This is a genomic window from Streptomyces sp. HB132, assembly GCF_016909575.1.
Taxonomy (GTDB): domain Bacteria; phylum Actinomycetota; class Actinomycetes; order Streptomycetales; family Streptomycetaceae; genus Streptomyces.
The window spans coordinates 111,998-226,382 of sequence record NZ_JAFBGA010000009.1 but is presented as its reverse complement, the minus strand read 5'-3'; the positions used below and the strand labels follow the sequence as shown (position 1 = coordinate 226,382).

Below are 114,385 nucleotides of genomic sequence, written 5' to 3'. Positions count from 1 at the left end.
AGTGGGACTCGCCCTTGAGGTCGACGACGGTCGACGGGGTGGCCGGGGAGAGGGGGTTGGGGAACGGTTTCGTCTCCAGCCCCACCAGGTCGATGTAGTGCTGCAGCGCCGTGGACGACGGCGGGAAGCGCATCGCGCCCATCTCGGCGGTCAGCGAGGGGTCGCAGCCGTCGAAGCCGACGGTGCGCAGCCGGCCCCCGATCCGGTCCGCCTCGTAGACGACGGGCTTCAGGCCCATCTTCATGAGTTCGTACGCGGTGATGATCCCGGAGAGCCCACCACCGATGACGGCGACCTCGCTGCCGTGCTCGGTCGCCGGTATCTGCCCGATGCCCGCCGGGTGGGCGAGGAAGTCGTCGTAGGCGTAGGGGAAGTCCGGCCCGAACATGGTGATCGGCGGCTGCGCGTCGGTGTGCTGGACGGCGTTGGGCACCGTGGACGTCATGGGGTACGGACTCCTTGCGGGGTAAGCGCGGAACAGGGAGGGGGTGCTCAGACCAGGGAGCGGTACAGGCCCGGGACGCGGTCCTGGAGATACGGGTTGGCGGCGCGGGACCCGGCGAGCAGTCCGGGGTCGACCTCGCCGAGGACGAGCTCCTCGCCTCGTCCGGCGCGGGCGCGGACCGTGCCGTCGGGGCCGGCCAGGCAGCTCAGCCCGGTGAAGTCGAACTCGCCCTCCTTCCCTGCCCTGTTGACGTACGCGATGTAGAGCTGGCTTTCGAAGGCGCGGACCGGCACGACGGCCTCGGCCACGAACGGGAAGGGGTGCATCAGCGCGGTCGGGACCAGCAGCAGCTCGGTCCCGGCCAGGGCGTGCGCTCGTACGTTCTCCGGGAACTCGACGTCGTAGCAGATCAGCAGCCCGACCCGTACGCCGTCCAGGTCGGCCTGCACCACGGGGTGCTCGCCGGGGGTGAACCACTGTTCCTCGAAGCCGCCGAAGAGGTGGGTCTTGCGGTAGTTGGCGAGCGGCGTCCCGGCGGGGCCGATGAGCTGCGCGGCGTTGAAGACCGCTTCGCCGGCCCGCTCCGGGTATCCGTAGTGGACGGCGAGGCCGTGGCGTACGCAGATGTCGGCGACCGCCCGTGCGGCGGGACCGTCCGCGGGCTCGGCCAGCTCGGGGACCGCTTCGCCGATGGCGTATCCGGTGAGGAACAGCTCCGGGCAGACCAGCAGGCGCGCGCCCGCGGCGGCGGCCCGCTCGGCGGCCTCGTCGAGCGCGGCGAGGTTGGCGTCCACGGAGCCGACTCGTCCGGAGCTCTGGAGCAGGGCGGTGCGCAGCGGCGGCATGACTGACCTCGGGCGGGACGGGCGGGGTGGGGAGACCTCTTGAAGGTACGGGGCGCGGATCACGGCCGACAAGGCGCGAATGTTGCGCGTCCACCGTCGATCCGTTGCGCGTGGATCGGCTCGACCGGCGATTCGTTGCGCGGGGCGTCTTCGCAGGTCGGAGGAGTGATTTCGGTCTCGCGGGACGGCTGCGGGCACCTGTTCTCCCGGATGCCCCGGCTCGGTCCGCCGGGACGGGCTAACACCGCCCGGCCCGGGCATCGGCAGCCCTGGCGCCGCCGTTCATGGCGCCGGTCGTCAGGCGGGCGGGCCGGACGAGTACCGCCGCAGCAGCGGGGAGAGCACCAGGACCGACTTCGTCCGCTCGACGTACGGCTCACCGGCGATGCGCTCCAGCACCTGCTCGAAGTGCCGCATGTCGGCGGCGAAGACCTGGACGATCGCGTCGGCGTCGCCTGTCACGGTGGACGCGGACGCGACCTCCGGATACGCGGACAGGCCCCTCTTGATCGCTTCGGGGGCGGTGTTGCGGCTGCAGTAGATCTCGATGAACCCCTCGGTCTCCCAGCCGAGCGCCGCCGGGTCGACACGCACGGTGAAGCCCGTGATGGCACCTTCGGCGCGCAGCCTGTCCACCCGGCGCTTGACCGCGGGTGCGGAGAGGCCGATGAGGGCGCCGATGTCCGCGTAGGAGCGACGGGCGTCTTCGGCGAGGGCGTGGACGATGCGTTCGTCGAGGTCGTTAAGGCGCACGTCGGGCGGATCACTTTTCTGCGGCGGAGGGCTTCGGGGACGGCTCGGGGCCGCCCCCGAAGTAGACCACGCGCGCCCCGCACGGGGCGCGCCCACCGCGGGTGCCGGCCGGTCAGAAGGGGAACTGCGAGCGGCCGTACTGGACCGAGATCCACTTCTGGGTGGTGAAGGCCTCGAGCATGGACTCGCCGTTCAGCCGCCCGAGGCCCGAGTTCTTCTCCCCTCCGAAGGGGACGATGGGCTCGTCATGGACCGTGCCGTCGTTGATGTGGATCATGCCGGTGCGGATCCGCTGTCCCACCCGTACGCCGCGCTCGACGTTGCCGGTGTGGACCGCGCCGCTCAGGCCGTACGGGGTGTCGTTCGCGAGGCGTACGGCCTCGTCCTCACCGTCGAACGGGACGAGCAGTGCCACCGGCCCGAATATCTCCTGCCGCAGCACGGGCGAATCGGCGGCGATGCCGGTCAGCACCGACGGGCTCACCACATTCCCCTCGGCCCGGCCGTGCAGCAGTGCCGTGGCACCCGCCTCCACCGTCTCGTCGACCAGCTTGGACACCGCGTCGGCCTGCGAGGAACTGATCAGCGGGCCGATGTGGGTGGTGGGGTCGGCCGGGTCGCCGACGCGCAGGGTGGCGACCTTCGCGACGAACTTCTCGGTGAACTCCTTCTCCACCGAGCGGTCCACCAGGATGCGGTTGGCGGCCATGCAGACCTGGCCCTGGTGGATGTAGCGGCTGAAGACCGCCGCGTCGACGGCGTAGTCGACGTCGGCGTCGTCCAGGACGATCAGAGCGCTGTTGCCACCGAGTTCGAGTACCGCGCGCTTGAGGTTGGCCGCGCAGACCGTCGCGACGTGGCGGCCGATCCTGTCCGACCCCGTGAAGGAGATGACCTGCGGTACGGGGTGCTCCAGCAGGCTGTCGCCGATCTCCGCGATGTCGGTGACCACGACGTTCAGCAGCCCGGCGGGCAGGCCCGCCTCCTCGAACACCTTGGCGATCAGGGTGCCGCCGCAGACCGGGGTGTTCTGGTGCGGCTTGAGGACCACGGCGTTGCCGAGGGCGAGGGCGGGCGCGACCGACTTGAGCGACAGGAGGAAGGGGAAGTTGAAGGGGCTGATGACACCCACGACGCCGACGGGCAGCCGGTAGACGCGGTTCTCCTTGCCCTCGGTCGGCGAGGGGAGTATCTGCCCCGTGGACCGCAGCGTGAGCTGGACCGCCTCGCGCAGGAACTCCTTGGCCAGGTGCAGCTCGAAGCCCGCCTTGAGCCGGGTGCCGCCGAGCTCCGCGACGATCGCCTCACCGATCTCCGCCTCACGCTCCTCGACGACACGCAGCGCCTTCTCCAGCACCGTCCGCCTGGCGTAGGGGTTCGTGTCCGCCCATTCCGGCTGGGCCCGCTCGGCGGCCCGGTAGGCCTGGTCGACCTCGTCGGCCGTCGCGACGGTGATCGAGGCGAGCTTCTCCCCGCTGTACGGGTTGAAGTCGATGATGTCCCAGGACCCCTTACCCGGCCTCCACTCGCCGTCGATGTACTGCTGGGCCAGGTCGGTGAAGTAGGAAGTCATGAGGTCCCTTACCGCAGAGGGGCGGGCAGCTGATTCCGGCTCATATTACTTATCCTTCAACCACATTGAGGGCGAGTCGGGAGTGCCCGCATCGGTGATGCGTCCGGGAGCGGTCAGCCGTCGACGCACGCGGCCGCGCACACGAAAGGTGCCCCTCCCCGGCGCGAACGCCGGGGAGGGGCACCTCTGTTGCGGGCCGCGGGCCCCGCGGCCTCAGTTCCAGCTGGCGTGCAGCGGCTTGCCCTCCGCGTAGCCGGCGGCGCTCTGCACGCCCACGATCGCCTTCTCGGCGAACTCCTCGAGCGAGGATGCTCCCGCGTAGGTGCAGGAGGAGCGGACACCGGCGATGATCGAGTCGATCAGGTCCTCCACACCGGGGCGGGTGGGGTCGAGGAACATCCGCGAGGTGGAGATGCCCTCCTCGAACAGACCCTTGCGGGCACGGTCGTAGGCGGACTCCTCCGAGGTGCGGTTCTTGACCGCGCGCGCCGAGGCCATCCCGAACGACTCCTTGTAGTACCGGCCGTCGGCGGACTGCTGGAGGTCGCCGGGCGATTCGTACGTGCCGGCGAACCAGGAGCCGATCATGACGTTGGACGCGCCCGCGGCGAGCGCCATCGCCACATCGCGCGGGTGGCGGACGCCCCCGTCCGCCCAGACGTGCTTGCCGTGCTTCTTCGCCTCGGCGGCGCACTCCAGTACGGCGGAGAACTGCGGCCGCCCGACGCCGGTCATCATCCGGGTGGTGCACATCGCGCCGGGGCCCACACCGACCTTGATGATGTCGGCGCCCGCCTCGATCAGGTCGCGCACACCCTCGGCGGCCACGACGTTGCCCGCGACGATCGGCACGTCCGGGTCGAGTGCCCGGACGGCGGCGACGGCGCTGATCATGGATTCCTGGTGGCCGTGCGCGGTGTCCACGACGAGGGTGTCCACGCCCGCGTCGAGAAGCTGCTTGGCCTTGCCCGCCACGTCGCCGTTGATGCCGACGGCCGCCGCGATCCGCAGCTTGCCGTCCGCGTCCGTGGCGGGGGTGTAGAGCGTCGCACGCAGCGCGGCCTTGCGGGTGAGGATGCCGACGAGCCGGCCCTCCGCGTCGACCGCCGGAGCGAGCTTGCGGTTGGCGCCGTCGAGCTTGGTGAAGGCCTCGCGCGGGTCGATCCCGGCGTCCAGCACGACCAGGTCCTTGGACATGACCTCGGACAGCTGGGTGAAGCGGTCCACGCCGGCCAGGTCGTGGTCGGTGACGACTCCCACGGGCCGGTACCCGGCGTCCACGACGACGCCGGCCCCGTGGGCCCGCTTGTGCAGGAGGGACAGCGCGTCGGCGACGGTCTGACCGGGGGCCAGCACGATCGGTGTGTCGAGGACGAGGTGACGCGTCTTGACCCAGCCGATGACCTCGGTGACGACCTCGATCGGGATGTCCTGGGGGATCACGACCAGGCCGCCGCGACGGGCGATGGTTTCAGCCATCCGGCGGCCCGCGATGGCGGTCATGTTCGCGACGACGAGCGGAATGGTGGTGCCGCTGCCGTCCGGCGAGGAGAGATCCACGGCCTGCCGGGACCCGACCGCGGAACGGCCGGGAACCATGAAGACATCGTCGTACGTGAGGTCGTAGGGGACCGAGGGAGAGGCCGTGTAACGACCGGTGCCGGGCTCAAGAAAACGCATAACACCCATTTTTTCATACGAAACGGTGCAGGTCGTTTCCACGAAGACACAGCAATGAGCCCCCGCGTTCGTCAGTTCCTCCAAGGAGGCTGCCCGGGGGCCGGGCAAGTGGAACCTGCCTTACCCATGGACCTTACCCGAACAGGATTCGCTCCTTCGTGATCACGATCCCTGGACCGGGTGACGAGGGGTCAGGTAGCTTCCAACCCGCAGGTCCTCGCGGTAGGCGCGACGCCGCCCACGAGCCCGGAACACCTGTCACGCGTTCGGCCGGAGAGGATGGGGATCCGCCTGTGGAAAGCGAACTGCCCGACATCTACTGCCCGTTCACCCAGCGGAGCAATCCGCACGTGGAGCACACCCGTGAGCACCTCGGCGCGTGGACCCGGCGCACCGGCCTGATCCATCGGGAATCAGCCAGGCAGCGCTTCCAGCAGGCCGACTTCGCCGCCTTCGTGGGCATGGTCCACCCGACGGCGAACAGCGAGCACCTGGACCTGGCCGCCGACTGGTTCGTCTGGCTCTTCCTCGTCGACGACCAGCTGGACGACGGGCACCTGGGCCGCAGCCCCGAGCGTGTGCGGGACGTGGTGGAACGGATGCGTTCCGTGGTCGGGAGCACCAACGCCGGCCCCAGGCCGGAGGCGGACGCCCCCGCCGCGCTCGTCGCCCTGGCAGATCTGTGGGAACGTACGATTCCGCGCGCCTCCCCCCACTGGCGGGCCCGTTTCAGCTGGCACCTCATGACGTACCTGACGACCGCCACCGGATGGGAGGCGGGAAACCGAGCCGAGGGGGTCGTGCCGTCCGAGGCGACGTACATCGCCAAGCGCCGGCACACCGGGGCGATCCACGTGTGCATGGACCTCATAGAGATCGTGGCCGGAGTGGAGGCGCCCGAATCGGTGCACAACGACGCCCGGTTCATCACGGCGCTGGAGGCGTCCTGCAACGTCGTCTGCTGGGCGAACGACGTCTACTCCTACGAGAAGGAGCAGGTTCTGGGCGAGATCCACAATCTCGTCCACCTGGTCCGTCACCACCGCGGCTACGGGAAGCACCAGGCACTCGAACACGTCTGCGCGGAGATAGCCACCGAGACGAGGCGCTTCCTCACCGCCGAGGCCGAGCTGCTCGGTCTGTACCCGGAGCTGGCGGGGCTGCTCGTGCCCTATCTCGACGGGATGCGGAGCTGGATGCGCGGAAATCTCGACTGGTCGCGCCAGACACCCCGCTACAACCCGGCGGACGTCAGCCAGTACGCGGAGCCCGGAGCTTATCTGGAGGAGTCCGTTCTGGGCGTGGCCGCGGGCAACACGGGACTGCACGCGGGCGACGGTCGCTGAAACCGGGTACGACGAAGGCCGGGCACCTTGCGGTGCCCGGCCTCGGTCGTGATCGGCGTCAGCCCTGATCGGCGTCACGCGTCCGGGTCGGCCCGCTCCAGCGCGGGCCGCTGTCCCGCCGCGGACTCCGTCAGGAGGTAGTCGGCCGCGGCCGTGTCCGTGACGAGGCTGGTGACCAGCCCCGAGCGCAGCACCGCGCCGATCGCCGCCGCCTTGCGCTGCCCTCCCGCGATGGCCACCACCTCGGGGATCCGGCGCAGCCGGTCGGCCTCCACCGTGATGCACCGTTCGCCGAGATCGCGCCCGACCCGGCGCCCGTTCGCGTCGAAGAGGTGTGCGGACATCTCTGCGGCGACGCCGAGCGAGGCGTAGTGGGCGCGCTCCTCGTCCGAGAGCATGTCGTGGACCGTGGAGATGCCGGGCTCCCAGGAACCGATGGAGACCGCGGCGACCGTCACCTTGTCGAAGTACTCGAAAGCTCGGGCGATCCCCGTCTGGTGACGCAGAGCGGCTGCCGTCGCCGGATCGGGCAGCAGCATCGGAGCGTAGATCGGGTGCGCCTCGCCGCCGGACACCTGGGCGGCGCGGCGGACGGCCTCGACGGAGCCGCGCTCGGCCGTTCCCGCGTCGTAGACACCGGTCAGCTGCACGACCGTGCACGGGGGCAGCCGGTCGAGGGCCGCCGCCATGTGGATGGTGGAGCGGCCCCAGGCCAGCCCCAGGACGTCCCCCTCGTTCACCAGCTCGCCGAGCAGTTCGGCCGCCACCTCGCCCAGGTTCTCCGGATCGGCGGCGTCGTCCTGCTCCTCCGCCGGGGATTCGACCACGACGGCGTGCCGCAGACCGTAGCGGGCCCGGAGCGCGTCCGAGCGCTCCGCGTCCAGCTCCGCCGGTACCCGGATCTCGATCCTCACGAGATCACGTTCGAGGGCCGTCTCCAGGACCCGGGCCACCTTGAAGCGGCTGACGCCGAACTCCTCGGCGATCTGGATCTTTGACTTTCCCTCGAGGTAGAACCGGCGGGCCATGGCCGCCGCCTGGACCAGCTCCGCGGGTCCCATCCGCATGGCTGACCGACCCGCCGAGATGCCAGACACCGCGATCTCCTCACTGCTGTTCACACTCTCGATTCGCCTTCATCCTGTCAGATCAGGCGATCCTTGATCAGGCCCGTCGGGCCGCGTTCATCAGGACTTGGTTCAGTGGCCGCACGCCCAGGGTGCGGAAGCGGTGGCCGCGTCCGCCTGCGCGCGCAGCGCCCGCACCGCCTCGGCCGGGTCCTCGGCCCCGTACACCGCGGAGCCCGCGACGAACACGTCGGCACCGGCCTCGGCGCATCGCTCGATGGTGGTGGCGGAGACCCCGCCGTCGACCTGCAGCCACAGCTCGAGACCGTGCTTCGAGATCAGCTCACGGGTGCGGCGGATCTTCGGCAGCATGATGTCAAGGAACGCCTGGCCCCCGAAGCCCGGCTCCACCGTCATGATCAGCAGCATGTCGAGCTCGGGGAGGAGGTCCTCGTACGGCTCGATGGGCGTCGCCGGCTTGAGGGCCATGGAGGCGCGGGCGCCCTTCGCCCTGATCTCCCTCGCCAGCCGGACGGGCGCGGCCGCGGCCTCCGCGTGGAAGGTGACCGAGCCCGCACCGGCCTCGACGTACTGGGGCGCCCAGCGGTCCGCGTCCTCGATCATGAGGTGGCAGTCCAGCGGGGTGCCGGTCGCCTTGCTCAGCGCCTCCACGATCGGCACGCCGAGCGTCAGGTTCGGCACGAAATGGTTGTCCATGACATCGACATGGAGCCAGTCGGCGCCTTCCACCGCCTTCGCCTCCTCGGCGAGACGGGCGAAGTCGGCGGACAGGATGCTGGGGTTGATCTGGGCCATGCACCCAAGCCTGCCATGCTCGGAGCCACTTCCTTGCCCCGGTGTGCTCCAAAGCCTCACGGGATCATTACGGTTCGCTCGATACCCGGTCTTTTCCCGCCCGCCATTCCGTTCGCGGCGGCCCGGCCGCCCCAGCGGGCTCCGACGGCACGTACACCCCGTCGCGCTACCACCGCCCCTGGTCCGTCACCGCCTCCGGCCCGCCGAGGAGCGGCGCGGCGGCCGACGGGTGGCATGCGGACCCGATGGGCCCGCTCCGGTCCGTACCAGGGCGCGGACAGCCCCTGGTGCCCGCCATGAGGCTGTGTTAGAAACTCCCCGTGACCAGCGACCAGTTCCTGAAGGAGCGCCTCAGCATCGATCTCTGCCGTGTGACCGGCTGCTCCTGTTGAGCCTGGCCCGGCAGCGCTGAGCGCTACCAGAACTGTGCGGCGTCGTCCGCCCGCCCTCCGGCCGCCCCTCGGGTGAGCAGGGCGGTCTCCCCCCGGAACCCTGTCCGCGAGCCCGGACCGGACGCCTGCCGTCCGCGTACGTCGCACGGGCCTCTCACGTTCCGCGTGGGCCCGTCCGGGAGCGGGAAGAGCACCTTGCTGCGGCTGATCGCCGGCTTCGAGCACGCCTCCTGTGGCGAGGTCGCCGTGCATGGCGGGACACCGGAGCCGGGGCGTCAGGCGGGAGTCGTATTCCAACAGCCGAGGCCGTTCCCCTGGCGCACGGTCGGAGAGAACATCTCCCTCGCGCTGCGCTACGCGGGAGTCCCCGGGGCGAAACGCCCCGCGCGCGTGGAGGAGCGGGTCGGGCTGGCCGGCACCGCACGACGCAGGACCTGGCAGATCTCGGGGGGGGCCAGCAGCAGCGGGTGGCCATCGCCCGGGCCCTGGCCGGCGGCAGGGACCTGCTGCTGCTCGACGAGCCGTTCGCCGCCCTGGACGCGCTCACCCGTGAGCGGCTCCAGGAGGATCTGCGCACCGTCAGCTCCCGTACGGGGATCACCTCGGTCTTCGTCACGCACAGCGTGGACGAGGCCGTATTTCTCGGAACCCGCGCGGTGGTCCTGGGCGCCGGGCCGGGTACCGTCGCTCTGGACGTCCCAATTCCCCTGCCCCGTACCGGGAATGACGACCCGGACGGGCTGCGGGGGCTGCCCGAGTACGCCGCGTTGCGCGCCGAGATCGGATCGGCGGTACGCGACGACGCCGCCCGCTGAACCGACCGAGGCCGCCCGCCCCGCGCGAGCGGCCTGCGCACACCCCACGCAGACAGGAGCCCCCATGTCCCTCACCGCGTCCATCGGTTCCGGCCCCGCGCTACGCGTCTCCCCGCTGCCTCCGGACGGGCTGTACGAAGGCCCACGCGAGCTGCGCAGGCTGGCGCCGGGGCAGCCCGACCGGCCCTACACGCTGTTCGACGTGGCTCCGCTCGGTGCGGTCATCGGGGCCGAGATCAGCGGTGTGGACCTGACCCGTCCGCTCACGCCCGCCGTGCGCGAGGAGCTCGACCGGGCGCTGCTGGAGTGGAAGGTCCTCTTCTTCCGCGGGCAGCACCCCAGCTCGGCCGAACAGCGTGCCTTCGCCCTCAACTGGGGCGAACTGGAGACCAACCCCCTGCTGGCCGCCGGGGACGATCCGCAGGTGGCACGCTTCGACCGCTCGTCCACCCCGAGCTTCGAGAACGTCTGGCACACCGATGTGACGTTCCGGGAGCGGCCCGCGCTCGGTGCGGTCCTCCACCTGCGCGAGGTGCCTCCGTACGGCGGCGACACGATGTGGGCCGACATGGCGGCCGCGTACGACAACCTTGCGCCGGAGGTGAAGGCGCGCCTCGAGGGCGCGCGTGCGGTGCACGACTTCGTACCGGGTTTCGCACGGTTCACCCCGCGGGAGCGGCTTGTCCCCTTCCAGGACCGCTTCCCGCCGGTCGAGCACCCGGTGGTGCGGACGCATCCCGCGACGGGCCGCCGGATGCTCTTCGTCAACACCTCGTTCACGACCCGGATCGTGGGCTGGGACCGGGGGGAGAGCGACAGGATGCTGCGCCTGCTCTTCCAGCAGGCGCATGTGCCCGAGTTCCAGGTGCGCTTCACCTGGAGCGCGGGCGACGTCGCGTTCTGGGACAACCGGGCGACGCAGCACTACGCGGTGAACGACTACGCTCCGCACCGCAGGGTGGCCGAGCGTGTCGCCGTCGCGGGCGACCGTCCGTACTGACGGCCGCCCCCGCCGGCCACTCGGGCTGCGCCGCCGGGTCAGCCCGTGCGGCGCAGCAGGGCGAGGTACATCGCGTCCGTGCCGTGCAGATGCGGCCACAGCTGCACGTCCGGCCCGTCGCCGAGCGCGGGCACACCCGGGAGCAGCGGCCGGGCGTCGATCCACTCCGCCTCGGGGGCGGCTCCGCCGCGTCCCTTGAGCACGTCCTCGACGACGACCCTGGTCTCCGCGAGGTGCGGCGAGCAGGTCGCGTAGCCGACGACCCCGCCGACGCGTACGGCCTTCAACGCCTCGCGCAGCAGACCCCGTTGCAGGGGTGCGAAGCTCTCCAGGTCCTCCGCGCGGCGCCGCCAGCGGGCCTCCGGACGCCTGCGCAGCGCGCCGAGGCCGGAGCAGGGCACGTCCATGAGGACCCGGTCGAAGGAGCCGGGCTGCCACGGCGGCCGGGTCCCGTCGGCGGTGATCACCTGGTACGGCCCCGGGTTGCCGGCCAGCGCCCGCTCGACGAGCCGGGCGCGGTGCGGCTGCTTCTCCGCGGCGAGCAGCGTCGCGCCGCGTCCGGCGGCGAGTGCGGCGAGCAGCGCGGCCTTGCCGCCGGGGCCCGCGCAGCCGTCGAGCCACCGGGTGTCCTCGCCCTCGACCGGTGCGGCGGCCAGGGCGGCGGCGACGAGCTGGCTGCCCTCGTCCTGCACACCGGCGCTGCCGTCCCGCACGGCGGCCAGGGCGCCGGGCTCGCCGCCCTCGGCCATCCGCACGGCGTACGGCGACCAGCGGCCGGGAAGGCCGCTCTCCTCGCCGAGGGCGTCCAGCAGTTCATCGGTGGTCGAGCGGCCGGGGCGGGCGACCAACGTCACCTCGGGGCGCTCGTTGTCCGCCTCCAGCAGGTCCTCGATCCCCGCGCGTCCGCCGCCCAGGGCGTCCCAGAGCGCCGAGACGATCCAGCGGGGGTGGGAGTGGACGACGGAGAGGTGCTGCTCGGCGTCGTCGTCGTACGACGGTGCGACGCGCTCCACCCATGCGTCGAGGTCGTGCGCGGTGACCTTGCGCAGCACCGCGTTGACGAACTTCGCGCGGCCCTCGCCCAGCACCACCCGCGCCAGTTCCACGCTGGCCGAGACGGCCGCGTGCGTCGGGATGCGGGTGCCGAGCAGTTGGTGGACACCCATGTTGAGCACGTCGAGCACCGGCGGGTCGACCTCGCGCAGCGGCCGGTCGATGCAGGCGGCGACGATCGCGTCGTAGGTGCCCTGACGGCGGAGGGTCCCGTAGACCAGCTCGGTCGCCAGCGCCGCGTCCCTGCCGTCGAAGTCGCCCTTGGCGCGTGCCTTCTTCAGCAACGGAGGGAGGACGAGGTTGGCGTAGGCGTCGCGCTCGTCGACGGCCCTGAGCACCTCGAAGGCGAGGAAGCGGACCGGGTCCTTCTGAGGACGGCGGTGCGGCTTGGCGGGACGGCGACGCTGCTGGTCGTTCACGTGAAAGGTGCTCCGCTGATGGTGAGGGGGGCGAACCCGTCCAGCGTACGTCGCGCGGCACGGCCCCGGCCCCGGGGCCGTGCGCGCGGCCTCAGAGGCCCAGCAGCTCCCCGTGGACGATGCGCACGCCGCGGGCCCAGTCGGCGGCCCGCATCGGCTTCTTGCCCTGGGGCTGGACCCAGAGCAGCTCGACGGCGTGCGAGCCGGTGCCCGCGTACACGTTGTTCTTGCCCACGGCCAGCTCGCCGGGGGCCAGATCGGTGCGGTCCAGGACGGGCACGGCCTGGACCAGCTTGAGGCGCTCGCCGCGGAAGAGGGTCCACGCGCCCGGGGCGGGGGTGCAGCCGCGCACCACACGGTCGACCCGCAGGGCGGGCGCGGACCACTGCACCTGGGCGTCCTCGACGGAGATCTTGGGCGCGAGGGTGACGCCCTCGGCGGGCTGCGGGACGGCGTGCAGGGTGCCGTCCTCGATGCCGTCCATGGTCGCCGCGAGCAGTCCGGCACCGGCGAAGGCGAGCCGGGTGAGCAGGTCACCGCTGGTGTCGGTGGGCCGGATTTCCTCGGTCAGGACGCCGTACACAGGTCCGGAATCCAGCCCCTCCTCGATCAGGAAGGTCGACGCGCCGGTGACCTCGTCCCCGGCCATCACCGCGTGCTGCACGGGCGCGGCCCCCCGCCAGGCGGGCAGCAGCGAGAAGTGCAGGTTGACCCAGCCCCGCGCGGGGACCGCGAGCGCCACCTTGGGCAGCAGCGCGCCGTACGCGACGACGGGGCAGCAGTCCGGCGCGATCTCCCGCAGCCGCGCCAGGAATTCCTCGTCACGCGGCCGGGCGGGCTTGAGCACCTCGATGCCGGCCTCCTCGGCGCGCTCGGCCACGGGACTCGCGATGAGCCGCCGTCCGCGCCCGGCCGGCGCGTCGGGGCGGGTCACCACGGCGGCCACCTCGTGGCGGTCGGAGGCGATCAGGGCGTCCAGAGCGGGAACGGCGACCTCGGGGGTGCCTGCGAAGACGAGCTTCATGGGTGGCGGACTGCCTCTCGGGCCGGTACGTACGTGGCGAGCAGCACACCAGTCTAGGGGGTGGCCCCCACGGCCGCCCCACGGCCGGGGCACGCGGAGAACGGGGGCGTACGCACGCTCGCGCGCCCCCGCGCACGTGCGCGTACGCCCCCCGTAGCGTGACCAGATGGCCGGGTGACGCGTTGGTCAAGTGAAATTGACCGAAGTGGACCGCCCCACGCGGTCCGGATCCCTGTCAACGCCGGTTCGAGAGGCTTGTTCATGGCCGACCACGCAACCCACGACGCTCAAGCACGCGCCAGTCTGCACCTGTTGGTGCGGGACATCGAGCGGGTCAGGCGGCAGGTGGACGCGCTACGTACCCTCACTGCGCAGCTGGGCAACGTCTACCGTCCGCGCCGCTCCGGCCCGTCCGCGGGCTTCGTCGTCTACGGCAGGGCTCCGGCCCCGACGGTACGGCTCGCCCAGGAACTGCGGGACAGCGTGGAGACGCTGGTGACCGCGGCGGTGGACTTCGACCGCTCGCTGGGCTTCTCGTGGGACGCGGTGGGCTCCGCCCTCGGGGTCACCAAGCAGGCGGTGCACCGCCGCTACGGCGCACGCCGCTCCACCCCGCAGCCGGGGGCGCCGGAGACCGCTCCGGAGAACGCCAACCATGCGGTGGCCGCCGAGCCGAGCCCCTCCCCCGCGCTTCCCGCCGTGCCCGCGGCCCGGTCCATGCCGCCGCAGCCGTCGGAGCGCCCCGGCGCCTTCCCCGGCCCGCGCAACGGCTGACGCCGAGCGCGCGGAGGGCCGCCGGGCGGCGTGAACCCCCGCTGACACCGTGTGCCCGCGCGGGCCGTCTCAGCCGATGTCCGGCGGATCGATCCTGATCCGTACGGGATCCCCGGTGCCCCTGGCCGTCCGTGCGGCCTGCGCCGTCTTCAGTGCGGCCGCGAGGGCCGCTCCCCGCCCGGGCGGGACCCTGACCAGCGCCCGCTCCCAGCTCTCCCCGGGCGGTGCGTCCCCCTGTCTGCGGGGTCGGCCGGGAGCGCTTCCCGGCGCCGGGACCGGGCCGAGGACCTCCGCCTCGGGCGGGAGCTCCGCACCGGCGAGGAAGGCGGCCACCGCCTCCGGGGGGCCGGTCACCGAAGCCATCCGGGACACCGGCGGGAAACCGAGCTCCGCGCGTTCCGCGAGCTCGCGGCGGGCGTGGCCGACCGGGTCCCAGCGGACGAGTGCCTGCACGGGGCGCAGCGTCGGCTCGGCCACGATCACCACCGTGCCGCCCTCCGGCTGCCCCCGCACCAGCGCCGCGGCGGCCGTCCAGCGCCGCAGCGCCTCCTCGCCCGCCCGCAGGTCGGGTCGGCCGACCATCGCCCAGCCGTCCAGCAGCAGCGCCGCCGCGTAACCCCCCTCGGCCACGGGCTCGGCCCCGGGGGTGCTGACGACGAGCGCGGGCTGGTCCGGCACGGAGTCCAGCACGTGGTCCCGGCCCGACGTCCGCACGGGGACGGCGGGAAACGCCCGGCCCAGCTCCTCGGCGGTCCGGCGGGCGCCGACGATCCGGGCCCGCAGCCGCATCCCGCCGCAGGCGGCGCAGCTCCAGGCCGTCTCGGCCCTGCCGCACCACGCGCAGTTGAGATCCCGCTGGTCCGGTGCCTCCAGCGGCCCCGCGCAGTGCCGGCACCGCGCGGGCTCCCTGCAGCGCTCGCAGGCAAGCCTCGGCGCGTAGCCCCGGCGCGGCACCTGCACGAGCACGGGCCCGCTGCGCAGGCCGTCCCGCACGGTCTGCCAGGCGAGGCTGGGCAGGCGCGCCGAGCGGGCGGCCCCGTCCCGCGCGAGCTCTCCGTCTCCGACGGTGCGCACGAGGGGTGCCGCGGTGCGCAGCTGTTCACGGTCCGCGCGCAGGGACAGGGCCCAGCCGTTCTCGACCAGCTGGGCGGCTTCCACCGTGCAGTTCGTCCCGCCGAGCAGGAACGCGCATCGGCCGTGCGCCGCACGCAGTTCCAGGACCTCCCTGACGTGTGGGAAGGGGGCGTTGTCGTCGCTGTGGCTGGAGTCCCCGTCGTCCCAGACGGCCACCAGGCCGAGGTCGGCGACCGGCGCGAACATCGCGGCCCTGGTCCCGACCACCGCGCGCACGGAGCCGCGGCTGACCGCCAGCCACTGCCGGTAGCGCTTCTCGGGTCCGGAGTCGGCGGTCAGCAGCGCGTGGCGCCCCTCCCCCAGCACCGCGCTCAGCGCGGCGTCGATCCGCCCCGCGCTCCGTCCGTCCGGTACGACGACGAGCGCGCCGCGGCCGGACGCCAGGGTCGCGGCCATCGCGCGGGCGATCTCCTCGGGCCAGTGCGGTCCGGGCAGCGCGGTCCACACGGCCCGGGGCGCGCCGCCTTCCGCCAGCGCCCGCAGGAATCCGGGGCCCTGGGCATACCGCTCCCAGGTGCCGGGCGACGGTGCGGGGGGTGGTGGCAGGGGCGCGGGCGACGGCTTGCCCTCGGCGCGGCCGTTCCTCGGCGGCACGGCGAGCTGCAGCACGTCCGCGAGGCTCCCTGCGTAACGGTCGGCCACGGCCCTCGAGAGCTCCAGCAGTTCCGGGCCGAGCACCGGCTCGGGTGACACGACGTAGGCGAGTGCCGCCAGGGCTCCCTGGTAGTCCGACGACTCCCGCCGCTCGATCAGGAAGCCGTCGATCAGCCCGCCGCCCTCACGCCTGCCGCCGCGGACCTGACGCCCTCCGGCCCCGAACCGCACCCGGACCCGGACACCGGGCTGCGCCTGGGCGTCGAGCTCCTCGGGTACGGCGTAGTCGAAGTACTGGTCGAGGTGGAGCGCGCCCTTGTTCACCAGGACGCGGGCCACCGGCAGCTCCTCGGCGAGCGCGGCGCCCCGCCAGGTCCGCGGCTTGGCGCGCGGCACCTTGGCCCGGCGCACCGTCTCCCGGATGAGCGCAAGCTGCTCCGGTGCCCCTGCCCCGGGCTCCTCGGACCGCTCGTCGTCGCTGCTCACAGCCACCTTCCTACCAGACACCACTGACACTCCCCGGCCTCCTCGGGCCCCGGCCCACCTGGCCGCACGCACCGGGGCCCGGACACCTCGTGCGGTGTCCGGGCCCCGGTGTGAAGGACTGCCCGTGTGCTACAGCCCCGCCGCCTCGCGGAGCGCGTCCACGCGGTCGGTGCGCTCCCAGGTGAAGTCGGGGAGCTCGCGGCCGAAGTGGCCGTACGCCGCCGTCTGGGCGTAGATCGGGCGGAGCAGGTCGAGGTCGCGGATGATCGCGGCCGGGCGGAGGTCGAAGACCTCGCCGATGGCGTGCTCGATCTTCTCCGTGTCCACCGCGGCGGTGCCGAAGGTCTCGACGAACAGGCCCACCGGCTCGGCCTTGCCGATCGCGTAGGCGACCTGGACCTCGCAGCGGGCGGCGAGCCCTGCCGCGACGACGTTCTTCGCGACCCAGCGCATGGCGTAGGCGGCCGAGCGGTCGACCTTGGACGGGTCCTTGCCGGAGAAGGCGCCGCCGCCGTGACGGGCCATGCCGCCGTAGGTGTCGATGATGATCTTGCGGCCGGTGAGGCCGGCGTCGCCCATCGGGCCGCCGATCTCGAAGCGGCCGGTCGGGTTCACCAGCAGGCGGTAGCCCTCGGTGTCCAGCTTGATGCCGTCCTCGATGAGCTGGTTCAGGACGTGCTCGACGACGAACTCGCGGATGTCGGGTGCGAGCAGCGAGTCCAGGTCGATGTCGGAGGCATGCTGCGAGGAGACCACGACCGTGTCGAGACGGACGGCCTTGTCACCGTCGTACTCGATGGTGACCTGGGTCTTCCCGTCCGGGCGCAGGTACGGGATGGTGCCGTTCTTGCGGACCTCGGACAGCCGGCGGGAGAGCCGGTGCGCCAGGTAGATCGGCAGCGGCATCAGCTCGGGCGTCTCGTCGCAGGCGTAGCCGAACATCAGCCCCTGGTCGCCCGCGCCCTGCTTGTCGAGCTCGTCCTCATCGCCCTCGACCCGCTTCTCGTACGCGGTGTCGACGCCCTGGGCGATGTCGGGGGACTGCGCCCCGATGGACACCGAGACCCCGCAGGAGGCTCCGTCGAAGCCCTTCTTGGAGGAGTCGTAGCCGATCTCCAGCACCTTGTTGCGCACGAGGTTGGGGATGTCGGCGTAGGCCTTGGTCGTGACCTCACCCGCGACATGCACCAGACCAGTGGTGATCAGGGTCTCCACGGCGACGCGCGAGGAGGGGTCCTCACGCAGGAGCGCGTCGAGAATCGTGTCGCTGATCTGGTCAGCGATCTTGTCGGGGTGGCCCTCGGTAACGGACTCCGAGGTGAAGAGACGGCGGGACACATCGCTCCCTGGGGTTGCAGCGGCTGCTGGCTGATCATTGATGGAACTCCGGGAGCTGCGCCCGGCACATTCCGTCGACCAGTTTATCGGTCAGTTCCGGTGAATGGGTCACGTGTCTCGCCCCTTGGGAGGTCTGTGACCTGCGGCACTGTTGACGTCAGTACGACAATCCCCCCATTTCCGGTAGTGAGACATGGCCGGTCGTCGTGGGATCTTCCCGTCGGAGCGGCGCCTACGCAATCTAACGGAAACGTGCCGACACCAGGTCCCATACGGTGTCGGCGAGTGCTTCCTTGGGTCCGTACGGCACAGCGGTCTCGCTGCCGTCGGCCCCGAGCACGACCGCCTCGTTCTCCTCGGACCCGAAGGTCTTGCGCTCCCCGACCTCGTTCACGACGAGAAGATCACAGCCCTTGCGGCGCAGCTTCTCCCGGCCGTTGACCAGGACGTCGTCGGTCTCGGCCGCGAATCCGACGACGAGCTGTCCCTGTCGGGCCCGGTCGGCGGCGACCTCGGCGAGGATGTCGGGATTACGGACGAGCTCGACGGGGGCGGGCTCCTGGCCGTCCTTCTTCTTGATCTTCCCCGTCGCGTAGGCGGCCGGCCGGAAGTCGGCGACCGCCGCCGCCATCACCACCACATCGGCGTCGGCCGCCGCCTCCAGCACGGCCTCGCGCAGCTGGAGGGCGGTCCCGGCACGCACGACGTCGGCGCCCGCGGGGGCGGGCAGCCCCGTGTCGGTCTCGATCAGCGTCACCCGGGCACCGCGTGCGACGGCGGTGCGGGCGAGGGCGTACCCCTGCTTGCCCGACGACCGGTTGCCCAGGTAGCGCACGGGGTCGAGCGGTTCACGGGTGCCGCCCGCGGTGATGACCACGTGACGGCCGGCGAGGTCGGGGACACCGGGGCCGCGGGTCAGCACGCGCCGGCAGACCTCGAAGATCTCCCCCGGGTCCGGCAGCCTGCCCTTGCCCGTGTCCACACCGGTGAGCCTGCCGACGGCGGGCTCGATGACGACGGCGCCACGACGGCGAAGGGTGGCCACGTTCTCCTGGGTGGCCGGGTGCTCCCACATCTCGGTGTGCATCGCGGGCGCGAAGACGACCGGACAGCGTGCGGTGAGCAGAGTGTTGGTCAGGAGGTCGTCGGCGAGGCCGTGGGCCGCCTTGGCGAGCATGTCGGCCGTGGCGGGGGCGACGACGACGAGATCGGCCGCCTGGCCGATCCGGACGTGCGGCACCTCGTGCACGCCCTCCCACACCTCGGTGGACACGGGGTTCCCCGAGAGGGCCGACCAGGTGGCCGCCCCGACGAAGTTCAGCGACGCGTCGGTCGGTACGACCCGTACGTCATGGCCGGACTCGGTCAGCCTGCGCAGCAGCTCACACGCCTTGTACGCGGCGATGCCCCCGCTGACCCCCAGGACGACCCTCGGCTTCTTCACTGCGTCTCCCCGCACTCGTGTCCCTGCGCACTCGCGTGCGGCCTCGTGACGTACGCCTCCCATGCTGCCTCACCGTCCCGGATGCGCTCCGGCGGGTCCGGGGCCGAGCACGCCACAGGCCCGGCGGACAACGACCGCCGGGCCTGTGGTGAAGGTGCATCTCCTGCTTACTGCGCGGGGCCCTCGATGGCCTCGGAGGTCAGCAGGCCCGCGTTGATCTCGCGGAGCGCGATCGAGAGCGGCTTCTCGTGCACGTGGGTGTCGACGAGCGGACCGACGTACTCGAGGAGGCCTTCACCGAGCTGCGAGTAGTACGCGTTGATCTGGCGCGCGCGCTTGGCGGCGTAGATCACAAGGCTGTACTTCGAGTCGGTGGCCTCGAGGAGCTCATCAATCGGCGGGTTGATGATGCCCTCGGGCGTGGTGATGGAAGAGGACACTCTCTGCCTTCCGAAGGGGATAGAGATCAAAGAGATCTTTGATCGTGCTGGTTCCGCAGTGGTGATGCTCTGCGTCCGCGGAAACGTGGGGACCGTGGTCAGTCGTCGGTGCCGCGGAGGCCGGAAGCCTGCAGCATCAACGTTAGCAGCTCGCGGGCCACGTCCTCGACGGAGGTGTTGACGAGCGTGGTGTCGAACTCGGACTCGGCGGCCAGCTCGACCTTCGCCGCCGCGAGCCGGCGCTCGATCACGTCGGGCGACTCCGTTCCGCGTCCGGTGAGTCGGCGCACCAGTTCGTCCCAGCCCGGCGGCGCGAGGAAGACGAGCTGCGCCTCGGGCATCGACTGGCGGACCAGCCGGGCACCCTGCAGGTCGATCTCCAGCAGCACCGGCTCGCCCGCCTCCAGGCGGTCGAGCACGGCCCGGCGGGGCGTGCCGTAGCGGTTGCCCGCGAACTCCGCCCACTCCAGCAGCTCGCCGTTGGCGATCAGCTTGTCGAACTCCTCGTCGTCCACGAAGAAGTAGTGGACGCCGTTGCGCTCGCCGGGGCGGGGCTTACGGGTCGTGGCGGACACCGAGAGCCACACCTCGGGGTGAACCTTGCGCATATGAGCGACGACCGTGCTCTTGCCGACCCCTGAGGGGCCGGAGAGCACGGTCAGCCGCGGACGTACGTCCGGGGGTACGGGGGACGTCCCCCGGGATGTTGCAGCCATGGGGCGATTATCCAGGTTCTCAGGAGTGCCTGAGAACCTCAGGCGGCGCTGCCGCCGAACTCACGCTCCAGGGATGCGATCTGGTTGGAGCCAAGACCCCGGACCCGGCGGCTCTCGGAGATGCCGAGCCGCTCCATGATCTGCTTGGCGCGGACCTTGCCCACGCCCGGCAGGGACTCCAGGAGGGCGGAGACCTTCATCTTGCCGATGACGTCGTTCTCCTGGCCCGACTTGATGACCTCATGGAGGGAGGCGCCGGAGTGCTTGAGTCGATTCTTGACCTCGGCCCGCTCCCGGCGAGCCGCGGCGGCCTTTTCGAGCGCGGCTGCGCGCTGTTCAGGGGTAAGGGGCGGAAGAGCCACGCCTACGTCACCTCGGATGTCGATCTGTCGGATACGGACCGGTGCGGAACCTGGTGGCCCCACACCTGGTGAGCAACGAACAACCTGTGCTCGTTGCTCTCGACGGAGACTAGCGGCCAAGGCCGCCTGAGTCAGCGAGAACAGCGGAAAAGTCCTGGTCAGCCTCAACCGACCCGGACATTTAGGCCATAACAACCCGGATTTTTGCTCAGGATTACGTCGACAGGCTGTTACGTGGCATCGTCAGCTTTCCGAGACGGCCGTACGGACTTCGTCCGCGAACCGTCCGGCGGCTTCGCGCAGCCCTGACGCGTCCGGTCCGTGCCGAAGCACGCCCCGGCTCACGCTCGGCACGACGTTGCCCACAGCGGCCCCGAAGACACGGGGCAGATCCGCCGGGGTGGCGCCCTGGGCACCGATGCCGGGAGCGAGCAGCGGTCCGTTGACCGCCAGGTCGACCCCGGCGTCCCCGAGCGTGGCGCCGACCACGGCGCCGACGGAGCCGAGCGGTGTCGCGCCCGCGTTCTCCGCGGCCATGTGGTCGAGCATCACCTGGGCCAGCGACCGGCCGTCCGCGGCGGTGGCGCGCTGGACCTCCGCGCCCTCCGGGTTGGATGTGAGGGCGAGCACGAAGACGCCCGAGCCGGAGACCGCGGCCGCGTCGAGCGCCGGGCGCAGCGAGCCGAAGCCGAGGTACGGCGAGACGGTGACCGCGTCGGAGAACAGCGGCGAGTCCTCGTCCAGGTAGGTGGCGGCGTAAGCGCCCATCGTGGAGCCGATGTCGCCGCGCTTGGCGTCCATGAGGACGAGCGCGCCGGCGGCACGCGCCTCCGCGACGGCCGTCTCCAGGACAGCGACGCCGCGCGAGCCGAAGCGCTCGAAGAACGCGGACTGCGGCTTGAGCACGGCGACCCGGTCGGCCAGCGCCTCGACGACCGTGCGGGTGAAGCGCTCCAGCCCGGCGATGTCGTCGTTCAGGCCCCAGGAGGTGAGCAGCGAGGCGTGCGGGTCGATGCCGACGCAGAGCGGCCCGCGGGTGTCCATGGCGTGGCGCAGACGTGCGCCGAAGGGTTCGGGGGTCACCGCACGGCCTTCCGGGTCTCGGCGCCGACGGCTTCGGCGAGGGTGGCGTACGGGGAGGCGGCCAGGCGGGCGGCCAGGCCCTTATGGATCGCCCGGGCGTAGAACGGGCCCTCGTAGATGAAGGCGCTGTAGCCCTGGACGAGCGTGGCCCCCGCCAGGATGCGCTGCCAGGCGTCCTCGGCGTTCTCGATGCCACCGACACCCACCAGGGTGATCCGGGTCCCCACGCGGGCGTACAGGCGGCTCAGGACCTCCAGGGAGCGCTCCTTGAGGGGCGCTCCGGAGAGCCCGCCGGTCTCCTGGACCAGGGTGGCGTGGGACTTCAGGCCGAGGCTGTCACGGGCGATGGTGGTGTTGGTGGCGATGATGCCGTCCAGGCCGAGTTCGACGGCGAGGTCGGCGACCGCGTCGACGTCCTCGTCCGCGAGGTCCGGGGCGATCTTGACCAGCAGCGGGACCCGCCGGTCGGTGACGGTGCGGTCCGCGGCCTCGCGCACCGCGCCGAGCAGCGGGCGCAGCGCCTCGGTCGCCTGGAGGTTGCGCAGGCCGGGCGTGTTGGGCGAGGAGACGTTCACCACGAGGTAGTCGGCATGGGCGGCGAGCCGCTCGGTGGACTTCACGTAGTCGCCCACGGCCTCGTCCTCGGGGACTGCCTTGGTCTTGCCGATGTTGACGCCGACGGTCGTGCGGAAGACGGGGGTGCGGGCGGCGAGGCGTTCGGCGACGGCCGCGGAGCCCTCGTTGTTGAAGCCCATGCGGTTGATCAGCGCCCGGTCCGCGACGAGGCGGAACAGCCGCTTCTTCGGGTTTCCGGGCTGCGGCTCGCCGGTGACCGTGCCGATCTCGATGTGGTCGAAGCCGAGCATGGACATGCCGTCGATCGCGAGGGCGTTCTTGTCGAAACCGGCGGCGAGCCCGAAGGGACCGTGCATCCGCAGGCCGAGGGCCTCGGTGCGCAGTTCCTCGTGGCGGGGGGCGAGCGCGGCGGCGACGAAGGTGCGCAGTACGGGGGTGCGGGCCGCCAGGCGGATCCAACGGAACGCCAGGTAGTGGGCCTGCTCCGGGTCCATCCGCTTGAAGACCAGCTGGAAGAAGAGTTTGTACATCACGGTGTCCTGGTGTCCTCATGAAGAGGGGGACACCGTTTCCGGTGTCCCCCTGTGAGCGTCCTAGTCGCGGGCCGCGGTGAGATGTTCGGCGTGTTCCTGGAGGGAACGTACGCCGACGTCGCCGTGGTTGAGCGCGTCGATGCCCTGGACGGCGGCGGCGAGCGCCTGGACCGTCGTCAGGCACGGCACGGCCCTGGCCACGGCGGCGGTACGGATCTCGTAGCCGTCGAGCCGGCCGCCCGTGCCGTACGGGGTGTTGACGATGAGGTCGACCGCGCCCTCGTGGATCAGCTGGACGATGGTCTTCTCACCTGCGGGGCCCTCCCCCTCGGACAGCTTGCGCACGACCGTGGCGTTGATGCCGTTGCGCTTGAGGACCTCGGCGGTACCGGAGGTGGCGAGCAGCTCGAAGCCGTGGGCGACGAGTTCGCGCGCGGGGAAGATCATCGAGCGCTTGTCGCGGTTGGCGACGGAGATGAAGGCGCGGCCCTTGGTCGGCAGCGGACCGTAGGCGCCCGCCTGCGACTTGGCGTACGCGGTTCCGAACACCGAGTCGATGCCCATGACTTCACCGGTGGAGCGCATCTCCGGACCGAGGACGGTGTCGACGCCGCGGCCGTGGATGTCGCGGAAGCGCGACCACGGCATCACGGCCTCCTTGACGGAGATCGGCGCGTCGAGCGGCAGCGTGCCGCCGTCCCCCCGCTTCGGCAGCAGTCCCTCCGTGCGGAGTTCGGCGATGGTCGCGCCCAGCGAGATGCGTGCGGCGGCCTTCGCGAGCGGCACCGCGGTCGCCTTGGAGGTGAAGGGGACGGTCCGCGAGGCGCGGGGGTTGGCCTCGAGGACGTAGAGGATGTCGCCGGAGAGCGCGAACTGGATGTTGATGAGTCCGCGCACGCCGACGCCCTTGGCGATGCCCTCGGTCGAGGCCCGCAGCCGCTTGATGTCGAAGCCGCCGAGGGTGATCGGGGGCAGTGCGCAGGCGGAGTCGCCGGAGTGGATGCCCGCCTCCTCGATGTGCTCCATGACGCCGCCGAGGTAGAGCTCGGTGCCGTCGTAGAGCGCGTCGACGTCGATCTCGATCGCGTCGTCGAGGAAGCGGTCGACCAGGACCGGCCGGGTGGGGCTGATCTCGGTGGACTCGGCGATGTACGAGGAGAGGCGGGTCTCGTCGTAGACGATCTCCATGCCGCGTCCGCCGAGCACGTAGCTGGGTCGCACGAGGACGGGGTAGCCGATCTCGTCCGCGATGGCCTTGGCCTCGTCGAACGTGGTCGCGGTGCCGTGCTTGGGGGCCGGCAGTCCGGCCTCGGCGAGCACCCGGCCGAAGGCGCCGCGGTCCTCGGCGGCGTGGATCGCCTCCGGGGAGGTGCCGACGACCGGCACGCCGTTGTCCTTGAGTGCCTGGGAGAGGCCGAGCGGGGTCTGCCCGCCGAGCTGGACGATGACGCCGGCCACCGGGCCCGCGAGGGTCTCCGCGTGCACGATCTCCAGCACGTCCTCGAGCGTGAGCGGCTCGAAGTACAGGCGGTCGGAGGTGTCGTAGTCGGTGGAGACGGTCTCCGGGTTGCAGTTGACCATCACGGTCTCGTAACCGGCGTCGCTGAGCGCGAAGGAGGCGTGGACACAGGAGTAGTCGAACTCGATGCCCTGGCCGATGCGGTTCGGGCCGGAGCCGAGGATGATCACCGCGGGCCTGGTCCGGGGGGCGACCTCGGTCTCCTCGTCGTAACTGGAGTAGAAGTACGGCGTCCTCGCGGCGAACTCCGCCGCGCAGGTGTCCACCGTCTTGTAGACCGGGCGGATCCCGAGCGCGTGCCGGACCTCGCGCACGACGTCCTCACGCAGGCCGCGGATCTCGCCGATCTGGGCGTCGGAGAAGCCGTGCCGCTTGGCCTCGGCGAGCAGGTCGGTGTCGAGCCGCTCGGCGGCGGCCAGCTCGTCGGCGATCTCCTTGATCAGGAAGAGCTGGTCGACGAACCAGGGGTCTATCTTCGTGGCGTCGAAGACCTCTTCCTGGGTGGCGCCGGCACGGATCGCCTGCATCACGGTGTTGATGCGGCCGTCCGTGGGGCGGACGGCCTCGGCCAGCAGCTCGTCCTTGTCGCCGGTCTCGCCGGTGAAGGCGAACTGCGAGCCCTTCTTCTCCAGGGAGCGCAGGGCCTTCTGCAGGGCCTCGGTGAAGTTGCGGCCGATCGCCATGGCCTCGCCCACCGACTTCATGGTGGTGGTGAGGGTGGAGTCGGCGGACGGGAACTTCTCGAAGGCGAAGCGCGGCGCCTTGACGACGACGTAGTCGAGCGTCGGCTCGAAGGAGGCCGGCGTCTTCTCGGTGATGTCGTTCGGGATCTCGTCGAGCGTGTAGCCGACGGCCAGCTTGGCGGCGATCTTCGCGATCGGGAATCCGGTGGCCTTCGAGGCGAGCGCCGAGGAGCGGGAGACGCGCGGGTTCATCTCGATCACGATGATGCGGCCGTCGGCCGGATCGATCGCGAACTGGATGTTGCAGCCGCCGGTGTCGACGCCGACCTCACGGATGATCGCGATGCCGATGTCACGCAGCCGCTGGTACTCACGGTCGGTGAGCGTCATGGACGGGGCGACCGTGATGGAGTCGCCGGTGTGGACGCCCATCGGGTCGAAGTTCTCGATGGAGCAGACGACCACGACGTTGTCGTTCCTGTCGCGCATCAGCTCCAGCTCGTACTCCTTCCAGCCGAGGATGGACTCCTCCAGGAGCACCTCGGTGGTGGGCGAGAGCGTGAGGCCCTGTCCGGCGATACGGCGCAGCTCCTCCTCGTCGTGGGCGAAGCCGGAACCGGCACCGCCCATGGTGAAGGAGGGGCGGACGACGACGGGGTAGCCGCCGAGGGTGTCGACGCCGGCGATGACGTCGTCCATGGTGTGGCAGATGACGGAGCGGGCGGACTCGCCGTGCCCGATCTTCGCCTTGACCGCCTCGACGACTCCCTTGAAGAGGTCGCGGTCCTCACCCTTGTTGATGGCCTCGACGTTGGCGCCGATGAGCTCGACGCCGTACTTCTCCAGGACACCGTTCTCGTGCATGGAGATCGCGGTGTTGAGCGCGGTCTGGCCGCCCAGGGTCGGGAGCAGGGCGTCGGGGCGCTCCTTGGCGATGATCTTCTCGACGAACTCGGGGGTGATCGGCTCGACGTACGTGGCGTCGGCGATCTCCGGGTCGGTCATGATCGTCGCCGGGTTGGAGTTCACCAGGATGACGCGCAGGCCCTCGGCCTTGAGCACGCGGCATGCCTGGGTGCCGGAGTAGTCGAACTCTGCGGCCTGCCCGATGACGATCGGGCCGGAGCCGATGACCAGGACGGACTGGATATCGGAGCGCTTAGGCACGCTGGCCCTCCATCAGGGTGACGAAACGGTCGAAGAGGTACGCGGCGTCGTGCGGGCCCGCGGCTGCTTCGGGATGGTACTGGACGCTGAACGCCGGCTGGTCGAGCAACTGGAGCCCCTCGACAACCTGATCGTTCAGGCATACGTGGGAGACCTCGGCGCGGCCGAACGCGGTGTCGGAGACCTTGTCGAGCGGGGCGTCGACGGCGAAGCCGTGGTTGTGCGCGGTGACCTCGACCTTGCCGGTCGTGCGGTCCTGCACGGGCTGGTTGATGCCCCGGTGGCCGTACTTCAGCTTGTAGGTGCCGAAGCCGAGCGAGCGGCCGAGGATCTGGTTGCCGAAGCAGATGCCGAAGAGCGGGGTCCTGCGCTCCAGGACACCCTTCATGAGGGCGACGGGGTGGTCGGCGGTGGACGGGTCGCCGGGGCCGTTGGAGAAGAACACGCCGTCGGGCTCCACCGCGTACACCTCCTCCAGGGTGGCGGTCGCGGGCAGCACGTGCACCTCGATGCCGCGCTCGGCCATGCGGTGCGGGGTCATGCCCTTGATGCCGAGGTCGATCGCCGCGACGGTGAACCTCCTGGTGCCGACCGCGGGGACGACGTACGTCTCCTTGGTGGCGACCTCGGCAGCGAGGTCGGCACCGGCCATCTCGGGGGTCTGGCGCACCTTGGCGAGCAGTACGCCCTCGTCCTCGAGGGCGTTCCCGGAGAAGATGCCGACGCGCATCGCGCCTCGCTCGCGCAGGTGGCGGGTGAGCGCGCGGGTGTCGATGCCGCTGATGCCGACGACGCCCTGGCTCGCGAGCTCCTCGTCCAGCGAGCGGCGGGAGCGCCAGTTGGAGGGAACCCGGGCGGGGTCGCGCACGACGTAGCCGGAGACCCAGATCCGCTTCGACTCGGGGTCCTCGTCGTTCACGCCGGTGTTCCCGACGTGCGGGGCGGTCATCACGACGACCTGGCGGTGGTACGAGGGGTCGGTGAGCGTTTCCTGGTAGCCGGTCATACCGGTGGAGAAGACCGCCTCGCCGAAGGTCTCCCCCACGGCGCCGTAGGCGCGGCCGCGGAAGGAGCGGCCGTCCTCCAGGACGAGTACGGCGGGAGACGCCCCTTTCCTCTTCGAGGCGTGCCCCGGATTGGAGATCGTCATCGTGCGGTGCCTTCCGTCGTGCTGGTGGTGGTGCTGGTGAGGTGGTCCTCGGCGGCGCCGGTGAGCCGGTTGACGGCGTCGACCCACGCCTGGTGCTCGGCGGCGTGGTCGGAGCGGAATCCCGAGTCGATCAGCGTCTCCCCGTGCGCCCAGGTGATGACCAGCAGGCCGCCCTCGGGCAGGACCTTGCCGGCGAGCGCCTTGTCGAGCCTGGCCTCGCGCAGCGCGGCGGCCGGTACGAAGAAGTCGGCCGCCCCGGGGCGTACGACGTCGAGGCCCTGCTCGGTGAGGGTCAGCTCGACGCGGCTGCGGGTGCCGAGGCCGTGGGCGACGATCCGGTCGAGCCACTGCCCGGCCGTGGTCGAGGCGTGGTAGCGGCCGGTCAGTGTGAGCAGGGTCTCGCCGTCCGTGAACCCCTCCGGGGTGGCGGGGAGCTCAGGGAGCCCGGACTGGAGGCTTCCGCGCCACTTCCATCCCTGGCGCATCAGCCAGTAGACGAAGGCGATGAAGACGAGCAGTCCGACGACCCAGCTGATGCGGGCGGACCAGTCCGTCACGTCGGCCGACTTCTGCTCGGCGGCCAGTAGGTACAGGGAGTTGAGAGTTGTCACGCGAGCTTCCCGTCGACGACCGTGGCACGGCCCCGCAGGAAGGTGTGGGTCACTCGGCCCGGCAGCTCGCGACCCTCGTAGGGGGTGTTGCGGCTGCGGGAGGCGAAGCCCGCGGGGTCCACGGCTCCACGGTATGCCGGATCGACCAGTGTGAGGTTGGCGGGCTCACCGGCCGAGACGGGGCGGCCGTGTCCTTCGAGCCTGCCGATGGCCGCGGGGCGCAGCGACATGCGGTCGGCGACGCCCGCCCAGTCGAGGAGCCCGGTGTCCACCATCGTCTGCTGGACCACGGAGAGCGCGGTCTCCAGGCCCACCATGCCCATGGCGGCGGCGGCCCACTCGCAGTCCTTGTCCTCGTGCGGGTGCGGGGCGTGGTCGGTCGCCACGCAGTCGATGGTCCCGTCGGCGAGGGCCTCGCGCAGGGCCAGGACGTCGGCCTCGGTGCGCAGCGGCGGGTTCACCTTGTAGACGGGGTTGTAGGTCCGTACGAGCTCGTCGGTGAGCAGGAGGTGGTGCGGGGTGACCTCGGCGGTGACGTTCCAGCCCTTGGACTTGGCCCAGCGCACGATCTCCACGGAGCCGGCCGTCGACAGGTGGCAGATGTGCACCCGTGAGCCGACGTGTGCGGCGAGCAGGACGTCCCGGGCGATGATCGACTCCTCGGCCACGGCGGGCCAGCCGCCGAGGCCCAGCTCGGCCGAGACGGCGCCCTCGTTCATCTGGGCGCCCTCGGTGAGACGGGGCTCCTGGGCGTGCTGGGCGACGACACCGTCGAAGGCCTTCACGTACTCCAACGCGCGGCGCATGATCACGGCGTCGTCGACGCACTTGCCGTCGTCGGAGAAGACCTTCACCCCTGCGGCGGAGTCGTGCATGGCACCGAGCTCGGCGAGCTGCTTGCCCTCCAGGCCGACGGTGACGGCGCCGACGGGCTGCACGTCGCAGTAGCCGGACTCCTTGCCGAGCCGCCAGACCTGCTCGACGACGCCGGCGGTGTCGGCGACGGGGAAGGTGTTGGCCATGGCGTGGACGGCGGTGAAGCCGCCGACCGCGGCTGCCTTGGTCCCGGTGAGGACGGTCTCGGAGTCCTCACGTCCGGGCTCGCGCAGGTGGGTGTGCAGGTCGACGAGGCCGGGCAGCAGGATCTGGCCGGCCGCGTCGATCACGGTGGCGTCGCCCGCCTCGATGCCGGTGCCGACCTCGGCCACGGTCTCGCCGTCGATGAGGACGTCCCTCGGCTCGCCGCCGAGGATCTTCGCACCGCGGATCAGGATCTTGCTCATGGTTACTTGTTCTCCTCGGTACGGGCGGCGGCGGACGGCAGGGCGGTCTCGGAACCGCCCAGCAGCAGGTACAGGACGGCCATGCGGGTGGAGACGCCGTTCGCGACCTGTTCGACGGCGGTGCAGCGGTCGGAGTCCGCGACCTCGGCCGTGATCTCCATGCCGCGGACCATCGGGCCGGGGTGCATCACGATGGCGTGTTCCGGCATCCGGGCCATGCGTTCGCCGTCCAGGCCGTAGCGGCGGGAGTACTCACGCTCGGTCGGGAAGTAGGCGGCGTTCATCCGCTCTCGCTGCACACGGAGCATCATGACCGCGTCCGACGTGGGCAGCACGTCGTCGAGGCGGTAGCTGACGTCGCAGGGCCACTGCTCGACCCCTACCGGGACCAGGGTCGGCGGGGCCACCAGGGTGACGTGCGCACCGAGTGTGTGCAGCAGGTGGACGTTGGAGCGGGCCACCCGGCTGTGCAGGATGTCGCCGACGATCGTGATCCGGCGGCCTTCGAGGTCGCGGCCGATCCCCGCGTCGGGCCCGACGAGCCGGCGGCGCATCGTGAACGCGTCGAGCAGCGCCTGGGTGGGGTGCTCGTGCGTGCCGTCACCGGCGTTGACGACGGCGCTGTCGATCCAGCCCGACGTCGCGAGCCGGTACGGGGCACCGGAGGCGCCGTGCCGGATGACGACGGCGTCGGCGCCCATGGCCTCCAGGGTGAGGGCGGTGTCCTTGAGTGACTCGCCCTTGGAGACCGACGAGCCCTTCGCGGAGAAGTTGATGACGTCGGCGGAGAGCCGCTTGGCGGCGGCCTCGAACGAGATCCGGGTCCGGGTCGAGTCCTCGAAGAAAAGGTTGACGACCGTTCGTCCACGAAGGGTGGGAAGCTTCTTGATCGGCCGGTCCGCGACCCGCGCCATCTCCTCGGCGGTGTCGAGGATCAGTACGGCGTCGTCGCGGGTGAGGTCTGCGGCCGAGATGAGGTGACGGGGTGTCCGGGGGGTGTCCCCGTGAGGGCGCAGCATCTGGGGGTCTCCGTGAAGGGTGGAGGGATCAGGCAGGCGGGCGTGCGGAAGCAGCCGTGCGGCCGGTGTGGCGCACGGGACGGGACTCGGCTACTGCTCGCCTGCCGGGACGGTCTGCTTGACACCGAGCAGCACGGCGTCGCGGCCGTCCTCCTCGGCGAGCTGGACCCTGACCGTCTCCCGCAGCGACGTGGGGAGGTTCTTGCCGACGTAGTCGGCGCGGATCGGGAGTTCGCGGTGGCCGCGGTCGACGAGGACCGCGAGCTGCACGGCGCGGGGCCGGCCGATGTCGCCGAGCGCGTCGAGTGCGGCGCGGATCGTGCGGCCGGAGAAGAGGACGTCGTCCACCAGCACGACGAGACGGCCTTCGATGCCCTCACCGGGGATGTCGGTGCGTCCGATGGCACGCGCGGGGCGCATCCGCAGATCGTCGCGGTACATCGTGATGTCGAGTGACCCGACCGGCGTCTTCCGGCCGGTGATCTCTTCGAGCTTTCCGGCGAGCCGATCCGCGAGGAAGACTCCTCGCGTCGGGATGCCGAGGAGCACCACGTCGTCCGCGCCCTTGGCGCGTTCGACGATCTCGTGGGCGATTCGGGTCAGTACCCGGGCGATGTCGGGAGCCTCGAGAACGGGGCGTGCCGCATTGCCGGTGTGGTCATGCTGTGCGTCCATAAGAAACGGACCTCCTTCTCCGCCTCACCGGACGGACGTTAAAGGACGTCGAAATTGCGTCATCCACGTTACCAGGGCTTGCGCGAGGCCCTGGCCCCGCCCCCAGGAGGTGGCAGCCCGGACCTTTCGGCTTGACGCAGCCAAGTAACGCTGCGTAACCTCACAGTGAGTTACCAGCCACGCGGCCCAGCCGCAGAATGTTCCAGCGTCCGGGGAGCCTTATGTCCAGCGAATACGCAAAGCAGCTCGGGGCCAAGCTCCGCGCCATCCGCACCCAGCAGGGCCTCTCCCTCCACGGCGTGGAGGAGAAGTCGCAGGGTCGCTGGAAGGCCGTCGTGGTCGGTTCCTACGAGCGCGGCGACCGCGCCGTCACCGTGCAGCGCCTTGCCGAGCTGGCCGACTTCTACGGCGTTCCGGTCCAGGAGCTCCTGCCCGGCACGACCCCCGGCGGCGCCGCCGAGCCGCCGCCCAAGCTGGTCCTCGACCTCGAGCGCCTCGCCCACGTGCCGCCGGAGAAGGCCGGACCGCTGCAGCGTTACGCGGCGACGATCCAGAGCCAGCGCGGCGACTACAACGGCAAGGTGCTGTCGATCCGCCAGGACGACCTGCGCACCCTGGCCGTGATCTACGACCAGTCGCCGTCCGTGCTCACGGAGCAGCTGATCAGCTGGGGTGTGCTGGACGCCGACGCTCGTCGCGCGGTGGCACACGACGAGGGCTGACCGGCCCCGCCTAGAGACGTAACGCCGGGCCGGCGGGGGCATCGACGCCCCCGCCGGCCCGGCGTTTTCACGCACCGGCCGCCTTCCGGAGGCCAGGTACACCGAAGGGCCCACGGTCGCCTCGACCGTGGGCCCTTCGTTCGGCTCAACGCCACCGGAGGCTGTTCACTGCTCCCGGCGGAGGTTCGGCTTGAGGTCCTTGAACCGGGCCAGCAGGCCGTTCACGAAGGCCGGGGAGTCGTCCGTGGAGAACTCCTTGGCGAGCTGGACCGCCTCGTCGATCACCACGGCGTCCGGAGTCGAATCCATCCAGATCAGCTCGTACGCGCCGAGCCGCAGGATGTTCCGGTCGACGACCGGCATGCGGTCGATCTCCCAGTCCACGGCATAGGTGACGATGAGGTCGTCGATACGGTCCGCGTACTGCGCGTACCCCTCGACCAGCTCCATCGTGAACTCACCGACCGGCGGCTGACGGTCGTCGGTCCGCGAGAGCCGAACCCAGTCCGCGAGGACCGTCTGCACGGACTGACCGCGCTGGTCGGCCTCGAAGAGGATCTGGAAGGCGCGCTTGCGGGCCTTGTTCCGGGCAGCCACGGTTAGCTGTTCACCCGGCCGAGGTAGTCGCCCGTCCGGGTGTCGACCTTGATCTTCTCGCCGGTGGTGATGAAGAGCGGGACGCCGATCTCGTAACCGGTCTCCAGGGTGGCGGGCTTGCTGCCACCGGTGGAGCGGTCGCCCTGCACACCCGGGTCGGTGTGCTGGATGGTCAGCTCGACCGCGGCGGGCAGCTCGACGTAGAGCACCTCGCCCTCGTGCTGGGCGACGGAGGCGGTGAAGCCCTCGATCAGGAAGTTGGCGGCGTTGCCGACGGCCTTGCGGTCGACCATGAGCTGGTCGTACGTGTTCATGTCCATGAAGACGAAGTACTCGCCGTCCATGTACGAGAACTGCATGTCGCGGCGGTCGATGGTGGCCGTCTCGACCTTCACACCGGCGTTGAACGTCTTGTCGACGACCTTGCCGGAGAGCACGTTCTTGAGCTTGGTGCGCACGAAGGCGGGGCCCTTGCCGGGCTTGACGTGCTGGAACTCGACGACGGACCAGAGCTGGCCTCCGTCGAGCTTGAGCACCAGGCCGTTCTTGAGGTCGTTCGTGGAAGCCACGGTTGCGGAATCTCCTGGACTGAAGCTGGTGGACGACCGAGGATGCGCGCCGGAGTCCCCGCGAGGAGTTCCCCTAGAGCGCGAGCAGCTCCTTGGTCGTAATGGTGAGTAGCTCGGGTCCGCCGTCCGCCTCGGGGCGCACGACGAGCGTGTCATCGATCCGGACACCGCCCCGGCCCGGGAGGTGGACCCCCGGTTCGACGGTGACCGGCACGCAAGCGTCCAGTTTACCCATGGCTGTCGGTGCCAACTGCGGGTGCTCGTCGATTTCGAGTCCGACCCCGTGCCCGGTGCTGGGCTGGAGGCCCTCCGAATGCCCCGCCGAGTCCAGGAGATGGCGGGCCGCGCGGTCCACTTCGCGGTAGGCGGCGCCGGGGAGGAGAGCCTCCCGTCCGGCCCGCTGAGCGGCGAAAACGAGGTCGTAGAGCTCGATCTGCCAGTCCGCGGGGCTCGTCCCGATGACGAACGTCCGGCCGATCTCGCAGCGGTACCCGCGGTAGTTCGCCCCCAGGCAGACGGAAAGGAAATCACCTTCCTCGACCCTGCGGTCGGTGGGCCTGTGGCGGCCCCGGCCCGAATTGGGGCCCGTTCCCACGGATGTGGCGAAGGCCGGACCGTCCGCACCGTGGTCCACCAGCCGGCGCTCCAGCTCCAGGGCCAGATGGCGTTCGGTGCGGCCCACGAGGATGGATTCGAGGAGTTCGCCGAGCGCCTGGTCGGTGATCTCGGCGGCGATCCGCAGACAGGCGATCTCCTCCTCGTCCTTCACCAGGCGGAGCTGCTCCACGGTGCTGCCGAGGTCACGCAGGCGCACGCGCGGGGCCACGGAGCTCATGGCCCGGTGGCGGGAGACGGTCAGATCGTGCTCCTCGACCGCCAGGGATTCGGCGCGCAGCCCGCCGGCGAGTCCGGCCGCGGCCACGACCGGGTCGCCGTCGGCGTCGGGAAGGACGGTCAGCCGAAGCTGGTCGTCGGGGCGCCCGTGGGCGGGGTCCCCGGTCGGTGCGCGGGGGCAGAGCAGGACGTCCTCACCGGGGCCGAGCAGCAGCACGGCACCCGGCGGGGCACCGCCCGCGAGATAGCGGACGTTGGCGGGGCGGGAGACCAGGGCGGCCGCGGATCCGGCGGCGGCGTACCGGTCACGCAGCAGCCCGCGTCGGACGGCGTACACCTCTGACATGCCCCGAGCCTACGAGCGCGGGCCGGGCCCCGCCCGGTCAGCGCACCCGGCCGGGAACCGTACGGGGCGCTACCAGGCCGGGGGGCTGGCTATGGAGCGGGCCAGGACGTCGTCCAGGACGCGCGCGGTCGTCTCCACGTCGTAGGTGGAGTTGTCGATGATCGGCAGGCCGGAGCCGTACCAGCCGGCCATCCGGCCGTGGATCCGGGCGACCTCCTCGTCGGAGAGCCTGCGGTTCCCGCTGCGTGCGGCGTTGCGCTCCAGGACGACCTCCAGACCGGGCAGGAGGACCACGGGCAGCAGCCCCGGTCCCACATGCCGCTTCCAGCCCCCGAGGCCGACGACGGGGCGGTCGGGGAAGACCGCGTCGTCGAGGATGCAGGAGATGCCGTTGGCCAGGAAGTTACGGGCGGCGAAGCCGCAGGTGCGCCGGGCGAGGCGGTACTGGGCTTCGGAGTGGTCGTTCCATCCGGCCTGCGGGTCGGCGAAGCCGGAGCAGACCCACTCGCGCACGTCGTCCAGGGACACATGCGCGGTGGGAACCCTGCGGCGGCCGGCCCAGAGCTTGGCCACCGTGGTCTTGCCCGCTCCGGCGGGGCCGATCAGCAGCACGGCCAGGGTCGCCGCGCCGGTGCCCGGTTCGGCGTGCGGCGCGGGCAGCGGGACCGGACCGCCGGGCGGGAGCTGGATGTGCCCGGTCGTCTCCCGGGAGGGCGGGACGGGCGCCTGCTGGGGCGCGGGGGGCTGGGGCTGCGGCGTCCGGGACCCGGGCGACGTGGGCACGGGAGGCGGCCCCGCCTGGCCGGGGTGGCCTGAGTGCTGGGCCTGGTGCGTCCACGGTCCGTCTCCTGGACCCTGGGGCGGCGGCAGCGGGGCCCCCACTGCGTGCTGCATCCGGTGGCACTCCGTCTCGTACAGGCAACTGACGCTGGTCGACGGCAACCGTACCTTCCCCGGCCGCCATGCGGTGAACGGGCGGGGAAGGTCCGAAGTGCCCGGTGTCAGTCCGTCAGTTCGTCGGCCAGAGCACGCAGGGCGAGCCGGTAGGAGCCGATCCCGAAGCCCGCCACCGTGCCGGTGGCCACCGGGGCGACCACCGAGGTGTGACGGAACTCCTCCCGTGCGTACGGGTTCGAGATGTGCACCTCGATCAGCGGGGCGGTTCGCTGGGCTGCCGCGTCCCGCATTCCGTACGAATAGTGCGTGAAGGCACCCGGGTTGAGAACGACCGGCACCGAACCGTCCGCAGCCTCGTGGAGCCAGCGGATCAGCTCGCCCTCGTCGTTGGTCTCGCGGACCTCGACGTCGAAACCGAGTTCCTTGCCGAGGGCCTGACAGGCGTCGACGAGGCCGGCGTAGGACGTGGCCCCGTACACATCGGGCTCGCGGGACCCGAGCCGTCCGAGGTTGGGTCCGTTGAGCACGAGGACCCTGCGGGCCGTCACGCGGAGACCTCCCCGAAGGCGGCGAGCAGGACGGCCGGGTCGGGGCCCTCCAGCACGGTGGGCCTGCCGATGCCGTCCAGGACGATGAAGCGCAGCAGGTCGCCGCGGGACTTCTTGTCGACCTTCATGTTCTCCAGGAGCTTGGGCCACTGGTCGCCGCGGTAGGTGAGCGGCAGCCCCACGGACTCCAGGACGGCGCGGTGCCGGTCGGCGGTGGCGTCGTCGAGGCGGCCTGCGAGGCGGCCCAGCTCGGCGGCGAAGACCATACCGACCGAGACGGCGGCGCCGTGGCGCCACTTGTAGCGCTCGTTCTTCTCGATGGCGTGCGCCAGGGTGTGCCCGTAGTTGAGGATCTCCCTCAGGCCGGACTCCTTGAGGTCGCTGCCCACGACCTCGGCCTTGACCCGGATGGAGCGCTCGATCAGCTCCGCGGTGTGCGGTCCGGCGGGCGTGCGAGCGCCCTGGGGGTCGGCCTCTACGAGGTCGAGGATGACCGGGTCGGCGATGAAGCCGGCCTTGATGATCTCGGCCATGCCGGAGACGTAGTCGTGGACCGGCAGCGAGTCGAGCGCGGCGAGGTCGCAGAGCACACCGGTCGGCGGGTGGAAGGCCCCGACGAGGTTCTTGCCCTCCGCGGTGTTGATGCCGGTCTTGCCTCCGACCGCCGCGTCGACCATGGCGAGCACGGTCGTCGGTACGGCGATCCAGCGCACCCCGCGCAGCCAGGACGCGGCGACGAATCCCGCGACGTCGGTCGTGGCGCCACCGCCGACACCGACGATGACGTCGGTGCGGGTGAACCCCGTCTGACCGAGCGCCTTCCAGCAGTAGGCGGCGACCTCGACGGTCTTGGCCTCCTCGGCGTTCGGCAGCTGGATCGCGATGGCCTCGTACCCCTGGGCGGCGAGGTCCTCACGGACGGCCTCACCGGTCTCGGCGAGGGCCTCGGGGTGCAGGACGGCGACCCGCTTGGCGCCGTCACCGATGAGGTTCGGCAGCTCACCGAGGAGCTGGCGGCCGACGAGCACCTCGTACGGGGCGGTGCCCGCCGTGCCGGGGATCTGGATGCGCGTGGTGCCCTGCTCGGTCATGCGTGTGTTCTCCCGGCCGGGCGACGCGGCCTCGACCGCGCGCTCCGGCAGTTCCGTTGCGTCGAGGATCGCCCGGGCGACCTCTTCGGGGGTGCGTGCGTCGGTGGCGACCGTGACGGTGGCCACCTCTTCGTAGAGCGAGCGCCGGGCGTCCATGAGCTCGCGCCACTGCCGTCGCGGGTTGACCGCCAGGAGGGGGCGGGCCGTGTTGAGACCGACCCTCCGGACCGCCTCGTCCACGTCCATGGAGAGGTAGACGACCGGCCGGCCGGCGAGCAGGGCGCGGGTGTCCGCGTCGAGCACGGCGCCGCCACCGAGGGCGAGGACGCCCGTGTGCCCGGCGATCGCGTCCCGCACCGCCTGCCGTTCGAGGGCGCGGAAGCGTTCCTCGCCCTCGTCGAAGAAGATCTCGGGGATCGCCTTGCCCGCCGCGGCCACGACGTCGGTGTCGGTGTCCCGGTAGGAGCTGCCCAGACGCTCGGCGAGCAGCTCACCCACCGTGGACTTGCCCACCCCCATCGGGCCGACCAGGACGATCAGGGGGCCGCTCACCGGATCTGGAGGTGGGAGAGGTACGACTGAACGTTGCGGTGGGTCTCGGCGACGCTGTCGCCGCCGAACTTCTCCGCGACCGCGTCGGCCAGCACCAGGGCGACCATCGCCTCGGCGACGATCCCGGCGGCCGGGACGGCGCACACGTCGGAACGCTGGTGGTGGGCCTTGGCCGCCTCACCGGTGACGACGTCGACCGTGGCGAGCGCGCGGGGCACCGTGGCGATCGGCTTCATCGCGGCCCGGACGCGCAGCAGCTCACCGGTGGTCAGTCCGCCCTCGGTGCCTCCGGCGCGGCCGGAGGTGCGGCGGATCCCGTCCTCGGTGGCCACGATCTCGTCGTGGGCCTTGGAGCCGGGCACCCGGGCGAGGTCGAAGCCGTCCCCGACCTCGACGCCCTTGATGGCCTGGATGCCCATCAGTGCGGCGGCGAGCCGGGCGTCGAGCCTGCGGTCCCAGTGCACGTGCGAACCGAGTCCGACCGGCACCCCGTACGCCAGCACCTCGACGACCCCGCCGAGGGTGTCGCCGTCCTTGTGGGCCTGGTCGATCTCCGCGACCATCGCCTTCGACGCGTCGGTGTCCAGGCAGCGCACGGGGTCGGCGTCGAGCCTCTCCACGTCGGAGGGCTTCGGGTGGACACCGTAGGGCGCCTTGGCCGAGGCGAGCTCGACGACGTGGGAGACGATCTCGATGCCCGCGGTCTCCTTGAGGTAGGAGCGGGCGACGGCACCGAGGGCCACCCGGGCCGCGGTCTCCCGGGCGCTGGCGCGCTCCAGGACGGGCCTGGCCTCGTCGAAGCCGTACTTCTGCATCCCGGCAAGGTCGGCGTGTCCCGGCCGGGGGCGGGTCAGCGGGGCGTTACGGGCCTGCGCGTCCAGCACCTCGGGGTCGACCGGGTCGGCCGACATGACCTGCTCCCACTTGGGCCATTCGGTGTTGCCGACCATGACCGCCACGGGCGAGCCCATGGTCAGGCCGTGCCGGACGCCGCCGAGGAAGGTGACCTCGTCCCTCTCGAACTTCATCCGGGCGCCGCGCCCGTAACCGAGCCGTCGCCTGGCGAGCGCGTCCGCCACCATCTCCGTGGTGACGGGGATACCGGCGGGAAGACCCTCCAGCGTCGCCACCAGTGCGGGGCCGTGCGACTCTCCGGCGGTCAGCCAGCGCAACCTGCTCAACGGTGCTCCTCATGCTCGCGCCTGTAACTCGACGGCGCGACCGGGTGCGCGGCCCTGGCCCGCCACCCCCGATCCTCCCACGATCAGGAGGACGGACCTGCCGCCGGTCCAGCAGACGGACGGTTCACGGTCCGTGTCCGACCGGGCCTAGTGACGTTCCCGCGCCGCGAGAGCCAGCTCGCCCGCCGCCCGCATGACGGCGAGCGGGCCAGGGCTGCGTCCGGTCATCTGCTCGGCCTGGAGGACCGCCTGGTGGACGAGTAGATCGAGCCCACCGACGACTATTCCGTCCCTCGCCGCCCAGCGTGCCGCAAGCACGGTCGGCCAGGGCTCGTACAGCACGTCGAACAGGGTGCCGGGTGCCGCGGGGACGGCGTCGGCGAGGGCGTCCGTGGTGCCGGCCGGCGTGGTGGCGATCACCAGGGGGGCGTGCAGAGCCTCGTCGGCCGTGGACCAGTCCGCGATCCTGACGTCGACGCCGAGGCGCTCGCCCCACCCCCACATCTCGTCCGCCCGTGCCTCGCTGCGCACGTAGGCGGTGACCGGGCCGGTGCAGATCTCGGCGAGGGCCGCCAGCGCCGAGGACGCGGTCGCACCGGCGCCCAGGACGGCGGCGGACTCGACCTTCTCGACTCCGCGTTCGGACAGGGCTGCGATCATGCCGGGGATGTCCGTGTTGTCGCCCAGCAGTCGGCCGTCCTCGGTGCGGACGACCGTGTTGACCGTCTCGACCGCCGCCGCCGTGTCGCTGATCCCGTCCAGCAGCGGGATGACCGCCCGCTTGAGCGGCATCGTCAGGGAAAGCCCGGCCCAGGAGGAGTCCAGGCCCTCGATGAAGTCGGGCAGGGCTGCCTCGTCCACGTCGAACCGGTCGTAGGACCAGTCGTCCAGGCCGAGCTCCGCGTACGCGGCTCGGTGCAGGACCGGGGAGAGGGAGTGCGCGATGGGGGAACCGAGGACGGCCGCCCGGTGAGCCTCAGTCGAGGGCATCGAACTTTTCCTTGAGCCTCAGGAACTCGTCGTAGTCCTTGGCGAACTCGGTCTTGTGCTGTCCGTCGGTCGCCACGAAGTAGAGCCAGCCGTCCGTGGTCGGGTTCAGCGCCGCCGCGAGCGCTTCGGCGCCCGGGTTGCTGATGGGTCCGGGCGTCAGGCCCCGCTGCGTATAGGTGTTGTACGGGTCCTTGTTCTTGTGGATCTCGGCCACACCGATATTGATCTTGCTCTGCTTCTTGAGGTAATTGAACGACGAGTCGAATTGGAGCAACTGATTCGTCTGGGTATTGGTGGGCTTGAGCCGGTTGTATACGACTTCGCTCATCTTCCGGAAGTCGTCATGTGTCTTTCCTTCGGCCTGGACGAGACTCGCGACGGTGAGGACCTGCCAAGGGCCGTCCAGGTCGTACGTCTTGGCGGCCTTCTCCAGGTCGAGCTTCCCGTACTCGGAGTTGGCCCGCGAGACCATGCTCTTCAGGACCGTCTCCGGCTTCGCGCCCTTCGACACCGGGTAGGCGGCCGGATAGAGGAATCCTTCCATCGGATCCTTGACGAGGGGGTCCTCGACCGCCCATTCGGGCAGGCCGAGACTGCCCGACTTGGTCTTGGCGACCTCGGCGGTCGTGCCGGCCTCGAGGCCCAGTTTTTCGTCGATCTTCTCGTAGACCAGGATGTTGCGCATTCCCTCGGGAATGACCAACGAGTTCTGGCTCTTCGGGTCGAGCATCATTTCGAGGGCACTGTCGCCGGACATCTCCTTCTTCAGGAGATAGACACCGGCCTGAATGGACTTGCCCTTGGGGTTTGCGTTCTGGGCGGAAAGGAAGGCGCCGGACGACTTGACGACGCCGGCCTTCTTCAGAATGCTCGCGATCTCGTTCCCGAAGGCACCTTCGGGGATCTCCACCTCGACCGTGCCCGTGCCGTCACCGGCGAAGTCTGGGGCTTCGCCGAACTGGCTCTGGTAGTACGAGTAGCCGAGGTAGCCCACCCCGCCGAGGCCGCCGACGAGGACCGCCGCGACGCCCAGGCACGCGCAGCCGTTGCGGCTCTTCTTCTTGCCCTTGCCGCGGCGCTCGCCGCCACCGGCACCGCGGCGGGACTCACGCGGGTCGTCGTCGTGCTCGTCGTCCTCGTGGGACCGGGGGGAGTCTCGGCCGTCGGCCGGCTCGTCCGCACCCGTGAAGAAGGGATGCGTCTCCTCCTGCGGCGCGTCCGGCTCCCAGTCCGGGCCCTGCTGCCGCTCGGATTCCTCGCGACGCCCCGGGGGCTGCGGCGGAGGGTACGCCTCGGGGGTGCCGTAGTAGTCGGACTGTTCGCCGTAGCCGCCGGGGTCGCTGCCGTACGGGGGCTGCTGGGCCGCGTACGGCAGCGCCGCCTGCTGGCCGGTGTCCCAGCCGCCGTCGTACTGGGGCTGCTGGGGCTGCTGGGGCTGCTGGCCGTACGGGGCCTGCTGGGAGCCGTACGGCTGCTGGTACTGCTGCTGTGCGTACGGGTCGTGCTGCTGCGGCTGCTGTTGCGCGTAAGGGTCCTGCTGGTAGCCCTGCTGGGCGTAGGGGTCCTGCGCGTAGGGCTGCTGCTGGCCGTCGTACTGGCCCTGGCCGTGGGTGGCCTGGTGGCCTTCCCATCCCTGGTCCCCGTACAAGGGGTCCTCGGGATGCCACGGTTCGGAGCCGGAGCCCCGGCCATACTCAGTCATCGATCCCCTTGAGCCGCGAGACGACGCTCCGTCTCTTCGCTTTGCTGTGCGGTGTCTGTTCGAACACCGGCGCATCGCGCGGAACGTTACCGTATCGCGATCAGACAACCACTTCGACGCCCTCGCCCGGAGCAGCGCCGGACGCCCGTTCGGACTCCAGAGCGTTCTGGAGGATCACCACAGCGGCAGCCTGGTCGATGACAGAACGGCCCTTCTTGGACTTCACGCCCGAAGCACGCAGTCCTTGAGTGGCCGTCACTGTGGTCATCCTCTCGTCCACGAGACGCACCGGGACCGGTGCGATCGCGCGGGCGAACACCTGGGCGAAGGCGCGGACCTTCGCGGCCGCAGGTCCCTCACCGCCGCCCAGGGATCGGGGCAGCCCGACGATGACCTCGATCGGCTCGTACTCCTCGACGATGCGGCCGAGCCGCCGGTGGGCGGCCGGGACGTCACGTCCCGGCACGGTCTCCACCGGCGTGGCGAGGATCCCGTCGGGGTCGCACGAGGCGACCCCGATCCGGGCGTCGCCGACGTCGACGGCGAGTCGGCGTCCCCGACGCATCTGCGGCATGTCCGGCGTCACGCCGTCTCGGTGACGAGGCGCTCGACGGCGGCGACGGCGTCGCCGATGGCGTCCGGGTTCTGGCCGCCGCCCTGGGCGACGTCCGGCTTGCCGCCGCCCCCGCCGCCGAGGGTCTTGGCGGCGGTGCGGACCAGGTCACCGGCCTTGAGACCGCGCTCGCGTGCGGCCTCGTTGGTGGCGATGACGGTGAGCGGGCGCCCGTTGGCCGTGGTGAACAGGGCCACGACGGCCGGCCGGCCGCCCTGGATGCGTCCGCGCACGTCGAGGACCAGCTTGCGCAGGTCGTCGGCCGAGGTGCCGTCCGGCACCTGCCCGGTGACCAGGGCGACGCCCCGTACGTCCTTGGCCGAGTCGACCAGTCCGGCGGCGGCCGCCAGGACCTTCTCCGCGCGGAACTTCTCGATCTCCTTCTCGGCGTCCTTCAGCTTGCCGAGCATGCCGGAGATCTTCTCGGGGAGCTCCTCCGGACGGCCCTTGAGCAGTTCCTGGAGCTGGGCGACGACCGTGTGTTCCTTGGCGAGGAAGTTGTACGCGTCCACACCGACGAGCGCCTCGACGCGGCGGACACCGGAGCCGATCGACGACTCACCGAGCAGCTTCACCAGGCCGAGTTGGGAGGTGTTGCGGACGTGCGTGCCGCCACACAGCTCCTTGGAGAAGTCGCCGATGGTGACGACGCGGACCCGCTCGCCGTACTTCTCGCCGAACTCGGCGATGGCGCCCTGCTTCTTGGCGTCGTCGATGGACATGACCTCGGCCTGGACGTCGAGCTCCCGGGCGAGGACCTCGTTGATCTTCTGTTCGACGTCGGTCAGGACCGTGCCGGGTACGGCGGCGGGCGAGCCGAAGTCGAAGCGGAAGCGTCCGGGCGAGTTCTCCGAGCCGGCCTGGGCGGCCGTCGGGCCGAGCGCGTCGCGCAGCGCCTGGTGTGTGAGGTGCGTGGCGCTGTGGGCGCGGGCGATGGCGCGGCGGCGGGTGTTGTCGATGGCGGCGTAGGCGGAAGCGCCGAGCGTCACCTCGCCCACCTGGACCGAGCCCTTGTGTACCGAGACACCGGGGACCGGCTGCTGTACGTCGCGGACCTGGATGACGGCGCCGCTGTCGAGCCGGATCCGGCCCTGGTCGGCGAGCTGGCCGCCGCCCTCGGCGTAGAACGGGGTGCGGTCGAGGACGACCTCGACCTCGTCGCCCTCGGAGGCGGCGGGCGAGGAGACCCCGTCGACGAGCAGCCCGACGATCTTCGACTCGCCCTCGTTGCTGGTGTACCCGATGAACTCGGTGACGCCGGAGTTGTCGGCGACCTCGCGGTAGGCGGACAGGTCCGCGTGACCGGTCTTCTTGGCCTTGGCGTCGGCCTTGGCCCGGTCCCGCTGTTCCTTCATCAGTCGGCGGAAGCCGTCCTCGTCGACCGCGAGGCCCTGTTCGGCGGCCATCTCCAGCGTGAGGTCGATCGGGAAGCCCCACGTGTCGTGGAGCAGGAACGCCTTGTCGCCGGCCAGGACCTTGCCACCGGCGGCCTTGGTCTCGGTGACGGCGGTGTCGAGGATGTTCGTGCCGCCCTTGAGGGCCTTGAGGAAGGCGGCCTCCTCGGCGAGGGCGACGGTCTCGATGCGCTTGCGGTCGGTGACCAGCTCCGGGTACTGCTGCCCCATCGTGTCGACGACGACGTCGACGAGCTCGCGGACGACCGGCCCGGTGGCACCCATCAGGCGCATGTTGCGGATGGCGCGGCGCATGATGCGGCGCAGGACGTAGCCACGGCCCTCGTTGCCCGGGGTGACACCGTCGCCGATGAGCATCACCGACGTACGGATGTGGTCGGCGACGACCCGGAGGGAGACGTCGGAGCCCTGCTCGGCGCCGTAGCGCACGCCGGTGAGCTCGGTGGCCTTGTCCATGACGACGCGCAGGGTGTCGGTCTCGTACATGTTCTGTACGCCCTGCAGGATCATGGCGAGGCGCTCGAGGCCGAGTCCCGTGTCGATGTTCTGCGACGGCAGGTCGCCGAGGATCGGGAAGTCCTCCTTGCCGTCGCCGGCGCCGCGCTCGTACTGCATGAAGACCAGGTTCCAGATCTCCACGTACCGCTCGTCGTTCACGGCGGGGCCGCCCTCGACACCGAACTCGGGGCCGCGGTCGTAGTTGATCTCGGAGCAGGGTCCGCAGGGGCCGGGGACGCCCATGGACCAGAAGTTGTCCTTCTTGCCCAGGCGCTGGATGCGCTCGGCGGGGACGCCGATCTTCTCGCGCCAGATCTGCTCGGCCTCGTCGTCGTCCAGGTAGACGGTGATCCACAGACGCTCGGGGTCGAGGCCGAAGCCGCCGTCCGCCACGGAGTTCGTGAGGGCCTCCCAGGCGAACTGGATGGCGCCTTCCTTGAAGTAGTCCCCGAAGGAGAAGTTGCCGCACATCTGGAAGAACGTGCCGTGCCGGGTGGTCTTGCCGACCTCTTCGATGTCCGGCGTGCGGACGCACTTCTGCACACTGGTGACGCGCGGGGCGGGCGGCTTGACCTCGCCGAGGAAGTACGGCTTGAAGGGGACCATGCCCGCGGGGACCAGCAGCAGAGTCGGGTCGTCCGCGATGAGCGACGCCGAAGGCACGACGGTGTGACCGCGCTCCTCGAAGAAGCTCAGCCAGCGGCGGCGAATTTCAGCCGACTCCATCAGTGGTCCTCATTCCGGTTGTTCGAGTTGTGGGGAAGTGTGCGGTGAGCGATGAGCTCGGGGTCGGCCGGTGCCTCGATACCGAGCGCCCCGCCCAGCTCCGCCTCGCGCCTGACCATGCCCTCGCGCACGTCCAGGGCGAAGCCCTTCAGCTTGTGACCCGCCTCGAGTGCCTTGTCGGCGGCCTGCGCCGCGAGGCTCTCGGGAGTCAGCTGCTTGATCTTGCGGTTGACCTTGGTGGTGGCCCAGACACCGGCGGCTGCGCCGGCGGTGAACCAGAACGTACGGCGGAACATCGCTGCGTCAGTCCTTCTGTCCGCGGGGGCTTCGGCCGTTCCGCCTCTTACGGGCGGACGGCACGGTACGGCCGACAACGACGGTGCGGCGGGCGGGCCTGGGGGCCGGCTCCGGTTCGGGAGCGGTCCGGCGGCCCAGCGCCTGCCGCACTCCGTAGCCGAACGCGGCGACCTTCACGAGCGGGCCGCCGAACGTCGACGCGACGGTGGTGGAGAGCGCTGAGGCGTTGGACGTGACTTCCTGGACGTCGCTCGCGATGGCATCGACCTTGTCGAGCTGGGTCTGCGCGGAGCGCAGCGTGGCCGAGGCGTCGGCGAGCAGCGGGACAGCCTGCTCCGTCACGTCCGCCACCAGTGCGGTGGTCGCCTTGAGCGTCTGGGCCAGCCTCACCAGTACCACGGCGAGGAAGGAAACCAGGATCGCCCAGAAGACAGCCACCAGGATGCCGGCCACCTCTCCACCGGACACAGTGCACCGCTCTCTGCTCGTCGCCCGCATCGGCCGGAACCTCTCCCGGCCGGTGTCTGCCTGTCACCGCTCGGCCGGCGCGTTCCCGCCACCACTGCCGATCGTCGTCCCCCGAGCCTATCGCGCCGGGCATGACGCGCCGTACCGGATTACGGCCCGGCGGAACGGGCTCCGGACGCGAGGAGATTGTACGGAGAGCTTATGTGCCAGTACTCTGCGTGTTTCATGCGACGCCCTCAGCGCTCCTGCCCCACGCCCGACGACGCGGAGCCCGCCCCCGTGCGCGGGAATCTCCCGGCGGAGCTGAACGCCTTCGTGGGACGCGAAGACGAACTGGCGGCACTGGATACGCTCCTGGGTGAGTCGAGGCTCGTCACCGTCGCCGGGGTCGCCGGGGTCGGCAAGACCCGCTTCGTCACCCGGTTCGCGGCCCTCATGGAGAAACGGTACTGCGACGGTGTGTGGTTCGCTGAGCTGTCGGACGTGCACGACCCCGGGCTCCTGGAGCACGCGTTGGCCGACGCGCTGGGGCTCACCGACCACACCAGCAGGCCGCCCCGGGCCGTACTGGTCGAGCACTGCGCGGAGCGCCGGCTCCTGCTCGTGATCGACGGCTTCGAGCATCTCGCCGGTCCGTGCGCCGGACTCGTACGGGAACTGCTGCGCCGGGCGCCGCGTCTCCATGTGCTCGCGGCCGGCCGGTGTCCGCTGCGGGTCGACGGTGAACTCGCCTTCCCGCTGATGCCGATGAGCGAGGACGACGGCCTGGAGCTCTTCACCCGGCGCGCCACCGCGGTGCGCCCGGGGTTCCGGCTGACGGACGACGACCGGGAGACGGCACGGGAGCTCTGCCGCCGGCTCGACGGCATCCCGCTCGCACTGGAGCTCGCCGCGGGACGGTTGCGGGCCCTGACGACGGAGCAGGTGCTGCAGCGCCTCGACGACCGTTTCCGCCTGCTGACCGGCGGCAGCCCGAGCGCGCTCCCCCGCCACCAGACCCTGCGTACGGCTGTCGGCTGGAGCCACGAGCTGTGCGCTCCCGAGCAGCGGCTGTTGTGGGCACGGCTCTCGGTGTTCGCCGGACAGTTCGATCTGGAGGCCGTCGAGTACATCTGCAGCGGCCCCGGCCTCCCGGCCGGGGCCGTCCTGGACGTGCTGGACGAACTGCTGGCGCAGTCCGTGGTGTTGCGCGAGGACTCGGCCTCCGGCAGCCGCTACCGGCTGCTGGACACCCTGCGGGAGTACGGCGCCGAGTGGCTGCGGGCGACCGGGGACGCCGAGCGGCTGAGCCGCCGGCACCGGGACTGGTACCTGGGGCTCGCGACGTGGTGCGAGCTCGACTGGTTCAGTCCGCGGCAGGCGGAGGCCGCGGCCCGGATCGACAGTGAACTGCCCAATCTCCGCCGCGCGATGGAGTGCTCGCTGGAGAATCCGGAGGAGGTCCATCTCGCGCAGTATCTGGCGGGCACGCTCTGGTTCTACTGGGCGGGCTGCGGACGCCTCTCGGAGGGCCGCCACTGGCTGGACCACGTCCTGGAGGAGGAGTCCCCCTACGACCACTCGCGGCTCAAGGCCCTGTGGGTGCTCGGCTACGTCGCGGTGCTGCAGGGGGATCCGGCCGGCGCGATGTCGGCCCTGCAGGAGTGCAGGGAGGAGGGTGAGCGCTCGGGGGACGCCACAGCCGTGGCCTACGCCGTGCACCGCACGGGCTGTCTCTCGATCGTCACGGACGACCCGGCCCGCGCCGAGGAACTGCTCCGCGAGGCGCTCGGCCGCTACCGGGAGATCGGCGAGCTGAACAGCAACGTGCTGATGGCCCAGGTCGAACTGGGCATGGCCGTGGCGTTCCGGGGGGATCTCGACGCAGCCTCGGCGATCTGCGAGGAGGTCCTGGAGATCTGCGAGGACCACGGTGAGCGGTGGGCGCTGGCCTACGCGCAGTACGTCCTGGGCTACGCGGCACTGCGGTCCGGGCTGACCCGGCGGGCGCGCCGGATGCTCGTGGAGTCGCTGTCCGTCGCGCATGCCTTCCACGATCTGCTCGGCACGGCCCTCTCCCTCGAGCTGCTGGCGCTCCTCGCGGTGACCGAGGGCGACGCGACGGAGGCGGCGGTGCTGCAGGGAGCGGCGGACCGGATCTGGCCCTCGGTGGGCCTGCCCCTGTTCGGCTCCGTCCACTACGGCAGGCCCCGGGCCGAGTGCGAGGAGCGGGCCAGGGCGGCACTCGGCGACGCCCGCTACGAAGCGGAGCGGCGGGCGAGCCGTCGGCTGGACCCGAGGGCCGCGGTGGCACGGGCGCTCCGTGCCGCTGAGGACGGCGCGGCGGCGGGGCGGGGAACCGGGGACGGGACGTCCGGCGGGCCGGCGGCCGCCGGGGGAACGCGAAGGCCCGCCGCCTCCCGTACGACGGGGAGCGGCGGGCCCGAGCTCGGTTGAGAGCTACGCCGGGATCAGCGGGCGTAGTACTCGACGACGAGCTGCTCGTCGCAGATGACCGGGATTTCCTTGCGGTTCGGGTCACGGTCCAGGCGGAAGGCCAGGGCCTTCAGGTTCACCTGGAGGTAGCGCGGGGTCTCGCCGTCCGTGTCGTAGCCACCCTCACGGGCAACCTGGAAGGGGACCTTGGTGCGGCTGCGCTCGCGGACCTGCACGACGTCGTCGGGGCGCACGCGGAAGGAAGGCTTGTCGACCTTGCCACCGTTGACCTCGATGTGGCCGTGGACGACCATCTGACGGGCCTGGTAGATGGTGCGGGCGATGCCCGAACGCAGGACCAGGGCGTCGAGGCGGCGCTCGAGCTCGACGACCAGCGCCTCGCCCGTCTTGCCCTCGGCCTTACGGGCACGGTCGTAGGCACGCGCCATCTGGCGCTCGCTGATGTCGTACTGCGCACGCAGACGCTGCTTCTCGAGCAGACGGACCTTGTAGTCCGAGTTCTGCTTGCGGCCACGGCCGTGCTCGCCCGGCGGGTAGGGGCGGGCTTCGAAGTACTTGACAGCCTTCGGCGTCAGGGCGATGCCGAGGGCACGCGACTTCTTGACCTTGGGACGCGACTGGTTAGGCACGTTCTCCAGACCTCCGTTGTAGGTTAGGTTAGGCTTACCTTACTCAAGGAGATCGCATGTCTCGCCCTGGGAACACCACACACGTCACGGACAGCACAGACAGCGACGGCGCGCATGAAGGCGCCGTAACGACGGAAGGCCGATCTGATCGTGGTCAGCCGCGTCCCAGCGGGCTTGAAAACACTCGGATGCCGTCAGCAGCCGAGCGCACACGAACTCTCGTACAGAGTACCTGCTCCGCGGCGCTGCTCGTACCCGGGCTGTCGGTGCCCCACCCGGACCAGCTGATGCCCGACAGCAGGAGCATGGGTCCCGAGGGGGACGTCTTCCTCGGCCTCCCCGCCGATTCCCCGGTCGTACGGGCCGCGACGCACGCCCGGGGCGACGAGCTGACCGCTGTGCTGGAGATCACCGATGTCGCTCCGGTCTCCGTCCCGCACCGGATCCGCGGCCGCGCCCGGATCGCCGGCCCGCTCACCGTCGTGCCGGGGCTCGCGGAGCCCGGCCGGACCATGCTCAGGCTGGAGACCTGCGAGGCGTCGGTCGACGATCTGTGGGGATTCGAGGAGGTGGAGCCGGAGGCCTTGTGCGACGCGGTCGCCGATCCGCTGGTCGCCCATGAGGCCGAGTTGCTCCAGCATCTGCACGCCGCCCACAGCGAGCGGATGGCCACACTGTCCGCACTGCTCGGTGACCGGGGTGAGTGCGGCTGTGCCGGGCACCGGCTCGACGCGGTACCCGTCGCCCTCGACCGCTTCGGCCTGCGGGTCAGGTTCCTCGAGGACGGCAGCGCCTGCTTCGACGCCCGGTTCGAGTTCCCCGATCCCGTACGCGATGTCGGCGAGCTGCGCCGCGCGATGCACACCCTCTTCGAAGCCGCGTCCTGCTGAGCCGCGGTCACGAGGACGCGGGGCCACCCTGCTCACTGCGGCCGAGCCGTTCGCGGACCCGGTCCGCCACGTCGGCGTAGCGCGCCTCCGCGCCGTACCGCGTGGGCTCGTAGTAACGCCTGCCGCGGACGGCGTCCGGTGCGTACTCCTGGGCGGCGATCCCGCCGGGCACGTCGTGCGGGTAGACGTAGCCCTGGGCGTGGCCCAGCTTGGCGGCGCCCTTGTAGTGACCGTCCCGCAGATGGGCCGGCACCGGGCCCGCGAGGCCCCGGCGCACGTCCTCCTGCGCCGCGGAGATCGCCAGCGTCGCCGCGTTCGACTTGGGGGCGAGCGCCAGCGCGATCGTGGCGTGGCTGAGGGTGAGCGCCGCCTCCGGGAAGCCGATCATGGCGACCGCCTGGGCCGCCGCCACAGCCGTGGGCAGCGCCGTCGGATCGGCGAGCCCGATGTCCTCACTGGCGGAGATCATCAGCCGCCGGGCGATGAAGCGCGGGTCCTCCCCCGCCTCGATCATCCGGGCCAGGTAGTGCAGGGCGGCGTCCACGTCGGAGCCGCGGATCGACTTGATCAGCGCGCTCGCGACGTCGTAGTGCTGGTCGCCGTCGCGGTCGTACTTCACGGCGGCACGGTCGACGGTCTCCTCGAGCGTCGTGAGCGTGATCTCCGCCTCATGAGTGGTGAGGGCTGCTCCGGCCGCCGCCTCCAGGGCGGTCAGCGCACGCCGCGCGTCACCACCGGCGATGCGCAGCAGGTGCGCCTCGGCGTCCTCGGGCAGGGTCACAGCCCCGCCCAGTCCCCGCTCGTCGGTCAGCGCCCGGCGCAGGAGCGCGCGCAGGTCGTCGTCGGTGAGCGGCTCCAGGGTGAGCAGCAGGGAGCGCGACAGCAGCGGGGAGATGATCGAGAAGTACGGGTTCTCGGTCGTGGCCGCGATCAGGGTGACCCAGCGGTTCTCCACAGCGGGGAGCAGCGAGTCCTGCTGTGCCTTGGAGAAGCGGTGGATCTCGTCGAGGAAGAGGACGGTCTCCTTGCCGAAACCACCGGTGGCCCGGCGCGCGCCCTCGATGACGGCCCGGACCTCCTTGACGCCCGCGGTGATGGCGGAGAGCTCGACGAAGCGCTTGTTGGTGGCCTTGCTGACCACGTACGCCAGGGTCGTCTTCCCCGTGCCGGGCGGGCCCCAGAGGATCACCGACGAGGGCCCCGCGGGGCCTCCCCCGCCCTCGCCGACGAGGCGGCGCAGTGGCGAGCCCGGCTTGAGCAGATGCTGCTGGCCGACCACCTCGTCCAGCGTACGAGGGCGCATCCGCACAGCGAGGGGGCTGCTGGACGGGTCCTTCTCCTGGCGGGCTTCGGCTGCTGCGGTAAAGAGGTCGGGCTCCACACGGGAAAGCCTATGTCACCCCACCGACAGGGCCGCCCGGCGCGTCAGCTGGTCCAGAAGTCCCACCAGCGGGTCAGGATCAGCATGCCGATGATCCCGATCCAGAGCACCGGCGGCACCCAGTGGAACTCGGTGAGGGCGTTCCGCAGCCAGGCGGGCGCGGGCAGGATGCCGTGCTTGATGTTGTGCGTGGTGACGTAGCAGAACATGAAGATGGTGGCGACCCACGCCAGGCAGCACCACAGGCAGAGCGAGTTGATGCTGTACAGCGACTGGTACTGCAGCCAGGTGCAGAAACCGACGCCGAACAGCGTCCCCGCGTTGAGGCCCAGCCAGTACCAGGCGCGGAAACGGGCACCGGCGAGGAGTGCCATCCCGATGCCGACGACCACCGAGTAGGTGGCGATGCCGAGCATCGGGTTGGGGAAGCCGAAGGCGGCCGCCTGCTCGCTCTTCATGATGTTGCCGCACGCGACCACCGGGTTCAGGCTGCAGCCCGGGACGAAGCCCGGATCCTCCAGCAGCTTGAACTTGTCGATGGTGATCACCCAGGCGGCGAGCAGCCCGGCCGCTCCCGTGATCACCAGCAGCAGCGCGAGGGCGCGACTTCCGCCGAAGGTCCTCGCGCCGTTGTCCTCGTCCTGCCGGGAGGAGGGGTGGTCTACCGCTGCCATCGTCATATCGCCGTTCCATCACTGAGTAGTCAGCCGGGCAAGGTCATTGTGCCGCACCACCGACACGGCCATCCGTTCGATGGACATAAAGGTGTTCCGGGCCTGAGCACGGAGGACGGAGGTCCGGGGGCCCCTTCCGTGCGACGGGAACGGCGGCCGTGGTGCCGGGACTTCGTGAGCGGTACAGCGGGCCCGACCACCGGTGCGTGGCTCGACCTGCGGATCCGTGTCTGAGAGGTGGTCGGTGCCCCGGCGTCGAAGGGGGCTGTGAGGGGCGTGGACGTGTGGATCCCGCGGCGGCGCCGTCGCCGCCCCGGGGTGGGGCGGCCACCACCGACCACCGGCGGCGTTCCAGGATCGGGACCTCCGTCAGGATGAATCGGCTTTCGTCGAGTTGACGGTGCGGGCCACGCCGGGCACTTCGCGCCGCCGTCTCCCGGAGGAGAAGGGGGCCGGCGCCGGGACGCACCTGTGCCCGCCCGGAGTACCGGACGGGCACAGGTGGTGGACGACTGCCTCGGCTCAGGCCGACCTGGCCTTGATCACGGCCACCAGGTCGCCGAGCGCCACGGGCTCCTGGTCACCCGACTCCATGTCCTTGAGCTGGACGTTGCCCTCGGCGAGGTCGCGCTCACCGGCCACGACGGTGTAGCGGGCGCCCGAGCGGTTCGCGCTCTTCATCGCGCCCTTGAGCCCACGGCCGCCGAACGCGAAGTCCGTGGCGACGCCGGCCTTGCGCAGCTCCGTGACCAGGCCGAACAGCACCCGTCGCGCCTCCTCGCCGAGCGGCACCGCGTAGACGCTGGTGGTGGCCGGGATGTCGAGCTCGATTCCCTCGGCCTCCAGCGCCAGCACCGTGCGGTCCACGCCGAGCGCCCAGCCGACGGACGGCAGCGCGGGGCCGCCGATCATCTCGGACAGCCCGTCGTACCGGCCGCCGCCGCCCACCGCGGACTGGGACCCCAGGCCGTCGTGGACGAACTCGAAGGTGGTGCGCGTGTAGTAGTCGAGCCCGCGGACCAGCTTCTCGTCGTCCTCGTAGACCACACCGGCCGCCGTCAGCAGGTCACGGACCTCCTCGTGGTACGCCTTGCAGGCGTCGCAGAGGAAGTCGCGCAGCATCGGGGCGCCGGTCAGCTGGTTCTGGACGTCGGGCCGCTTGTCGTCGAGAACCCGCAGCGGGTTGATCTCGATGCGGCGGCGGGTCTCCTCGTCGAGCTCCAGGTCCCGCAGGAACGTCTGGAGCGCCTCCCGGTAGACGGGACGGCACTCCTTGTCGCCCAGCGAGTTCAGCAGGATGCGGAACTGCGTGAGGCCGAGCGACCGGTACGCCTGGTCGGCGAGGATGATCAGTTCGGCGTCGAGCGCGGGGTCCTCGGTACCGATGGCCTCGGCACCCACCTGGGAGAAGTGGCGGTAACGGCCCTTCTGCGGGCGCTCGTAGCGGTAGTACGAGCCGGAGTACCAGAGCTTGACGGGGAGGTTGCCCGCCTTGTGCAGGTTGGCCTCCAGCGCCGCGCGCAGCACGGAGGCGGTGCCCTCGGGGCGCAGCGCGAGCTTGTCGCCGCCCTTGGTCTCGAAGGCGTACATCTCCTTGGACACGATGTCGGTGGACTCACCGACGCCCCGGGCGAAGAGGGCGACGTCCTCGAAGCCGGGGGTCTCGATGTATCCGTAGCCGGAGTTCTTCAGCGGCTCGGCGAGCGCCGCACGCACCGCGAGGTACGTCGCGGAGTCCGGCGGGATCAGGTCGTACGTGCCCTTGGGGGCCTGGAAGGTGCTCACAGCTTTTTTCTCTCGTCACATTCCTCGGCGGGGCGCGTCCAGTCCGTGCAGATACGGGTTGGAGGCGCGCTCGCGGCCGATGGTCGTCTGGGGGCCGTGGCCGGACAGCACCACGGTCGAGTCGTCGAGCGGCAGGCACACGCGGGCCAGCGACTCGAGCAGCTCGGCGTGGTCGCCGCCGGGCAGGTCGGTGCGTCCGACGGAGCCGGCGAAGAGCAGGTCGCCCGAGAAGAGGACCTGCGGCACGTCCGCGGCCTCGGGCATCCTGAACGTCACCGACCCCTTGGTATGGCCGGGTGCGTGCGCGACGCCGAACTCCATGCCGGCCAGCTTCAGCGCGGCGCCGTCGGTCAGCTCCCGGACGTCGTCCGGCTCGCCCACGGTGAGCTCGCCCATCAGCGGCATCCCGATGGAACGGCCGAGCGCCTTCTCCGGGTCGCTCATCATGAAGCGGTCGTCGGGGTGGATCCAGGCGGGGACGTCATGGGCGCCGCACACGGGGACGACCGAGGCGACGTGGTCGATGTGACCATGGGTGAGGACGACGGCGACGGGCTTGAGCCGATGCTTCTTGAGCGTTTCCTCGACGCCCTGGGCGGCCTGGTGGCCCGGGTCGATGATCACGCACTCCTCACCGGCGGCGGGGGCGACCAGGTAGCAATTGGTCCCCCAGGCCCCGGCGGGGAACCCGGCAATGAGCACGATCGTCCTTAGTGTTCGTCCGACGAGGAGGGCCGCGGAGGGAAATGCGGCAGATCAGAGACTACCGGCGCTCCTCATTCCACAGCCAACCCATATACCGTACGGGCATTCCAGGCCCGATCACACGACGTACAAGGAGACCATCCGGTGGTCAGCAGCGATCAGCGGCGGCGGCAGCTCGCCCGGGAGAAGTTCGAGCGGCAGCAGCAGCGCCGGGAGGAAGCGCGCCGGAGGACCAGGCGCCTCGCGGTGATCATCGCCTCGTCGGTGGCCGTGGTGGCGGTCATCGGTGCGGGCGCCTACGTCTCGCTCGGCGACGACGACCCGAAGACCGACGCGGCCGCGGACGCGAGCCCCTCTCCCTCGGCGAGCGAGAGCAGTGTTCCCGAGCCCGCGATGAAGATCGACAAGAAGTCGAAGTACGCGATGTCGCTCAGGACGAGCCAGGGCGACATCGGCATCGCGATGGACGCCGCGAAGACCCCGCACACCACGAACTCGTTCAAGGCCCTCGCGGACAAGGGCTACTTCGACAGCACGAAGTGCCACCGCCTGACCACACAGGGCATCTTCGTCCTGCAGTGCGGCGACCCGAAGGGCGACGGCTCGGGCGGCCCCGGTTACACGATCCCGGACGAGAATCTGACATCGCTGGGCAAGCCGAACGACAAGGGGTCGGTGACGTATCCGGCGGGCACCGTCGCGATGGCGAACACCGGTCAGCCGGGTACGGGCGGAAGCCAGTTCTTCCTGGTCTACAAGGACACCGAACTGCCGCCCAGCTACACGCCGTTCGGCACCATGGACGATGCGGGCCTGAAGGCTGTCAAGAAGATCGCCGAGGCGGGCGTCGCCGAGGGCGCTGGAGACGGTGCGCCGAAGAAGACCGTCACGGTCGAGAAGGCGACGGTCGACAAGGCCTGACCCCCCGGCCCACGGGCCTGGACCCGGCCGCCCGGCCGGACCGGAGAATTTCAGCCGCGCTGAGTGCGGACAGCCGGGTGGCCGGTCGCCTAGATTGGCGTTGTGCAGGGCGGGCGCGGCCCGCCCCAGGAAACTGTGGACGATGCACGGGGGGCGAACCCCCTCGATGCATCAGGTGGAGGAGGCGCTGTGAGCAGCGACCCGTGGGGCCGTGTCGACGAGACGGGCACCGTGTACGTGCGTACGGCCGAGGGCGAGCAGGTCGTCGGATCGTGGCAGGCCGGTTCCCCCGAGGAGGCCCTGGCTTATTTCGAGCGCAAGTACGACGGCCTGAAGGTCGAGATCGGCCTTCTCGAGCGGCGGGTGAAGACCACCGACCTGTCGGCGAAGGACGCCACGGCGGCGATCGAGCACCTGCGCCAGCAGGTCGACGAGCATCACGCCGTCGGTGACCTGGCCGCGCTCGGCAAGCGGCTGGACACGCTCGTCGCGACGGTCGACTCGCGCCGCGAGGAGCGCAAGGTCCAGAAGGCGAAGCAGACCGACGAGGCCCGTCAGGCCAAGGAGGCGCTCGTCGTCGAGGCCGAGGAGCTGGCGCAGAGCGAGCAGTGGCGGTCGGCGGGTGAGCGTCTGAGGGCGCTCGTCGACACGTGGAAGGAGCTGCCCCGTCTGGACCGCAAGTCCGACGACGAGCTGTGGCACCGCTTCTCGCATGCCCGTTCCGCCTTCTCCAAGCGCCGCAAGGCCCACTTCGCCGCGCTGGACGCCCAGCGCGAGGACGCCCGCAAGGTCAAGGAGCGGCTGGTCGCCGAGGCCGAGTCGCTCTCCGGCTCGACCGACTGGGGCGCGACAGCCGCGCGTTACCGCGACCTGATGACGGAGTGGAAGGCGGCGGGACGCGCCCAGCGCGAGGCGGAGGACGACCTGTGGAACCGCTTCCGCGGCGCACAGGACGTGTTCTTCGCGGCCCGCAGCGGTGTCTTCGCCGAGCGGGACGCGGAGCAGGGCGAGAACCTCAAGCTCAAGGAGGAGCTCGCCGCCGAGGCCGAGAAGCTGCTCCCGGTGACGGACCTGAAGGCGGCCAGAGCCGCGTTCCGCTCCGTCAACGAGCGCTGGGAGGCCATCGGCCACGTCCCGCGTGACGCCCGTCCGAAGGTGGAGGGCCGGGTCCAGGCGGTGGAGCGTGCGCTCCAGGAGGCCGAGGAGTCCGAGTGGCGCCGGACGAACCCGGAGGCGCGGGCCCGCGCCGAGGGTCTGACCGGCCAGCTCCAGGCGGCGGTCGACAAGCTGCGCAAGCAGATCGACACGGCGCGCGCCTCGGGCAACAACGCGAGGGCCGACAAGCTCTCCCGCGAGCTCGAGGGCCGTCAGGCGCTGCTGGACCAGGCGTTGAAGGGTCTGGAGGAGTTCGGCGGCTGACGGTTCCCGCCGGCCGCGTCAGGAGGGGCTTTCGTACGCGTCGCGTACGCGAGCCCCTCCCGTGTGTGGACGGTCGGTGTCCGCCCGCGTATGCCGTGCCCCGGGTCCGACGCGTGCGCACGGCAGCGAAGCGGCGCCATGACTGCCGGGATCGCGCAGTGAACCCGGGCCTGCCGGAGCGCGAGGATCTTCGGACCGGCAGGAAGCCGTGCGACTGCCGGTTCCCTGGAACCCGGATCGCCCGGAACCACTACGTCCTCGAGGCAGGCCAACCCGTGAGACCGACCCGTGCCGTTCTGACCGTCGCAGCCACCGCCCTGTTCCCCGCCCTCGTTCTCGCCGGACCGGCGTTCGCCGCCGGCCCCGCGTCCTCGCCGCCGCCCGCCGCGACGGCGAGGACGGTCTTCGACGGCCCCACCACACCGGTGGGCGAGATGTCCGACGACGACCTCCGTGTCGCGATCCTGCGCATCCTGGCTGACGAGGACAGCGGCACGAGAGTCGTCCGGGAGGCGAACGAAGCCCTCGACAACGGCACCACGGAGGCCATGCGGCAGTGGCTGGAGACCGGCTACCCGCTCGCACAGGCCGAGGACGACCACGTCGTGCTCTTCCGCATACTCGGCGACCCCGACTCCGGGAAGCGGGTCGTCAAGGAGGTCACCGCGCTGCTCGACAGCGGTGGCCCGCAGGACATCCGCCAGTGGCTGGAGACCGGCTACCGGCTCGCACAGGCCGAGGACGACCGTGTCGCCCTCGTGCGGATCCTCGCCCGTCCGGACATCAGCGACGCGCTCCGCGCGGCGGTCGGCGAGGCGATCGACGGCACGCCGGAGGAGATGCGGTACTTCCTGGAGTACGGGCAGTACGAGATCGACGGCTGACGGCCGCCCGCACCCCGGAGCGCCGCCAGGACGCCCCTGAGAGACGTCCTGGCGGCATCGTCAGGGCCGGCGCGCCGAGGTGACCCGGTAGACGTCGTAGACGCCCTCGACGCCGCGTACGGCCTTCAGGACGTGTCCCAGGTGCTTCGGGTCACCCATCTCGAAGGTGAACCGCGAGGTGGCCACCCGGTCCCGGGAGGTCTGCACGGCCGCCGAGAGGATGTTCACGTGCTGGTCCGACAGGACGCGCGTGACGTCGGAGAGCAGCCGCGACCGGTCCAGCGCCTCGACCTGGATGGCGACGAGGAAGACGGACGACTGGGTGGGCGCCCACTCGACGTCGAGGATCCGTTCCGGCTGCTGCGAGAGCGAGTCGACGTTGACGCAGTCCGCACGGTGTACGGAGACGCCGCTGCCCCGGGTGACGAAACCGATGATCGGGTCACCGGGCACGGGGGTGCAGCACCGGGCCAGCTTGACCCAGACGTCCTCGACGCCCTTGACGACCACCCCCGGATCCGCGTTGGCACGGCGCTTGCTGCGGCCGTGGGAGGGCGGGGTGCTCTCGGCCAGGTCTTCGTTGGCCTCGTCGTGGCCGCCGAGGGCCTGGACCAGCTTCTGGACGACGCCCGCCGCGGCGACGTGACCCTCGCCGATCGCCGCGTAGAGCGACGAGATGTCGGGGTAGCGCATCTCGTGGGCGAGAGTGACCAGGGAGTCGCCGGTGAGGATCCGCTGGATCGGCAGGTTCTGCTTGCGCATGGCCCGCGCGATGGAGTCCTTGCCCTGCTCGATCGCCTCGTCGCGCCGCTCCTTGGAGAACCAGGCACGGATCTTGTTGCGTGCCCGGGGCGACTTGACGAACTGCAGCCAGTCACGGGAGGGCCCGGCACCGGCCGCCTTGGAGGTGAAGACCTCCACCAGGTCACCGTTGTCGAGCGTCGACTCGAGCGGCACGAGCCGGCCGTTGACCCGTGCTCCTATGGTCCGGTGGCCGACCTCCGTGTGGACGGCGTAGGCGAAGTCGACCGGCGTCGCGCCGGCGGGCAGCGCTATCACGTCGCCCTTCGGGGTGAAGACGAAGACCTCGTTGCGCGACAGGTCGAAGCGCAGGGACTCCAGGAACTCGCTGGGGTCCTCGGTCTCCTTCTGCCAGTCCAGGAGCTGGCGCAGCCAGGCCATGTCGTTGACCGTGTCCTGGCCTCGGCCTCCGCCCGTGTTCCTGGGAACGTCCGTACGCACCTTGGAGGCGCCGGCGACGGCCTCCTGCTTGTACTTCCAGTGCGCGGCGATGCCGTACTCGGCGCGGCGGTGCATGTCGAACGTGCGGATCTGGAGCTCGACGGGCTTGCCGCTGGGACCGATCACCGTGGTGTGCAGTGACTGGTACATGTTGAACTTGGGCATCGCGATGTAGTCCTTGAACCGCCCGGGCACCGGGTTCCACCGGGCGTGGACGGTGCCGAGCGCCGCGTAGCAGTCGCGGACGGTGTCGACGAGGACGCGGATGCCCACCAGGTCGTAGATCTCTGCGAAGTCGCGGCCCCGCACGATCATCTTCTGGTAGACGCTGTAGTAGTGCTTCGGCCGTCCGGTGACGGTGGCCTTGATCCTCGCGGCGCGCAGATCGGCCTGGACCTCGTCGGTCACTATGGCGAGGTACTCGTCACGCTTGGGCGCGCGCTCGGCGACGAGGCGGACGATCTCGTCGTACATCTTGGGGTAGAGGATCGCGAAGGCGAGGTCCTCCAGCTCCCACTTGATGGTGTTCATGCCCAGGCGGTGGGCCAGCGGCGCGTAGATCTCCAGGGTCTCGCGGGCCTTCTTCTCCTGCTTCTCCCGCTTGAGGTAGCGCATGGTGCGCATGTTGTGCAGCCGGTCGGCGAGCTTGATGACGAGGACCCTGGGGTCCTTGGCCATGGCGACGACCATCTTGCGTACGGTCTCCGCCTGGGCGGCCTCGCCGAACTTGACCTTGTCCAGTTTGGTGACGCCGTCGACGAGCAGGGCGACCTGGTCGCCGAAGTCCTTGCGCAGGGTGTCGAGGCCGTACTCGGTGTCCTCGACCGTGTCGTGCAGCAGTCCCGCCATCAGCGTCGCCGGGTCCATGCCGAGCTCGGCGAGGATCGTGGTGACGGCGAGCGGGTGGGTGATGTAGGGGTCGCCACTCTTGCGCTTCTGGCCCCGGTGCCAGCGCTCGGCGACCTGGTAGGCCTTCTCGATCTGGCGCAGCGTGGCGGACTCGATCTTGGGATCGTTGCCGCGGACCGTGCGCAGGAGCGGTTCGAGGACCGGGTTGTACGGGCTGGAGCGCTGGACGCCCAGCCGGGCGAGGCGGGCCCGGACACGGTTGGAGGAGCCGCCGGAGCGCGCGGTAGCGGCCGGTGACGCGGCGGCGGGCCGGGCCGGGGGCTTCGCCGCGGGAGCGGGCGCCGGGGGCTTCGGCTCCGCGGATCGGGCCGCGGGCTGCTCCGGGGCCGTCGGCTTCGTCCCCGAGGACGGGGCGGCCTTCGTGCCGGGAGGAGGCGTCGGCTTCGCCTCCGTGGGCGGCGCCGGCTTCGCCGGGGCGGTGGGCGTCTGGGGGGCCGGAGCCTGGTCGGGGCCCTGCGTGGGCTCGCCTGCGGGCCCGGACTCGCCCGCCCCGTCGGGCTGCGCCTTCCCGGGCGTGGCGGAGGCCGCCGCGGGCCTTTCGGGCTGCGGGGCGGCGACTGGCTGGGCCTCGTCTGGCAAGAGCGCTCCTCGTGCGGATCCGGGCTACCGGAAAGCCCATGGTATCGACCCTCGGGCAGGTCCTCGCCCGGGGAGTGCCGAACCCTCCACAACGCGGGACGGGCACCCGGATGTTCCCGGGTACCCGTCCTGTGCGTCCCTACGCGCGCTACGGCCGCGCTGTGCAGGTCAGAGAGTGATCAGAGCCTCCAGCGGGGCGTTCCGCAGCCCTGCCTCCAGCCGGGCGCGGCCGGAGAGGAAGCCGAGCTCCATGAGGACCGACACCCCCGCGACCTGCGCACCGGCCCGCCGGATGAGCTCCAGCGACGCCTCGGCGGTGCCGCCGGTGGCCAGGACGTCGTCGATGACCATGACGCGGTCGCCGGCCGACAGGTCCTCGGCGTGGATCTCGATCTCCGCCGTCCCGTACTCCAGCTCGTACGCCTGCCCCAGCGTGGCACCGGGCAGCTTCCCCGCCTTGCGCACGGGTACGAAACCGAGCCCGGCCCGGACCGCGACCGGCGCGGCCAGGATGAAGCCGCGCGCCTCGAGACCGACGATCTTCGTGGCCCCGTGCCGTACGCACAGCTCCGCGAGGAAGTCGGTGAGCGCGGTGAAGGCGACCGGGTCCGCGAGCAGCGGGGTGATGTCCTTGAACAGCACTCCGGGCTTCGGGTAGTCCGGCACGTCACGGATCCGGCTGAGCAGGAGCTCGCGGGTGGAGTCGGTGATGCTCGCGCTGGTCATCGGCGGTTCCTCGGAGTCCGGCCGTGGCCTCCGGTCTGCCGGCGCTGCCCGACGACGGCCCCGGCGTGCTCGGTGTCCTCGTCGTACGCGCCGTCCTGGCCGTCGTGCTCGTCCTCGGCGGACTCGCCCTTGGCCGCCGCGGCGGCACGCTTGGCGAGGATCCGCTTCTTCAGTGCCTTTATCTGCGGCTCGCGCTCCTTGAGGTCTGCGACCAGCGGGGTGGCGATGAAGATCGAGGAGTACGCGCCGGCGGCGAGGCCGACGAAGAGCGACAGCGAGATGTCGTTCAGCATGCCGGCACCGAGGACACCGCCACCGATGAACAGCAGACCGGCGACCGGGAGCAGGGCGACGACGGTGGTGTTGATGGAGCGCACCAGCGTGCCGTTGATGGACCGGTTGGCGATCTCGCTGTAGGTCCAGCGGGTCTGCTTGGTGATCCCCGCCGTGCCCTCCTTGAGGCTGTCGAAGACGACGACCGTGTCGTAGAGGGAGTAACCGAGGATGGTCAGCAGACCGATCACCGTGCCGGGCGTGACCTCGAAACCGACGAGGGCGTAGACACCGACGGTGATGGTGATGTCGTGGATCAGCGCGATGAGCGCCGCGATGGCCATCCGCCACTCGAAGGCGATGGCCAGGTAGACCACCACGAGGACCATGAAGATGCCGAGGCCGGCCCAGGCCTTGTTGGCGATCTGCTCACCCCAGCTGGGGCCGACGAGGTCCGCGTTGATCTTCGCCTCGGGGATGCCGAGGTCCTCGGAGAGCTGGGCCTTGATCTGGTCGGCCTTCTGGGTGTCGACCTCGGTGATCTGGATCCGGAGCCCGCCGTTGCCGAGCTCCTGGACGATCGCCTCGTGACCGGAGGCCGCGACCGCGTCCTCGTGGGCCTGGGAGACGGACACCTTGGCCTTGGTGTCCGTCGTGAAGACGGCACCGCCCTTGAACTCGATGCCCATGTTCAGGCTGCTGACCGCCAGGCCGACGATGGCCGTGATGGTGATCAGGATCGAGACGCCGTACCAGATCTTGCGGTTGCCGATGAAGTCGTAACCGACCTCGCCACGGTAGAGCCGGGCGCCGAGATTGCCGAGTCGCGACATCTCACGCCTCCTTCGGGTGGTCGGTACGGGCGGTGACACGGCGGGAGCGGCGCAGCGGCGGCTTGGCGCCGAGACGCTTCGGGTCCAGGCCGGACCACGGGTGACCGCTGCCGAAGAACTTCGTGCGGGCCATCAGCGTCATGACGGGCTTGGTGAAGAGGAACACCACGACGACGTCGAGCAGGGTCGTGAGACCCAGCGTGAAGGCGAAGCCCTGGACCTTGCCGACCGTGACGAGGAAGAGCACGGCCGCGGCGAGGAACGAGACGAAGTCGGATACGAGGATGGTGCGGCGGGCCCTGGGCCAGGCACGCTCGACGGCCGGACGGAGCGTGCGGCCCTCGCGGATCTCGTCCCGGATGCGTTCGAAGTAGACGATGAACGAGTCCGCCGTGATACCGATCGCGACAATGGCTCCACAGACGGCCGGGAGGTTCAGCGCGAAGCCGATGGCCGGGCCGAGCAGGGCCATGATCGTGTAGGTCAGGACGCCGGAGGCCAGGAGGCTGAGAAGCGCGATGAGAGCCAGGCCGCGGTAGTAGGCCACCAGGTAGATGACGACCAGGGCGAGGCCGATGGCGCCGGCGATGAGCCCGGCCTCCAGCTGTTCGCCGCCGAGCGCGGCGGTGACGGTGGTGACGGTGTCCTCGCTGAAGGACAGCGGCAGCGCACCGTAGGAGAGGACGTTGGCGAGGTCCTCGGCCGACTGCTGGGTGAAGCTGCCGGAGATCTCGGCGCTGCCGCTGAGGGTCTCGTTCACCTGGGGCGCGGAGACGACCTCACCGTCGAGGGAGATCGCGAACTGGTTCTGCGGGGACTGCTGAGCCGACAGCTTCTTCGTGATCGTCTGGAACTTCTTGGAGCCCTTGTCGGTGAACTCCATCGAGACGAGCCAGATGCCGCGCTGCTGGTCGAACTGGGCCTTCGCGTCGTCGACGTCCGTACCGGAGACCTCGGCCGGGCCGAGGAGGTACTTGGCGTCACCCTCCGAGCTGCACGCGACCGTAGGCTGCTCCGGCTTGACGCCGTCGCCGGCCTTGGCGCGGGCGGCGGGGTCGGTGCAGTCCAGCGCGGTGAACTTCTTCTCGAGCGCGGCGGTGGCGGGGTCCGGCGTCCCCGTCGCCGCGGGGGCGTCCGAGGAGTCCGCGGCACCTGAGGTGCTGGCGGAAGGGGCCGGCGTCTCGTCCTTCTTCAGGCCGCCGGTGACGGCACGGCCCTGCGTGGTGGCGTCGGCTGAGGGCGTCTTCGGGTCGGAGGCGGTTTCCGGGTCGGTCGCCTTCGCACTGGGCGTGGCGCTCGCCTTTCCGGAACCGCTCGCGGACGGACTGGCCGAACCCTTGGGCGTCGGTTCGCCGCCGGTGACCGTCAGCACGGGCCGGAAGTAGAGCTGGGCGGTCGTGCCGACCTGCTCCCGGGCCTGCTTCGAGTTCGTCCCCTTGGGGATGTTGACGATGATGTTCGATGCGCCCTGGGTCTGAACCTCGGCCTCGGAGACGCCCAGACCATTGACACGGCGTTCGATGATGTTGACCGCGGTGTTCATGTTGGTCTCGTTGATCGCGTCAGGCTTGCCGGGCTGGCTCTTCGCCTTGAGCGTGATCGACGTACCACCGGCGAGGTCGATCCCGAGCCGGGGCGTGGTGTGCCCGGACAGGAACATCCCACCGGTCAGGGCGACCATGGCGATGAGGATCAGAGCCAGGGCACGGCCCGGCCTGCCCTGTCCACCGGTTGAGCCCCGGCCTTTCTTCGGTGCTGCCACCTTTTCGTTTCTCCCTGTCCAACCGCCCCGCGCCGGGTACGCGCCCGAGCGGCCACGAAGTGTTGTGGGGACCCGCCCCCGCAGAAGACCGCACGGCCCGTGAGACGCCGGACACCCGTGGGTGTCCGGCGTCTCTGGGTCGTGGAACTACTTCGCGTCGCCCTCGCCGTCGGCCTTGGCGTCCTTGACCTCGGCGCCCTTGGCCTCGGTGTCCTTCGCCACGGCCTCGTCCTCGGGCTTCTTGCCCAGGTCGATCTTCGCGACCTCGTCGTCCGCGGACTCGCCGGCGGTCAGCGAGGAGGCGTCGTCGGGCACGACCGTGCCCTCGGTCTCCAGCTCGTCGTCACCGTGGACGATGCGGTTGTACTCCGCGTCGTCGAGCACGGCGCCGATGGAGTTCTTCGCGTAGACGGCGTGGACGCCGGGCGCGACCTCGAGGAGAACCGTGTCGTCCTGGATCTCCTTGACGGTGGCGTACATGCCCCCGATCGTCCGGACGCCGGTACCGGGCTGCATGTCGTTGCGCATCTGCGCAGCCGCCTGCTGCTTCTTCTTGGCGGACCGGGTCATCAGGAACATGGCCCCGATGAGCACGATGAAGGGGAGGAGGGTCACGAGACTCACGGGACGGAACTTCCTTCGCACGACCACGCTGATGTCCGCGCGGCCTGGTCTACGGGGGTGGGTACACCGACCCTTTAAGGGCGGCATCGGCGGAGTCTAAGCGAGTCCGCATCATTGGAACAACGTCCAGCATGGCACCGTGGTTCCCCTGCTGGCCAACCCGTCCTGTGTCACGCCCCGAACAGGCCCTGTTGTCCCTTTGCGCCGTGCTGCGGAGGCACGAGTCCGAGATGCGCCCACGCCGCGGGGGTGGCGACCCTCCCCCGCGGGGTCCTCGCGAGCAGTCCCTCCCTCACGAGGAAGGGCTCGGCGACCTCCTCGACCGTCTCGCGCTCCTCCCCCACGGCCACCGCGAGGGTGGAGAGCCCGACGGGACCTCCGCCGAAGAGCTTCAGCAGGGCGCCGAGCACTGCGCGGTCGAGCCGGTCGAGACCGCGGGCGTCGACCTCGTACACCCGCAGGGCGGCGGCGGCGATGTCCCGGTCGATCCGCCCTTCCGCCTTGACCTGGGCGTAGTCCCGGACGCGGCGCAGCAGGCGGTTGGCGATACGGGGCGTGCCGCGGGAGCGTCCGGCGATCTCGGCGGCACCCGCCGTGTCTATGGCGACGTCGAGCAGGCCGGCGGAGCGGTGGATGACCCGCTCCAGCTCGGTGGGGGCGTAGAACTCCATGTGGCCGGTGAAGCCGAAGCGGTCGCGGAGCGGAGGCGGCAGCAGCCCGGCCCGGGTGGTGGCGCCCACGAGGGTGAACGGCGGAAGCTCCAGCGGGATGGCGGTGGCGCCGGGGCCCTTGCCCACGATGACGTCGACCCGGAAGTCCTCCATCGCCATGTAGAGCATCTCCTCGGCGGGACGCGACATGCGGTGGATCTCGTCGAGGAAGAGGACCTCACCCTCCTGGAGGGAGGAGAGGATGGCGGCGAGGTCTCCGGCGTGCTGGATCGCGGGGCCGGAGGTGATCCGGATCGGGGCCTCCATCTCAGCCGCGATGATCATGGAGAGGGTGGTCTTGCCCAGGCCGGGGGCCCCGGAGAGCAGCACGTGGTCGGCGGTGGCACCCCGGGCGCGGGCGGCCTTGAGGACCAGGTCGAGCTGTTCGCGCACCTTTTCCTGGCCGACGAACTCGTGAAGGTCCTTCGGGCGCAGCGCGGCCTCGACCGCGGTGTCCTCGCCGTCCGCCCCGGCGTCGACCAGGCGGTCGTCCAGTCGCTCGTCGTCAAGGTCGCCGGTGTCGGGCCCGGTCTCGTCCCAGTTCATCTCGTCAGTCCCGCCTCGGGTGTTTCGGTGCCGGTCCGTGCCCCGGCCGGCGTGCGGGGCGCGTGGCCCCCGGGGTCAGCGTGCGCGGTTGAGTGTCTGCAGGGCGGCGCGCAGCAGCTGGGGCACGGGGGCGTGGCCGCCCTCGGCGATCGCGGCCTCGGCCTGAGGTGCCACTGCGGTCACCGCCTCTTCGGCCTCGCGGGTGGCGTAGCCGAGGCCGATCAACGCGGCCTGCAGCTGGTCGCGCCAGGCGCTGCTGACGGGGGCGCCGATGCCCTGTTGCCCGATGTGCGCGCCGACCGGTTCGCCGAGCCGGTCCTTGAGCTCGAGGAGGAGCTTCTGTGCGCCCTTCTTGCCGATGCCGGACACCGCGGTGAGCGCCTTCTCGTCACCCGTGGCCACGGCGACGCGCAGGGCGTCGGGGCTGTGGGTGGCGAGCATCGCCTGGGCGAGCCGGGGGCCCACACCACTGGCGGTCTGGAGAAGCTCGAAGACCTGCCGCTCGTCGTCGTCGGCGAAGCCGTAGAGGGTGAGCGAGTCCTCACGGACGACCAGGGAGGTGGCCAGCCTGGCCTCCTTGCCGATCCGCAGGCCGGCGAGGGTGTCGGGGGTGCACTGGACGGCCATGCCGATGCCGCCGACCTCGATCACGGCCGTGGTCGGGGCGAGGGCGGCCACCGGGCCGGAGACGAAGGCGATCATGCGGTGCGGCCTTTCAGCGTGCGGTGGGCGGCGACGGCCTGTTGCAGTCGGTTCTGCGCGGGCGCGCGCCAGATGTGGCAGATGGCGAGGGCGAGGGCGTCGGCGGCGTCGGCCGGCTTCGGCGGCGCGTCGAGGCGCAGCAGCCGGGTCACCATGGCCCCGACCTGGGCCTTGTCGGCGCGTCCCGATCCGGTGACGGCGGCCTTGACCTCGCTGGGGGTGTGCAGGGCGACGGGGATTCCGCGGCGGGACGCGCAGAGCATGGCGACCGCACTGGCCTGCGCGGTGCCCATCACCGTGCGGACGTTGTGCTGACTGAACACCCGCTCCACGGCGACGAATTCGGGCCGGTGCTCGTCGAGCCACCGCTCGATGCCCTGCTCGATGGCGACGAGCCGGTGGCCGAGATCCGCGTCGGGCGGGGTCCGCACGACGCCGACGCCGACCATGGTGAGCGGGCGGCCGGCGACTCCCTCGACGACTCCGACGCCGCACCGGGTCAGCCCCGGGTCCACACCCAACACCCGCATGAATGGGCCCCTTCGCCGCTCGGTCATCTGTTCCCGCAGGCTATCGGCTGCCGCTGACAGTGCGACGGGCCGACGGGGGTGTGTCCCGTCGGCCCGTCGCGGTCGTGCCGCCTCAGGCGTCGACCTTCTCCATGACCTCGTCGGAGACGTCGAAGTTGGCGAAGACGTTCTGCACGTCGTCGCTGTCCTCCAGCGCGTCGATCAGCTTGAAGATCTTGCGCGCGCCCTCTTCCTCGAGCTCGACCTGCATGGTCGGGACGAAGTTGGCCTCGGCCGAGTCGTAGTCGATGCCGGCGTCCTGGAGCGCGGTGCGGACCGCCACCATGTCGGTGGCCTCGCTGAGCACCTCGAAGGTGTCACCGAGGTCGTTGACCTCCTCGGCACCCGCGTCGAGCACGGCGCCGAGCACGTCGTCCTCGGACAGTTCGCCCTTGGGGACGATCACGACGCCCTTACGGTTGAACAGGTACGAGACCGAGCCCGGGTCGGCCATCGATCCGCCGTTGCGGGTCATGGCGACCCGGACGTCGGACGCGGCACGGTTGCGGTTGTCGGTGAGGCACTCGATGAGCACCGCGACGCCGTTCGGGCCGTAGCCCTCGTACATGATCGTCTCGTAGTCGGCGCCACCGGCCTCGAGACCGGCACCGCGCTTGACCGCCGAGTCGATGTTCTTGTTCGGGACCGAGCTCTTCTTGGCCTTCTGGATGGCGTCGAAGAGGGTCGGGTTGCCGGACACGTCGGCGCCGCCCGTGCGGGCCGCGACCTCGATGTTTTTGATCATCTTCGCGAAGAGCTTGCCGCGCTTGGCGTCGATCACGGCCTTCTTGTGCTTCGTCGTAGCCCATTTAGAGTGGCCGGACATCTGCCTTCTCCTTCGCGTCACCAAAATCGATCCGAACCCGAGAGATCCTACCGGGATCGGATCAGCCCACGGCGCGCACCATGTCGGTGAAGAGCGCGTGCACACGGTGGTCGCCCGTCAGCTCCGGGTGGAACGACGTGGCCATGGCGTTTCCCTGGCGTACGGCCACGATGTGCCCGCCGTACACCGCGAGGACCTCCGCGCGGGCGCCGACCGACTCGACCCAGGGCGCCCTGATGAAGACGCCGTCGACGGGTCCGCCGGGCACCCCGTCGAACTCGACGGCGGCCTCGAAGGACTCGTTCTGCCGCCCGAAGGCGTTACGCCGCACGATCATGTCGATGCCGCCGACCGTCTCCTGGCCGGGCGTGGGGTCTCCCTTGCTCGAACCGGGTCGAGAGCTCGGGGAAGGGTTGAGGATCTTGTCGGCGAGCAGGATCATGCCGGCGCAGGTGCCGTAGACCGGCATCCCGGTGGCGACCCGCTCGCGCAGCGGTTCCAGCATGCCGAAGAGGACCGCCAGCTTGGACATGGTGGTGGACTCGCCACCCGGCAGGACGAGCCCGTCGACCTCTGCGAGCTCCTCGGGCCGCCGGACCGGCCTGGCCACGGCGTCCGCCGAGGCCAGGGCGATCAGGTGTTCCCGTACGTCGCCCTGGAGAGCCAGGACTCCGATGACAGGGGTGTCGTTCATCAGTGGTTACCAGCCGCGGTTGGCATAGCGCTCGCCCTCGGGGAGCGTGTCGCAGTTGATGCCGACCATGGCCTCACCGAGGTTGCGGGAGGCGTCAGCGATGATCTTCGGGTCGTCGTAGAAGGTGGTGGCCTTCACGATGGCGGCGGCACGCTTGGCCGGGTCGCCGGACTTGAAGATGCCGGAGCCCACGAAGACGCCCTCGGCGCCGAGCTGACGCATCAGGGCCGCGTCCGCGGGGGTGGCCACACCACCGGCCGAGAACAGGACCACGGGCAGCCGGCCGAGCTCGGAGACCTCCTTGACCAGCTCGTACGGGGCGCGGAGCTCCTTGGCGGCGGCGTACAGCTCGTTGTTGTCGTAGCCGCGCAGCCGGGCGATCTCGTTCTTGATCTGGCGCAGGTGCCGGACGGCCTCGACGACGTTGCCGGTGCCCGCCTCGCCCTTCGAGCGGATCATCGCGGCGCCCTCGGCGATGCGGCGCAGGGCCTCACCCAGATTGGTGGCACCGCAGACGAAGGGGGTGGTGAAGGCGAACTTGTCGCTGTGGTTGACCTCGTCGGCCGGGGTGAGGACCTCGGACTCGTCGATGTAGTCCACGCCGAGGGACTGGAGCACCTGGGCCTCGACGAAGTGGCCGATGCGGGACTTGGCCATGACGGGGATGGAGACGGCCTCGATGATCTCCTCGATCATGTTCGGGTCCGACATCCGGGCCACCCCGCCGTCCTTGCGGATGTCGGCCGGCACCCGCTCCAGGGCCATGACGGCCACGGCGCCCGCGTCCTCGGCGATCTTCGCCTGCTCGGCGTCGACGACGTCCATGATCACGCCGCCCTTGAGCTGCTCGGCCATCCCGCGCTTGACGCGGGCGGTGCCGGTGGCCGGGGTCTCGGTGGACTGCGGGGTGCTGGGGAGCGTGGACACGGATCGACCTCACTGGGGTGGAAAGACGCTGGATGGTGCAGCCCCGAGCAAACGCCCCGGAAGCAGTCCACAGCAAGGGCCAATGAACACCCTGTGGATCGTTTCCGTGCCCCTCCGGGCTCGCGCCCGTCAGCCCTCAGCTGCCGGGGCGGTCCGCCAGGGCGACCGGCGGCGCGTCGTCCATCTCGAACGCGAGCGGGAACGGGGCGTGGCCCGCGAGCCGGAACAGCCGGACCGTCCGGTGCCTGCGCAGCGCGCGGGCGGCGCGCACCGCGTCGTTGTGGAAACGGCGCGCCATCGGGACCCGGCGTACGGCGGCGGCCAGTTCCCTGGCAGTGTCCTCGCCGCCGGGGACCTCCTTCACCGCCTCGACCTGCGCCGTCTCGCCGAACACGGCCCGCAGGGCGGTGCTGAGCTCGCTCTCGGCGACCTCGCGCTGCTCCTCCTCGGCCTGCCGCGCCGCGTGCGCCGCCTCGTACAGCACGATCGACGCGGCGGGGTCCAGGAGGCCTGACGTGGCCAGTTCCTGGGTGACCGAGGCGCGGCGCAGCAGCTGTGCGTCCAGCGCCGCGCGGGCCGCGTCGATACGGGCGTGGAGCCGGTCGAGCCGGCCCGCGGTCCAGCTGAGGTACAGGCCGATCGCGAACAGCGCGACGACGGTCCAGACGAGGATTTCGATCACGGGCGGAAGGCTACCGTCGGAGGGAGGGGGCGGGCCCCGCCGGTGTCGGCCTTCACGGCTTCACTGCGCGGTTCAGTCCCGGGCGAGGCCGAAGCGCGCGCGGAGCCCCGTGCGCTCGTCGGTGTCGACGGCCGCCGCCCCGTCCGTCACCGTCTCGTACACCGACAGGACGTCCGCGCCGACCGTCGTCCAGTCGAAGCGGCGCACATGCGCGCTGCCCCGCTGCCGCAGCCCCGCACGCCGCTCCGGGTCGCCCAGCAGCCGGATCGCGGCCGAGGCCAGCGCGTCGGCGTCCTCGTTGGCGAACAGGTCGCCGGCCGACCCCTGGTCGAGCACCTGCGCGAAGGCGTCCAGGTCGCTGGCGAGGACGGGCGCTCCCGCCGAAAGGGCCTCGACGAGGATGATGCCGAAGCTCTCGCCGCCCGTGTTCGGTGCGACGTAGACATCGACACTGCGCAGCAGCCGTGCCTTGTCCTCGTCGCTGACCATGCCGAGGAACTCGACGCGCGAGCGCATCTCCTGCGGCAGCGAGGCGACGGCCTCCTCCTCGTCGCCGCGCCCCGCGACCAGCAGTCGGGTCTCCGGGCGGGCGGCGAGGATCGCGGGGAGCGCCTTCATCAGGACGGGCAGCCCCTTGCGCGGCTCGTCGATGCGCCCCATGAAGCCGAGTGTGCCGCCCTGCCACTCGGCCTTCGGCTCGGCCCGGGCGAAGAAGTCCACGTCGACACCGTTGGGGATGACCACGGCGTCCCCGCCGAGGTGCTCGACCAGGGTCCGCCGCGCGTACTCGCTGACCGCGATCCGCGCGCTGATCTTCTCCAGCGCCGGCTGGAGGATCGGGTAGGCGGCGATCATGGCCCTGGAGCGTGGATTCGACGTGTGGAAGGTCGCCACGATCGGCCCCTGCGCCGCCCAGCAGGTGAGCAGGCCCAGCGAGGGCGCGGTGGGCTCGTGGATGTGAATGACGTCGAAGGTGCCGTCGTTCAGCCAGCGCCGGACGCGCGCCGCGGACAGGAATCCGAAGTTCAGCCGGGCGACCGAGCCGTTGTACGGGACGGGCACGGCCCGGCCGGCGGACACGACGTACGGCGGGAGCGGCGTCTCGTCGTCGGCGGGGGCGAGCACCGAGACGTCGTGGCCGAGGCGGATCAGGTGCTCGGCCAGGTCGCGGATGTGGAACTGCACCCCGCCCGGAACGTCCCAGGAGTACGGGCAGACGATGCCGATCTTCACGGAGCTTCCCCCTGGGGGTCCAGATCGGAGATCCAGAGCCGCTGGAGCATGTGCCAGTCCTCCGGATGCTCGACGATCCCGGTGGCGAAGGCATCGGCCAGCGCCTGCGTCATGGAGGACGTCTTCTCGGCGCGTGTACCTGTCTCCGGTACGGCGACGGGAGGATGGACCCGCGCACCCATCACGGGCGTACCGTCGTACCAGAGGGTGACGGGCAGCAGCAGCGCACCGGTCTGCTGGGCCAGCAGGGCCGGCCCGGCGGGCATCCGCGCGGTGTCCCCGAAGAAGTCCACCTCGACCCCGGAGGCCGACAGGTCACGGTCGGCGACCAGGCAGACGAGGCCGCCCGCGCGCAGCCGCCGGGCCAGCGTCCCGAACGCGGCCCCGCCGCTGTGCGGGAGGACCTCCATGCCGAGGCCCTGGCGGTAGGCCACGAACCGGTCGTACAGGGTTTCGGGCTTGAGCCGCTCGGCGACCGTCGTGAACGGGACCTTCAGATCCGTGGTGACCCAGGCGCCCGCCAGGTCCCAGTTCCCGAGGTGCGGCAGCGCGAGGACGACTCCCTGGCCCGCGTCCAGCCCCTCGGTGAGCCGGTGCGCGTCGCGGACGTCGATGGACGCCTTGATCCGCTCCGGACTCCAGGTCGGCAGCCGGAAGGACTCCATCCAGTAGCGCATGTACGAGCGCATGCCGGCCTTCGACAGTTCGGCGAGCCGGGCGCCGTCCGCGTGGGGCACCACCCGGGCGAGGTTCGACTCGAGCCGCAGCACGGACTTCCCGCGCCGCTTCCACACCTGGTCGGCCAGGGTGCGGAAGAGCGCCGCCGCGGCCGGCTCGGGAAGCTTCTTGACGGCTCCCCAGCCGAGGCCGTAGAGCCCGTCCGTCAGTCGTTCCCGCAGGTCGGATCGGGTGCCGCTCACTGTGCGGACCCGCTCCCGCCCGGGCCGGCGGCCGCGGCGGCGTCGGCCTCGGCCGACTCCCTGCGCACGGTGACCACCCGCTGGATCAGCGTCACCAGGCTGCCGACGGCGACGATCCACAGCGCGATCGGCAGGAGGATCTGGATGCCGGGTACGCCGAAGCCGTGCAGCCCCGCGAGGCCCGCCGCGACCAGCGAGATCACGAGCCGCTCGGCGCGCTCCACCAGTCCGTTCACGGCGACCGGCAGGCCGATCGACTCGCCCCTGGCCTTCGTGTACGAGACCACCTGACCGCTGGCCAGACAGAAGATCGCGACCGCGCACAGCATGTTGTCGTCGCCGCTGCCCGCGTACCAGAGCGCGAATCCGGCGAAGATCGCCCCGTCCGCGACCCGGTCGAGCGTCGAGTCCAGGAAGGCGCCCCACCTGCTGGAGACGCCGGCCTGCCGGGCCATGTTGCCGTCGACCAGGTCCGAGAAGACGAAGACCGTGATCACGATCGTGCCCCAGAAGAACTCCCCCATCGGGAAGAAGACCAGCGCACCTGCCATCACTCCGGCCGTACCGACGAGAGTGACCGCGTCGGGGCTGACCCCGAGACGGAGCAGCAGAGCGGCGAACGGTGTGAGGACACGCGTAAAAAATGCACGCGCGTACTTGTTCAGCATGGCCTTCCCGAGGTTCGGTGGGCGCCGTGCGGCCACTTCGGCCACCGGCTGGCCCATCGTAGTCACGAGCCGTGCCGGGCAACGGCGGGGCACCCCGTCCCGCGGGGTCTCCGGGAAGTCACGCTCCGCCGTGTGCGACGGATGGACGGCGTGCGGTACTGGTGAAAAGCTCGAATGACCGCGGGCGTCGCAGAAGCCGCCGCGGCGGCTCCCGCCCTGCCCGTGCATCCACTCCCCCAGCTCCTGCGGCACCGACCGGGAGGCACGATCATGGGCGACAGGACACATACGCACACCGGAGCCGCCGGCAGGGCGGCGACGGCCGACCGGCCCGCTTCCGTACGGAACGTGGTGCTGGTCGGCCACAGCGGCTCAGGCAAGACCACGCTGGTCGAGGCACTCGCGCTGACCGCCGGGGCCCTGAACCGGGCCGGCCGGGTCGAGGACGGCTCCACCGTCTCCGACCACGACGAGATCGAACGGCGCCGGCATCGCTCCGTACAGCTCTCGCTGGTCCCCGTCGATTGGGACGGCTACAGGATCAATCTGCTGGACACCCCCGGCTACGCGGACTTCGTCGGGGAACTCAGGGCCGGTCTGCGCGCGGCGGACGCGGCCCTCTTCGTCGTCTCGGCCGCCCAGGAGGCCGATGCCGTGGCGGGCACCACCCGCGCCGTGTGGGAGGAGTGCGCGGCCGTCGGAATGCCCCGGGCCATCGTCGTCACGCACCTGGACACCTCGCGCACGTCCTTCGACGAGATGACCCGGATCTGCGGCCGGATCTTCGGGCACGACGACCCCGACGCCGTGCTTCCCCTGTATCTGCCGGTACAGGGCCCCGAGGGTCCGGACGGACATGCCCCGCTCACCGGGCTCACCGGACTCCTCACCCAGCGGGTGTTCGACTACTCGTCGGGTACCCGGCAGGAGGCACCGCCCGCCGGTGACCGGCGGGGCCCGCTTCGGGAGGCCCGTGACCGGCTCATCGAGGGGATCATCGCCGAGAGCGAGGACGAGACCCTGATGGACCGCTACCTCCAAGGCGGCGAGGTCGACGTCACGACACTCGTCGAGGACCTGGAACGCGCCGTCGCACACGGTTCCTTCCACCCGGTGCTCACCGCCGCACCCGCCGCCGAGGGGGCACGCCAGGGCATCGGCACCGTGGAACTCCTCGACCTGGTCACCCGCGGTTTCCCCTCCCCCGGGGAGCGCGCGCTGCCCGCCGTCACCACCCCGGACGGCGCCCCGCGCCCCGCACCGGTGTGCGACCCGGCGGCGCCCCTCGTCGCCGAGGTCGTGAAGACCTCGTCCGACCCGTACGTGGGGCGGGTCTCGCTCGTCCGCGTCTTCGCCGGCACCCTGCGCCCCGATGACACCGTGCACGTGTGCGGCCGCGGGCTGACCGCGCCCGGCGGCGGGACACACGCCTGCCACGAGAACGATGTCCGCGTGGGCGCCCTGTCCGCCCCCTTCGGCGGACAGCAGCGCCCCTTGGACAGCTGTGCCGCGGGAGACCTGGCCTGTGTCTCCAAGCTGGGCGGGGCGGAGACCGGGGACACCCTCTCGGGTGGGGTCGAGCCGCTCCTGATGGAGCCCTGGGCCATGCCCGACCCCCTGCTCCCGCTGGCGGTACGCGCCCACGGCAAGGCCGACGAGGACAAGCTCTCGCAGGGCCTGGCACGTCTGGTCGCCGAGGACCCCACGATGCGTCTGGAGCAGAACCAGGACACCCGCCAGGTCGTCCTGTGGTGCATGGGCGAGGCGCACACGGACGTCGCCCTGGAGCGTCTGCGCAGCCGCTACGGCGTGCAGGTCGACGCCGAACCCCACCGCGTACCGCTGCGCGAGACGTTCGCCTCGCGGGCCGTCGGCCGGGGCCGCCACGTCAAGCAGTCGGGCGGCCACGGGCAGTACGCGATCTGTGAGATCGAGGTGGAGCCGCTGTCGCCCGGTGCGGGGCTGGAGTTCGTCGACGAGGTGGCCGGCGGCTCGGTGCCGCGGCAGTTCGTCGCGTCGGTGGAGAAGGGCGTACGCGCCCAGGCCGCCCGCGGTGTCGCGGCCGGACACCCTCTCGTCGACGTACGCGTCACCCTGGTCGACGGGAAGTCGCACTCGGTCGACTCCTCCGACGCCGCCTTCCAGACCGCGGGCGCGCTGGCGCTGCGCGAGGCCGCGGCAGGCACCCGCGTCCAGCTCCTCGAACCCGTCGCGGAGGTCGGCGTGCTGGTTCCCGACGACTTCGTGGGGGCGGTGATGAGCGACCTCGCGGGGCGGCGCGGCCGGGTCGTCGGAACCGAACAGACGGAGGACGAGCGCACACTCGTGCGCGCCGAGGTGCCGGAGATCGAGATCGGCAGGTACACCGTCGATCTGCGCTCCCTGACGCACGGCACCGGACGGTTCGACCGGGCGTACGCCCGGCACGAGCCGATGCCCCGGCAACTCGCCGAACGCATCCGCGAAGAGGCGGAAAACAGCACAAATGTAGGCTAGCTGACTGGATATGACGCCTCGTGCCTGCTCCGGGTCTCAAGGACGGGCGGCCGGGCGGTCCGGGCGATACGCTGTGGGCCCAGCTCAGAAGGTGTGCGACGTACGGTAGTTGGGAACAGCCGCAGGAGCAGACCGTGCGGGCGAGTGGGGGCGACAGTGGCCAACAACGGATTCGATTTCTCTCCCGGAGCGCAGATCCCGCTCCAGGGTTCGGGAGGGCAGGCGGTGGCGACCAACGCCCTCGCCTCCGCCGCGTACCGCGACAGCGATGTGACGGAGATCCTCAAAGCCAACTCCGAGTGGCACAAGTCCGAGGTGAAACCGGGCGAGTCCAAGCTGTTCAAGTCCGACTACTTCAAGCCGAATCTGGGCGAGGCGTTCTCCCGCGCGGTGCAGGAACGCATGCTGGGCGGCGACCGGAAGGCGCTCATCCAGTCCTTCGGCACCGACCCGCAGACCGTCGTCGAGCACTGCCTCTCCGCGACCAACCTGCGCAAGGCGCGTGACACGAAGCTCACCCTGGTCACCGCCGTCTTCGGTTTCGCCTTCCTGCCCGGACTGGTCCTGTGGATCCTCGCCTTCCGGCTGCGCGACTTCCTCAACAAGTCCAAGGACAAGTTCTTCCAGGCGCTGGGCGGTGTACTGCTCGTCGCGCTCGGCGGCGCCGCCGCGTTCTTCCTGATCACCATGCCGCTCACCGGTTTCCTGGCCCTCTACCTGCGCGCCGCCGCCGTCGCGCCGCTGATCGGCTGGCTGCTCGCCAAACGGATCGCGGAATCCTCGGTCAAGGACCTGCGCGCCCGCTGGGACGGGCTCCTCTCCGGCACCGGGGTCAGCGCGAAGATCCCCGAGGCCGTGCCGAAGAATCCCAACGAGACCGCCCGAGAGGCCCTGCGCCAGGGGCTGGAGAAGCTCTCCGCCGAGCAGCAGTCCAACGCCGTCTTCTACGCGGGCCCCAAGGGCATCCTGGGTATGGGCACCCGCTGGGGCAGCTGGCAGCTCGCCGAGGAGCTCACGCCGGAGGACCCCACGAAGGAGATCCACCAGTTCCGCAGCTGGGACGTCGTACGGGCCATCCACGACCAGCTGAAGATGCTGGAGCGCGGCCCCCTGAACACCGGTGGCTTCCCCACCCCGTCCGTCAAGCACTGGATCGTCGCTCCCGTCGGCGAGGGCGCGGACTCCGTCTCCCGGCCCGAGGGCGAGGACGTCGCCACCTTCCAGATCAAGCCCCACGAGATACAGCGCATCTGCAACCACCAGCAGTTCGGCAGCGGCAACCGCCACTACCTGGGCGTGCAGTTCACCCTCTGGGACGGTCAACTGGTGATCACGATGCTGATCACCGTCACCGTGCTCCACGAGACGCTGCGGATCGAGGTCACCGGCCACGCCCTGGGCCCCGTGCACTCCCTCTTCCTCACGAAGCCGGAGGCGGCGACCAAGACGGTCAAGAAGGCGGTCAGGTTCTGGGAGACCCGCAAGATCACGCTCCCCATCGTCAAGGCGAGCGAGGTCGTCAGGCTCGCCCTGCGTGCCCCCTTCACCTGGTATCCGCCGCTCCTGGACTACCTGGGCGGCAAGATCGTCCTGCCCGAGCCCTTCGGCCTGCGCCATGCCTGGGCGGCCAAGCCGTGGGGCCACCGCTTCATGGCGGACGACGCCATGCGGACGGCCACCCCGGTCCTGCGCGTCGTCCACTCCGCCACGATGCGGGTCCTGAAGGAGCACGGCGCCGACATCGAGCGCTTCGACAACCGCTCGATGATCCTCAGCGGTTTGGTCCAGGACCCCGCCCCGAGGAAGGCCGACGTCTACGACGCGTGAGCCCGTCGGCCCGCGGCCCGGACCCGTGAGCGGGCCCCGGTCCCGTCGGGGCCCTCCGCGTCGGCGGTCCGGCACCGGAGGACGACGCCGGCCGTGCCCGCCACGGCGATCTCTTCAGCGGGCCACCCGAAGGCGGGATCGACGCCGGTGGACTGCGAGTCCTCGACGATGTACGCGCCGCCGTGGAGGCCCCCCGTCACGGCGGCGGGGCGCTCCGGGACGGATGCGCCGCTGCCGTGCCGGGCAAGGGGCGTCAGCTCCGGTCGATCGTGCGCATGAAGTGCGCGGGGTAGCGCAGTCCCGCGGTGGCACCGGCGGGGAAGAGGCCGGAGAGCCGGGCGACCTCGTCGCCGGTCAGCCGCACGTCGACCGCCGAGGCGTTCTGCTCCAGGTGGGAGACGCGCCGCGTGCCGGGGATCGGCACGACGTCGCCGCCCTGGGCCAGCACCCACGCCAGGGCGAGCTGGGTGAGGCTGAGGCCCTTATCGGCGGCGAGCTCCTCGACCGTGCGCACCAGATCGCGGTTGTGGTCGAAGTTCTCGCTCTGGAACCTCGGGTGGTTGCGGCGCTGGTCGCCCTCGTCCAGGTCCTCCGCGCTGTCGAAGGCACCGGTGAGGAAGCCGCGGCCGAGCGGGCTGTAGGCCACGAAGCCGATGCCGAGTTCACGGCAGGTGGGCAGGATCTCCTCCTCCACGTGCCGCTCCCACAGCGAGTACTCGGTCTGGAGGGCCGCGATCGGGTGGACCGCGTTCGCCCGGCGCAGGGTGCGCGCGGAGACCTCGCAGAGTCCGATGTGCCGCACCTTTCCCTCGGCGACGAGCTCGCCGAGCGCTCCGACGGTCTCCTCGACGTCGACCTTCGGGTCCAGCCGGGCGAGGTGGTACAGGTCGATGTGGTCCAGGCCCATGCGCCGGAGCGAGGACTCACAGGCCTCCCGGACGTACGCGGGGCTTCCGTCGACGTGGGGCGGTCCGGCCGCCGGACGCCGCATACCGAACTTCGTGGCGACCACGGCCTCGTCCCGGCGGCCCTCGACCGCCCGGGCGACGATCTTCTCGGCGGTGCCCGGACCGTAGAAGTCAGCCGTGTCGATCAGAGTGACCCCGAGGTCCAGCGCCCGGCGGATCGTGGCGACCGCCTCGTCCGTGTCCGCTGCGCCGTAGGCGCCGGCCATGCCCATGCAGCCGAGGCCGAGAGCCGAGACGTCGAGGCCAGCGGCGCCGAGCTTCCTGTTCTCCATGAATGCCTTTCCGTAGCCGCCGGCCCGGGCGAGCGGGCGGCGCGAGGGGGATCCGACGCCGAATGCGCCGCGAGAGCGGCGAGTTCGCGCTCACGTCGTCAAAATGTAGCCGACTAACTAATAAAGTTCAGGCGTCCGGCCAATGCTCGGAAAGGCGATCGCGCGGTGCGGCCGGTGCTGCCCCGGGTGTGGATCGGTGTCCGTCCGCCGGGCAGCGCCGCCACCCGCCGGCCCCGGGATCTTCACAGGGAGGCAGCAGATGTGCGCGACCGGTCGTGGGTCCGCCCGTCGTCGAGTACCCGCTTCCGCCGTGCGGGGAAGTGCGAGATCTCGCCCCGGAGTCGGGCGTTGTCGGGCGGGGCCGACCGGAGAGGTGCGGTGCCGGTGCACGGCACCGCGCTTCCCCGCCGCAGGGACCGCCGGCGTGCGCGGTCTCCCTGGAGGGCGGCCGGAGGCCCGCCGTGACGCGGGGCGCTCAGTCGGTGCCTGTTCCGTCCGCCGGGAGGGACGTCTCGTACAACCGCAGCAGGAGCGACATGAACTGCTCCCGCTCCTGCGGTGAGAACGGCGCCAGCAGTTCCCGCTCCAGCTCCGCGAGCGCGGCGGCGACCCGCGGCCAGGTGCTCCTGCCGAGCGGAGTCAGCCATACCCGGCTGCGCCGGGCGTCCTGCTCGTCCGGGGTGCGGTGCACCATCCCGGCCGCTTCCATCCGCTTCACTGCCTGGGTGGCGGTGGGTGCCTCGACCCGGACCCGTCGGGCGAGATCTCCGACCGTGCTCCCGTCCGCTTCCCAGAGGCAGCGCATGAAGAACTGCTGACCGACATGGAGCCCGAAGTCGGCGAGCAGTCGTTCGGAGCGAAGACGTGTGGACCGCCCGGCCAGGGCGAACAGGGTGCTGAAGTCCCCCAGGGACACGGCGGGCTGGGCGGCCATGCAGGTGTGACCTTCGCGGTTTGCGGGCGGCGTGCCGGGCGTGCCCACGACACGACGTCCGGGCGCTGCCGGTCATGATACGCGGCCCGGCCCCGGCTCCACCGGGCGGTGGATCGCCGCGTCAAGAAGCCGGTCCGATGGACAGCGCACGGCGTGCGGCGGGTGGCCGCAGGGCGGCGTGGCCGGCCGACGCCCCGGGCCCACAGCGGTGATCTGCGTCGGACGACTCGGCCGGTCCCGAGCCGGCGTGCCCCGGGGTGGCGTCGAGCGCCGCACCGGGGGACGCGGAAGGGCTCAGACCGACGGCAGCACGGCCGGCCACACACCGGCCAGCATCGTCCGGGTGTCCCCCAGCAGCTGCGGGAGCACCTTCGTGTGTCCGACGACCGGCATGAAGTTGGTGTCCCCGCCCCAGCGCGGCACCACGTGCTGGTGGAGGTGGGCGGCGATGCCGGCACCGGCCTCCGCGCCCTGGTTCATCCCGATGTTGAAGCCGTGCGCACCGGAGGCGGCCCGCAGCGCGACCATGGCCCGCTTGGTGAAGTCGGCCAGCTCCGCGGTCTCCGGGCCGTCGAGCTCCGTGTAGTCGGCGACGTGCCGGTACGGCACCACCATCAGGTGTCCGCCGTTGTACGGGTACAGGTTGAGCACCGCGTAGACCTTCTCGCCGCGCGCGATGACCAGGCCGTCCTCGTCCGACTTCGACGGGATCTCGCAGAACGGACAGCCGTCCCCGGCTCCCGGGCCGCTCGGCTTGCTCTCACCCTGGATGTAGGCCATCCGGTGGGGTGTCCACAGGCGCTGGAACGCGTCGGGCGTCCCCACTCCGATCTGCTGCTCCGGCTCACTCGTCATGCCCGTCAGCATATTGCGTCACTCCCGCCGCGCGTGTCGCCGGGGCCGACCCCGCAGGTCCAGGGCGATGCTGGCGCCATGAGCGACCGCGCCACGGCCCCCGACCCCGACCGGCTGCAGGAATGGGAGCAGCGCACCGAGGTCCCGCTCTTCGTCGCGTCCACGGTCTTCCTCACCGGATACGCGGTCCGCGTCCTGGCCCCCCTCGGCGCCCAGCCCTGGCGCGACATCGCCCTCGCCCTCGTCGCCGCCACCTGGTTGCTCTTCGCCGTGGACTACGGGGTACGGCTCCGGCTCAGCGGCCAGGGCCGGCGCTTCCTGCGCACCCACCGGCTGGACACGGTCGTCCTCCTGCTGCCGCTGCTGCGCCCGCTGCGCGTGGTCCAGATCTACCAGGTGGTCCAGAAGCGCAGGGAGCGGCCACGGCTGAGCCTGTACGCCCGGGTCATGGCGTACGCGGGCCTCACGACCCTGCTCCTCGGCTTCGCCGCCTCCCTCGCGGTGTACCAACAGGAGCGGGGGGCGCCCGGCTCCACGATCCGTACGTTCGGGGACGCGGTGTGGTGGGCGTGCACGACGCTCACGACGGTGGGCTACGGGGACGCCGTACCGGTCACCCCGGGCGGGCGGATCATCGCGGGGGGGCTGATGGTCTGCGGGCTGGCGCTGCTCGGGGCCGTGACGGGGTCCTTCTCGTCGTGGCTGCTCCAGGTGTTCACCCGCGAGGACGAGAAGGGGCCCACGGAGGGCGCGTAGCTCTCCGGGGCCCCTTTCGCGGACGGCAGGATCACACCTGCGCGCGGCGCTCCACCACGTCGGCGAGCTTGGCGATCGCCTCGTCACGGGCGATGCCGTTCTCCTGCGAGCCGTCCCGGTGGCGGAAGGAGACCGTTCCCGCGTTCATGTCGTCGTCACCGACGATGATCATGAAGGGGACCTTGGCCTTCTGGTGGTTCCTGATCTTCTTCTGCATCCGGTCCGAGGAGGCGTCCACCTCGACCCGAAGCCCCCTCTTCCGGGCCTCCGCGGCGAACTCCTGGAGGTACGGGATGTGGGTGTCGCCGATCGGGATGCCGACCGCCTGCACCGGGGCGAGCCAGACCGGGAACGCGCCCGCGTAGTGCTCCAGGAGCACCGCGAAGAAGCGCTCGATGGAGCCGAACAGCGCGCGGTGGATCATGACCGGGCGCTGCTTGGTGCCGTCCGGGCCGGTGTACTCCAGGTCGAAGCGCTCCGGAAGGTTGAAGTCGAGCTGGACGGTCGACATCTGCCAGGTGCGGCCGATGGCGTCCTTGCACTGGACGGAGATCTTCGGACCGTAGAAGGCGGCGCCGCCCGGGTCGGGAACCAGCGGAAGCCCCTGCTTCTCGGCGACCTGACGCAGCGTCTCGGTCGCCTCGTCCCAGGTCTCGTCCGAGCCGACGTACTTCTCCGGGTCCTTGGTGGAGAGCTCCAGGTAGAAGTCGGTCAGCCCGTAGTCCCGCAGGAGGTTCAGGACGAACGTGAGCGTCCGGTCCAGCTCCTCCGCCATCTGCTCCCGGGTGCAGTAGATGTGCGCGTCGTCCTGGGTGAAGCCGCGCGAGCGGGTGAGGCCGTGGACCACGCCCGACTTCTCGTAGCGGTACACCGTGCCGAACTCGAAGAGCCGCAGGGGCAGTTCACGGTACGAACGTCCGCGCGCGTCGAAGATGAGGTTGTGCATCGGGCAGTTCATCGGCTTGAGGTAGTAGTCCACCCCGTCGTCGAGCTGCATGGGCGGGTACATGCCGTCGGCGTACCAGTCCAGGTGGCCGGACTTCTCGAAGAGCTTGCCCTTGGTGGCGTGGGGGCTGTAGACGAACTCGTAGCCCTCCTCCTCGTGGCGGCGCCGCGAGTAGTCCTCCATGGCCCGGCGGATGACGCCGCCCTTGGGGTGGAAGACCGCGAGACCGGGGCCGATCTCGTCGGGGAAGGAGAAGAGGTCGAGCTCGTTGCCGAGGCGGCGGTGGTCGCGCTTGGCCGCCTCCTCCAGGAACTCCAGGTGCGCCTTGAGCTCGTCCTTGGTCGGCCACGCGGTGCCGTAGATGCGCTGGAGCATCGGGTTCTTCTCGCTGCCCCGCCAGTACGCAGCCGCGTTCCGCATCAGCTTGAACGCGGGGATGAAGCGGGTGGTGGGCAGGTGCGGACCCCGGCAGAGGTCCTTCCAGCACAGGTCGCCGGTCTTCGGGTCGAGGTTGTCGTAGATGGTCAGCTCGCCGCCGCCCACCTCGACGTCCGCGCCGTCGTCCGTGGACGCCGAACCCTTGATGCCGATGAGCTCCAGCTTGTACGGCTCGTCGGCGAGCTCCTCCCGGGCCGCCTCGTCGGAGACCACCCGGCGGGAGAACCTCTGTCCCCGCTTCTGGATCTCCTGCATCTTCTTCTCGATGGCCTTGAGGTCCTCGGGCGTGAACGGCTTCTCGACGTCGAAGTCGTAGTAGAAGCCGTCCTTGACCGGCGGGCCGATGCCCAGCTTGGCCTCGGGGTGGAGCTCCTGCACGGCCTGGGCCATGACATGTGCGGTGGAGTGCCGCAGGATGTTCAGGCCGTCCTCGGAGGAGATCTCGACGGGCTCGACGACCTCGCCGTCCTCGAGCTCGTACGCGAGGTCCCGCAGCTCGCCCTCGACCCGTGCGGCGACGACGGTGCGCTGCCCGGGGAAGAGCTCGGCGGCCGTCGTGCCCGTCGTCACCACGCGCTCTTCCCGCTCGGAATCGCGTTGGATGATCACACGGACGTCTGACACCGGTCTCTCCTGACTGAGGGGGTGCGTCGCATTCCTCCTGCGCGCGCAAGAGGAATCGTACCGAGCCCGGGGCCCTCGACGCGAAAGGGATACCCGCGCTACCCATCCTCCCCCGTGCAGGCCTCCTCGAAGAAGTCCACGTTCTCGTGGAGCGACTTCATCAGCCGGTCCCGCTCGGCCTCGTCGACCTGGACCGGCGCGACCTGCGAGGCGCCGCTGAGCCGCCGGAAGCCGCCCCGGCCCTCCAGCCGTCCCTCGACCCGCAGCGGGAGCCCGACCAGATGGGCGTGCCCGGCGATCCGGTAGGCCTCCTCGTCCAGCTCGATCCGCACGTGCGCGACCTCCGCGCCGGCCAGCACCCGCAGCCGGACGACGCCGGGACCGCGCGGCCCGGAGCGGCGCAGCCGGACGACGGCTCCGGTGATCCTGACGGGGACGGAGGGCTCGTCCTGCAGGTAGCGGACTGCCGCCAGCCGGAGTGCGGGGAGGTCGCCGGGCGAGAACTCCACGGGCTCGGGGCTCGTGGGGCACCCTTCGGGTGTTCCGGCCGCGGGCGCCCAGGCCAGGGTGATCCTGGTGCCTTCCGAGCCCCGGACGAGGGCGACGACCGCCTCGGTCAGTTCCCGGCTGACCCCTGCGGCGACCGCGGCGTCGAACGCCTCCATGCCGCCGGTGGCGCGCTGGTAGTCGACGGCTTCCCGGGCCGCGTGCAGCGCCGAGTAGAGCTGTACGGCCACGGCTCGTCCCGTGGCGACCGGGAGGAACGCGGTGAGGCCGCGGCCGTCGGCCGCGGGCCCGACGAGGGTGCCGTCCAGGGCGCCCCGGGCCTTCCTCCGGTGCCGGGCGCCGTGGTGGCCGGCCCGGCCGCGTGCGGCGAGGGATCCGGCGAGGAGGATCTGCCGGGCGGCCGTACGCAGCTGGTCCGCACCGGCCCAGTCGGCGGCTCCCGAGGTGCTCCCGGGCACGTCACGCCACCAGCGGATCTCGTCGCTGGGCACGGTGAGGGCGACGAGGACGTCCCGGGCCGACGGAACGGCGCTGCGGGCGAGCGCGGCGAGGGCTTCGGCGACCAGGTCCTCGCTGTCGGGGAAGGCGGTGGTGTCCGGCACGAGCAGGCTGGTGCCGGACGTGAGGGGGCCGGGCGGGATCCAGCGGCTGTAGTGCCCCCGCGGGCCGCCGCGCCGGTGCCAGCCGTGGCGGCGCAGCAGCGCGCCGAGAACGGCGGGGTCGAGGCCTGCGGCATCGGGCACCGCCCCGGGGTCCGCGGCGTCGGCGTACGGGTGCGCCCGGCAATCCGCCGGGACCGCTCCTCCGCCGGGCTCGTCCGTCGACCGGTGCATCAGGGTCTCCCTCCCGCCCCGACTCGGGCCATGATGTCGCAGAGTGCGCGGTCGTCGAAGATCCGCGAGGTCGGGATCCGCACGGTGGTCCGGTGCCTGCCGGTCACCGGGTGGCCGGCCAGATTCGTCCAGTAGCAGCAGTGGCGCAGGTCCAGCCCGTCGTGTCCGGCCCGCAGCCAGTCGTCCTGGCTGCGGGGCACGAGCATCACGACCAGGATCTTGTGCACCGACACGGGAGTTCTCGCGAGCTTCACCAGATGGGCGTTGTCGAGGGTGAAGGAGAAGGAGGCGCCGGGTGGGTGCGGGGGGATCTGGTAAGTGCATTTGAGCTGCACCTTGACGGTCACCTCGTCGTCGACGGTGTGGTCGGGGGCTCCGTGGCTGACGTGCCAGTCGATGCCGTTGTCGGGAAAGGGCTGCGAGAGTGAGCAGCCCGCAGCGGCTGCCACCGCGTGGAGGTATCCCACCTGGAGGGTCTCCATGCAGGCGGTGGTGGCGAGTGTGCCGCGCAGCGGTGGCGTGTTCCGCTGCTGCGGCGGCTTTCCCCCGTGGCCCTCGGTGCGGGCGGGACTCCCTGGGGTCGGCTGCGCGAGCGCCATGGCTCCGTGCCTTCCGGGCTGTGCCGACCGGTTGCCCGGTCTCCGCTGGCGGGCTGGTCAACTTGCGTGCCCGTCACCTGTGTTGTCACCGCAGGAGCCGGGCCGTAAACGGCGTATCAGGCATAGGGTGCGGGTATCACCGAACCGGGCAGAGGAATCTGGCCATCTGCCGCGCAGGCGCGAGGAGTTCGGGGATGACGCATTGGTTCGAAGGGCCGTTGGCTGCTTTTGACACCGAGACGACAGGCGTGGACGTCGAGGAGGACCGGATCGTATCGGCCGCTCTCGTCGTCCAGGACGCGGCGGGCGGACGGCTCCGCGTCACCCGCTGGCTGGTCAATCCGGGGATCCCGGTGCCTCTCGGCGCCACCGAGATCCACGGTCTGACCGACGACCATCTACAGCGCAACGGCCGGTGGCCCGCTCCGGTCGTCGAGGAGATAGCCCGGGCGCTGGCGGAGCAGTGCGCCACGGGACGGCCCCTGGTCGTGATGAACGCCCCGTTCGATCTGACGCTCCTGGACCGGGAGCTCAGGCGCCACCGGGCGTCGTCCCTGGCCGGCTACCTCGGCAGCAAGCCGCTGTGCGTGCTGGATCCGCGGGTGCTGGACAAGCACCTGGACCGCTACCGCAAGGGCCGTCGCACCCTGACGGACCTGTGCGAGCTGTACGGGGTGCCGCTGGACGGCGCCCACGACGCCGCCGCGGACGCCGCGGCGTCGTTGGAACTGGTCCGGGCGGTGGGCCGGCGGTTCTCCACCCGCCTGGAGCGGCTGTCACCGGCGGAGGTGCACTCGCTGCAGGCGGTCTGGCACGCGGCCCAGGCGCGCGGGCTGCAGGCGTGGTTCGAGAAGAACGGTGCGCCGGAGGCGGTCGATCCGGCGTGGCCGCTGCGTCCGGAGCTGCCGGCGGCGGCCTGAGCGGCGACCGGTCACGCGAAAGCCGGTCCGTCGATTACTCCGACGGACCGGCTTTTCCCGGGTGGGCGATACTGGGTTCGAACCAGTGACCTCTTCGGTGTGAACGAAGCGCTCTCCCACTGAGCTAATCGCCCGGGAACGGGTTGAACCATACAGGGCTCGACGGCCCCTGTTCAAACCGCTTGGAGCCATGCTCTCAGCCCGCGTCGTCCGGCGCGCATCATCAGCGCGTGGTTGGCACGGAAGACGAGACGCCCGGGCACGGCGAGCCGGCGCAGCACCGTCCTGCGTACGTCGGATTCCTGCTCGTAGACGATGCGGCTGCCGCCGTGGTGCGGGGCGACGGTCCAGCGGGCCCATCCTTCGAGGTCGCCGCTCATCACCGCTTCGAGTGTCCGTGCGACGGGGTCGCCGCGGCGCTGCCGCAGTGTCATGACGAGGTCGTACGGGAGGAACGAGCGGATGCGCGCCGTGGCGGCGGTGTCGTCGACGCGGTCGACCGCACGGACCTGGGGCCACCATCGCGGGTAGTCCTCGGCGCGCTCCAGAGCGGCGTACACGGTGTCCGGCGGCGCGGGCAGCTCCCACACGTTCCTGAAGCGGTAGTGGTTCCAGTCCATGGATCCAGTCTGCGCGCAGGGGACCTACTCAGCCACGGAACTGAGTATCCCGACGCATGCACGGCAGGTGTGGCCACCGCCACACTTCCGTACATGAGACATGTGCCGCCGCCCGCAGAGGAGTTGGCCCTCCTCGATCACGAACTGGCCCGGCTGGACGCCCGCCGGGCGCAGCTGCTGACCCGTCGCGCTTGGCTGCTGAACGTGCTGCGCACGCCGGCCGCGCCGTCGCGTCCCCCGGCGCATGCCGTCCCGCCCGCCGCCCGGGCGTACGCCCACGCCGGCCCGTCCGCCGTCCGGCCGTTCACTCCCGCCCCCTCCCCCGCGCACGGCACGCAGAACGTGCTGCTGGTCCTCGGTGGGTTGCTGCTCACGGTCGCGGCGATCGCGTTCACTCTCTTCAGCTGGGGCGAGATGGGCATCGCGGGCCGCTCGGCGGTGCTGGCGGCGGTGACCGTGGGTGCTCTGGTGGCGCCCGCACTGCTGCTGGGCCGGTCGCTGCCCTCGACGGCTGAGGCGGTGGCGGCTCTCGCGCTGGTGCTGACGGTGCTGGACGCCTTCGCGCTGCACGCGGTCGTGGCGCCGGATACGGACGGGCGTGCCTTCGCGGCGCTCGCATCGGCCGTGCTGGCGGCGGCGTGGACCCTGTACGGGCTGCTGTTCGGCCGGCTGCGGGTGCCGTTGCCCGCGGCCGTGGTGGTGGGCCAGCTGCCGCTGGTGTTCGCCGCCTGGGCCATGGGGGCGTCCGGGACGGGCTTCGGCTGGGCGCTCATGGTGACGGCGGCGGCGGACGTCGCGGTGGCGTCCTTTGGCCGGGGGCTCGCGGTACGGATCACGGCGTTCGCCGGCGCGGTGCTGACCGGGCTGATCTCGCTGGCCCTGGCTCTGGGCCTGTCCCTGTCGGCCGACAGTGTGTACGGGGCCGTGGGGCCGGGCGCGCTGCTGCTGGCCGGAGCGGTCGTGGCGGTGGCCGGGGCCTGGCGGGCGCCCAAGGAGTCGGCGGTCCTCGGGGGTGTCGTGGGGGGCCTCGCGGCGGTTGCCGCGGTGGGCGGTGTGCCGGGTGCCGGGCTGCCGTGGGACAGGGCGGTCGTGGTGTATCTCCTGTGCGGAGCGGCCCTGTCGCTAGTACTGCGGTTGCGGGGGGTCCCGCGCCCGGTCGTGTGGGGTGTCCTGGCCGCGTCGGCCTCGGTCGTGGCGGGCGCGGTGCTGTGGGCGGCGCCCGTGGTGGCCGCGGTGCTGCTGGGTCCGGTGTCCGTGACGGCGGGTGTGTGGTCCGGGGCGCCGGACGGGTTCCAGGAGGCGCTGGGGCTCACGGTGCCGTGGTCGGAGTCGGCTTCCTCCCCCGTGGTGCTGGTCGTGGTCGCGGGGCTGTCGGCCGCACTGCACGTCAGGTGGCCGCGGGGGCTCCCGGAGAAGGGGCGGCGCGTGACGGCGGCGGCGTGCGCGGCGGTTCTGGGCTGGTGTGCGGTCCTGGCGCTGCTCGCGGTGGCGGACGCGCCGTACGCGGTGGCCCTGGGCGTGGAGCTGCTGCTGGTAGCGGCTCTGCTGGCTCCCGCGGTGCGCCGTGCGGCCGACGCGATCGCGGTGACCTGCCTGGTGTGCGCGCTGGTGGGAGCCGGCAGCGTGGGGCTGCTCGGGCTGGCCGCCGAGCCCGCGACGTACGCGGTGTCCGGGGCGCTGGTGGTCCTGTTCGCGGCCTCCGCGGCCGGCTCCCGGGTGCCGGCCGTGCGGGCGGTGCTCGCCTGCGCCTCGGTGCTGTGCGCGATCGCCGTCACGGGCGCCGTGGGCGCGTCGCTGGGGTGGAGCGCCCCGCACACCGCCCCGCTGGTGCTGGTGGTGACGGCGGCGACGGTGCTGCTCGGGGCCCGGCTGGAGACGTCTGTCGTCGCGGCCTCGGTGGAACTCGTGGGCGCGTTCGCCGCGGTGGTCGCCGTGGCTCTGGCTGTGACGGACCCGCCGTTCCTGGCACTGGTGCTGGGGTTGTGCGGGGTGCTGGCCGCGGCCACCGCGTCGCGGCCGGAGCGTCGGCGCGTGGCGGGGTATCCGGCGGCGGCCCTGTTCGTGGCGGCGGCATGGGTGCGGCTGATGGCTTCGGGGGTGACGGATCCCGAGGCGTACACGCTGCCGGTGTCCGTGGCCGCTTTCGCCGTGGGCTTCGTGCGTCGCCGCAGGGAACCGGCCGCCTCCTCGTGGGTGACGTACGGCCCCGCTCTGTCCATGACGATGGTGCCGAGCCTCGTGGTCGCCTGGGGCGATCCGCACTGGCTGCGGCCTCTGCTGCTGGGTGTCGCCGCACTGGTGGTCACGCTGGTGGGCGCCCGGCTGCGGCTCCAGGCGCCCCTGGTGCTGGGCGGCTCGGTCCTGGCGCTGGACGGGCTGCACGAACTGACCCCCCATGTGGTCCAGGTCTTCGACGCCCTCCCCCGCTGGGCGCCCCCGGCGCTCGCCGGGCTGCTGCTCCTCGCGGTCGGTGCGACCTACGAGCAGCGGCTGCGCGACGCGCGCCGGGTGCGGGAGAGCTTCGGCCGGATGCGTTAGTGGTTCTCGTCCGGATCAGTCCCGCGTGATCCGGACGGGAGGCCCTACGGCATCCAGTCGCCGACGAGCGCGAGGTTCTGGATGGCCGCCAGGCCGTACAGGGCGGTGGTGTTGGTGCTGACCCAGGCCGCCTCACTGCCCGGTACGGGCCCGGTGGGCCCTTCGATCTTCCTGGTGCTCCAGTCGGTGCTCTCCTTGTAGTCCCAGGTGTCGGCGCTGCTGTAGAACTGCTTCCACGCCCGGGTGGCCAGGGTGACGTCGCCGGTCCGTACGGCGGCGTAGGCGTCCTGGCGCGAGTGGCCCTGGAACAGCAGGAGGGTGCCGAAGTCGCTGCCGTAGCGGGCGGCCTGCTCGGCCTTGGTGGCGTTGAAGTAGCGGCAGTAGTCGACCCAGGCGGCTTCGAACGCGGGCATGTCGATCATGTCGATGAGCTCGGCGTTGAGCTCGACCAGGCCGAACATGGCCGACAGGTGCGAGACGCCGACCGCAGGCTTGTCGGCGATCGCGAACTTCCCGGTGTCCAGGTCGTAGAGGCCGACGCCCTGCACGAAGCCGTTGGGCTGGGCGGCGATGGTCTCCATGGTGGACAGGACGCGGGCCCTGGCCTTCTCCCACTTGGGCCCACGCCGTTCCCACTCGGTGAGCCAGGCGGAGACGAGGCCGCTCCAGTCGGTGCCGAAGCCGATGGACAGCGCGTGGCGGTCGGGGGTGTAGGGCTCGGTGCGGATCTTGCGGATCGGGTCGAGGGCGAGGAAGGTCTCGTCGGAGTCGACGTTGGCGTGCATGAGGTCACCGACGCGTTCGTCGGCGGTGAGGAAGTAGAACATGCGCCGGTAGGTGGTGTTGGCGATGCGCTGCTGCTTGGCGCTGTCGGCGAAGTGCTGGACACCGTGGCGGGTGCCGAGCCCCGCCCATTTGCCGAGGTGGTAGACGTCGACCTCCCCGGTGTGCCGGGTCATGGCCTCGGCGAAGCGGTAGATGTCGGCGCGGCCGGAGCGCATGTAGGCGTACCAGAGCCAGAGGTCGGGCGACAGTTCGGAGTTGTCCCAGGCGTAGCCGCCGACGTCGTAGCACCACTGGTGGCGGGTCGGGTCGTAGGTGTGCATGATGTCGCCGTAGTCCCAGAAGCCGTACCAACGGCGCATCTCCACCTGGTCCTTGTAGTACGTGAAGAGGAAGTCCAGGTGGTCCTCGATCTTCGACTTCGCGCCGGTGGAGCGGTCGGGTTCGGCGAAGAGGCCGCCGAAGACCTTCGCCTTCACGAGCTGGTTGGGCGGGGCGGCCAGCTGGGGCGGTGTGCGTACGGCGTCGACCTGCTGGGCGAGTGTCTCGGGCGCCGGGGTGGATTCGTTCGCCCAGAACAGGAGTTCGCTGGTCCGCGCGATGCCGTACGGGGTGCCGAAGCCCGGTTCGTAGTCCTCGTACGTGATGTTGAGGCCTTCGAGCTGCTCCGGGTAGGTCTCCTGTCCCATGCCGTCGTGGTAGAAGCGCAGGTCCATGGGCTGGGCCTCGGGCGACCAGAGCCAGAGGGTGACCTCCGCCTCGTCGGTGTGCGCGTCACGGATGTCGAGCTGGGCGGGGTGCTTCTCCCAGAAGTCGCGGAGCCCGAAGGAGAACCCCCCGCTGGGGCCTCCGACGTACCCGAAGCCCGATGCCCTCCGTCCGCCGCCGGCACCGATCCAGCCGTGCCCCTTCTTCGTGCGCTTGCGCAGGCCGAAGCCGTCGGCGGACAGCTGGGAGAGCGTGTAGTCGCCCCATTCGGGGATGTACTGGAGCCGGGTGGTGACCCGCTGGTCCCAGGTGGCGGGGTCGGGGAGCTTCTGACCGGCGAACTGCGCCTCGCGCACGGCCGCCCCCGGGTCGCGGCGCAGCCCGGTGATGCCCTTGACGGCTTCCCGCAGGAGTCCGGTGCCGTCAGCGCCGATGCGGATGTGGCGGTCGTAGGCCGCGTCACGCATGGGCACGGTGAAGCGGACGCCGAGGCCGCGCACGAAGTCGCCGCTCGCCTTGCCGGGCTCGAGGGTGCCGTCGTACGTGATGGTGTGCACCATCCGGAAGGAGTCGGCACCGGCGTAGAAGTAGAGGCGTACGGAGAACGGCATCCAGGATCGTGAACCCTTGCGGTGCCTGCCATCGATGCGGACCACGGCCCGGACCGGTCCGTCCTGTTCGACCACGGCCTCCTCGACGACGCTCTCGAAGCGTTCGTACTTCTCGCTGCCCTGGTCGCCGTCCTCGATCTCCCCCTGGCGCACGAGGACGAGCCGGCCGTCGCGGGCTATCTCGGTGGAGCCGCGCGTGACGGTCTTGACGAGGGCGGAACCGTTCGTCCCGAGCCTCGCTGTGATCACCCCCGTGGAGACGGTGATGGTGCCGCCCTTGCGGACCGCCGTGACCTTCTTCGACGGGGCCGCCGGGGCGCCGGCGCGGAGGGAGAACTTCTTGGCGGTGACCTCGGGGCCCACCGCGTGCGCGGTCCACTTGAGCGAACCGTCGGGCCAGTAGCCGATGGGCCAGGTCTGGACGGGGACGTCCTTGCCGTCCTCGGTGGACAGGGCGAACGTCTGGTCCTTGGTGTGCCGCCCCTTGGGCCAGGGCACCCCGAGCGTGGATCCGGGGGCCGCACCGAGGCCGCCGGACTCCAGCCAGGTCAGGAAGACGGGTTCGTCCGGGTGCTCCGGTTCGTCCGGGTGCTCCGCGCTCCCGGCCGCGGAGGCGGGAGTGGCGCCGAGGGACCAGCTGAACCGTGCGGCCGCTCCGGCCGCTGCCGCGGCCTTCAGGAGCGCTCTGCGGGGCATCCTGGACATGGTTGTGCCTCTCTCCGTGCGGATTCGGGACAGGGAACGAACAGGAACGGGTCAGCGGGAGAGCCGGCGCTCTCGCACCGCGGTGGCCGCGGCCGCGACGGCCCCGAGGACGGGAACGGCCAGCGGCAGCACCAGAGCGCCGGACAGCACGACGACGGCCATCCCGCAGACGAGGAGGAGGGAGCCGGCCGGGTCGCGCACCGTGGTGCGGCCTGCCTCGGCGAGGAGGGTGCGCCAGAGCGCGCCGGGCTCCCAGGCCGAAGCGGCGCGCAGGACGGCGACCAGGAGACCGATCATGGCGAGGATGCCGACGGCGCCCACGAAGGAGCCGCCCGGCAGCCCGGCCCGGACGGCGGCCATGTCGAGCAGGAGCAGGGCCGCGGCGGCCCATACGGCCGCGCCGACGATCCACCCGCCGCGGACCGCGGTCCGGACGTCGCCGGCGAACTCGCGCAGGCCGCCGTGCTCACCGGCGAGGTAGCGGCGCAGGTGCCGGGTCCCGGCGGCGAAGGCCGCGGGGAAGGTGACCAGGGGCAGGGCGGCCGCGGCGATCCAGACGCCGACGAGCAGGCATTCGGAGAACAGGGCGAAACGGTCCATGACGCGCGAACGCCCGGCCGGTGTACGGGTCTTCGTCGCCACGCCGCGTCAGCCCTTCAGGCCCGAGGTGGCCATGCCGTCGATCAGGTACCGCTGGAATGCCACGAAGAAGGCCAGGACCGGGAGCAGGGCCACCAGCGACATGGCGATCATGCCGCCGTAGTCCGCCACCGCGTCCTGGTCGATGAACATCTTCAGCCCCATCGAGACGGTGTACTTGTCCGGCTCGTTGAGGTAGAGCAGGGGGCCCATGAAGTCGTTCCAGGCATTGATGAACGTGAAGATCGCGCTGGTGACGAGCGCCGGCCGGCAGAGCGGCATGACGATGGACCAGTAGGTCCTCAGGTGCCCGCAGCCGTCCAGCCGCGCCGCCTCGTCGAGCTCCTTGGGCAGCCCGCGCATGAACTGCACCATCAGGAAGACGAAGAAGGCGTCGGTGGCCAGGTACTTGCCGATCAGCAGCGGCGTGAAGGTGTTGATCAGCTCCAGCTTCTGGAAGAGGACGTACTGCGGGATGATCAGTACGTGGTACGGCAGCAGGAGCGTGCCGATCATGATGGCGAACATGGCGTTGCGGCCGGCGAACCGCACCTTGGCGAAGGCGTAGGCGGTCAGCGAGCAGGACAGCACCACGCCGATCACGGAACCGACGGCTATGTACGTCGAGTTCAGGAAGAACGTCGAGATCGGGATGTCCGCGATGCCCTCGGTGAGGCGGGTGTAGTTGTCGCCGATCGGGTCGGCCGGCAACAGGTCCAGGGCGCCGATGATCTCGGCACTGGGCTTGAAGGAGGCCCCGATCGTCCACACCACCGGGTAGAGGACCACGGCGAGGATGACGAGCGCACCGAGGTGCCAGGCGAGTGCGCCGGGACCCCGGCGCCGTAGGGCTGCTGTCAGGGGACTCATCGGCCGCCCTCCTCGTAGTGCACCCAGCGCTTCTGGGACCGGAACAGGACGGCCGTGACCAGACCGACCGCGAGCAGCAGCAGCCATCCCATGGCCGAGGCGAATCCCATGCGGCTGTTCACGAAGCCTTGTTCGTACAGGTAGCAGGTGTAGACGAGCGTGGCGTCGGCCGGTCCGCAGCTGCCGTTGCTGACGATGTAGGCCGAGCCGAAGATCTGGAAGGAGTGGATGGTCTCCAGCAGGACGTTGAAGAACAGCACGGGCGAGATCATCGGCAGGGTGATGTGGAAGAACCTGCGCCAGGGGCCGGCTCCGTCCACCTCGGCCGCCTCGTAGAGCTCGCGAGGCACCTGCTTGAGGCCGGCCAGGAAGATGACCATCGGCGCGCCGAACTGCCAGACGGTGAGGGCGATGAGCGCGTAGATGATCATCGAGGGGTCGCCGATCCAGCCGCCGACCTCGACGCCGAACACCTTCTGCGTACGGTCGACGATCGCGTCGTCCGAGAACAGCGCGCGCCAGACGATGGCCGCCGAGACGCTCGCCCCGATCAGGGACGGGGCGTAGAACGCCGCCCGGTAGAAGGACTGGCCCCACCGCTTCTGCGCGAGCAGCATGGCGACGGCGAGCGCGGCGGCCAGCTTGACCGGGGTGCCGATCAGCACGTACCAGGAGGTGACCTTCACCGACTGGCGCCAGCGGGGGTCGGCGAACATGTCGGTGAAGTTCTGCAGGCCGATCCAGCGCGGCGCTTCGAACAGGTTGTACTCGGTGAACGACAGGTACAGCGAGAACACCATGGGGCCGGCGATCAGGAACAGGAAGCCCGCGATCCAGGGCGACATGAACAGGTAGCCGGCCAGGTTCTCGGCGCGGTCCCACCGCTTCGGGGCGGTGGGCGGCGCTTCTCCTCGGGGACCGTTCCGCTTGGCGGCGGAGCGGTCGTCCCGGGCGGCGAGTGCGCCCGGGGAGGGGTGGGTGTGAGTCACCACGGTCCTCTCAGTTCGAGGCGAGGGCGGTCTTCGCCTCGGAGAAGAACTGCTCCACAGAGTCCTTCGGCGAGGTCTTGCCCAGCGCCAGGTCTGCGCCGATGCGGAGGAAGGCCGCCTCGATGACGTCCGCGCCCGCCGGGTGCGGGGTGATCGGCTCGAGAACGCCCGCGTCCGCGATGGCGGTCTCGTACGCGGCGATCGCCTTGCTCGGGGCGTCGGTGGGCTGGAATGCCTCGAACTGCGCGGTGGTGGCGGGCACGCCGCGGTCGTATCCCATGATCCGGGCGACCTCGGGGTCGTGGGTCATGAAGCTGATGAAGGTGGCCACCTCGGCAGGGTGCTTGGTACGCGCCGTGCCGCTCAGCATCAGCGACCCCAGATACTGGCCGGTCTTCTTGCCGTCGGTGCTCGGGATGGGCGCGAGGCCGTAACTGCTCCCGCCCTCCGCGCTGTAGCGGACGGAGAAGTTGTCCCAGGTGAACTCGCCGGCGGACAGGCCCTTGGCTGTCGCCGAGGCGGGCTTGATCTGCTCGACCTTGTTCGGGTCGGCGTAGAGCCCCGCCTCGACCCGCTCGAGGGCCTCCGTCCAGTACGGCAGCAGCTCGGCCTCGCCGAAGCCCATGCCGTCCTCGGTGAAGAAGGCCTTGCCGTTCTGGCGCAGGATCAGGTCGTAGAGGTACATCACACCGTGCGGTCCGGCGTCACCGGCGACCTTCTGCCCGCTCCTGATCTTCTGGAGACCGGCGTACCAGTCGTCCCACGTCCAGCCGATCCGGGGCGCGATGCCCGCCTTGTCGTACACCTTCTCGTCGATGACCAGAGCCATCGAGTTGCTTCCGACCGGCACACCGAGCAGCTTGCCGTCGATCTCGGCGAACTTCTCCAGCCCGGAGCGGAAGCCGCCGAGGTCGAGGTTGCCCTTCTCCACCTGGGGGCTGAGGTCGAGCAGAACGTTCTTCGCCTCGTACTTGCGCAGGAAGGTCACGGCGTTCTGGATGACGTCCGGGGGGTTGCCGCCGGCAGCCTGGGTGTTGAACTTCTTCCAGAAGTCCGGGTACTGCTGGAAGTCCGTCTTCACCTTGATCTTCGGGTGCTTCTTCTCGAAGATCCCGACACACTGCTGGACCTTCTTGGCACGGTCGTCCGCGCCCCACCACGAGTGCCGGATGGTGACCGGACCACCGGAACCACTGCCGCCCGAGCCGCAGCCGGCCGCGGTGAGCCCGAGACCGGCTGCCGAGAGGCCGGCCAGCTTCAGCAGCTGCCGCCTGTCCATGCCGTTGTTACGAGACATAGCTCGCCCCCACCGTTCGCATTGAATCGTTTTAGAAAGCGCTTGCTGGGTCAAAGTAAGGAGCGGCAACGGGTGCGTCAACGGTTAGGACGAAATTTCGGTGGCGTGACGACGGGCCGAACAGACGGCACAGGTCGCGGCACAGGGCACACACGGAAACGCCGATGGCCCGGAAGCTTCTCTGAAGCTTCCGGGCCATCGGTCCGGGGTGGGCGATACTGGGTTCGAACCAGTGACCTCTTCGGTGTGAACGAAGCGCTCTCCCACTGAGCTAATCGCCCCGGCGGCAGGGCAAACATTACCCCATGTCAGCGGTACCCCCGGACCACCTCCGGGTCACTCCTCGATCTTCCACGGCATCGCTATGCCGAACTTCCAGACGTAGATCCCGACCAGCACCGCGATGATCACGAGCCCCACCGCGGTGAGGATGACGTTGCGCCGCCGGACCCTGGGATCAAGGGCACGCTGGGCGGCTTCGGTGACCTTGCGCCGGGTCCAGCGCAGGACGAGCTGCGCCCAGACGAACTCGGTCGCCCAGATCGCCATGCCACCGAAGATCACCAGCCATCCGGGGCCGGGCAACGGCAGCATCACGACGCCGGCCCCGACCACGGCGAGTCCGACCACGAAGATCCCGACCTGCCAGCTCAGGTGCAGCACCCTCGATCCCTTGATGAACCCGGGCGCCCGCGAGCCCAGCTCACGCTCCGCCGTCCGTCCGTCCCCCGCAGCGGAACCAGGGGCCACCGTGGCGGCGACCTCTTTCCGCTCGTCACTCTCCGCGTTCATGAAGCCCAACCTACCGGACCGGCGATCGTCACCGGAATGGACGCATGACGCAAAGTTACACACCGCTGTACGAGCGACCCGAAGCACGACAAATAGGTCAGAGGGGTTTACAACGCCACCGTAGGTGGCATGTCGATTTCGCCGACGTGCGAATCCCCGAGCGCACACTGAGCGAAAGGCCCTGGCGCTTATGAACACCACGGTCAGCTGCGAGCTGCACCTGCGCCTCGTTGTGTCGAGCGAGTCGTCACTGCCTGTACCCGCGGGCCTGCGGTATGACACGGCCGATCCCTATGCCGTGCACGCCACCTTCCACACCGGAGCGGAGGAGACGGTCGAATGGGTTTTCGCCCGTGACCTCCTTGCCGAGGGGCTGCACCGGCCCACCGGCACCGGAGACGTCCGCGTCTGGCCATCACGGAGTCACGGTCAAGGCGTCGTCTGCATCGCACTGAGCTCCCCGGAGGGCGAAGCCCTGCTGGAAGCCCCGGCGAGGGCTCTGGAATCGTTCCTGAAGAGGACCGACGCCGCAGTCCCACCGGGCACCGAGCATCGTCACTTCGACCTCGATACGGAGCTCTCGCACATCCTGGCCGAGAGCTGAGCCAGGCAGAGAGCTGCGGGACGCCGTCCGACTCGGGGCGACGGCGTCACGCGGACAACCTCATAGGGCAGGCACCGGCGCCGTCGCCGCGGAACCCACCGCGGCGGCGGCGCCGCTGTGCGGGCCCTTGCCACCGCACCCGCGACGGCAGCACCTGTACACCTGCCGCCGTCCGGACCGGCAGCAGCGCCACCGGCACCTGACACCTCCCCACCATCGCCGGAGCCGCCCCCGAGGCCTCCAGAAGGCCGCCACAGGCTCCGACGGCGTACGGGACCGGGAAAAGGGGCCCACCCCGCCCCCTCGGGCCGCACCGGGCCCTGAGTGCCTTCGCCGAGACAGTAGAGTCAGCCGCCATCGGCGGACGCCCGTCCGCCGGAGGCCAGGGAGCGAAGCGTGCTGATCCCCCACGACACCCGGATCGCCCTCGAAACGGTGGTCGATCTGGTGAACACCGCACCGGAGAGCGACACGGGCGACGGGCTCGCCGAGCTCCCAGCGCTCTACGCCTTCGCGGAGCGCCACGACATCAGCGGTGTCGGAACCCTCGGCGAGAAGGACCTGCGCGCCGTGCAGGACGTCCGCGACCGGTTCGCCGACATATTCGCGGCACCCGACGCCCGCACCGCGGCGGACCTGGTCAACGGCCTGGTGGCCGCGGCCGGCACCACGCCGCAGCTCACGAATCACGACGGCTACGACTGGCACGTCCACTACTTCGCGCCGGACGCCTCCGTCGCGGACCACCTCGCCGCCGACTGCGGCATGGCGCTGGCCTTCATCGTCGTGGCCGGCGAGCAGGATCGGCTGCGGCGCTGCGAGGCCCCGGACTGCCGGGACGCCTTCGTCGACCTGTCGCGCAACCGTTCCCGCCGCTACTGCTCGAGCCGCACCTGCGGCAACCGGCTCCATGTCGCCGCCTACCGGGCCCGGCGCCGGGAAGCGGCGCGCTGACGGCCCTCACGCCCGTCGAACCCCGTCGAACCCCGTCGAACGGCCACCGGCCGGGAGGCGGCCGGCCCTCCGGCGTGACGGGCGTCCAGGTGGACCGGCCGTTCACAGGAAGAAGAGATCGTGCAGGGCCGCCGTCAGCAGCAGGCCGCCGACGACCGTCAGGAAGATCATCAACGGGGGCTGGGAAAGGGCGAAGAGGCAGCCACGCGGCTCTTCGGCAGGGGGTGCGGGGGCATCGCCCCGGGAGGTGTCCACCATCTCGTAGCGATCATGACGCAGAGCAGCCGCGTTGGCGATCAACAGATGCTTCAGCAGGGCTGGTTCACCCACTCCGGGATGAACGCGATTCGCTCCCGCGTCCGAGGACCCGGCGCGCGTTCGCATCCAGCCCCGGGAGCGACGGCAGGGACGGCGGGGAACGGCTGGCCCGATCAGAGGGGGCCGTCGCGTGGCCCGCCCTCCAGGTCAGCGCGGGACGGCGCTGGACGCACGGACGACGAGTTCCGGCTGGAGCACCACGCTTCGGTGCCGGTGGCCACCGTCCGCGTCGTGCGCCTCCTCCAGGAGGAGTTCCGCCGCCATCCTGCCCATCACCACGGCGGGCTGCCGGACCGAGGTGAGGGGCACGGCGGCGGCCGCGGCGAACTCGATGTCGTCGTAGCCGACGATGGCGACGTCCTGCGGGACCCGCACGCCGGCGGCGTACAGGGACTGCAGGACCCCGAGCGCCAGCAGATCGTTGGCGCAGAACACGGCGGTCGGCCTGGGCACGAGGCCGAGCAGCCTGGCGCCGGCGTCGCGGCCCGCCGCCACGTCCAGGCGGTCGGAGGGGATCTCGACGAGTGCCTCGGGACCGAGCCCCGCCTCGGCGAGCGCCGCGAGGGCACCCTCCCGGCGGTCCCTGATCTGGTGCAGATCGCCGGGACCGCTCACATAGGCCACGGAGCGATGCCCCGCCGAGACGAGATGCCCGACGGCGAGCATGCCCCCGCGCACGTCGTCCACGGAGACGGCACAGCTGTCGCCGGAGGCCGCCACCCTGTCGACCAGCACATAGGGGATCCGGTGGCGGGCGAAGGCCTCGAGATTGCCGCCGGTGGCGTCCGCGGGGGTCACCAGTACGCCGCAGACCCGCTGCTCGGCGAAGAGCCCGAGGTATTCGGCCTCCTCCTCCTGGCTCTGGCCGCTGTTGCAGACCATCACGCCGAGGCCGGCCGCCCGTGCCGCGCGCTCCGCGCCACGTGCGATGTCGACGAAGAAGGGGTTGCCCATGTCCAGCACGAGCAGGGCCATGATCCGGCTGCGGCCCGCCCTGAGCTGCCTGGCCGACTCGCTGCGCACGTATCCGAGTTCCTCGATCGCCGCCAGCACACGGGCCCTGGTGTCGGGAAGCACCGCCTCGGGACGGTTGATCACGTTGGAGACCGTGCCCACCGAGACTCCGGCCTGCCGGGCCACGTCCTTGATCCCTGCCACACGCCCCACTTGTCCTGCCCCACTGATGCGTTCGGCGCCGCACCTCGGCGCCGGTCCCTGAATCCACCGACGGACGTACCGCGTGTCCCGTCGCGCCGTCGCCCCCGCCCGCATTGAATTGTTTCAATCCGTTCGGGACGCTAACCGCATGCGCGGGATACCGTCAAGATCAGGGCAACGCGACTCGCAATATACCGAGGGGTGGGACAGCGGCAGACCCTCCGGAGCCCCCGACCCTGGATGAATCGATTCACACCCTCGAGACCGCTCCGCTCCCGCAGGGCCGACCTTCGCGGGGCGGGTCGTCAGATCCCGTGCTTCTTGAGGATGGCCTCGATATCGCTGAAGTCGTCACCGGGCGCGGCCGCCTGCTGGGGCTTCTTCCGCCCGCCGTCCTTCGCCTGCGGCGCGCTCGCCCCGGCCCCGGACGTCAGCGAGGGCGAGGACGCGGCCGGCGCGACGGCGCCGCGCTCCGCGGCCCGCGCGGCCTTGCGCTCCTTGCGCGTCGAGCCGCTCCGGCGTTCGACCGCACGCGTGGTCATGAAGAGCAGCCAGGCCACCGCCAGCAGGCCGAAGCCGATCCAGACGCCCGGCTTGAACACGATGCCCGACACCCACTCGACGACACCGGTCATCACCAGGCCCACGGGCACCAGTGAGTAGGCGGCGATCCGGGTGGCCGTGAGGAACCGCTTTCGGTACGCGGTGATGGCGGCGATGCCCAAACCCGCCGCCGACACCGCGGAACAGATGGTCTCGGCAAGCATCGGGGCCTCCAGCAGTCGGGTCTCGTCCCTTCCATCCTGCACCGGCGGCCGCCGTGGTGGCCACGGTCAGGGACCGCATCAGGGACATTTCAGGGCCGCACTCCTCCCCAGGTCCCGATTGGGAAGCGCCCGTCCGGCCTGAAAGACTGACTTCCATGAGCGATTCCCCCTCCGCAGCGCCGATCGTCCTGGACCTCTGGTGCGAGCTCGAGTGCCCCGACTGCCACCGGGCCCTCTCCGACGTCCACGCCCTCCGAGCCCGGTACGGCGACCGGCTGGAGGTCAGGCTGCGCCACTTCCCGCTGGAGAAGCACAAGCACGCGTATGCCGCGGCGCAGGCCGCCGAGGAGGCGGCCGACCAGGGCAAGGGGTGGCCGTACATCGAGGCCGTACTGGCCCGCACCGCGGACCTCGCCCGCGCGGGTGAGCCCCTCCTCCTCGAAGTGGCCGGCGAACTGGGCCTGGACGCCGAGGAGTTCGACACGGCGCTGATCGACGGGCGACACCTGCTGATCGTGGACGCGGACCAGGCCGAGGGCAGGGCGATCGGCGTCACCGGGACTCCGACCTATGTGATCGGCGACGAGCGGCTGGACGGTGGCAAGAGCCAGGAGGGTCTGCGCGCACGCATCGAGGAGATCGCCGACCGCCTGCTCGCGGGCCAGGGCTGACGGGCCGGCCGGCCCGGACGGCGTTTTGACGGCTACAGCGCCTTGGCCAGGTTGTACTGCGTCACCTCGTAGCCGAGCGACTCGTACAGCCGCAGGGCGGGCGTGTTGGTGGTGAAGACGTGCAGGCCGAGGAGGCCGAGGCCGGCGTCGAGCGTGACGTCCTCCGCGAGGTGCATCAGCGCCCGCCCGTAGCCACGCCCCCTGCACTCCTCGCGTACCTCGACGTCGAACACGTAACCCAGGTCATCGCCGTCCGGCATGTCACGCCGGGCCACCCAGACGTGGCCGACGACGGCTCCGTCGTGGACGAGGACGTGGAAGTACATGCCGGGGGTGGCCAGGCCGTCCGGCAGGTTCGTGGCGTGGTCGGTCTCGGCCTTGCGCCGGGCCTGCTCCTCCGGCACGCCGCGTTCCACCCATTCCCTCGCGTACGTCTCGGCGCTGGTGGCCGCCCACTCGGCGTACTCCCGCTCCGTCATGGGCCGTCCGGTGACCCCGGCGGGCAGCGCGGGGGCGGTGCGCCGCAGACGCTTCAGCATGTTCCGGCTGCGCTCGGTGTAGCCGAGCACGGCCGCCAGTGCCTGTGCGGCCTGGTTGTCGGCGGCGGCCACCAGGCGCACCTGGGCGCAGCCCCAGCCGCGCAGCACCTCCTCGGCGGCGAGCGCGGCGATGGTCCCGCGGCCGCGCCTGCGGTGCGCTTCGTCGATGCCGACGGACCGGAGGATGCCCGCCGAGGGACCGAACACCGGGTCGGTGGAGATGTCGACGGCGCCCACGGGCCGCCCGTTGTCGCACACGTCGTACGTGCGTGCCCGTGCGCCGTCGGCGCCCTGCTGGACCGGCCCGGCCGGCCGGATGGTCGTGGTCATCAGGGTGTTCTATCCGCTGGGCGGCGGGCCGTCACCCCCTTTGCGGATTCCGGCAGCCGGCCACGGGGCTTCGAAGGCCTGGGTTCACGGATCGAGATCGTCCGCCGCGCGCTCGTCGAAGACCCGCATGGCCTTCGCCGTCACGGGCCCGGGGGCGCCGGGCAGTTGTCGGCCGTCGACCCGGTGGACGGCCTGGATGTCGCGGAGTGTGGAGGTCAGGAAGATCTCGTCGGCCCGCTCGAGCACGTCCAGCGGGAGATCGGTCTCCTGCGCGCCGGTCCACTCCACACACAGGGCGCGTGTGATCCCCGCCAGGCATCCCGAGGCGACGGGCGGCGTGTGGATCCGCCCGCCGAGGACGACGAAGACGTTGGAGCCGGTGCCCTCGCAGAGCTGTCCGACCGTGTTGGGGAAGAGCGCCTCCGACGCTCCGTGCTCGTGGGCACGCGCGAGTGCGACGACGTTCTCGGCGTAGGAGGTGGTCTTGAGTCCCGTCACTGCGCCGCGTTCGTTACGCGTCCAGGGGACGGTGACCACGGCCGTGCTGTCGGGGCGGCGCGCGGCCTCACCCAGGGCGACGACCAGGCTGGGCCCGGCGTCGCCACGGTCGGAGCCGAGCGGTGAGAGACCACCGGTGTACGTGATCCGGAGTCGGCCGAGCTCCACGGGGTTGGCCTCGATGACGGCCGCGACCGCGCGACGGACCTCGTCGTGGTCGGGGTCGGCCAGGCCCAGACCCCGCGCCGAGCGCGTCAGCCGGCCGAGGTGCCGGGTGAGGGCGAAGGGACGGCCCCCGGCGACCCGGACCGTCTCGAAGACGCCGTCGCCCACGGTCAGCCCGTGGTCGAGCACGGACAGCCGGGCGTCGTCGGCGTCCCGCAGTCCGTCGTTGACCCAGATCCTCATGTCGCTGTCCTTCCTGTCTGCTCGTACGCGCCCGACGCTACAGCGAGCAGCCGGGATGCCTTGAGTTCGGTCTCCGCCCATTCGCGCGCCGGATCGGAGCCCCAGGTGATACCGGCTCCGGTGCCGAAGCGGAGGAGGGGCGCGGGCCCGGTGCGGTCGATCCAGAAGGTCCGTATGCCGACGGCCAGCTCCGCGGTGCCCCGGTCGGCGTCGACCCAGCCGACCGCTCCGCAGTACGGTCCCCGCGGTGCCGTCTCCAGGGTCTCGATGATCCTCAGCGCGCTCGACTTGGGCGCGCCGGTGACGGACCCGGGCGGGAAGGCCGCGGTGAGCAGCTCGGGCCAGCCGGCACCGTCGGCCAGACGTCCGCGCACGGTGGAGACGAGGTGGACGAGTCCCGGGTGCTTCTCCAGGACGCAGAGATCGGGAACACTCACACTGCCGGGCACGCAGACACGGCCGAGGTCGTTGCGGACCAGGTCCACGATCATCACGTTCTCCGCGTGATCCTTCTCCAGCAGGTCGTCCTCGGTGCGCCCGGTGCCCTTGATCGGGCCGGACCGGACGGTCCGGTCATGGCGTGCGAGGAAGAGCTCGGGGGACGCGGTGGCTATCTCCACCCCGTGCCCGGGAAGCCGGATCGTCCCCGCGTACGGCGCCGGGTTGCCCCGGGCGAGCAGGGCGGTGAGCGCGTCCACGTCGGCGTGCGGGCCGGGCAGGGGCGCGGACAGGACGCGGCAGAGGTTGGCCTGGTAGACCTCGCCGGCCGCGATGTGTTCCCGGATCCTTCGCACGCCCGCCGTGTAGGCGTCCTCGTCGAGTGAGGACGTCCAGTCCTCCGGGGCGGGCCCGTGCCAGGCCCCGGGGACGGGGAGGGGCACTTCCTCGGACCGCACGTCGGCGAAGCGGGCACAGACCAGTCGGCCCTCGAAGTCGGCGCATACCGCCCAGAAGCCGGATGATCCGAGAGCCGCGGGGTCGCTGGTGACATCCCGCAGGCCGGAGGCGACGAGGCCACCGAAGCGGGCGAGAGGGGTGAGGTGGCGCACGGATACGAGTCTAGGACGGTGTGCGATGACCTGCGGCGGGCGGCGTCGGCGCAGCACGCTGCGCAAACGCGTTTTTGTACTGGCCCGGGAATCCGCTAGAGTTCAACACGTCGCCGGGACGCGTGAGCGGGCCGGGAAAGACAAGCGGACGTAGCTCAGTTGGTAGAGCGCAACCTTGCCAAGGTTGAGGTCGCCAGTTCGAACCTGGTCGTCCGCTCGCAGAAGGTGGGGGATTCTTCCCGAACCCCCATCCCTGGTGGAGTGGCCGAGAGGCGAGGCAACGGCCTGCAAAGCCGTCTACACGGGTTCAAATCCCGTCTCCACCTCCAAGGACGATTAGCTCAGCGGGAGAGCACTTCCCTGACACGGAAGGGGTCACTGGTTCAATCCCAGTATCGTCCACCGGTCCGCAAGGATCCCCGCGCGATTAGCTCAGCGGGAGAGCGCTTCCCTGACACGGAAGAGGTCACTGGTTCAATCCCAGTATCGCGCACGCAGTACACGCAGGGTCACCTGCGCGATTAGCTCAGCGGGAGAGCGCTTCCCTGACACGGAAGAGGTCACTGGTTCAATCCCAGTATCGCGCACCGCCCGAAAGCCCCGGTCGTCTCGACGACCGGGGCTTTCGTCATGGGCGGTGGGGGTCAGCCGGTGAAGAGCTGGGTGGCCTTGCGTACGAGCTCGTACAGCCCGTAGGCGAACGGGACGGCGACCCAGAGCCAGACGAACGTCATGAGGGGCTTACGACTGCTGGTGGACACGGGGGCTCCCTTCCGGTGCCTCGTGGAAGCGTGCGTGGACCGGGCGTATGCACTCGTTGGCGACGAAGCCGATGACCAGCAGCCCGATCATGATCGTGAGGGAGGTCGTGTAGAGACTGGGGCCGCTGTGGCCCGCGCTCTCCCCCGCGTCCGCGACACGGTTGACGATCAGCGGGCCGAGCACCCCCGCCGTGGACCAGGCGGTGAGCAGGCGGCCGTGGATGGCTCCCACCTGGTAGGTGCCGAAGAGGTCCCGCAGGTAGGCGGGAGCGGTCGCGAAGCCTCCGCCGTAGAAGGAGAGGATCACCAGCGCGCAGCAGATGAAGAGCGGCTTGGAGTCGTTGCCCAGCTGGGCGATGACCACGTACATGAGGGCGCCGACGCCGAGGTAGACCCGGTACATGTTCTTGCGGCCGATCAGGTCCGAGGTGGAGGACCACAGGAGGCGGCCTCCCATGTTGGCCAGGGAGAGCAGGGCGACGAAGCCCGCCGCCGCGGAGACCGAGACCGGGGTGGAGGTGTCCGCGAAGAAGTCCTGGATCATGGGGACGGCCTTCTCGAGGATGCCGATGCCCGCGGTGACGTTCATGCAGAGGACGACCCACAGGCACCAGAACTGCGGTGTGCGCAGCGCGTTGCGGGCGGAGACCTGGGCGTTCGTGACGAGCCTGCGGGTCTCCCGCTTGGGCTCCCAGCCGTCGGGGAGCCAGCCGTCGGCCGGCACGCGCACGAGGAAGACACCGAGCGCCATGAAGGCGGCGTAGACGACACCGTGGACCAGGAAGGCCGTGGCGATGCCGGAGCGGTCCGTCCCGAAGCTCTCCAGCATCCCGGTGGACCAGGGCGAGGCGATGAGGGCTCCGCCGCCGAATCCCATGATGGCGATGCCGGTCGCCATGCCGGGGCGGTCGGGGAACCACTTGATCAGGGTGGAGACCGGAGAGATGTAGCCGATGCCGAGGCCGATGCCGCCGATGAATCCGTAGCCGAGGACGACGAGCCAGTACTGGCCGGTGGCGGCGCCGAGCGCGGCGACGAGGAAACCGGAGGAGAAGCAGACGAGCGAGACGAACATCGCCCATCGGGGACCGTTGCGTTCGACGAGGGTGCCGCCGAACGCGGCGGAGAGGCCGAGCATGACGATGCCCAGCTGGAAGGGGAGAGCACTTGCGGTGCCCGAGAGATCGAGGGCGGATTCGAGCGGGGGCTTGAACACGCTCCAGGCGTAGGCCTGTCCGATGGAGAGGTGCACGGCGAGCGCGGCGGGTGGCACGAGCCAGCGGCTCCACCCCGGGGGCGCGACAGTTCGGGACCTGTCGAGGAAGTTCATGGACCCGAACTCTAGGTATCAGTCCCGGTCATTACTAGATCATGAACGGAACTCCGTCGACCGTATGCAATGCGGGTCCGGGCACCCGGCCCGGACCCGCCCTGCGGTACTACCCGACGCGGAGGCGGGTCAGGAGCTGAACAGCATCCGGCCGAAGCTCTTCTGACGGTGGTGGCCGCCGTAGTGACCGCCCTGGTGCGGCGCTCCCCAGGCCGGGGCAGGTGCGGCGGGGTAGGCCTGCGGGGCGGCCGGTGCCGCGGGGTAGCCCTGCGGGGCGGGCGGCGCGGGCGGGGCCTGCTGCGCCCACTGCGCCTCCAGGCGGGTCAGGGACTCCAGCTCGCCGTAGTCGAGGAATATCCCCCGGCAGCCGCTGCACTGCTCGATCTGGACGCCATTGCGGTTGTACGTGTTCATCTGAGCATGACACTTGGGGCACTGGATCATCGAGTCGGCTCCTCAGGTCGTGACGACGTCGCCGGAATGCATGCCCGGCGGCGATCGCTTCACCCTACGACGCGCGGCCGGACACCAACTCGGGCGGGAGGGTGGCAATTCGGGCACTTGCGTCGATCATCAACTGTTCCACCTCATCCGGACTGCGCTCCTCCGCCGCGGACTTGGCCAGAGCGAGAGCCGCTGTCTGCACGGTGAGGGCCCGGGCCGGGACGTCCAGCTCGGGCCACGGGTCCCCCTCGGCGCGCACGGCCGGGCCGCCTGCCGCCCTGTAGGCGTCGAGGAAGCGCAGCCAGATCGCGGGCGGCAGCAGCCCGGCCGCGTACCAGGCGGCGGGCCGTGCGAGGTCCCAGGCGGGATCGCCGAGGCCGGCGTCGTCGACGTCGATCAGGAGCCAGGGGCCGCGGTTCGCGGGGTGCCGCACGAGCTGGCCGAGGTGCAGGTCGCCGTGGCAGAGGAAGCCGCCCCGGTGCTCGGGCTCCGGCGTCTGGGCGCGGGCCCAGCCGGGCAGCCCCCGCCAGGCGGCCAGCACGGGGCCCACCGCCGGGTCGCCGGGTCGCGCCGCGCACATGCGCGCGACGGCCCGGGCCGCCTTGAGCGGTCCGCGCATCGGCGGGAGCGGGTGGGGTGGCGGGGTGCGGTGCAGCCGGGCCAGGAGCTCCGCGGCCTCCTCCCAGGGGGCGGCGTCGGGGTCCGAGGGGTCGACGGGCACGCCGTACGGCCAGAGGCTCACGGCGCGGCCCTCGGCGGTGGAGGGCGGCCCGGCCGGGGCGGGGAGCGGCGGGAGGAGGGTCCCGGCGAGCCGCGGCGAGGCGGCCAGGGACAGGCGCGCCACCAGGGCGCGGGCCTCCGAGTCGGGGGCGTGGGCCTTGGCGACGACCGGGCCGCGGCGGACGACCGTGCCGTCGGGCCGGTCCGCGAGCACCTGGGGCGGGGGGCATGCGCACGCCGTCGTGCCGGGGTGCGCACCGGCGTGCGCGAGGTCGCCGAGGGCGCGTACGACGGGGGTGGTGGTCATCGGCTCTGCTCCCGCGGGGTGATCGGGCGGCCCTCGGCCGGCCCGCGCGGCGATCCTACGCGGCGGCTCCGGAAGGGCCCGGACAGCGCGATGTCCGGCCAGCTCCCCAGCTGGCCGGACAAACGCTGCCGTCCGCCGCACCCCCGTCCCCACGGGGCTGTTGGCCGGATGTCCCGGTCCGGACCGCTCTGCCGGACCCGGGGCGCCGCTCAGCGCCCCATCATCACGCCCACGGACGACGCCTGTGTGACCACTGCGTCCCAGCCGCCGAAGACGACCACGAGCAGGGCCGCCAGAGGAAGAACCATGGCCGTCGCCACCAGCGGGTGCCGCGTGCCGGACGGGCGTGTGCCGAACGAGGCGTACGCCCTGCGTCCTTGCGTGCGGATCATGCTCCGCGCGGCGGTGTCCGCCATGGTTCCTCTCCTGACCTGTTCCGGAGCGGCGAGCGTGTGGCCTCGGGGGACGAGTTGCACGCCCGCCGCTTGACTTCAACATTAGGGAGGCGGAAGCCACCCGGCGTCATGCCCGCGTACCGATTGCCGGGCCTCCCGGAGGATGAGCCGACCGCCTCCGGTGTACTCCTCTGGGTGGAGAAGAGGTGCTGGTCGGCGTACCCGACCCCTAGGGTGCGGCGCGCGGCTCCTGGAGGCATGTACGCCGGATGCGGCCCGGAGGAGACCTCAGGAGCCGACGGCGCCCGCACCGGGACGCTCTGAGGCGTCCTCACGCGGGACCGGCTGTTCGACCAGCGCGAGCACCCTGGTCGCCATGAAGCGGGCGGTACGGACAACTGATCCAATGGGGGTACCACCCATGCCTTCAAGGCTATGGGGAGGGTGACTTCACTCACTTCCACCACACCTCGGCGGACCGCTGCCTCCACCCTGCGGCCTGCCCTGGAGGCCACCACCTCGTACGTCCTCGTCGTGTCACCCGCGTCCACGACTGTTTCCACACGATCGCCCTTCATTGATCCAATCCCCCTTCTGCGAGAGTCCGTTGTGATCTCGCACGCGTCACAGAACCTGGATCCCCGGTTCCCTGACCACTCTTCAGTTCTCCCACCCGGCACTGACAATCGATCGGACGACGAGGGCGCGGCCTCTGAGCGCGCCGCGCCGCGGGTACGTAAGCTGTGCCTCGTCAGGCGGACCGGCAGCGGGAATGGGCAGACGATGGCGATGATGCGGCTCCGGCGCGAGGACCCGCGTGTCGTCGGCTCGTTCAGGCTGCACCGGCGGCTCGGCGCGGGTGGCATGGGCGTCGTCTATCTGGGTTCCGACCGCCGGGGCCAGCGGGTGGCGCTCAAGGTGATCCGGCCGGATCTGGCGGAGGACCAGGAGTTCCGCTCGCGCTTCGCGCGCGAGGTGTCCGCCGCCCGGCGGATCCGCGGCGGCTGCACGGCCCGGCTGGTGGCCGCCGATCTGGAGGCGGACCGCCCGTGGTTCGCGACGCAGTACGTTCCCGGCCCCTCGCTGCACGACAAGGTCATCGAGGAGGGGCCTCTGCCGGCCGCCGAGGTCGCGTCGATCGGGGCGGCGCTGTCGGAGGGCCTGGTGGCGGTGCACGAGGCAGGTGTCGTCCACCGTGACCTGAAGCCGTCCAACATCCTCCTCTCCCCCAAGGGCCCCCGGATCATCGACTTCGGTATCGCCTGGGCGACCGGGGCCAGCACGCTCACCCACGTCGGTACGGCCGTCGGCTCCCCCGGCTTCCTCGCGCCGGAGCAGGTGCGCGGTGCGGCGGTGACGCCCGCGACGGACGTGTTCTCGCTGGGCGCCACCCTGGCCTACGCGGCGATGGCCGATTCACCCTTCGGGCACGGCAGTTCCGAGGTGATGCTCTACCGCGTGGTCCACGAGGAACCGCATCTGCTCGATGTGCACGATGCGCTCGCGCCCCTGGTACGGGCGTGTCTGGCGAAGGATCCCGAGGAGCGGCCGAGCACGCTGCAGCTCTCGATGCGGCTCAAGGAGATCGCCGCCCGCGAGGCCCAGGGACTGCACGAGCGCCGGCCGCCCGCCCAGCGGGGCGAGCAGGAGCTGGACCGTCCGACCGGCCGGATGGAGGGCCCCTACACCGAGCAGTCGACCCGGCGCGCGGCCGGAGGTTCCGCCCCGGCGTCGCGTACCGCGGGGCGCCGCCCGGCGTCGTCCCGCCTGGTGCCCCCTCGCACCGGCGGTTCCCGGTCCCGGACCGGGCAGGGCGGCTCGCGCCCCGGTCAGCAGTCACACGGACAGAAGGGCACGAACGGCAGGCAGGCGTCACGGCCCGGTGTCCGGACGACCTCGGCCGGACGGAACGGCAAGAAGCGCGGGCCGGCCAATCCGCGGCTGCTGCGCCAGCGGCTCGTCGTCTTCGTCGTGGTGACACTGCTGGTCGCGCTGGGGATCGCCGCCGCCCAGGGCTGCCAGGGCCCCGCACGCGGGCTGGGTGACACACCCTCACAGACGCACGACGGGGCCGCCGCCCACCCGACGCGGGCCGTCGGGGGCTGAGGGCGGCAGGGCTCGGTCAGGCGGACCCGACCCGGGTCGCGTAGAAGGCGACGGCGGAGGCCGCAGCGACGTTGAGCGAGTCGACTCCGGCGTCCATCGGGATGCGTACATGGGCGTCGGCCGCGTCGAGTGCCCCGGTGGTGAGGCCGTCGCCCTCCGTGCCGAAGACGAGCGCCAGCCTCTCGTGCCGCCGTGCGACGAGTTCGTCCAGGGTGATCGACCTGTCGCTGAGGCAGAGCGCCGCGGTGGTGAAGCCGGCTTCACGCAGCAGACCGATGTCCTCGGGCCAGGACGTCAGGCGGGTCCACGGCACGTGGAAGACGGACCCCATCGAGACCTTGACCGCCCGCCGGTAGAGCGGGTCGGCGCAGCGGGGGGTGAGCAGGACGGCGTCGACGCCGAGTGCGGCCGCGTTACGGAAGGCCGCTCCGAGGTTCGCGTGGTCGACGATGTCCTCGAAGACGGCCACCCGCCGTACGCTCCCACCCCCCGGGGACAGCAGCGTGCCGGGGTCGGGGAGCGGCTTGCGCTGCATGGAGGCCAGGGCCCCGCGGTGCACGTGGTAGCCGGTGACACGCTCGGCGAGAGCGGGTGTGACCGCGTAGACCGGTGCGGTGGCCTCCTCGATCACATCGCGCATGACGTCGATCCACTTGGCGGAGAGCAGCATGGAGCGCATCTCGTACCCGGCGTTCCCCGCACGCCGGATGACCTTCTCGCCCTCGGCGATGAAGAGCCCCTCGGCGGGTTCCCGCCGACGCCGGAGCTCGACGTCGGTCAGGCCGGTGTAGTCGCCCAGCCTCGGGTCGTCCGGGTCGTCGACGGTGATGAGTTCAGCCACGGGGCGCCACTGCCTTGTCGGGTGGGGACGGGGGACGACGGTGCATCGGCGGGTCAGCCCTCGAGCGGCCCGGCCGGTTCCGGGCCGACGGCGACGACGTCGCCGATGACGATGACGGCCGGCGGCCGCACCTCTTCCGCGACGACCCGCTCACCGACGTCGGCGAGGGTGGCGTCGACCCTGCGCTGGGCCGCGGTGGTGCCCTCCTGGACCAGGGCCACCGGGGTGTCGGGGGACTTCCCGTGGGCGATGAGGGCCTGCGAGATGGCGCCGATCTTGTCGACGGCCATCAGCAGGACCAGGGTTCCGCGCAACTGCGCGAGCGCCTTCCAGTCGACCAGGGAACGCGGGTCGTCGGGCGCCACATGGCCGCTGACCACGGTGAACTCGTGCGCGACGCCTCGGTGGGTGACGGGGATGCCGGCCGCTCCCGGCACGGAGATCGAGCTGGAGATCCCGGGGACGATCGTGCAGGCGATGCCCTCGGCGGCCAGGGCCTGCGCCTCCTCCATGCCACGGCCGAAGACGAAGGGGTCGCCGCCCTTGAGGCGGACCACGGATCTGCCTGCCTTGGCGTGGTCGATCAGTGCCTGGTTGATCGCCTCCTGCGCCATGTAGCGGCCGTACGGGATCTTCGCGGCATCGATCACCTCGACGTGCGGCGGGAGCTCGTCGAGCAGGTCACGCGGGCCGAGCCGGTCGGCGATGACCACGTCGGCCTCGGCAAGGAGACGACGCCCCCTGACCGTGATGAGGTCGGGGTCGCCGGGGCCTCCGCCGACCAGCGCGACGCCGGGGGCGTGGGTGCGGTGGTGCGGGGCGGCGAGGGTGCCGTCGCGCAGGCCCTCCACGATGGCGTCGCGGACCGCGGCGGAGTGCCGGGGGTCCCGCCCCTGCGAGGTGGTGGTGAGGACGGCCACCGTGATGCCTTCGCTGCGACCGGTGGCCGGCGTCCAGGCGGTGGCGGCCTCCGCGTCGTCGCTGCGCACACACCAGGTACGGGTGCGCTCCGCCTCGGCGGACGCGGCGTCGTTGGCGGCGGCGTCGGACGACGCGACGAGGGCGTACCAGGTGTCGGTGAGGTCACCGTCCTGGTACCTGCGGCGCTCCCATCGGATCTCACCGGTGTCGGCCATCGCCTCGACGGAGGCGGTCGCCGACGGGGAGACGAGAGTGATGTCGGCCCCGGCAGCTATGAGGGCGGGCAGCCTGCGCTGCGCGACCTGGCCACCGCCGACGACGACGACGCGGCGCCCGTTCAGGCGCAGTCCGACGGGGTAGGCAGGGTGATCGTCATACTCGGCCATGGTCGTGCGGGCTCCTCGTGCAGGGTGCGGTGTGCTGCGGGCCGCTGCGGCGGTGGAGCGGCGGTGACGTGCGCGGGGTGAGGCGGTGACGCGTGGGACCACGATACGGGGTGGTGCGGGCGGGGGCCGGGGCGGTTCGGCGGGCTCACGGCCTGCCGTGGAGGGCCTCCTCAGCCGTTCTCCGGCCGTGCGCCGGACCCCGGACCTGCAGGGCGAGCCGGTCACCGCCGGGTGGGGCGGAAGGGCGTCCGGGAGGCCCTGCCGACAGGGCGTGCGTGCGAGGCCGGGCAGTGCCCGGACGGGCCGGTCGGCGCGTCCGGGCACAGCGGTGGCTACTTCTCGGTGACACCCGCGGAGTCGAACGTCGCCACGTCGTGCATCGCGCGGGCCGCGCTCTGCACGATGGGGAGCGCGAGCAGTGCGCCCGTGCCCTCACCGAGGCGGAGGTCCAGGTCGACCAGCGGGCGCAGGCCCAGCTTGTTGAGGGCGGCGACGTGACCGGGCTCCGCGCTGCGGTGGCCGGCGATGCACGCGGCGAGCGCCTCGGGGGCGATCGCCCGGGCGACGAGCGCCGCCGCGCCGGCACTCACGCCGTCCAGGATCACCGGAGTACGGAGCGAGGCGCCGCCCAGCAGGAAACCGGCCATGGCCGCGTGCTCCAGGCCGCCGACCGCGGCGAGCACCCCGATCGGGTCGGCCGGGTCGGGCTGGTGCAACTCCAGGGCACGGCGGACCACATCGACCTTGCGGGCGTGCATCTCGTCGTTGATCCCGGTGCCGCGTCCGGTCACCTCCGCGGGATCCATGCCGGTGTAGACGCAGATCAACGCGGCGGACGCCGTGGTGTTGGCGATGCCCATCTCGCCGGTGAGCAGGCCCTTGTTGCCTGCCGCCACCAGATCGCGCGCGGTCTCGATGCCCACCTCGATCGCGGCGAACACCTCTTCGCGGGTGAGGGCGGGGCCGGTGGTGAAGTCGGCGGTGCCCGGACGCACCTTCCTGGGCAGCAGACCTGGTGTCGCGGGGAGTTCGGCCGCCACACCGACGTCGACGACGCAGACCTCGGCACCCACCTGGGCGGCGAAGGCGTTGCAGACGGCGCCGCCACCGAGGAAGTTGGCGACCATCTGGGCGGTGACCTCCTGCGGCCACGCCGTGACGCCCTGGGCGTGGACCCCGTGGTCACCGGCGAAGATCGCGACGGCGGCGGGCTCCGGGACGGGCGGAGGGCACAGCCGGGACAGCCCGGACAGCTGGGCGGAGATGATCTCCAGCATGCCGAGCGCGCCGGCGGGCTTCGTCATCCGCTTCTGGCGTTCCCATGCCTCTCCGAGCGCCTTGGCGTCCAGCGGTCGGATACCGGAGATGGTCTCCTGGAGGAGGTTGTGCGGCTCCTCGCCCGGCAGGGCGCGCCGGCCGTACGTCTCCTCGTGGACGACCCAGGACAGCGGGCGGCGCTTGGACCAGCCCGCCTGCATGAGTTCGGGCTCCTCGGGGAATTCGTCGACGTATCCGACGCAGAGGTAGGCGACGACCTCGAGGTGCTCGGGCAGACCGAGCGCACGGACCATCTCCCGTTCGTCGAAGAAGCTGACCCAGCCGACACCGAGGCCCTCGGCGCGGGCGGCGAGCCACAGGTTCTCCACGGCGAGTGCCGAGGAGTACGGGGCCATCTGCGGCTGGGTGTGCCGGCCGAGGGTGTGGCGGCCGCCGCGGGTGGGATCGGCGGTGACGACGATGTTCACCGGCGTGTCGAGGATGGCCTCGATCTTCATTTCCTTGAACTGCCTGGCCCGGGCCTTGGGCAGCGACTTCGCGTACGCCTCGCGTTGGCGCTGCGCCAGTTCGTGCATCGAGCGGCGCGTCTCCGCGGAACGGATGACGACGAAGTCCCAGGGCTGCGAGTGACCGACGCTCGGCGCGGTGTGCGCCGCCTCCAGGACACGGAGGAGTACCTCGTGCGGGATGGGGTCGCTGCGGAAGCCGTTGCGGATGTCGCGCCGCTCCCGCATCACCCGCAGGACGGCTTCACGCTCGGCGTCGTCGTAGCCGGGGGCGGGCGCGGATGCTTCGGCTTCGGCTTCTGCTTCGGCGGGGGTCGCGGCCTCGGCTTCGGTCTGGGCCGGGGGTGCCTCGGCTTCGGCTTCGGCCGGCGTCGCAGCCGCGGCTTCGGCGGGAGGTGTTTCGGCTTCGGCCGGCGTCGCGGATTCGGCTTCGGCGGGCCTGCCTTCGGGCTCGTCCGCCGCCTCACCGATCGGCGCCTCTGCGGGAGAGTCCTCGCCGGATGCCGACACCTCGACCGCCGGGTGCTCCACGGCCGGCGCCTCTTCCGGGGGCTGGACCTCCGCAGGCACGGCTTCCGGCATCACGGGCTCCGGCGACCCGGCCGCCGGGGTATCGATGACCTCGGGTCCGGTACCCGGCTCCGAGGCCATGGGCTCCGGCTCAGGCTCCGGCTCCGGCTCCGGCTCCGGCTGGGCAAGGAGCTGGGGGCCCGCCTGCGGGACCGCGACCGGCTCGGCCATGGGTGCGGCGACGGCTTCGGGACCCGGCTCAGGCTCGACGACGGGCTCGGGCTCGGGCTGGACCTCGGGCTGCTGGACGGCGGCCGGTGCCGGCACCTCCAGTGCCTCGGGCGTGGAAGGCGCGGGCTCCGTCACGTCGGGCTCGGCAGCCTGCTCGGGCTCGGGCGCGGGCTCGGCAGCCTGCTCCGGCGCGGGCTCGACGGCGGGCTCAGGCTCGACGGTCTGCTCCGGCTCGGGCGCGGGCTCGGCAGCCTGCTCCGGCTCAGGCTCGACGGTCTGCTCCGGCTCGGGCGCGGGCTCGGCAGCCTGCTCCGGCTCAGGCTCGACGGTCTGCTCCGGCTCGGGCTCGGCGGCGGGCGCGGGCTCGACGGCCTGCTCGCGCTCGGTGACGGGCGCGACCGGCTCGGCCATGGGCACCGGTGCGGGCAACGGAGCCGCCGGGACCGAACCGTCCGCGGGGACGAGCTGTCCCGCCGGCTCGATCGGGGCGACCGCCTCGACGGGCAGTTCGGCGGGTACCTCGGCGGGAGCTTCGACCGGTACGGCTGCCAGGGCCTCGGCCTCCGCGGGATACTCCCCGGCGGTCTCCGCCACCGGTTCGACGGGAGCCTCCGGCATCACGGCGGCCACCGACTCCGGAGCGACCGTTTCTGCGGCCTCGACGGGAGCGACCGGTGCGACGGGCTCGACCGCGACGGCGGACGCCTCGGCCACGATCGGCTCAGCAGGCTGCGCCGGCACGACGGGCTCGACGGGAGCGGCAGGCTCGACGGCTGACTCAGGCACCGCCGCCGGCTCGGGCGCGACGGCCGGCTC

Annotated in this window: 101 protein-coding genes, 7 tRNA genes and 2 pseudogenes (2 of these 110 cut by a window edge); 24 read left to right on the top strand and 86 right to left on the bottom strand. The window is 71.2% G+C overall.

The window, feature by feature from the left end:
- The 5 genes from JOC24_RS21495 to JOC24_RS21475 all read right to left on the bottom strand — a co-directional run.
- Positions 1-445, bottom strand: partial view of a flavin monoamine oxidase family protein gene (locus JOC24_RS21495; protein WP_205021973.1) — the 5' end (the start) only. The gene continues 1,247 nt to the left of window position 1, outside the view; only the first 445 of its 1,692 coding nucleotides appear in the window; its start codon is at positions 443-445; the stop codon falls past the left edge of the window.
- 47 nt (positions 446-492) lie between these two features.
- Positions 493-1,290: a carbon-nitrogen hydrolase family protein gene (locus JOC24_RS21490; RefSeq protein WP_205021972.1), complete on the bottom strand. Its 798-nt coding sequence runs from the start codon at positions 1,288-1,290 to the stop codon at positions 493-495.
- Positions 1,291-1,587: 297 nt separating this feature from the next.
- Complete coding sequence (locus JOC24_RS21485) at positions 1,588-2,043, bottom strand: Lrp/AsnC family transcriptional regulator (RefSeq protein ID WP_205021971.1); 456 nt, start codon at positions 2,041-2,043, stop codon at positions 1,588-1,590.
- Positions 2,044-2,155: 112 nt separating this feature from the next.
- Complete coding sequence (locus JOC24_RS21480; protein ID WP_205021970.1) at positions 2,156-3,616, bottom strand: aldehyde dehydrogenase family protein; 1,461 nt, start codon at positions 3,614-3,616, stop codon at positions 2,156-2,158.
- Between the two features lie 213 nt (positions 3,617-3,829).
- A complete protein-coding gene (locus JOC24_RS21475; protein ID WP_205021969.1) occupies positions 3,830-5,296 on the bottom strand; it encodes a GuaB1 family IMP dehydrogenase-related protein in 1,467 nt (488 codons plus the stop codon).
- Positions 5,297-5,589: 293 nt separating this feature from the next.
- Between JOC24_RS21475 and JOC24_RS21470 the strand changes: the two genes are divergently transcribed.
- Positions 5,590-6,642: a terpene synthase family protein gene (locus JOC24_RS21470; protein WP_205021968.1), complete on the top strand. Its 1,053-nt coding sequence runs from the start codon at positions 5,590-5,592 to the stop codon at positions 6,640-6,642.
- Between the two features lie 74 nt (positions 6,643-6,716).
- Here JOC24_RS21470 and JOC24_RS21465 read toward each other — a convergent pair whose 3' ends face one another.
- Both JOC24_RS21465 and rpe read right to left on the bottom strand, forming a co-directional pair.
- Positions 6,717-7,703 (bottom strand): sugar-binding transcriptional regulator, encoded by a 987-nt coding sequence (locus JOC24_RS21465; protein WP_205022054.1) that lies wholly within the window; start codon positions 7,701-7,703, stop codon positions 6,717-6,719.
- Between the two features lie 138 nt (positions 7,704-7,841).
- Positions 7,842-8,525, bottom strand: a complete 684-nt coding sequence (gene rpe, locus JOC24_RS21460; protein WP_205021967.1) for a ribulose-phosphate 3-epimerase — start codon at positions 8,523-8,525, stop codon at positions 7,842-7,844.
- A 464-nt stretch (positions 8,526-8,989) separates the two neighbouring features.
- Here rpe and JOC24_RS21455 point away from each other — a divergent pair.
- Positions 8,990-9,732, top strand: a pseudogene (locus tag JOC24_RS21455) (ABC transporter ATP-binding protein).
- 64 nt (positions 9,733-9,796) lie between these two features.
- The gene (locus JOC24_RS21450; RefSeq protein ID WP_205021966.1) at positions 9,797-10,732 is read left to right on the top strand and encodes a TauD/TfdA dioxygenase family protein; all 936 of its coding nucleotides are present in this window, start codon (positions 9,797-9,799) and stop codon (positions 10,730-10,732) included.
- A 38-nt stretch (positions 10,733-10,770) separates the two neighbouring features.
- Here JOC24_RS21450 and JOC24_RS21445 read toward each other — a convergent pair whose 3' ends face one another.
- Positions 10,771-12,204, bottom strand: a complete 1,434-nt coding sequence (locus JOC24_RS21445) for an RsmB/NOP family class I SAM-dependent RNA methyltransferase (protein ID WP_205021965.1) — start codon at positions 12,202-12,204, stop codon at positions 10,771-10,773.
- Between the two features lie 91 nt (positions 12,205-12,295).
- Positions 12,296-13,228 carry a methionyl-tRNA formyltransferase gene (fmt, locus tag JOC24_RS21440; RefSeq protein WP_205021964.1) on the bottom strand — a complete coding sequence of 311 codons (933 nt, stop codon included), beginning with the start codon at positions 13,226-13,228 and terminating at the stop codon, positions 12,296-12,298.
- Between the two features lie 261 nt (positions 13,229-13,489).
- On the opposite strand from fmt, the gene JOC24_RS21435 reads away from it, so the two are divergent.
- Positions 13,490-14,002, top strand: coding sequence for a hypothetical protein (locus tag JOC24_RS21435; RefSeq protein ID WP_205021963.1), 513 nt, complete (start codon positions 13,490-13,492; stop codon positions 14,000-14,002).
- A gap of 69 nt (positions 14,003-14,071) precedes the next feature.
- Here JOC24_RS21435 and JOC24_RS21430 read toward each other — a convergent pair whose 3' ends face one another.
- The 14 genes from JOC24_RS21430 to pyrR form a co-directional block, all read right to left on the bottom strand.
- Complete coding sequence (locus tag JOC24_RS21430) at positions 14,072-16,216, bottom strand: primosomal protein N' (protein ID WP_205021962.1); 2,145 nt, start codon at positions 16,214-16,216, stop codon at positions 14,072-14,074.
- A 129-nt stretch (positions 16,217-16,345) separates the two neighbouring features.
- Positions 16,346-17,554 carry a methionine adenosyltransferase gene (metK, locus tag JOC24_RS21425; protein ID WP_205021961.1) on the bottom strand — a complete coding sequence of 403 codons (1,209 nt, stop codon included), beginning with the start codon at positions 17,552-17,554 and terminating at the stop codon, positions 16,346-16,348.
- Positions 17,555-17,795: 241 nt separating this feature from the next.
- Positions 17,796-18,998 carry a bifunctional phosphopantothenoylcysteine decarboxylase/phosphopantothenate--cysteine ligase CoaBC gene (coaBC, locus tag JOC24_RS21420; protein WP_205021960.1) on the bottom strand — a complete coding sequence of 401 codons (1,203 nt, stop codon included), beginning with the start codon at positions 18,996-18,998 and terminating at the stop codon, positions 17,796-17,798.
- 167 nt (positions 18,999-19,165) lie between these two features.
- Positions 19,166-19,438: a DNA-directed RNA polymerase subunit omega gene (gene rpoZ, locus JOC24_RS21415; protein ID WP_003970369.1), complete on the bottom strand. Its 273-nt coding sequence runs from the start codon at positions 19,436-19,438 to the stop codon at positions 19,166-19,168.
- 98 nt (positions 19,439-19,536) lie between these two features.
- Complete coding sequence (gene gmk / locus JOC24_RS21410) at positions 19,537-20,154, bottom strand: guanylate kinase (protein WP_205021959.1); 618 nt, start codon at positions 20,152-20,154, stop codon at positions 19,537-19,539.
- Between the two features lie 38 nt (positions 20,155-20,192).
- Positions 20,193-20,516: an integration host factor gene (locus tag JOC24_RS21405; RefSeq protein WP_018524251.1), complete on the bottom strand. Its 324-nt coding sequence runs from the start codon at positions 20,514-20,516 to the stop codon at positions 20,193-20,195.
- A gap of 243 nt (positions 20,517-20,759) precedes the next feature.
- Positions 20,760-21,599, bottom strand: coding sequence for an orotidine-5'-phosphate decarboxylase (gene pyrF, locus JOC24_RS21400; RefSeq protein WP_205021958.1), 840 nt, complete (start codon positions 21,597-21,599; stop codon positions 20,760-20,762).
- Positions 21,596-22,705 carry a quinone-dependent dihydroorotate dehydrogenase gene (locus tag JOC24_RS21395; protein WP_205021957.1) on the bottom strand — a complete coding sequence of 370 codons (1,110 nt, stop codon included), beginning with the start codon at positions 22,703-22,705 and terminating at the stop codon, positions 21,596-21,598. The genes pyrF and JOC24_RS21395 overlap by 4 nt, the downstream gene beginning before the upstream one ends.
- Before the next feature lie 63 nt (positions 22,706-22,768).
- The gene (gene carB / locus JOC24_RS21390; protein ID WP_205021956.1) at positions 22,769-26,077 is read right to left on the bottom strand and encodes a carbamoyl-phosphate synthase large subunit; all 3,309 of its coding nucleotides are present in this window, start codon (positions 26,075-26,077) and stop codon (positions 22,769-22,771) included.
- Entirely contained in the window at positions 26,070-27,227 is a 1,158-nt protein-coding gene (gene carA / locus JOC24_RS21385) for a glutamine-hydrolyzing carbamoyl-phosphate synthase small subunit (protein ID WP_205021955.1), read from the bottom strand. Before carA ends, carB begins: the two co-directional genes overlap by 8 nt.
- Positions 27,224-27,838 carry a PH-like domain-containing protein gene (locus JOC24_RS21380; protein ID WP_205021954.1) on the bottom strand — a complete coding sequence of 205 codons (615 nt, stop codon included), beginning with the start codon at positions 27,836-27,838 and terminating at the stop codon, positions 27,224-27,226. The genes carA and JOC24_RS21380 overlap by 4 nt, the downstream gene beginning before the upstream one ends.
- Complete coding sequence (locus JOC24_RS21375) at positions 27,835-29,121, bottom strand: dihydroorotase (protein WP_205021953.1); 1,287 nt, start codon at positions 29,119-29,121, stop codon at positions 27,835-27,837. Before JOC24_RS21375 ends, JOC24_RS21380 begins: the two co-directional genes overlap by 4 nt.
- Before the next feature lie 2 nt (positions 29,122-29,123).
- Positions 29,124-30,140 (bottom strand): aspartate carbamoyltransferase catalytic subunit, encoded by a 1,017-nt coding sequence (locus JOC24_RS21370; RefSeq protein ID WP_205021952.1) that lies wholly within the window; start codon positions 30,138-30,140, stop codon positions 29,124-29,126.
- A 90-nt stretch (positions 30,141-30,230) separates the two neighbouring features.
- Positions 30,231-30,815 (bottom strand): bifunctional pyr operon transcriptional regulator/uracil phosphoribosyltransferase PyrR, encoded by a 585-nt coding sequence (gene pyrR / locus JOC24_RS21365; RefSeq protein ID WP_205021951.1) that lies wholly within the window; start codon positions 30,813-30,815, stop codon positions 30,231-30,233.
- Positions 30,816-31,036: 221 nt separating this feature from the next.
- Here pyrR and bldD point away from each other — a divergent pair, with 221 nt between their 5' ends.
- A complete protein-coding gene (bldD, locus tag JOC24_RS21360) occupies positions 31,037-31,537 on the top strand; it encodes a transcriptional regulator BldD (RefSeq protein ID WP_014157378.1) in 501 nt (166 codons plus the stop codon).
- A gap of 165 nt (positions 31,538-31,702) precedes the next feature.
- Here the strand turns inward: bldD and nusB are convergent, their stop codons facing one another.
- The 13 genes from nusB to JOC24_RS21295 all read right to left on the bottom strand — a co-directional run bounded on the left by nusB (position 31,703) and on the right by JOC24_RS21295 (position 44,846).
- Positions 31,703-32,134: a transcription antitermination factor NusB gene (gene nusB / locus JOC24_RS21355; protein WP_205021950.1), complete on the bottom strand. Its 432-nt coding sequence runs from the start codon at positions 32,132-32,134 to the stop codon at positions 31,703-31,705.
- 2 nt (positions 32,135-32,136) lie between these two features.
- Positions 32,137-32,703 (bottom strand): elongation factor P, encoded by a 567-nt coding sequence (gene efp / locus JOC24_RS21350; protein ID WP_205021949.1) that lies wholly within the window; start codon positions 32,701-32,703, stop codon positions 32,137-32,139.
- 73 nt (positions 32,704-32,776) lie between these two features.
- Positions 32,777-33,883: a M24 family metallopeptidase gene (locus JOC24_RS21345; protein ID WP_205021948.1), complete on the bottom strand. Its 1,107-nt coding sequence runs from the start codon at positions 33,881-33,883 to the stop codon at positions 32,777-32,779.
- A 69-nt stretch (positions 33,884-33,952) separates the two neighbouring features.
- Positions 33,953-34,777: a Pro-rich N-terminal domain-containing protein gene (locus JOC24_RS21340; protein ID WP_205021947.1), complete on the bottom strand. Its 825-nt coding sequence runs from the start codon at positions 34,775-34,777 to the stop codon at positions 33,953-33,955.
- Between the two features lie 107 nt (positions 34,778-34,884).
- Positions 34,885-35,328: a type II 3-dehydroquinate dehydratase gene (aroQ, locus tag JOC24_RS21335; RefSeq protein ID WP_205021946.1), complete on the bottom strand. Its 444-nt coding sequence runs from the start codon at positions 35,326-35,328 to the stop codon at positions 34,885-34,887.
- Positions 35,325-36,971, bottom strand: coding sequence for a 3-dehydroquinate synthase (aroB, locus tag JOC24_RS21330; protein WP_205021945.1), 1,647 nt, complete (start codon positions 36,969-36,971; stop codon positions 35,325-35,327). Before aroB ends, aroQ begins: the two co-directional genes overlap by 4 nt.
- Positions 36,968-38,152: a chorismate synthase gene (gene aroC, locus JOC24_RS21325; protein WP_205021944.1), complete on the bottom strand. Its 1,185-nt coding sequence runs from the start codon at positions 38,150-38,152 to the stop codon at positions 36,968-36,970. Before aroC ends, aroB begins: the two co-directional genes overlap by 4 nt.
- 147 nt (positions 38,153-38,299) lie before the next feature.
- A complete protein-coding gene (locus JOC24_RS21320) occupies positions 38,300-39,142 on the bottom strand; it encodes a shikimate dehydrogenase (protein WP_205021943.1) in 843 nt (280 codons plus the stop codon).
- Positions 39,129-40,844 carry an endolytic transglycosylase MltG gene (gene mltG / locus JOC24_RS21315; protein WP_205021942.1) on the bottom strand — a complete coding sequence of 572 codons (1,716 nt, stop codon included), beginning with the start codon at positions 40,842-40,844 and terminating at the stop codon, positions 39,129-39,131. Before mltG ends, JOC24_RS21320 begins: the two co-directional genes overlap by 14 nt.
- Before the next feature lie 100 nt (positions 40,845-40,944).
- On the bottom strand, positions 40,945-41,418 hold the full coding sequence (gene ruvX / locus JOC24_RS21310; protein WP_205021941.1) for a Holliday junction resolvase RuvX: 474 nt from the start codon (positions 41,416-41,418) through the stop codon (positions 40,945-40,947).
- A gap of 8 nt (positions 41,419-41,426) precedes the next feature.
- A complete protein-coding gene (gene alaS / locus JOC24_RS21305) occupies positions 41,427-44,096 on the bottom strand; it encodes an alanine--tRNA ligase (protein WP_205021940.1) in 2,670 nt (889 codons plus the stop codon).
- Complete coding sequence (locus JOC24_RS21300; RefSeq protein ID WP_205021939.1) at positions 44,096-44,392, bottom strand: DUF6167 family protein; 297 nt, start codon at positions 44,390-44,392, stop codon at positions 44,096-44,098. Before JOC24_RS21300 ends, alaS begins: the two co-directional genes overlap by 1 nt.
- A 7-nt stretch (positions 44,393-44,399) precedes the next feature.
- A complete protein-coding gene (locus tag JOC24_RS21295; protein ID WP_205022053.1) occupies positions 44,400-44,846 on the bottom strand; it encodes a DUF948 domain-containing protein in 447 nt (148 codons plus the stop codon).
- Positions 44,847-45,086: 240 nt separating this feature from the next.
- Here JOC24_RS21295 and JOC24_RS21290 point away from each other — a divergent pair, with 240 nt between their 5' ends.
- A complete protein-coding gene (locus JOC24_RS21290) occupies positions 45,087-47,297 on the top strand; it encodes an ATP-binding protein (RefSeq protein WP_205021938.1) in 2,211 nt (736 codons plus the stop codon).
- Positions 47,298-47,311: 14 nt separating this feature from the next.
- Here the strand turns inward: JOC24_RS21290 and rpsD are convergent, their stop codons facing one another.
- Positions 47,312-47,926, bottom strand: a complete 615-nt coding sequence (rpsD, locus tag JOC24_RS21285; RefSeq protein ID WP_031097728.1) for a 30S ribosomal protein S4 — start codon at positions 47,924-47,926, stop codon at positions 47,312-47,314.
- 188 nt (positions 47,927-48,114) lie between these two features.
- Between rpsD and JOC24_RS21280 the strand changes: the two genes are divergently transcribed.
- Positions 48,115-48,816, top strand: coding sequence for a DUF2470 domain-containing protein (locus JOC24_RS21280; RefSeq protein ID WP_205021937.1), 702 nt, complete (start codon positions 48,115-48,117; stop codon positions 48,814-48,816).
- Positions 48,817-48,823: 7 nt separating this feature from the next.
- Here the strand turns inward: JOC24_RS21280 and JOC24_RS21275 are convergent, their stop codons facing one another.
- From JOC24_RS21275 to JOC24_RS21260, 4 genes are all read right to left on the bottom strand, one after another.
- Complete coding sequence (locus tag JOC24_RS21275; protein WP_205021936.1) at positions 48,824-50,197, bottom strand: replication-associated recombination protein A; 1,374 nt, start codon at positions 50,195-50,197, stop codon at positions 48,824-48,826.
- A 44-nt stretch (positions 50,198-50,241) separates the two neighbouring features.
- The gene (locus JOC24_RS21270) at positions 50,242-50,877 is read right to left on the bottom strand and encodes a vitamin K epoxide reductase family protein (RefSeq protein ID WP_205021935.1); all 636 of its coding nucleotides are present in this window, start codon (positions 50,875-50,877) and stop codon (positions 50,242-50,244) included.
- 516 nt (positions 50,878-51,393) lie between these two features.
- Positions 51,394-52,656 (bottom strand): histidine--tRNA ligase, encoded by a 1,263-nt coding sequence (gene hisS, locus JOC24_RS21265; protein ID WP_205021934.1) that lies wholly within the window; start codon positions 52,654-52,656, stop codon positions 51,394-51,396.
- Between the two features lie 15 nt (positions 52,657-52,671).
- A complete protein-coding gene (locus JOC24_RS21260) occupies positions 52,672-53,358 on the bottom strand; it encodes an MBL fold metallo-hydrolase (RefSeq protein ID WP_205021933.1) in 687 nt (228 codons plus the stop codon).
- 147 nt (positions 53,359-53,505) lie between these two features.
- On the opposite strand from JOC24_RS21260, the gene JOC24_RS21255 reads away from it, so the two are divergent.
- The 3 genes from JOC24_RS21255 to JOC24_RS21245 all read left to right on the top strand — a co-directional run bounded on the left by JOC24_RS21255 (position 53,506) and on the right by JOC24_RS21245 (position 56,585).
- Positions 53,506-54,282 (top strand): peptidylprolyl isomerase, encoded by a 777-nt coding sequence (locus JOC24_RS21255; RefSeq protein ID WP_205021932.1) that lies wholly within the window; start codon positions 53,506-53,508, stop codon positions 54,280-54,282.
- A gap of 189 nt (positions 54,283-54,471) precedes the next feature.
- Entirely contained in the window at positions 54,472-55,701 is a 1,230-nt protein-coding gene (locus JOC24_RS21250; RefSeq protein WP_205021931.1) for a DUF349 domain-containing protein, read from the top strand.
- Positions 55,702-55,976: 275 nt separating this feature from the next.
- Entirely contained in the window at positions 55,977-56,585 is a 609-nt protein-coding gene (locus JOC24_RS21245; protein WP_205021930.1) for an ALF repeat-containing protein, read from the top strand.
- 60 nt (positions 56,586-56,645) lie between these two features.
- On the opposite strand, the gene JOC24_RS21240 is transcribed toward JOC24_RS21245, so the two are convergent.
- The 15 genes from JOC24_RS21240 to pgsA all read right to left on the bottom strand — a co-directional run bounded on the left by JOC24_RS21240 (position 56,646) and on the right by pgsA (position 72,010).
- Positions 56,646-59,315 (bottom strand): RelA/SpoT family protein, encoded by a 2,670-nt coding sequence (locus JOC24_RS21240; protein WP_205021929.1) that lies wholly within the window; start codon positions 59,313-59,315, stop codon positions 56,646-56,648.
- Between the two features lie 168 nt (positions 59,316-59,483).
- Positions 59,484-60,041, bottom strand: coding sequence for an adenine phosphoribosyltransferase (locus JOC24_RS21235; RefSeq protein WP_205021928.1), 558 nt, complete (start codon positions 60,039-60,041; stop codon positions 59,484-59,486).
- On the bottom strand, positions 60,038-61,147 hold the full coding sequence (gene secF / locus JOC24_RS21230; RefSeq protein WP_205021927.1) for a protein translocase subunit SecF: 1,110 nt from the start codon (positions 61,145-61,147) through the stop codon (positions 60,038-60,040). Before secF ends, JOC24_RS21235 begins: the two co-directional genes overlap by 4 nt.
- A gap of 1 nt (position 61,148) precedes the next feature.
- The gene (gene secD, locus JOC24_RS21225) at positions 61,149-62,909 is read right to left on the bottom strand and encodes a protein translocase subunit SecD (protein WP_205021926.1); all 1,761 of its coding nucleotides are present in this window, start codon (positions 62,907-62,909) and stop codon (positions 61,149-61,151) included.
- A gap of 147 nt (positions 62,910-63,056) precedes the next feature.
- On the bottom strand, positions 63,057-63,533 hold the full coding sequence (gene yajC / locus JOC24_RS21220) for a preprotein translocase subunit YajC (protein WP_205021925.1): 477 nt from the start codon (positions 63,531-63,533) through the stop codon (positions 63,057-63,059).
- A gap of 170 nt (positions 63,534-63,703) precedes the next feature.
- Positions 63,704-64,789, bottom strand: coding sequence for a Holliday junction branch migration DNA helicase RuvB (gene ruvB / locus JOC24_RS21215; RefSeq protein ID WP_205021924.1), 1,086 nt, complete (start codon positions 64,787-64,789; stop codon positions 63,704-63,706).
- Between the two features lie 75 nt (positions 64,790-64,864).
- Positions 64,865-65,491: a Holliday junction branch migration protein RuvA gene (gene ruvA, locus JOC24_RS21210; RefSeq protein WP_205021923.1), complete on the bottom strand. Its 627-nt coding sequence runs from the start codon at positions 65,489-65,491 to the stop codon at positions 64,865-64,867.
- Positions 65,488-66,021 (bottom strand): crossover junction endodeoxyribonuclease RuvC, encoded by a 534-nt coding sequence (gene ruvC, locus JOC24_RS21205; RefSeq protein WP_205021922.1) that lies wholly within the window; start codon positions 66,019-66,021, stop codon positions 65,488-65,490. Before ruvC ends, ruvA begins: the two co-directional genes overlap by 4 nt.
- Positions 66,022-66,133: 112 nt before the next feature.
- Entirely contained in the window at positions 66,134-66,886 is a 753-nt protein-coding gene (locus JOC24_RS21200) for a YebC/PmpR family DNA-binding transcriptional regulator (RefSeq protein ID WP_031097698.1), read from the bottom strand.
- A gap of 61 nt (positions 66,887-66,947) precedes the next feature.
- The gene (gene pdxT, locus JOC24_RS21195) at positions 66,948-67,580 is read right to left on the bottom strand and encodes a pyridoxal 5'-phosphate synthase glutaminase subunit PdxT (protein WP_205021921.1); all 633 of its coding nucleotides are present in this window, start codon (positions 67,578-67,580) and stop codon (positions 66,948-66,950) included.
- A gap of 6 nt (positions 67,581-67,586) precedes the next feature.
- Positions 67,587-68,507, bottom strand: a complete 921-nt coding sequence (gene pdxS, locus JOC24_RS21190; RefSeq protein ID WP_205021920.1) for a pyridoxal 5'-phosphate synthase lyase subunit PdxS — start codon at positions 68,505-68,507, stop codon at positions 67,587-67,589.
- Positions 68,508-68,643: 136 nt separating this feature from the next.
- Positions 68,644-69,189 (bottom strand): LemA family protein, encoded by a 546-nt coding sequence (locus JOC24_RS21185; protein WP_205021919.1) that lies wholly within the window; start codon positions 69,187-69,189, stop codon positions 68,644-68,646.
- Positions 69,190-69,261: 72 nt separating this feature from the next.
- On the bottom strand, positions 69,262-70,422 hold the full coding sequence (locus tag JOC24_RS21180) for a glycosyltransferase family 4 protein (RefSeq protein ID WP_205021918.1): 1,161 nt from the start codon (positions 70,420-70,422) through the stop codon (positions 69,262-69,264).
- The gene (locus JOC24_RS21175; RefSeq protein WP_205021917.1) at positions 70,419-71,342 is read right to left on the bottom strand and encodes a phosphatidylinositol mannoside acyltransferase; all 924 of its coding nucleotides are present in this window, start codon (positions 71,340-71,342) and stop codon (positions 70,419-70,421) included. Before JOC24_RS21175 ends, JOC24_RS21180 begins: the two co-directional genes overlap by 4 nt.
- A complete protein-coding gene (gene pgsA / locus JOC24_RS21170) occupies positions 71,339-72,010 on the bottom strand; it encodes a phosphatidylinositol phosphate synthase (RefSeq protein WP_205022052.1) in 672 nt (223 codons plus the stop codon). Before pgsA ends, JOC24_RS21175 begins: the two co-directional genes overlap by 4 nt.
- Before the next feature lie 270 nt (positions 72,011-72,280).
- On the opposite strand from pgsA, the gene JOC24_RS21165 reads away from it, so the two are divergent.
- Entirely contained in the window at positions 72,281-74,506 is a 2,226-nt protein-coding gene (locus JOC24_RS21165) for an elongation factor G-like protein EF-G2 (RefSeq protein WP_205021916.1), read from the top strand.
- 156 nt (positions 74,507-74,662) lie between these two features.
- Positions 74,663-76,333 carry a hypothetical protein gene (locus JOC24_RS21160; RefSeq protein WP_205022051.1) on the top strand — a complete coding sequence of 557 codons (1,671 nt, stop codon included), beginning with the start codon at positions 74,663-74,665 and terminating at the stop codon, positions 76,331-76,333.
- On the opposite strand, the gene JOC24_RS21155 is transcribed toward JOC24_RS21160, so the two are convergent.
- The 4 genes from JOC24_RS21155 to JOC24_RS21140 form a co-directional block, all read right to left on the bottom strand.
- Complete coding sequence (locus JOC24_RS21155) at positions 76,321-76,533, bottom strand: hypothetical protein (protein ID WP_205021915.1); 213 nt, start codon at positions 76,531-76,533, stop codon at positions 76,321-76,323. The two genes, JOC24_RS21160 and JOC24_RS21155, sit on opposite strands and share 13 nt — an antisense overlap.
- A gap of 53 nt (positions 76,534-76,586) precedes the next feature.
- Entirely contained in the window at positions 76,587-77,573 is a 987-nt protein-coding gene (locus tag JOC24_RS21150; protein ID WP_205021914.1) for an aldo/keto reductase, read from the bottom strand.
- Positions 77,574-78,048: 475 nt separating this feature from the next.
- A complete protein-coding gene (locus JOC24_RS21145) occupies positions 78,049-78,507 on the bottom strand; it encodes a MarR family winged helix-turn-helix transcriptional regulator (RefSeq protein WP_205021913.1) in 459 nt (152 codons plus the stop codon).
- A gap of 294 nt (positions 78,508-78,801) precedes the next feature.
- Entirely contained in the window at positions 78,802-79,374 is a 573-nt protein-coding gene (locus tag JOC24_RS21140; RefSeq protein WP_205021912.1) for an HIT family protein, read from the bottom strand.
- 66 nt (positions 79,375-79,440) lie between these two features.
- Here JOC24_RS21140 and JOC24_RS21135 point away from each other — a divergent pair, with 66 nt between their 5' ends.
- Complete coding sequence (locus tag JOC24_RS21135) at positions 79,441-80,118, top strand: potassium channel family protein (protein WP_205021911.1); 678 nt, start codon at positions 79,441-79,443, stop codon at positions 80,116-80,118.
- Between the two features lie 31 nt (positions 80,119-80,149).
- Here the strand turns inward: JOC24_RS21135 and thrS are convergent, their stop codons facing one another.
- From thrS to JOC24_RS21120, 3 genes are all read right to left on the bottom strand, one after another.
- Entirely contained in the window at positions 80,150-82,126 is a 1,977-nt protein-coding gene (gene thrS, locus JOC24_RS21130; protein WP_205021910.1) for a threonine--tRNA ligase, read from the bottom strand.
- A 98-nt stretch (positions 82,127-82,224) separates the two neighbouring features.
- Complete coding sequence (locus JOC24_RS21125) at positions 82,225-83,466, bottom strand: hypothetical protein (RefSeq protein ID WP_205021909.1); 1,242 nt, start codon at positions 83,464-83,466, stop codon at positions 82,225-82,227.
- On the bottom strand, positions 83,466-84,065 hold the full coding sequence (locus JOC24_RS21120) for a DUF4365 domain-containing protein (RefSeq protein WP_205021908.1): 600 nt from the start codon (positions 84,063-84,065) through the stop codon (positions 83,466-83,468). The genes JOC24_RS21125 and JOC24_RS21120 overlap by 1 nt, the downstream gene beginning before the upstream one ends.
- Before the next feature lie 194 nt (positions 84,066-84,259).
- On the opposite strand from JOC24_RS21120, the gene JOC24_RS21115 reads away from it, so the two are divergent.
- A complete protein-coding gene (locus tag JOC24_RS21115) occupies positions 84,260-84,985 on the top strand; it encodes a 3'-5' exonuclease (protein ID WP_205021907.1) in 726 nt (241 codons plus the stop codon).
- Between the two features lie 62 nt (positions 84,986-85,047).
- Here JOC24_RS21115 and JOC24_RS21110 read toward each other — a convergent pair.
- Together JOC24_RS21110 and JOC24_RS21105 are read right to left on the bottom strand one after the other, a co-directional pair.
- Positions 85,048-85,119, bottom strand: a tRNA-Val gene (locus tag JOC24_RS21110).
- Positions 85,120-85,158: 39 nt separating this feature from the next.
- A complete protein-coding gene (locus tag JOC24_RS21105; protein ID WP_205021906.1) occupies positions 85,159-85,605 on the bottom strand; it encodes an SRPBCC family protein in 447 nt (148 codons plus the stop codon).
- Positions 85,606-85,698: 93 nt separating this feature from the next.
- Here JOC24_RS21105 and JOC24_RS21100 point away from each other — a divergent pair, with 93 nt between their 5' ends.
- Positions 85,699-88,143: an SCO7613 C-terminal domain-containing membrane protein gene (locus JOC24_RS21100; RefSeq protein ID WP_205021905.1), complete on the top strand. Its 2,445-nt coding sequence runs from the start codon at positions 85,699-85,701 to the stop codon at positions 88,141-88,143.
- 44 nt (positions 88,144-88,187) lie between these two features.
- Here the strand turns inward: JOC24_RS21100 and JOC24_RS21095 are convergent, their stop codons facing one another.
- The 7 genes from JOC24_RS21095 to JOC24_RS21065 all read right to left on the bottom strand — a co-directional run bounded on the left by JOC24_RS21095 (position 88,188) and on the right by JOC24_RS21065 (position 95,537).
- Positions 88,188-90,950, bottom strand: a complete 2,763-nt coding sequence (locus tag JOC24_RS21095) for an exo-rhamnogalacturonan lyase family protein (RefSeq protein WP_205021904.1) — start codon at positions 90,948-90,950, stop codon at positions 88,188-88,190.
- A gap of 51 nt (positions 90,951-91,001) precedes the next feature.
- On the bottom strand, positions 91,002-91,550 hold the full coding sequence (locus tag JOC24_RS21090; protein WP_205022050.1) for a hypothetical protein: 549 nt from the start codon (positions 91,548-91,550) through the stop codon (positions 91,002-91,004).
- A gap of 48 nt (positions 91,551-91,598) precedes the next feature.
- The gene (locus JOC24_RS21085) at positions 91,599-92,459 is read right to left on the bottom strand and encodes a carbohydrate ABC transporter permease (protein ID WP_205021903.1); all 861 of its coding nucleotides are present in this window, start codon (positions 92,457-92,459) and stop codon (positions 91,599-91,601) included.
- Positions 92,456-93,448 (bottom strand): carbohydrate ABC transporter permease, encoded by a 993-nt coding sequence (locus JOC24_RS21080; RefSeq protein WP_205022049.1) that lies wholly within the window; start codon positions 93,446-93,448, stop codon positions 92,456-92,458. The genes JOC24_RS21085 and JOC24_RS21080 overlap by 4 nt, the downstream gene beginning before the upstream one ends.
- Before the next feature lie 10 nt (positions 93,449-93,458).
- The gene (locus JOC24_RS21075) at positions 93,459-94,745 is read right to left on the bottom strand and encodes an ABC transporter substrate-binding protein (RefSeq protein WP_205021902.1); all 1,287 of its coding nucleotides are present in this window, start codon (positions 94,743-94,745) and stop codon (positions 93,459-93,461) included.
- Positions 94,746-94,954: 209 nt separating this feature from the next.
- Positions 94,955-95,026, bottom strand: a tRNA-Val gene (locus tag JOC24_RS21070).
- Between the two features lie 55 nt (positions 95,027-95,081).
- Complete coding sequence (locus tag JOC24_RS21065; protein ID WP_205021901.1) at positions 95,082-95,537, bottom strand: TIGR02611 family protein; 456 nt, start codon at positions 95,535-95,537, stop codon at positions 95,082-95,084.
- A gap of 190 nt (positions 95,538-95,727) precedes the next feature.
- On the opposite strand from JOC24_RS21065, the gene JOC24_RS21060 reads away from it, so the two are divergent.
- On the top strand, positions 95,728-96,141 hold the full coding sequence (locus JOC24_RS21060) for an SsgA family sporulation/cell division regulator (protein ID WP_003959770.1): 414 nt from the start codon (positions 95,728-95,730) through the stop codon (positions 96,139-96,141).
- 396 nt (positions 96,142-96,537) lie between these two features.
- Complete coding sequence (locus tag JOC24_RS21055) at positions 96,538-97,095, top strand: CGNR zinc finger domain-containing protein (RefSeq protein ID WP_205021900.1); 558 nt, start codon at positions 96,538-96,540, stop codon at positions 97,093-97,095.
- Positions 97,096-97,197: 102 nt separating this feature from the next.
- Here JOC24_RS21055 and JOC24_RS21050 read toward each other — a convergent pair whose 3' ends face one another.
- The 3 genes from JOC24_RS21050 to JOC24_RS21040 form a co-directional block, all read right to left on the bottom strand.
- Positions 97,198-97,425, bottom strand: a complete 228-nt coding sequence (locus JOC24_RS21050; protein ID WP_205022058.1) for a hypothetical protein — start codon at positions 97,423-97,425, stop codon at positions 97,198-97,200.
- 135 nt (positions 97,426-97,560) lie between these two features.
- A complete protein-coding gene (locus JOC24_RS21045; RefSeq protein WP_374104516.1) occupies positions 97,561-98,571 on the bottom strand; it encodes a LacI family DNA-binding transcriptional regulator in 1,011 nt (336 codons plus the stop codon).
- Between the two features lie 305 nt (positions 98,572-98,876).
- The gene (locus JOC24_RS21040) at positions 98,877-99,338 is read right to left on the bottom strand and encodes a hypothetical protein (RefSeq protein ID WP_205022048.1); all 462 of its coding nucleotides are present in this window, start codon (positions 99,336-99,338) and stop codon (positions 98,877-98,879) included.
- 155 nt (positions 99,339-99,493) lie between these two features.
- On the opposite strand from JOC24_RS21040, the gene JOC24_RS21035 reads away from it, so the two are divergent.
- Entirely contained in the window at positions 99,494-100,009 is a 516-nt protein-coding gene (locus JOC24_RS21035) for a DsbA family protein (RefSeq protein WP_205021898.1), read from the top strand.
- A gap of 32 nt (positions 100,010-100,041) precedes the next feature.
- On the opposite strand, the gene JOC24_RS21030 is transcribed toward JOC24_RS21035, so the two are convergent.
- The 3 genes from JOC24_RS21030 to JOC24_RS21020 all read right to left on the bottom strand — a co-directional run bounded on the left by JOC24_RS21030 (position 100,042) and on the right by JOC24_RS21020 (position 102,833).
- Positions 100,042-100,878 (bottom strand): GNAT family N-acetyltransferase, encoded by an 837-nt coding sequence (locus JOC24_RS21030; RefSeq protein WP_205021897.1) that lies wholly within the window; start codon positions 100,876-100,878, stop codon positions 100,042-100,044.
- Positions 100,879-100,962: 84 nt separating this feature from the next.
- The gene (locus tag JOC24_RS21025) at positions 100,963-101,784 is read right to left on the bottom strand and encodes an aminotransferase class IV (RefSeq protein WP_205021896.1); all 822 of its coding nucleotides are present in this window, start codon (positions 101,782-101,784) and stop codon (positions 100,963-100,965) included.
- Complete coding sequence (locus JOC24_RS21020; protein WP_205021895.1) at positions 101,781-102,833, bottom strand: chorismate-binding protein; 1,053 nt, start codon at positions 102,831-102,833, stop codon at positions 101,781-101,783. The genes JOC24_RS21025 and JOC24_RS21020 overlap by 4 nt, the downstream gene beginning before the upstream one ends.
- A gap of 144 nt (positions 102,834-102,977) precedes the next feature.
- On the opposite strand from JOC24_RS21020, the gene JOC24_RS21015 reads away from it, so the two are divergent.
- The 5 genes from JOC24_RS21015 to JOC24_RS20995 all read left to right on the top strand — a co-directional run bounded on the left by JOC24_RS21015 (position 102,978) and on the right by JOC24_RS20995 (position 103,420).
- A tRNA-Gly gene (locus tag JOC24_RS21015) sits at positions 102,978-103,050 on the top strand.
- A gap of 38 nt (positions 103,051-103,088) precedes the next feature.
- A tRNA-Cys gene (locus tag JOC24_RS21010) sits at positions 103,089-103,162 on the top strand.
- 1 nt (position 103,163) lies between these two features.
- Positions 103,164-103,235, top strand: a tRNA-Val gene (locus tag JOC24_RS21005).
- A gap of 19 nt (positions 103,236-103,254) precedes the next feature.
- A tRNA-Val gene (locus JOC24_RS21000) sits at positions 103,255-103,326 on the top strand.
- Positions 103,327-103,348: 22 nt separating this feature from the next.
- Positions 103,349-103,420, top strand: a tRNA-Val gene (locus JOC24_RS20995).
- 154 nt (positions 103,421-103,574) lie between these two features.
- Here JOC24_RS20995 and JOC24_RS20990 read toward each other — a convergent pair.
- The 5 genes and pseudogenes from JOC24_RS20990 to JOC24_RS20970 form a co-directional block, all read right to left on the bottom strand.
- Positions 103,575-104,924 carry an L-lactate MFS transporter gene (locus JOC24_RS20990; RefSeq protein ID WP_205021894.1) on the bottom strand — a complete coding sequence of 450 codons (1,350 nt, stop codon included), beginning with the start codon at positions 104,922-104,924 and terminating at the stop codon, positions 103,575-103,577.
- Positions 104,925-105,053: 129 nt separating this feature from the next.
- Positions 105,054-105,368 (bottom strand): TFIIB-type zinc ribbon-containing protein, encoded by a 315-nt coding sequence (locus JOC24_RS20985; protein WP_205021893.1) that lies wholly within the window; start codon positions 105,366-105,368, stop codon positions 105,054-105,056.
- Between the two features lie 64 nt (positions 105,369-105,432).
- Positions 105,433-106,395, bottom strand: coding sequence for a phosphotransferase family protein (locus JOC24_RS20980; protein WP_205021892.1), 963 nt, complete (start codon positions 106,393-106,395; stop codon positions 105,433-105,435).
- 209 nt (positions 106,396-106,604) lie between these two features.
- The gene (locus JOC24_RS20975; RefSeq protein WP_205021891.1) at positions 106,605-106,811 is read right to left on the bottom strand and encodes a hypothetical protein; all 207 of its coding nucleotides are present in this window, start codon (positions 106,809-106,811) and stop codon (positions 106,605-106,607) included.
- A gap of 267 nt (positions 106,812-107,078) precedes the next feature.
- Positions 107,079-107,368, bottom strand: a pseudogene (locus tag JOC24_RS20970) (hypothetical protein).
- Between the two features lie 205 nt (positions 107,369-107,573).
- Between JOC24_RS20970 and JOC24_RS20965 the strand changes: the two are divergent.
- Positions 107,574-108,896, top strand: coding sequence for a serine/threonine-protein kinase (locus JOC24_RS20965; RefSeq protein ID WP_205021890.1), 1,323 nt, complete (start codon positions 107,574-107,576; stop codon positions 108,894-108,896).
- Between the two features lie 16 nt (positions 108,897-108,912).
- Here JOC24_RS20965 and JOC24_RS20960 read toward each other — a convergent pair whose 3' ends face one another.
- The 3 genes from JOC24_RS20960 to cobT form a co-directional block, all read right to left on the bottom strand.
- Complete coding sequence (locus tag JOC24_RS20960; RefSeq protein WP_205021889.1) at positions 108,913-109,737, bottom strand: TrmH family RNA methyltransferase; 825 nt, start codon at positions 109,735-109,737, stop codon at positions 108,913-108,915.
- Positions 109,738-109,790: 53 nt separating this feature from the next.
- Entirely contained in the window at positions 109,791-111,044 is a 1,254-nt protein-coding gene (cobA, locus tag JOC24_RS20955; protein ID WP_205021888.1) for a uroporphyrinogen-III C-methyltransferase, read from the bottom strand.
- Between the two features lie 332 nt (positions 111,045-111,376).
- Positions 111,377-114,385, bottom strand: the 3' portion of a protein-coding gene (cobT, locus tag JOC24_RS20950; protein ID WP_205021887.1) for a nicotinate-nucleotide--dimethylbenzimidazole phosphoribosyltransferase. Its footprint extends 573 nt past the window's final position; 3,009 of the gene's 3,582 nt are visible here — the last part of the coding sequence; its start codon lies beyond the right edge, outside the window; the stop codon is at positions 111,377-111,379.

Bases quoted from the DNA above. Each gene is read 5' to 3' on its own strand.
- JOC24_RS21135 (WP_205021911.1), top strand. From the start codon at position 79,441: ATGAGCGACCGCGCCACGGCCCCCGACCCCGACCGGCTGCAGGAATGG.
- JOC24_RS21115 (WP_205021907.1), top strand. From the start codon at position 84,260: ATGACGCATTGGTTCGAAGGGCCGTTGGCTGCTTTTGACACCGAGACG.
- JOC24_RS20975 (WP_205021891.1), bottom strand. From the start codon at position 106,811: ATGGCGGACACCGCCGCGCGGAGCATGATCCGCACGCAAGGACGCAGG.
- ruvX (WP_205021941.1), bottom strand. From the start codon at position 41,418: ATGCCGCAGATGCGTCGGGGACGCCGACTCGCCGTCGACGTCGGCGAC.
- JOC24_RS21025 (WP_205021896.1), bottom strand. From the start codon at position 101,784: ATGAGGATCTGGGTCAACGACGGACTGCGGGACGCCGACGACGCCCGG.
- JOC24_RS21065 (WP_205021901.1), bottom strand. From the start codon at position 95,537: ATGAACGCGGAGAGTGACGAGCGGAAAGAGGTCGCCGCCACGGTGGCC.
- JOC24_RS21300 (WP_205021939.1), bottom strand. From the start codon at position 44,392: ATGTTCCGCCGTACGTTCTGGTTCACCGCCGGCGCAGCCGCCGGTGTC.
- JOC24_RS21035 (WP_205021898.1), top strand. From the start codon at position 99,494: ATGAGCGATTCCCCCTCCGCAGCGCCGATCGTCCTGGACCTCTGGTGC.
- JOC24_RS21120 (WP_205021908.1), bottom strand. From the start codon at position 84,065: ATGGCGCTCGCGCAGCCGACCCCAGGGAGTCCCGCCCGCACCGAGGGC.
- JOC24_RS21375 (WP_205021953.1), bottom strand. From the start codon at position 29,121: ATGAGCAAGATCCTGATCCGCGGTGCGAAGATCCTCGGCGGCGAGCCG.
- JOC24_RS21370 (WP_205021952.1), bottom strand. From the start codon at position 30,140: ATGCTGCGCCCTCACGGGGACACCCCCCGGACACCCCGTCACCTCATC.
- JOC24_RS21345 (WP_205021948.1), bottom strand. From the start codon at position 33,883: ATGTCAGAGGTGTACGCCGTCCGACGCGGGCTGCTGCGTGACCGGTAC.
- mltG (WP_205021942.1), bottom strand. From the start codon at position 40,844: ATGACTGAGTATGGCCGGGGCTCCGGCTCCGAACCGTGGCATCCCGAG.
- JOC24_RS21490 (WP_205021972.1), bottom strand. From the start codon at position 1,290: ATGCCGCCGCTGCGCACCGCCCTGCTCCAGAGCTCCGGACGAGTCGGC.
- JOC24_RS21150 (WP_205021914.1), bottom strand. From the start codon at position 77,573: ATGGAGAACAGGAAGCTCGGCGCCGCTGGCCTCGACGTCTCGGCTCTC.
- JOC24_RS21270 (WP_205021935.1), bottom strand. From the start codon at position 50,877: ATGACGATGGCAGCGGTAGACCACCCCTCCTCCCGGCAGGACGAGGAC.
- JOC24_RS21340 (WP_205021947.1), bottom strand. From the start codon at position 34,777: ATGCAGCACGCAGTGGGGGCCCCGCTGCCGCCGCCCCAGGGTCCAGGA.
- JOC24_RS21435 (WP_205021963.1), top strand. From the start codon at position 13,490: ATGGCCGACCACGCAACCCACGACGCTCAAGCACGCGCCAGTCTGCAC.
- JOC24_RS21145 (WP_205021913.1), bottom strand. From the start codon at position 78,507: ATGGCCGCCCAGCCCGCCGTGTCCCTGGGGGACTTCAGCACCCTGTTC.
- ruvC (WP_205021922.1), bottom strand. From the start codon at position 66,021: ATGCGGGTGTTGGGTGTGGACCCGGGGCTGACCCGGTGCGGCGTCGGA.
- JOC24_RS21060 (WP_003959770.1), top strand. From the start codon at position 95,728: ATGAACACCACGGTCAGCTGCGAGCTGCACCTGCGCCTCGTTGTGTCG.
- JOC24_RS21290 (WP_205021938.1), top strand. From the start codon at position 45,087: ATGCGACGCCCTCAGCGCTCCTGCCCCACGCCCGACGACGCGGAGCCC.
- gmk (WP_205021959.1), bottom strand. From the start codon at position 20,154: ATGGCTGCAACATCCCGGGGGACGTCCCCCGTACCCCCGGACGTACGT.
- pyrR (WP_205021951.1), bottom strand. From the start codon at position 30,815: ATGGACGCACAGCATGACCACACCGGCAATGCGGCACGCCCCGTTCTC.
- JOC24_RS21140 (WP_205021912.1), bottom strand. From the start codon at position 79,374: ATGCTGACGGGCATGACGAGTGAGCCGGAGCAGCAGATCGGAGTGGGG.
- JOC24_RS21280 (WP_205021937.1), top strand. From the start codon at position 48,115: ATGCCGTCAGCAGCCGAGCGCACACGAACTCTCGTACAGAGTACCTGC.
- JOC24_RS21030 (WP_205021897.1), bottom strand. From the start codon at position 100,878: ATGACCACGACCATCCGGCCGGCCGGGCCGGTCCAGCAGGGCGCCGAC.
- JOC24_RS21200 (WP_031097698.1), bottom strand. From the start codon at position 66,886: ATGTCCGGCCACTCTAAATGGGCTACGACGAAGCACAAGAAGGCCGTG.
- pgsA (WP_205022052.1), bottom strand. From the start codon at position 72,010: ATGCTGAACAAGTACGCGCGTGCATTTTTTACGCGTGTCCTCACACCG.
- carA (WP_205021955.1), bottom strand. From the start codon at position 27,227: ATGACGATCTCCAATCCGGGGCACGCCTCGAAGAGGAAAGGGGCGTCT.
- rpe (WP_205021967.1), bottom strand. From the start codon at position 8,525: ATGGCCCAGATCAACCCCAGCATCCTGTCCGCCGACTTCGCCCGTCTC.
- JOC24_RS20985 (WP_205021893.1), bottom strand. From the start codon at position 105,368: ATGATCCAGTGCCCCAAGTGTCATGCTCAGATGAACACGTACAACCGC.
- JOC24_RS20990 (WP_205021894.1), bottom strand. From the start codon at position 104,924: ATGAACTTCCTCGACAGGTCCCGAACTGTCGCGCCCCCGGGGTGGAGC.
- JOC24_RS21100 (WP_205021905.1), top strand. From the start codon at position 85,699: ATGAGACATGTGCCGCCGCCCGCAGAGGAGTTGGCCCTCCTCGATCAC.
- cobA (WP_205021888.1), bottom strand. From the start codon at position 111,044: ATGGCCGAGTATGACGATCACCCTGCCTACCCCGTCGGACTGCGCCTG.
- JOC24_RS21125 (WP_205021909.1), bottom strand. From the start codon at position 83,466: ATGCACCGGTCGACGGACGAGCCCGGCGGAGGAGCGGTCCCGGCGGAT.
- JOC24_RS21095 (WP_205021904.1), bottom strand. From the start codon at position 90,950: ATGTCCAGGATGCCCCGCAGAGCGCTCCTGAAGGCCGCGGCAGCGGCC.
- ruvB (WP_205021924.1), bottom strand. From the start codon at position 64,789: ATGAACTGGGACGAGACCGGGCCCGACACCGGCGACCTTGACGACGAG.
- JOC24_RS21320 (WP_205021943.1), bottom strand. From the start codon at position 39,142: ATGCCCTCGACTGAGGCTCACCGGGCGGCCGTCCTCGGTTCCCCCATC.
- JOC24_RS21235 (WP_205021928.1), bottom strand. From the start codon at position 60,041: ATGACCAGCGCGAGCATCACCGACTCCACCCGCGAGCTCCTGCTCAGC.
- JOC24_RS21475 (WP_205021969.1), bottom strand. From the start codon at position 5,296: ATGCGTTTTCTTGAGCCCGGCACCGGTCGTTACACGGCCTCTCCCTCG.
- JOC24_RS21450 (WP_205021966.1), top strand. From the start codon at position 9,797: ATGTCCCTCACCGCGTCCATCGGTTCCGGCCCCGCGCTACGCGTCTCC.
- fmt (WP_205021964.1), bottom strand. From the start codon at position 13,228: ATGAAGCTCGTCTTCGCAGGCACCCCCGAGGTCGCCGTTCCCGCTCTG.
- JOC24_RS21395 (WP_205021957.1), bottom strand. From the start codon at position 22,705: ATGTACAAACTCTTCTTCCAGCTGGTCTTCAAGCGGATGGACCCGGAG.
- JOC24_RS21085 (WP_205021903.1), bottom strand. From the start codon at position 92,459: ATGAGTCCCCTGACAGCAGCCCTACGGCGCCGGGGTCCCGGCGCACTC.
- JOC24_RS21465 (WP_205022054.1), bottom strand. From the start codon at position 7,703: ATGGGACCCGCGGAGCTGGTCCAGGCGGCGGCCATGGCCCGCCGGTTC.
- JOC24_RS21165 (WP_205021916.1), top strand. From the start codon at position 72,281: ATGGGCGACAGGACACATACGCACACCGGAGCCGCCGGCAGGGCGGCG.
- ruvA (WP_205021923.1), bottom strand. From the start codon at position 65,491: ATGATCGCCTTCGTCTCCGGCCCGGTGGCCGCCCTCGCCCCGACCACG.
- JOC24_RS21040 (WP_205022048.1), bottom strand. From the start codon at position 99,338: ATGCTTGCCGAGACCATCTGTTCCGCGGTGTCGGCGGCGGGTTTGGGC.
- JOC24_RS20980 (WP_205021892.1), bottom strand. From the start codon at position 106,395: ATGACCACCACCCCCGTCGTACGCGCCCTCGGCGACCTCGCGCACGCC.
- alaS (WP_205021940.1), bottom strand. From the start codon at position 44,096: ATGGAGTCGGCTGAAATTCGCCGCCGCTGGCTGAGCTTCTTCGAGGAG.
- JOC24_RS21480 (WP_205021970.1), bottom strand. From the start codon at position 3,616: ATGACTTCCTACTTCACCGACCTGGCCCAGCAGTACATCGACGGCGAG.
- JOC24_RS21090 (WP_205022050.1), bottom strand. From the start codon at position 91,550: ATGGACCGTTTCGCCCTGTTCTCCGAATGCCTGCTCGTCGGCGTCTGG.
- bldD (WP_014157378.1), top strand. From the start codon at position 31,037: ATGTCCAGCGAATACGCAAAGCAGCTCGGGGCCAAGCTCCGCGCCATC.
- JOC24_RS21105 (WP_205021906.1), bottom strand. From the start codon at position 85,605: ATGGACTGGAACCACTACCGCTTCAGGAACGTGTGGGAGCTGCCCGCG.
- JOC24_RS21075 (WP_205021902.1), bottom strand. From the start codon at position 94,745: ATGTCTCGTAACAACGGCATGGACAGGCGGCAGCTGCTGAAGCTGGCC.
- pdxT (WP_205021921.1), bottom strand. From the start codon at position 67,580: ATGAACGACACCCCTGTCATCGGAGTCCTGGCTCTCCAGGGCGACGTA.
- JOC24_RS20965 (WP_205021890.1), top strand. From the start codon at position 107,574: ATGGCGATGATGCGGCTCCGGCGCGAGGACCCGCGTGTCGTCGGCTCG.
- secF (WP_205021927.1), bottom strand. From the start codon at position 61,147: ATGTCGCGACTCGGCAATCTCGGCGCCCGGCTCTACCGTGGCGAGGTC.